Below are 115,343 nucleotides of genomic sequence, written 5' to 3'. Positions count from 1 at the left end.
CTTAACGAGTTGTAACCGAACTCTGGCGGAAAGCCATCCGCCGGTTGAGGCTGGAGCTCGTTGTGAAGCGAGATCCAGTCGGCTGGGAGCCTGATCCGGCCCGAGGTCGCCTGCAGCAGCAGCATCACGCCGTCCCGCCAGACGCGGTTCCATTCGTATTCGGGTGCCAAAGTCGCCAGCACCGGAAACGCCTCAAAGACCCAGTAGGAGAGATTGATGACCGGGCCGTCCGGACGGTCACTGGCGCCGAAGCCCTGTGCGCCGGGCAGGAGAATCATGGATCGTCCGCTGCGGCCGAACGTGCTCCCGCCGATGGCCTTGGCGAGCTTCTGCGCGGCTGTCGTGTAGCGGGGTTCCTGCCAGGCCGTTCCGGCCTTGGCCAGGGCATAGGCGATGAGAAGATCGCCATCGGTCGCATTGTTGCGATCGGTGACTTTCGGCTTGCCATTGGGATCCCACTTCCATACGGCAAGGCCGTCGTCCCGGATGAGGAGCTCGGTGAAGGTGAAGTTCCAGATCCGCTCGAAGGAGCGCCTGTCGGCGGCGGCCAGGGCAAGGAGCAGTCCATATCCCTGTCCCTCACTGTGGCTGATATTGCCGTTGGCCGTGTCGACCACCCGCCCGTTGTCTTCCACGAATCGCGAGCGATAGGCCTCCCAGTCTGTCGAGGGGATGGTGCCAACCAGGTTCAGGGGCTGGACGGAAAGGCTCTGAGAGGATGCCATCGAGGCCGTGAGAAGGAAGAAGGCGGCAGAGAGCCACGACATGAGCTGAATGGGCCGGCGCGTCCGGACCGTCATGAGCGGCGTCCCAGGCGGTTCAGGAGCAGGGAGGTTGCAATGCCCAGGAACGTGCAGCAGGCCAGCATGAGAAGCGCATAGGGAAGAATGTTGGCGGACATCCAGTTCGCCGCCACAAGGCGCAGATTTGCCAGGGACGGAGGCTGCGTCTGCACGAAGCGATAATCCTTGATGGGCTCGACCTGGAGCTTCATCTCCCGCGGCTCGAGAGCAACCGCTCGGCCCGCGACCTGGGACCAGATCGTTGGGTTGGCCAACCGGGCCATTTCATCTGCCAGGGCCTTGTCGGTTCGGGCTGTCACGAGGGTCCAGACCCCGGATGCTTCGGTGCGGCTTTGCGCGACGAGCAGGGTCGAGCGCTGCGGCGGTTCGTAGGGCGCATCGGCGCGCTCCTCCAGCGACAGTGAACTGAGGGAAAGGCTGAAGGTCTTCTCCAGCCAGTCCTGCACCGTGCCGATTGTCTGCTGAAGAACGCCGCGCCTCTGGAATGTCTCCGACCAGCGCTTGCGGACCTCGTCCGTCGAGGCACTGGACGTGCGATCCGGCGAGGCCTGGGCGACGGGAAGGCTGAAATCCATGCTGGCCATCTGCTGACCGGGCCTGTCGTTCGCCGTCGGCGTCGAAGGCCAGATCATGCGGAGATGCTCCGAGACCTTCACCCGGTTGAGCAGGCCTGCGGGAATCTGATCGACGGCGCCGATGAAGAGTACGGATTCGTCGTCCGCCGAGGCGGCGTTGGAGAATTGCGCGCGCACTGGCGTGCCGGCGCTGCGCGCCATGCGGGCGAGCAGGGTGCCGGCTGCGGAATAGTTCAGCGGATCGGGTCGGGCCAGAACCACGGTGGTCGGAAGATCCTCATCCGGGAAGCGGCCCGCGCTCAGAACGGCAAGATCCGGCAGACGTCCGATGCGCCCATAGGTCGGGAATTCGAGCGTGGTGGTGTCGAACAGGACGAAACGGTTCGTCTCGGAAAGGGTTTCGCCCGGCGCGCAGCGCTCATCGGCATCCGTCAGCAGGATGGCCTCGACGGTGACATGGTTGAGACCGGATTTGAAGTGCTTGAGCGGCACTCTGATGTTGTGCCGCCGGACGATGTCCCCCTGCGAGGTGATTGTCATCTGCGTGCTGATCATGCCGTTGACAAAGACGTTGACATGGCTGCCCGGTCGCACCGCCGACGTGTAGGCCGCATCGAGATGCAGGATGGTCTCGCCGTATTCCGTGGCGTAGAAATCCGGGGGCAGGTTGATGGAAAAGCCGGTCTTCAGCCGCCGTCCGGAAAATTCCTGCGTCGGTACGCCGAGATCGGCAAAGCGGAAGTTCTGGGCGCCGAAGGCGGTTGGAACCTCGGGCCATTGCCATGAGGCGGTGTCGATCATGCCTCGTTCGACCTGCGTGGCATTGATGCCCCGCGTTCCGACGATTCCGATGGCAGTGTCGAGGTCCTGCCAGGTCGGACCGGATACGACGAGGGTCGAGCCCAGGGAGCCCGGCTCCTGCATCATCATGGTCAGCGGTTGGATCGAAGCGGCATCAGGCACACCCGCAACCAGACCGCGCAACTCGCTTGCCAAGCCCATGGCCACCTTGAGCGTGCCGACGGGGGACGGGCCTGGATCGGATTCCACGACCTGGATCACCGGATGGGCGTAGCGTCCGCGCAGGGCGACAAGCTGCACGAGACGCAGCAGCCGATCGCGAATTTCCGGGCGGTATATCTTGGGCGCCACTACCCTGATCGTCGTCACACCCGCATTGTCGACGCCAATGGCGGGCAGATCGTCCAGGCTGCGCAATGTCTTGGTGGCGCCCTCGGCGAAGACGAGCTTCGTGGAGGCCGAGTCGACATCCGTCCAAAGCTCGTAGGTGGCTTCGATGGTGCAGTCCGTCCGGTGGCGCTGGAAGGCCTCCATGCGGATGATGTTCTGCCCCGCCCGCAGGAGACCGGGACGGATCGATGCCGTCACGCGCTTGATGTCGTTCGGCGAGGAGATCGGCGTATCGACGACGGATTCGCCATTGATCGCAATCCTCAGGCGCGAGCCCTCGGGCATGACGACAACGGCATTCTTATAGCCGAGTGCGATGCTGGCACCGCTCGATGCTTCGTCCTGGGTGAGGTGGAAGGTCCACGACCTTGCATCCGTCTCGCCCTCAAGGCGGATGATCTCGAAGGGAAGAACGGGGCGCTCGATGCGCGCTGTACCGCGAGCCGCCGAAGCTCCCTTTGCAGGCGGCGCAGCTGTTCTGGCCGAGGGCGCAGACAGAGCTGGAAATGCGGGCTGTGCTGCGGGAGGCGTCGAAGGAGCTGCGCCCGGCTGGCGCATCTCGAAAGGCGCGGCAGAGGGGACCTGCTGCGCCGGTTCCTGCTGTGGTGCCGGCCGGGCTACGGGAGGCGTGTTCGGCGCGCCAGGCGACATGCTGAAGGGGGCCTGTGCGACAGCGTTCTGCGCACCCAGCGCCTGAATGGCCAGCAGAGAGAAGATCAGAACCCGACGCACGATATACCTCTACTTGACGGCCGGAGCGACGGACGGTGCCGGAGGGCTGGAACTGCCGATCCTTTGCAGGCCGAAGAAATAGGAGAGGCCTCGTCCCGTCTGATAGAACGCGACCATGAAGAACCAGAGAGTCCCGCGGAGAACGCCGATGTCATGATGTCGGTTCTTCTGGAATTCGCTCCATTGGTCCGCATTGGCGAAGACGAGGTCGGCGATCATCTTCCGATGTTCGGGCTTCTCGATCAGGAAGCGGCAGCCGAGCAGAAGGCCCTTGTCATCCATGCCGACCTTGCGGATCTCCATCGGCAGATGCTGGACGGGGAGGCTGGAGAAGGGCTGGAACTCGAGCGTGCCCGAGGTTCCCTTCTTCAGCTTCGGCTCGGCGGAAGGTGGAACGTGAACCCTTGCGCCGCCCACCGAGACGTCCTTCAGGACCGCATCGATGATCTCGTCGCCCATGATGAAGTGGCAGGGCCGGTCGACGCGGACACGATGGCTCTGGCGCCGCGTGGCCCGTTCCGACACCACGCCCAGTGCGCAGCCCGCGATGATGAGGTTGAGCACGTTCCAGGCGCCGGTCACGAGGGTGAGGTCGGCCTTGTAAGGCTCCGCCCAGACCCGGACGCCGGTGGCGACGACGCCCAGGATCAGGATGCCGAAGATGATGAAATACGGTGTTCCCAGCTCCGAGACCCGGCTTTCCTCCATCGACTCGTTCTTCGCCGTGACCTTGAAGGTGGGCTTGCTCGGATTGGCGATCACCGACAGCACGGCGGGAAGCAGATAGATGGTCTGGATGTACTCGTAGAGATCCGAAATCCACGGCCAGCGGTAGCGGCCATAGAGATAGTTCTGCATCATGAAGTTCACCATCATGTAGGTGAACGTATAGGCGAAGAACTCGCCTCCCGATGCGGTGAAGATCTCAAGCGAGAAGAAGAGATAGCAGAGAGGGGAAACGAGGAAACAGAACCGCGAGAACGGGAACAGCCAGAACATGCTGCTCGACATGTAGCACAGGCGCTGCGAGATCTTCAGCCCACGCTTGAAGGGTGGAAACTTGTAGCGCAGGATCTGCATCATCCCTTGCGCCCAGCGTGAGCGCTGACCAATGAAGCTGGCAAAGCTGTCCGGTTGCAGGCCGGCGATCAGCGGCTTGTCCACATAGACGCTCGTCCAGCCTCGCGAGTGCAGTTCGAGGGCGGTCTCGCAATCCTCGGTGATGCTGACGCCGCTGAAGCCGTTGGTTTCCTGGAGAGCTTCGCGCCGAAGCACGGCGGCCGAGCCGCAGAAGAAGGCCGCATCCCACTTGTCGAGGCCGCGCTGGATGACGCCGTAGAACATCTCGTTCTCCGACGGCATGGTCTGGAACGTGCCGAGATTGCGCTCCAGCGGATCGGGATTGATGAAGAAGTGCGGCGTCTGAACCAGAAACAGGTTCTTGTCCGTGGTGAAATAGCCGACCGTCTCGGTAAGAAAGCTGCGCGCGGGAGCGTGATCGGCATCGAAGACGGCGACCAGGTCACCGGTCGAGTGCTCAAGACCGTTATTGAGATTGCCCGCCTTGGCATGCAGGTTGCGCGCCCGGGTCAGGTATTTCACGTCCATGGCGGCACAGAGAGCCTGCAATTCCGCGCGGCGTTCGCGGGCCTGATGCGCGGCGTTGGCATTGCTCGAATTGCACTTCTCGTCGGTGCCGCCATCGTCCAGAAGCCAGACCGTGATCTTTTCCGCCGGATAGGTCATGGCCTTCGCGGCCGCCAAGGTCGTCGCCAGGAGATCCGCGCTTTCGTTGTAACTCGGGACGAAAACGTCGACCGTCGGAAGGTTCTGCGGGTCGATCTGAGGCGCTTTGCGCGACTTCAGGGGGCTCGACACCACGAACAGGCTGAGGAACAGCATCATGACGCTGTACATCTCGGCCAGATAGAGCAGGAAGCCCGGGATAAAGCTCGCGACCTCAGTGATCGGCGGAATCGTGCTGGTGGTGCGCCAGAAGACGTAACGCAGGACAATGGCGGTGCCGAGCGCGAGCGCGATCAGGCGCCAGATGCCCTGGGCGCGGAAGAACTTGATGATGATCATGCAGGCCACGACGGTGAGGCCTGCGACCAGATGAGCCTGAAGACTGATTGGAAGAGCAACGATCGAGATGATCAATACCGCCGCCACAGCCCAAAAGGCCACGATAAGACCTGCCCGCATCGTTTGGATTCTCGGCTCGAAGGTTTTGCGTGGGAGATCGCACGCTTAATTCAAGACTAAAGTCGGGTCCATTAATATATCGATAGTGTAACTTAGGCCTAATGTCACAGCAGTAAACAGATCGTTATTTCGTATAACAACGATATAACGTAAGAATTTCGCTATTACTGGCCCGGAGGTGGCGGTACGACTGGGTAGCCGGTCGGCGGTGCTGTTTCCACCGGAGCGACAGCAGGCGGTGCAATCGTATCCTTGTCGATGATGCGCCTCGGTGCTTCAACGGGTATAGTGCGCCGGATTTCTTCGGACAGGTTCCGTCGGCGGATGACCGTAGCGCTTCCTCCGCCGTCGCCCAGACCCAGTGGATACATGGGGGCATCTCGCTCCCCAAGCTGTTTCGGCGGCGAGGGCGGATCTCCGTAGGGATTCCAGGATTCCTGGCGATAATAGGCCGCGATCGTGTAGCCGTAGAAAACACGCAGCAGTTGATCCACGCTGGCATCGGCATCGCACAGGCGTAGGCGGACCGAGATGGTTCCTCCCGGCACGAAGATCGCCGGCTCGCCGGGCTCGATCTGCTGCCAGGCATAGAGGCACAGATCGCCCGTGGAGGAGCGTCCCGTGGCGAATCCGAAGGGGCCGAACTTGTTCTGCACGTAGACCAATGAGGTCTCCATCTCGACGCCCGGCATTCGCTCTTCCATTTCGCTCTGGAGTCGGTCTGGGGTCATGGAGGGCAGTGACAGGGTGTTCGGAATCTCCATGTTGCCTGCCGTGTTGTTGAGCAGGCTCACGTAAAAGGCGTTCTGACCCGTGGTCAGGGAGGCCGTTGAAAGGGCGATCTCCTGCGAGAGGCCATCCTGGTATTGCTGCTGGAGGACCGCGACCACGGAAGGGCCGCCGGGCGGTGGAACGACGATCGCCCGCGTCGTCGGGACCTCGGACATGAGGCTGGCATAGCCAAGATCCGAGCGGCCGGCGCAAGCGGACGCGGCCATCAGAACCGCGGTGGCGACAAGAAGATTCGAGAGCTTGCGAAGACCGGCTGGATGTCGGGGCTGAGAATCAGTGCGCGCTCGAGGCTCTGGAATGCCGAAGCTCATCTGATTCTGGGGCATCGAACAGGTCATGAAATACTGTGAAAACTCTGGTGGTCAGCCCGGGCAGGCTGCATGAGAGACGAGCCATTCTTGCGCGGATTGACCCATTCGACGGGATTCTTAATCAGCTATGACCATTCATGGTTAACGAAGAGTAAGCGTTGTTCCTAGTGCGGATTATAATCCGGCGAGGGGCGAAGACCAGCCTTGACCCATACGCCAAAGGGCATACAAGCAGTGCCCATCCCTCGGTGCGTCCGGCCCGACGGGCTCAAGACCTTTCCGCTGACATGCCCTGACCTGTAACGCACCGCGTTCAGGCCGTTTTCTCAATCCCGGCTCATTGGCCGGGGCTACGAAAGCCGTCCCCATGAAGTCCGCTTTTCTGCGTAACGCGCTCGTCCTCGGCATGCTGTCCGCCGTAGGGCCCTTCGCCATCGATATGTATCTGCCATCCTTTCCGGCGATTGCCCGCGAGTTCCAGGTCGATGTCAGCGCCGTACAGATGAGCCTGATGAGCTTCTTTCTGGCAGTGGCGGTCTGCCAGGTCGCTTACGGGCCACTCTCCGATCGTTTCGGCCGCAAGCCGCCACTCTATTTCGGGCTCGGCCTTTTCGTTCTGGCGGGCATCGGCTGCAGCTTCGCGCCCAATGTGGAAACCCTCATCGCTTTCCGCTTCCTGCAGGGCGTCGGTTCCTGCGCGGCCATGGTCATTCCCCGCGCCATCATCCGCGACCTGCACACCGGGCACGAGGCGGCCCGGCTGATGGCGACGACGATGCTGGTGTTCAGCGTTTCGCCCATTCTGGCGCCGCTCGCAGGTAGCACGTTAACCGCATTCTTCACCTGGCGCGCGATCTTCTGGGCCATCGCCACAATCGGTCTTGCGGGCCTCGCCGTGGTCCTCTTCCTCTTGCCGGAAACCCACAAGCCGAATGCGGACAGAAAAGGCATTGCGCATGCGTTTGCCACCTATAGAGGCCTTTTGAAGGATCGGCGCTTCCTGGGGCTCACATTCATCGGTGGTTTCAGCCAAGCGAGCTTCTTTGCTTATCTTGCCGGTTCATCCGTCATCTTCATCGAGCATTTCGGCCTGACGCCCTCGGCCTATAGCGTGGTCTTCGCATCGAACGCCATCGCCTTTATCGGCAGCGCACAATTCAACAGCTTCTTCATGCGTCGCTTCGGTGCCGAGCGGGTGGTGAGAACCGCGATCTCTTGCTTTGCCGCTTTGGTGATCCTGCTCTTCGTGCTGACGATCCTCGGCGTCGATAACGCCTATGTGCTCTGGGGTCTGCTTTTCGTATCGTTCGGCTGTCTCGGCTATGTCATCCCCTCGACGGTCGTGCTCGCGCTTGAGGAACATGGTCCTGTGGCCGGAACCGCTTCGGCACTCATGGGCACTTTGCAGCTCAGCACGGGTGCCCTGATCATCGTGCTGGTCAGCGCCTTCTACAACGGCACGCCGCTTTCAATGGTGAGTGCCATCTTGGTCTGCGGGCTCGTGGCATTCTCTTTAAGCTTCCGCATCATGAAGCCGAAGCGGATCTATCCCTGACGGATCTCGTCCAGAATCCAGTCGCGGAAGGAGCGCAGCAGCGGTGCTTCCGCCTTGTGCTCGGGATAGACGAGATAATAGGCGCCGCCGCTGACGAGGCTCCTGGGAAATAGAATCTCCAGACGCCCCGAGGCCAGCTCGTCGGCGATCAGGAAGTGCGGAATGAGTGCGGCCCCAAGGCCCGCTGCCGCTGCCTGGGCCACCATGGCGAACTGCTCGAAGCGCGGACCGCGCAAGGGATTACCGGCCTCGACCCCGACACTGGCGAACCATTCCGCCCAGGCTGTCGGGCGGGTGCTCTGCTGGAGCAGCGTGGCGCGCCTGAGATCTTGCGGCGAGCGCAGGTTCTCCCGTTCCGGATAGGTCGGACTGCAGACCGGCACGACCTCTTCCGTTCGCAGCAATTCGCAGACCGCGCCCGGCCAATGCGGCTCGCCGAAATGGATGGCCGCGTCGAACGGGTCCGTGGCGAAATCGAAGGGCACGAGGCGCACACCGAAATTCACCGTCGCGCCCGGATGCCGGGCGAAGAAATCGGGAATGCGCGGAATGAGCCATCGGGTACCAAAGGTCGGCAGGGTGGCGAGGTTCAAAACGCCACTGGTGCCGGACAGTGCGATCGCCTGATGGGTAGCATCAGAGAGTTCGGACAGGGTGCCGCGGACCTGGGAGGCATACATGCGCCCCACATCGGTGAGGACCACCCTTTGCCGCGAACGGCTGAACAGGGAGACTCCGAGCGATTCCTCCAGCTGCTGGATTTGTCGCGACACTGCGCTCTGGGTGAGGTTCAGTTCCTCGGCGGCTCGCGAGACGCTGCCATGACGGGCTGTGGCCTCGAAGGCGAGGAGGTTGCCCACGTTGGGCAGGAAGCCGCGACGAAACACACGCTCATTCCAATTGAGAATAACCTGCTGCGAAGATGTCGATTTACATTTCCCCTGTCCAGCGCGATTTTGCCGCTCAATTTCAATGGCTTTGGTCGGCTTGAATGGCGGACCGCACACTCTTTCGGAAGGACGATCGTCATGGCAGGTGCTCAGGACTACGCGAAGTTCAAGTGGGATGATCCGCTTCTCCTCGACGAGCTTCTCACCGACGACGAGCGCATGATCCGCGACACGGCCCGCGCCTACGCCCAAGACAAGCTCCTGCCGCGCGTGATCGAGGCCTATCGCGAAGAGAAGACCGACCGCGCCATCTTCAACGAGATGGGCGAGCTCGGCCTGCTCGGCGTGACTCTGCCGGAGGAATACGGCTGCGCCGGCGCCTCCTACGTCGCCTACGGCCTTGTGGCGCGCGAGGTGGAGCGGGTCGATTCCGGCTACCGCTCCATGATGAGCGTGCAATCCTCCCTCGTCATGTACCCGATTTATGCCTATGGCTCCGAGGAGCAGCGCCGGAAGTACCTGCCCAAGCTTGCCTCCGGCGAGTTCGTGGGCTGCTTCGGCCTCACCGAGCCGGATGCCGGCTCCGATCCGGCCGGCATGAAGACCCGCGCTGTGAAGATTGATGGCGGCTATCGCCTCTCTGGCTCCAAGATGTGGATCTCGAACTCTCCCATCGCCGATGTCTTCGTGGTCTGGGCCAAGTCCGAGGCGCATGACAACCAGATCCGTGGCTTCGTGCTGGACAAGGGGATGAAGGGTCTCTCCGCTCCAAAGATCGGCGGTAAGCTCAGCTTACGCGCCTCGATCACCGGCGAGATCGTCATGGATGGCGTCGAGGTGGGCGAGGATGCGCTGCTGCCCAACGTGTCTGGCCTGAAAGGCCCGTTTGGCTGCCTCAACCGGGCCCGCTATGGCATCTCCTGGGGCTCGATGGGTGCCGCAGAGGATTGCTGGCACCGGGCACGCCAGTACACGCTCGACCGCAAGCAGTTCGACCGGCCGCTCGCCGCGACCCAGCTCGTGCAGAAGAAGCTCGCCGACATGATGACCGAGATCACGCTCGGCCTTCACGCCTCGCTCCGCGTCGGCCGCCTCTTCGAAGAGGGTCGCGTGGCGCCGGAGATGATCTCCCTGGTCAAGCGCAACAATTGCGGCAAGGCGCTCGATATCGCTCGTCAGGCCCGCGACATGCATGGCGGAAATGGTATCCAAGAGGAATATCATGTTATGCGTCATGCGCAGAACCTGGAAACCGTGAACACCTATGAGGGCACGCACGACGTGCACGCCCTGATCCTGGGTCGCGCCCAGACGGGCCTGCAGGCGTTCTTCTAAGGGAAGGCTGGTAGCTCATGTCAATTCGGATCACCCTGGCGGGCGCGACCGGTTGGGTCGGCAAGGCCCTCGTGGCGGCGATCGCGGCTTCCGACGATCTCGTCCTCGCAGGCGCGGTCAGCCGCAGCGCTGCGGGTCAGGATGCGGGCGAGGCGGTCGGTCTTCCGCGCCTCGGTGTTCCGATCAGTGCCACCCTCGAGGAAGCGCTCACGGCGCCTTCCGACGTGGTGATCGACTATACCAAGCCAGGCGTGGTCAAAGCCCATACGCTGACGGCCCTGGCACAGGGCCGGCATGTGGTCATCGGTACGTCGGGTCTGAGTGCCGAGGATTATGCCGAGATTGATGATGTTGCGCAGAAGGCCGGTCGCGGTGTTCTGGCCGCCGGCAACTTCTCGATCACGGCAACCCTGCTGCGCCGGTTCGCCTTGGAGGCTGCCCGCTACGTTCCGGACGTGGAGATCATCGATTACGCATCGGCCAAGAAGCCGGACACGCCCTCTGGGACGGCTCGCGAACTGGCGGAACTTCTGAGCGAGGTGCGGCATGTTGCGACCTCCAAGCCCGTGAACGAACTCACGGGCGTCCGTGAGACTCGAGGCGGCTCACTCGGTGCGAAGGAGCCGGTTCAGGTTCATTCGTTGCGCATGCCGTCCTTCGTCCTGTCCTGCGAGGCCGTGTTCGGTGCCGACAACGAAAGGCTTGTGATCCGTCACGATGCCGGCTCGTCGGCCGCTCCCTACGTGGCGGGTACGCTGCTGGCCACCCGCCGTGTCGGCTCGTTTATCGGCCTACGGCGCGGTCTCGACAGCGTGATGGATTGATTTTCATGAAACCGCTCGAAGGCCTCAAAGTCCTCGAACTTGCACGCATTCTCGCCGGTCCCTGGGTCGGCCAGTTGCTGGCCGATCTCGGCGCCGATGTGGTGAAAGTGGAGCGGCCGGGCGCCGGCGACGACACTCGCGGCTGGGGCCCACCCTTCATCGAGGGTGCGGAGGATGACCATCTCTCGGCGGCTTACTTTCATTCCTGCAACCGCGGCAAGCGCTCCATCGCGGTCGATTTCGAATCGCCCGAGGGGCAGGAACTCGTGCGCAAGCTTGCCTCCCACGCGGATGTGGTGATCGAGAACTTCAAAGTCGGCGGCCTGAAGAAATACGGGCTCGATTACGAGAGCCTCAAAAGCGTCAATCCGCGTCTCGTCTATTGCTCGATCACGGGCTTCGGGCAGAACGGCCCCTATGCCGCGCGTGCCGGCTACGATTTCATGATCCAGGGCCTTGGGGGCATCATGGATCTGACGGGCGATCCGCAAGGCGAGCCACAGAAGATCGGCGTGGCCTACGTGGACATCTTCACCGGCGTCTATTCGGTCGTCGGCATCCTCGCCGCCCTTCGTAAGCGCGACGTCACAGGGGAAGGGGCCCATCTCGACATGGCACTCCTCGATGTGCAGACGAGCGTGCTGGCCAATCAGGCGATGAACTATCTCGCGTCCGGCAAGTCGCCCCGGCGCATGGGCAATGCCCACCCCAACATCGTGCCCTATCAGGTGTTTCCCGTCGCGGACGGCCATGTGATCGTGGCGGTGGGCAATGACGGGCAGTTCTCCCGTTTCGTCTCCGTGCTGGGCAAGCCCGAGCTCGCCAACGATGAACGCTTCAGGACCAATGCGGGCCGCGTCGGCCATCGCGCCGAGCTCGTGCCCCTGTTGACCGAACTGACCCTGAGATTCACCCGCGAGGATCTTCTCTCGGCCCTGGAAGGGCAGGGCGTTCCCGCCGGTCCCATCAATACGGTGGCCGACGTCTTTGCCGATCCGCAGGTCATCGCCCGGGGCATGAAGATCGATCTGCCCTCGTCAGCAGCCAAAGGCGGAGCCATCCCGTCCGTCCGCTCGCCCATCGTCATGGACGGGCATGCTATGGCAGCCAGCCGTCCTTCGCCGCGCCTCGGCGAGCATATGGATGAGGTTCTGAGCGATCCGTCCTGGATCGCCTGAGGCCGCGAGGGGACTACTCGGCAATGCCCTTGCTGACGAGGCGCTCGATCGCCCTCACGATCCGCTCACGGTCCTCGTCCGAGAATGGGCTGAGTTTGTGCATCTCGAGGCTGCTCAGCCCTTCCGTGGCAAGCCATCCCAGAAGGGCGGCATCCAAATCATCCGAGGTTGCCTTCAGCTGCTCCAGAGTGGTGTTGATCACCTGGCGGACAGGATCGAGAAGGCCGGGATTCTCGGCGGTGGCCACCATCATCCCAGTGGCTAGGTCCTGCATTTTCCCGCCGCAACAGAAATTGAGCAGGGTCTTGGTCACGACCCGAGCCTCGAGGTTAGGCCCTGGGCCGGCCTTGTCCCGTAAGGCCTCCTTTTCGGAGGCAACTTGGTCGATCATGCGCCGAATCATGGCCTGAAGCAGCGCGTCCTTGGTCGGGAAATTATAGAGAAGTCCACCCTTGCTGAGCCCGGCTTTATCGGCCACGGCCTCTAGAGTCAGTCGTCCGGCGCCGATCTCGCCGACGAGTTCTGCTGCCGCATCAAGAATTTTTTCTCGGGAACTCTTGCGGCCTCTGGTACAGGGGAACAGCATTGACCTCTCTTGCAACTAAACCGTCCAGACGGTATATAAATTCTCTCTCATGGCCTTGGCGTCAAGGTAAAGTTACGCTATTGCCGCACCCACCATAGTCGTACAGCGCTCACGGAATGAGCGCTAACTCTCGGAAATAGCCTATGAAACGGCGCATCGTAGTCGCTCTTGTCTTCATTCTTGCAATCGGACTTTGCGCCGGATTGGTCTGGTTCAACTTTTTCCGTGACAAGATGATCACCCAGTTCTTCGCCAATATGCAGCAGCCGCCGCAGACGATTTCGGCTGCCAAGGTTGAGGCGAAGACCTGGACGCCGAGCATCAGCGCCATTGGTACGGCCAAGGCCGCCAACGGCGTCGAGCTGGCTTTCGAGACAGCGGGCATCGTCAGCGAGATCAAGTTCAAGGCGAACCAAGAGGTCCGCCAGGGCGAAGTCCTCGTCCAGCTCGACGATTCCGTCGAGCGCTCTGACATCCAGGACGTACAGGCCAACGTGAAGACGGCCGAGAGCAGCTTCGAGCGCGCCAAGACCCTGTCGACCCGTGGTTACGGCACCGAAGCCAATCTCGATCAGGCCAGCGCCCTGCTTGCGGCCGCTCGCTCGCGCCTCGCACGCCTGCAGGCGACAATCGAGCAGAAGGCCTTAAAGGCTCCCTTCTCGGGCGTGATCGGCATTCCGCGGATCGATGTCGGGCAGTACCTGCAGCCCGGGACCGTCATTGCGAGCTTCCAGGACCTGTCATCGATGAAGGTCGATTTCACGGTCCCGGAACAGCGCGCGAGCGAAATCAAGCTCGGCCAGGAGGTGCATATCGGGACCACCGAGGGCAACCTTCCCTTCAAGGGGCGCGTCACCGGTAAGGATCCGCGCGTCGACCCGAAGACGCGTCTCGTCTCGGTCCAGGCGATCGTCGAGGACAACAAGGACGGAGCCATTCTCCCAGGCCAATTCCTCCACGTGGAAGCGATCCTGCCGGAGCAGCCCAATGTCATGACCGTGCCGCAGACGGCCGTCATCGCCAGCCTCTACGGCGATTACGTCTACACGATCGACGAGGAGCAGCGGGATGGCAATGCGGTCCAGATTGCCAAGCAGGTCTTCGTGAAGACCGGTCGTCGTCGCGGTGGCGCTCTCGAGATCGTCTCCGGCCTGACCCCAGGTCAGCAGGTGGTCGCCTCCGGGCAGAACAAGCTGCAGTCGGGTGCGACCGTCAAGATCGACAACACCATTGATGTGACGAAGCTCGACGCGTCGAAGCTCGCGAGCGGGCAATAGGCATAAGCCATGAGTTTCACTGAACTTTTCATCCGCCGCCCTGTCCTGTCGATGGTGGTGAGCCTCCTGATCCTGCTGCTTGGTGCGCAGGGTCTGATGAACCTGCAGGTGCGTCAGTATCCTGAGGTCGAGGAAACCACGATCACGATCACGACGACCTATACGGGTGCCAGCGCCGATCTGATCCAGGGCTTCATCAGCACGCCCATCGCCAAGTCCGTCTCGAGTGCGGAAGGCGTGGACTACGTGACGACGCAGAGCCGCCTCGGCATCAGCACGGTGTCCGTGCGCATGCGCCTGAACACCGATCCGAACGCGGCACTGACCGAAGTCACCGCGAAGGTGCAGCAGGTCCGCGCGCAGCTTCCTTCCGAGGCCGAAGATCCGGTGATCATGAAGGGCACGGGCCAGAGCTTCGCCCTCATGTACATCACCTTCGGCAGCACGGAGATGAATCCGGAGCAGGTCTCCGAATTCCTGACCCGCGTGGTGCAGCCGCGCTTCGCAACGCTCGAGGGCGTCGGCAATGCCGAAATCCTCGGCGGGCGCGACTTCTCCATGCGCGTATGGCTCGACCCCGTGCGCCTGGCCGCGCGTGCCGTCACGGCCGGCGATGTGGTCCAGGCGATCAACGCCAACAACTTCCTCGCGGCACCCGGCAAGACGCAGAGCGAATATGTCGCCTACAGGCTCGACATGCAGACCACGCTGCAGACGCCTGAGACATTCAGCATGCTGCCGATCCGCTCGGATGGCGATCAGGTCGTGCGCCTGCGCGACGTGGCGGATGTGGAGCTTGGCCCCGAGAGCACCGACACCATCGTCAGCTTCAACGGCAGCCAGGGCACCTTCATCGGTATCACGCCGACGCCGTCGGCCAACCCGCTGACCGTTGCCGCCGAAGTCACGAAGGCGATCGACTCGATCCGCCCGACCCTGCCGAAAGGCATGAGTACCGAGATCGTCTACGATGCGTCGAACTTCATCTCGGCCTCCATCGAGGAGGTGTTCAAGACCATCGGTGAAGCGGCGCTCATCGTCGTGGTGGTGATCCTGCTCTTCCTGGGGTCCTTCCGCTCGGTGCTGATCCCCATCGTGACGATCCCGCTCTCGCTCATTGGCGTGTGCTTCTTCCTCTATGCACTGGGCTATTCGATCAACCTCCTGACCCTGCTGGCAATGGTGCTCGCCATCGGTCTCGTGGTCGACGACGCCATCGTGGTGTTGGAGAACATCCATCGTCACATCGAAGAAGGCCTGAAGCCCGTCGATGCCGCCATCGTCGGCATGAAGGAGATCTTCGTCCCGATCGTGTCCATGACGATCACGCTGGCGGCCGTGTACGCACCGATCGGCTTCACGCAAGGCTTGACGGGTTCGCTGTTCCGCGAATTCGCCTTCACCCTTGCGGGCGCGGTGATCATCTCCGGTATCGTTGCCGTGACGCTCTCGCCGATGATGTCATCGAAGCTGCTGAAGTCACATGGTGGCCAAGGGCGGTTCGCCGCCTTCGTCGACCGTACATTCACGCGGCTCGAGAACTGGTACGCAAGGCGCCTGAAAGGTTCGCTCGATTACCGCGGCGTGACCCTCGTCATCGTCGCCGTCCTGCTCGGCACCACGGCCTTCCTGTTCACCAAGACCTCCTCCGAGCTTGCGCCGGAAGAGGATCAGGGCGCCTATCTCGGCATCGTCAACGTGCCGAAATACGCGACCGCCGATTACACGCAGGCCTTCTCCAAGCAGTTCACCAACGCAGGCGAGAAGATCCCTGAGATCGACGACAGCTTCCTGATCGTCGGCATCGATGGCGGCGGCGGCGGCTTCTTCGGTTTCAAGCTGAAGGAGTGGAGCGAGCGCGAGAAGAAAGGTGAGCAGACCAAGCAGGAGATCCAGAGCCTCCTGGACCAGAATGCCGGCGTGCAGGCCTTCGCCTTTGCGCCTCCTTCTCTGCCCGGCGGCGGTGACGGTCTGCCGATCCAATATGTGCTGCGCACCATCGGCGACTCGTCCCAGGCCTATGAAGTCGCCGAGCAGATTCGCCTGCGCGCGATGAAGTCCGGCAAGTTCATCGTGGTTCAGAACTCCATCTCCTACGAGACGCCTCGCGCTCGCATCACAGTGGATCGCGACCGCGCCGCCGCCCTCGGCGTGCCGGTCTCCGAGATCGGTACCACGCTCGGCGCTCTCGTCGGCGGTGCGCCGATCTCTAAGTTCGACCGTGACAGCCGGAGCTATGACGTGGTCAGCCAGGTCCGGCAGGAGGATCGTCTGAATCCAGAGCGTCTGGCCGAGTACTACGTGCGGGCATCCGATGGGTCCATGGTTCCGCTCTCCGCGCTTGTGAGCATCAAGACGGATGCGGCGCCTGCCGCCATCGAGCAGTTCAATCAGCTCAACTCGGCGACCGTCTCGGCGCTGCCGCTGCCCGGCGTGACCACCTCGGAGGGCTTGGCGACCCTGCGTTCCATTGCGCAGGAGGTCATGCCGCAGGGCTTCTACGAGGATTATGCCGGTCAGTCGCGCCTGGAGATCCAGGAGGGAAGTTCGATCTTCCTCGCCTTCGGCCTTGCAGTCATCGTGATCTATCTGGTCTTGGCGGCGCAGTTCGAGAGCTTCCGCGATCCGTTCATCATCATGATGTCGGTGCCGCTCTCCATGTTCGGCGCCATGATCTTCCTGAATCTTGGGCTCGCGACGCTGAACATCTACACGCAGGTCGGCTTGATCACCCTCGTGGGACTGATCACCAAGCACGGCATCCTGATGGTGGAGTTCGCCAACGAGCAGAAGGAAAAGCATGGCGTCAGCAAGCGTGAAGCCATCGAGGAGGCGGCTCGCGTGCGCCTTCGTCCGATCCTCATGACCACGGCCGCCATGGTGCTCGGCGTCGCGCCGCTGCTCTATGCCAGCGGTGCAGGTGCGGCAGCGCGCTTCTCCATGGGCCTCGTGATCGCGGCGGGCATGTCGATCGGCACGATCTTCACCCTCTTCGTGGTTCCGATGTTCTACACCTTTATCTCGAAGGAGACGGTACGGGCCGGCCGGATGGAAGAAAAACATCCCCATCGCCAGGCCCTGGCGGCGGAATAAAGCATCGGACGTGAAAAGTGGCTCCCACTTTTGGGATCCATCCGATGCGCCAAGCAAAAGAAAAGGCCGGGCAATGCCCGGCCTTTTAAGTTTCAGGTCTCGAAAAGGCAGAGTCGGTTTCGGATCCTGCCTTTTGCTCTTGGAAATTACTGGGCAATCTCGCCTTCGACTTCCATGAAGGGAGAGACGGACTTGAAGCCGGCCTGTTCGGCGGCCTTCTTCACAGCCTCTGCAACCTCGGTCGAATGAACCTCGATGGTCTCGCCCGTCTTGGAATCGACGAACATGATCTTCATCGCGTTCACGTCCGGCTGGCCGTGGGAGATGACGTAGGAGTTCTGGGTTGCCAGACGATGGACGAGACCGGCGTCGCGCAGGAAGTCGAGAGCGCGATAGATCGTGACCGGGGCAAGGCGCTTCTTTTCGCTGCTGAGACGGTCGACCAGATCATAAGCCCCGACCGGACCGCCGCTCTGGACCAGCTCGCGATAAACGCGCTCGCGAATCGGCGTGAGCCTGAGATTGTTCTGGCGGCACAGATCGTCTGCACGACGAAGGAGGTTGTCCTCTTCTTCTTTCCTGAGGGCCTTGGTGCTCATGAGCCACACTCCTGTTATTACGGAACCTATATATTCATATAGGTAAAATGCGAAGCTGACAATGTGCTATCGTTGCGAAAAGCGCTTGCAGCTGTGCATATTCCGCAAAGGAAGTTGGCGTTCAGACACAGAAAAGGCGGTGTTTGCGATGCATTGGTATGTAGTAACGTATAAAATAAGCTGATGTTCCTACGCTTAAGCTTATTTCGCGCAAGATTCGCACAAGCCCCGAATCTCGACCGTTACCTTCTTGGTGCAGAAGGCATGGTCGTCGCCCCAATGGGCGAGGCGCTCGCTGATATGCGGGTCCGTGAACTCCTTGACCAGTCCGCAGCTCTCGCAGATGGCGAAGGCCGCCATGTCGTGCTCGTGATGGGGATGCTTGCAGGCCACATAGGCATTGAGGCTCTCGAGCCGGTGGGCGAGGCCCTTCTCGATCAGCTTGTCCAGGGATCGGTAGACGGTCGGTGGCGTGACGGCGCCCTTGGCCCGCATCTTGTCGAGAACCTCATACGCCGAGAGCGGGTTCTGGGCGGAGCACAGAATCCGGTGCACCCGCTTCTGGGTGTCGTTCAGGTCCTCGAGGCCGTGGTGGTGATGCGTGGCAGCCATCTTGAAATCGTTTAGTCCGCTTAGGGCGCGATCACCCTATACGTCATGATTGCGGAGGCGATTTCAAGGGAGTTGCACTCGGGACCGGCTGCGTCGGCCCCGAGTGCCAAACGGATTAGAGATCGACCCAGGCCGCCTTGCGCTGCGAAGACCGCACGGCGGCCTCGATGAAGCGCACGCCGCGCACGCCGTGCTCGACCGTCGGCACCTGGAGCGAGAAGGGATTGGGCTTGCGGTTCTCGATCCGCGCCGTGATCTGCTCGGCCACGTCCGTGTAGAGCTGGGCGAAGCCTTCGAGATAACCTTCCGGATGGCCGCCCGGGATGCGCGAGGCGGCGCGGGAGACCTCATCGGCACCATAGCCGTTGCGGCGGATGGTGTGGGGCGGCTCACCGAGAGGCGAGAAGGTGAGGTAGTTCGGGTTCTCCTGATGCCATTCGAGGCCCGCCTTCTCGCCATAGACACGGATGCGAAGTCCATTCTCGAGGCCGGCCGCCACTTGGCTGCACCAGAGCATGCCTTTGGCGCCTGCCGCAAAGCGCAGCATCATATGGGCGTTGTCGTCGAGCCTGCGGCCCTCCACGAAGGTGTGCAGTTCCGCCGATAGGGACGCGACCTCGTCGCCCGCGATGAACTCGGCGAGGTTGAAGGCATGGGTGCCGATATCGCCGACCGCACCCGCAGGACCCGAGCGGGCCGGGTCCGTGCGCCATTCCGCCTGCTTGCTGCCGCTCTCCTCCATGCGGGTGGCGAGCCAGTCCTGCGCATATTCCACCTGCACGACGCGGATCGCTCCCAGCTCACCCGCCTGCACCATGGCGCGGGCTTGCCGCACGAGCGGATATCCTGTGTAGTTGTGCGTGACTGCGAAGATCAGACCGGATTCACGGGCGAGCTTTGCAAGCTGATCCGCCTCGCGGCGGGTGGTCGTCAGCGGTTTGTCGCAGATCACGTGGATACCGGCCTTCAGGAAGGCGCGCGCGGCGGCCGCATGGGCGTGGTTCGGCGTCACGATGGCGACCGCGTCGATGCCGTCCTTCAGCCGCCGTTCGCGGCGGGCCATCTCGTTGAAATCGCCGTAGATGCGATCCTGCTTGAGGAGCAGATCCTCGCCGGAGGCCTTGGCTCGCTCCGGATCTGACGAGAGGGCGCCCGCCACCAATTCCCAGCGGTCGTCGAGACGGGCGGCGATGCGGTGCACGGCGCCGATGAACGCGCCGCGTCCGCCGCCGACCATGCCGAGGCGCAAGCGGCGGTTCAGCTTCTGGTCCGGTGATCCTGCAATCGTCATGTGTTGCCCCCTCAAGGCTTATGCGGCGTCGATGCCGAGCATCCGGCGGTTCGCTGCTTCGTCCGTTCCACCAGATGCGAAATCGTCGAAGGCCTTTTCCGTGACGCGGATGATATGCGCATTGATGAACTCGGCGCCTTCGCGCGCTCCGTCTTCCGGATGCTTCAATGCGCATTCCCATTCGAGCACCGCCCAGGAATCGTAGTCGTACTGCGCAAGCTTGGAGAAAATGGCGTTGAAATCCACCTGCCCGTCGCCGAGCGAGCGGAAGCGTCCGGCGCGATTGATCCAGCTCTCGTAGCCGCCATAGACGCCGATGCGGCCAGACGGATTGAACTCCGCATCCTTGGCGTGGAAGGCCTTGATGCGCTCGTGATAGAAATCGATGAAGGCGACGTAGTCGAGCTGCTGCAGCAGGAAGTGGCTCGGATCGTAGTTGATGCAGGCGCGTCGATGTCCACCGACCGCATCGACGAAGCGCTCGAAGGTGGCGCCGTCGTGGATGTCCTCGCCGGGATGGATCTCGTAACAGACATCGCAGCCTGCTTCCTCGTACGCGTCGAGGATCGGCTTCCACCGGCGGCCCAATTCCTCGAAGGCGGTCTCGATGAGGCCGGCGGGACGCTGCGGCCAGGGATACATGAAGGGCCAGGCGAGCGCGCCGGAGAAGGTGACGCTGGCGTTTAGCCCCAGACGCTTCGAGGCTTTGGCTGCCATCAGCATCTGGTTCACCGCCCATTGCTGCCGCGCCTTCGGATTATTGCGAACCTCAGGCGCCGCAAACCCGTCGAAAGCCTCGTCATAGGCCGGATGAACGGCCACGAGCTGGCCCTGAAGATGTGTGGCGAGTTCCGTGATCTCCATGCCGTGCGAGCGCACGATCCCGGCGATCTCGTCGCAATAATCGCCTGACTCCGCAGCCTTCTTGAGATCGATGAGGCGGGCATCCCAGGTGGGAATCTGCACGCCCTTGTAGCCGAGGGAGGCCGCCCAGCGGCAGATCGCGTCGAGCGAGTTGAACGGAGCCTCGTCGCCTGCGAACTGAGCAAGGAAAAGGCCGGGACCCTTCATGGTCTTCATGGGTGAACTCCCGAGATGGCGTGAGTGAACGTGAGTATCGGCAAGGGGAAGCCGCAAGGATGTCGAGCGGCTTGCCGTTGCCTCGCCTCTCCCATGAGGAAGAGGCGAGAGCCACGTCGCCCAATTAGAACGGCGAGTTGGGGAAGTAATGCTCCTTGGCGTTATCCTTCGTGATCAGCTGTGCGTTGAGCACGTAGGTGCCGCGCATGGGAGCGCTGGTGTAGAAATGCGCCGCGGTGACGCCCATGGCGGTTCCGATCATCGATGGCGGATAGGACACGTCGGCCGGTATCATCTTGTCGCCGTCCATGACCTTCTTGACCATGTCTTTCATGCCGGCGCCGCCGAGGACGAACTTGATGTCCTCGCGCTTGGCCTGACGGATCGCTTCCATGACGCCGAGCGCCATGTCGTCATCCGAGGCCCAGACGGCATCGATCTTCGGGTGCTTGGCGAGGTAGTCCTGCATCACCTTGAAGGCATCGTCCCGGTTCCAGTTGGCATATTGCTTGTCGATCACCTTCACGCCCGACCCTTCGAGAGCCTTCTCGAAGTTCGTCACGCGCTCCTCGTCGATCACGGTCGGAATACCGCGGAAGACGACGACGTTGCCCTGCTTCAGGTTGTCGACGAAGTACTTGCCAGCGACGCGACCGAATTCCGGGTTGTTGCCGGCGACATAGATGTCCTGGATCGACGAATCCTTGAGGCCGCGGTCGACGACGGTGATGAAGGTACCGCGCTTCTTGATCTCGCGGACCGGATTCGTCAGCTCGTCGGAGTTGAAGGGCAGGACCACCAGTGCATCCACCTTCTGCGAGGTGAGATCGTCCAGCGCATTCGCCTGCGAAGCGCCGTCCGGTGAGGTCTTCACCACGACCTTGAGGCCCGGATAGGCCTTCTCGAGCAGCTTTGCGGTCTCCTGCGCGTGATAGACCACGCCGCCGGTCCAGCCATGGGTCGCGGCCGGGATCGAGACGCCGATCGTCACGTTCTTCTGCTGAGCAGTCGCACCGGTGGCGACACCGGCCATTAGGCCTGCTGCCACCGCGATCTTCAGTACCGTTGCTTTCATCTCATTCCTCCCTGGAGGGTTTGGTTTGGGGCCTTTGTCCCTTGTCCGGTAGGCCCCCACCGGTTTCATCGCCCGCGGTGAACGGACCGCTGCACGAGCATGGCGATAATGATGATGGCGCCCTGAACCGCGCCCACGAGAAACTCGGAGACGAAGTTCGATAGCACCATGATGTTGGCGACGAGTTCGAGGATCACGGCGCCGACCACCGTGCCCCAGATCCGGCCGATACCGCCTTTCAGGGCGGTGCCGCCGATGACCACGGCGGTGATGGCCTGCAACTCCCATAAGAGGCCTGTGGTCGGTGTGGCCGAGCCCAGGCGCGGTACATAAATGAGCACGGCGATGCCGACGCAGATGCCCTGGATGACATAGGTAAGCGTGCGCACACGCCAGATCGGCACACCCGAATAGCGGGCTACATCCTCGTTGGAGCCGAGTGCGACCACATGGCGGCCGAAAGAGGTGCGGTAGAGGATCAGCGCGCCGATGGCGGCCACCACCAGGAAGGCGATGATCGGGATCGGGATGCCGAGGATGCTGTCGAAATAGACCGGGCGGTAGAGCTCACGCAGCTCGAAATTGCGCATGGTGATGGTGCCGCCAGCCGCAAGCCAGATCACCAGGGAGCGATAGATGCCCATGGTGCCGAGCGTCACGATGAAGGGCTCGATACGCCCGAAAGTGACGATGAGACCATTCGCCAGGCCGCAGGCCGCACTCAAGGCAATAGCGGCGAGCATGCCGAGCGCCAGGGTACTCACGTCTCCGCCGCCGAGATTGTTCAGAGTCAGGATCATGACACCGGCCGTCAGTGCCGCCATGGAACCGACGGAGAGATCGAGCCCGCCGCCGGCGATCACGAAGGTGGCACCGACCGCGATGATGGCGATGAAGGCCGAGCGTGTCACCACGTTGAGCAGGTTCGACGCGGTCAGGAAGTCCGGATTGATCAGCGCGCCCGCAATGATGAGTACGATGAGCGCGATGAAGGGCGAGAGAGCCCGCATGTCGATGTTGAACCGGCGTTTTTCAGCGCTGGAGCGAAGCACGGTTTCGGTCATGCGTGGCCTGCGGCGATTTCCGCCGCCCTTTCTTCATGAACGCCAGTGGCGAGGTAAACGATGGAATCTTCCGACAGGTCGGCTTGAGCGACTTCACCTGCGACCCGTCCATTGCGCATCACGACGACCCGGTGGCAGAGGCCGATCAGTTCCTGCATTTCGGAGGAGATGACCACGACCGCGCGGCCTTCGGCGGCGAGCGACGCAATGAAGCGATAGATCTGCTCCTTGGTGCCGATATCGACGCCACGCGTCGGCTCATCGATGATGACGATGCGCGGCTCCACCAGCATCATCTTGGCGAGCAACAGCTTCTGCTGGTTGCCGCCGGAGAGCTGCCCGGCGAGAAGATCGCGGCGCCGGGTGCGGATGTCGAAATCCTTGATCGCCTTGTCGAGCGCCTTCTCCTCGCCGCCCCCATCGATGAAGGAGCCGCGGCTGAACTTCTCGAGGGCCGCCAGGGTCAGGTTGACCCGAAGGTTCTGCTGCAGCAGCAGGCCTTTCCCCTTCCGGTCCTCAGAGAGATAGACGATGCCCGCCGCCATGGCTTCGCGGGCGTCGCGGAAATGAACCCGGTTGCCGTCGAGAGTCATCGTGCCATGCCCCGGGCGAAGGCCTACCAACGCCTCGAACAGCTCAGTGCGGCCCGCGCCGATCAGCCCGCCGAAGCCGAGGATTTCGCCTCTATGCAGAGTGAAGGATGCGTTCTCCACATAGCCCGGAACGGCCATGTCGCGCGCGCTCAGAAGGGGCTGATCCGAGGCTGTCGCGGGCTTTTCCGGATAGAGTTTGGACATGTCGCGGCCCACCATGAGGCGCGCCATCTCCAGCGGCTCCAGTCCTTCGATGTCGCGGGTGGCGATGTGGCGTCCATCGCGCAGCACCGTGACGCGATCGGCAATGGCCTTCACCTCGTTCAGGCGGTGCGAGATATAGAGCACCGCTACGCCCTGGGAACGCAGCTTGCGGATGATCTCGAACAGGCTCTCGGCCTCGATGGGGGTCAGAACTGCAGTCGGTTCGTCGAAGGCGACAACCTTGTGCGGTACCAGCAGCGCGCGGGCGATCTGAACGAGCTGCCGGTCAGCGATCGACAGGCGGCTGACCTCCCGGTCAGGATCGATGCGAGTGCCAAGCTCATGCAGGATGGCCCGCGTCCGCTCGCGCATGGCCTTGTCATCGACAAAGCCGAAACGTCGGATCTCACGACCGAGAAAGAGATTTTGCGCTACCGTCAGGTCGGGTGCGAGAAGGATCTCCTGATGGACCAGGACGATGCCTTGGCTCTCCGCATCCACAGGCCCCGAGAAGGTGATCGGCTGGCCGTTCAGGTGGAGGCTGCCTTTCGTGGGTGCGAGATGACCTGACAGGATGCGCATCAGGGTCGACTTGCCGGCACCGTTCTCGCCGATCACGGCATGAACCTCGCCGGGCTTCAGATCCAGCGAAATACCGCTCAGGACCTCGATGGGTCCGAAGGATTTCGAGATGCTCTCTGCGCGAAGAACGGATTCCATAAACGGCTCCGGATGAGCTGCATCGCTCGCTTCCGTCGAGACGGAGGCGGTCGTCGAAGGACTGTGCGGTAAGGATCAGCTGGACGGGGCGTGCGCTGGCATTCGGTTCCTCCTGGCTGTCAGTCTGTCCTCTGGCGGGACATTCGACGATCTAGGGCTATCGAAAGGCTCGACAACTGCCCTATGTAATCGATTACATGCAACTTTACCGAAACGATGGCTTCTGTCAAACAGAACCATGGTAGGGGGAGGTCCATGGAAGATTTCGGGCAAAAGGACGGGCCGGAGCAGGATGGCATTTCCAGCCGCGCAGCGCGGATCCAGGATGTCGCCAAGCTCGCCGATGTCTCGACCGCGACGGTCAGCCGGGCCCTTGCGACGCCGGAGCGTGTCTCGCCCGAGGCTCGGGCGCGGGTGCTGGAGGCCATCGCCAAGACTGGTTACGTTCCGAACCCCGCGGCGCGCACCCTGCGTTCGCAGAAGACCTATATGGTACTGGTCGTTCTGCCGGACCTTGCAAACACTTTCTTCTCCAAGATCCTGCGCGGCATCGAGGAAACGCTTTTCGAAGCCGGCTACGGCATGATCATCAGTGACCTGGACGGCTCGCCCGAGAAGGAAGCGCATTTTGCCGCCTTCACGGCAGCAGGCAGGGTGGACGGCGCCATTCTTCTCAACGGTCACCTGTTCGGGCAGAGCCGTGAAGGGGAGGGAAAACCGGCCCGGATCACGATCCCGCTCGTGGCGGCCTGCGAAGCGATTCCGGGAGTGGACATTCCGCAGATCGAGATCGACAATCGCGCTGCGGCCTCACGCATGACGCAGCATCTGGCCTCCCATGGGCATCGTAGCATCGCTTATGTGAGCGGCCCCGCCGGCAACATCCTGGAGCGCGAGCGCTTCCAGGGGTTCAAGGACGGATTGGAAGCAGCCGGCCTGCCGTTTGATCCCGCCCTCGTCATCCGGGGCGACTATACGATCGAGTCAGGGGTGATGGCGGGGCGGAACCTGGTGGCACGATCCAGCCGTCCGACAGCTGTGTTCTGTACCAGCGACGAGATGGCCATCGGCCTGATGCGCACCCTCTTCTCCGCCGGACTTAGAGTGCCCGAGGACATCTCTGTAGCCGGATTCGACGATATCGAGTTTGCCGCCGTGGCCGAGCCGTCGCTGACCACGATCCATCAGCCGCGACGGGAATTGGGACAGGCCGCGGCATCGGCCCTGATCGATCTGCTGCAGGGGCGGCCATCGCCCAAGCGGATCCGACTGGAGACGGAACTGGTGATCCGGGACAGCGTCAGGCGGCTTTAGTCGCAATCAGAAGATAGAAGAAGCGCCGACGAACACGACGAGCACCAAGCCGATGAAGCCGACGAAAGCGTAAAGAGCCTTGCGGGAATCCTGATGCGCATAGCTGTCCTTCTCGGCGCCGTCCTGCCAGCGCGCGGCGCTTTCCTGGTGCCGTGCAAGATCGATCTGCTCCGGGTTCGGCGAAAAGCCGCCAGCCTCGTCATCGGTGCCAAGCGGGGAGAGAGCGGGATCGAACACGGCATTCTTGTCGCCAGTGCGGCCGCTGTCGATATCGCCCTTCAACTGCGCGGTGGTCGAGCCTCTGGCCAAAGGCGGCGCATCCATCGGCTTGATCGTGTGCGTAGGCGGAATATCAGTGTAAGTGGGTTTTTCTGAATGGCTGGACATGGACCTCTCCCGGGCTCCCATGGGGAAACAGCCGGGATTACGGGAGGTTCCTGGACCACCCCGATCGCATCGTCCTGTGGGCTTCGGGCAAGAAAAAAGGCCGTTGTTGCCAACGGCCCGAAGTTTAGGGAGGAAACGCCCAAGAAGGGCAGCAACGCTGCGACGCCAATCGCCGTGTTGCAATGCAATAGATAAGGGAGCGTCAGACCTGTTTCAAGACCAAAAGGTCAGCATCATTGCCCAATTTTTCGCCCCCTGAAAGGCCGGGATTTCAAGGGTAACTGGACATGGAAAAGGCATCGGAGGACAAAATGCAGGCAATCACGATCACGAGGTAGCCATGCCCAAGCTGAACGCCGTTCTTGAGACCGCGCTCTATGTCGACGACCTGGCGCGCGCCCAAGCCTTCTATGAGGGCGATCTCGGCCTGAGACTGCTTTTCAGCAACCAGCGCATGCGCGCCTTCGACGTGGGCGGGAAAAGCGTGCTGCTGCTCTTCCTGCGCGGTGGGTCGAGCGAGGATATGCCCACACCTGGCGGGACGATCCCCGGCCATGACGGGCAGGGGCCGCTGCATGTCGGCTTTGCCGTTTCAGGGGATGAACTGGCCGCATGGGAGGGACGGCTTCAGGAGCGCGGCATCCCCATCGAGAGCAGGACGACCTGGTCCCGAGGCGGGACCAGTCTCTATTTCCGGGATCCCGACGGTCACCTTCTGGAGCTGGCGGCGCCAGGACTCTGGGAAACCTATTAGACGTGCGTCAGGTCACGACGCTCGGCTTGTCGCGTCCCGTGCGGGCCGCGATTTCGGCGATCTCGTTTGCGGCCTGGGCAAGAGGAGCCAGAACTTCGGCGGTCGGCAGGTTGTGCCGGTCGGCATTCGGCTCGAATCGTTCGAGATAGACGCGCAGCGTCGCGCCCGACGTCCCGGTGCCTGACAGGCGGAACACGGCGCGGGCATCCTCGGCGAAAAGGATGCGGATACCCTGCTTCGGCGTCACCGATTGGTCGACCGGGTCCGTATAGGCAAAGTCGTCGCAGGATTGGACCGTAAGCCCGCCGAAGCGCTGGCCGGAGAGGGTGGGGAGCTTGGCCCGCAGGGCGTCCATCAGCTCGCTGGCCGGTGCGGTCTCGAGTTCCTCGTAATCGTGGCGGGTGTAGTAATCGCGCCCGAACGTGGCCCAATGCTCGCGCACGATCTGATCTGCCGGCTTTCTGGTGACGGCCAGAATGTTGAGCCAGAGCAGCACGGCCCAGAGGCCGTCCTTCTCGCGAATGTGGTTCGATCCGGTGCCCGCGCTCTCCTCGCCGCAGAGGGTGATGAGGCCGGCATCGAGAAGATTGGCGAAGAACTTCCAGCCGGTTGGCGTCTCGAAGCAGTTGATGCCGAGTTTGGCCGCGACCCGATCGGCGGCGCGGCTCGTCGGCATGGAGCGGGCCACACCAGAAAGGCCCTTGGCATAGCCGGGGGCGAGATGCGCATGGCTCGTGAGGATGGCGAGGCTGTCGCTCGGCGTCACGAAGAGGCCCTTCGCCACGATCATGTTGCGGTCGCCGTCACCGTCGGAAGCCGCGCCGAAATCGGGGGCGTCGGGGCCGAGCATCAGCTCCATGAGGTCATGGGCGTGGACCGGATTCGGATCGGGATGGTGGCCGCCGAAATCGGGTTTCGGCTCGCCATTGACGACCGTGCCCGCAGGCGCGCCGAGGCGATCTTCGAGGATCGCTTTCGCATAGGGACCCGTGATGGCGCTGAGCGCATCGAAGCGCATGCGGAAGCCGGAGCGGAACAAGTCGGCGATCTTCTCGAAGTCGATCAGCTGCTCCATCAACTCCGCGTAATCGGCGACAGGATCGATCACCTCGACCGCCATAGCGCCGACCTTGGTCGATCCGATGCGGCTGAGGTCGACATCCGCATCATCGGCGATCTTGTATTCGGTGATCGCGCTGGCGCGCTTGAAAACCGCTTCCGTGAAGGATTCGGGCGCCGGTCCACCATGGGACATGTTGAACTTGATGCCGAAATCGCCATCGGGTCCGCCCGGATTATGGCTGGCGGACAGCACGAGGCCGCCGATGGCCTTGTGCTTGCGGATCACACAGGAGGCGGCCGGCGTGGAGAGCAGGCCCTTCTGCCCGACGAGAACGCGTCCGAAGCCGTTCGCCGCCGCCATCTTGATCGCGGTCTGGACCACGGATTCGTTGTAGAAGCGACCGTCGCCGCCGATGACCAGGGTCGAACCGTCCTTGTTCTCGACGGTATCGAAGATCGACTGGATGAAGTTCTCCACATATCGGGGCTGTTGGAAGACGGTGACCTTCTTGCGCAGGCCGGATGTACCGGGACGCTGGTCGGAAAACGGTGTCGTCGGAATGCTGGTGGTCACCATCGGTGCAGATCACTTCCTTGAGGCGGTCCCTCTCGGGCCAATTCTCGAATCCATAGCTGATCCCGAAAGGGATCAGAGATCATTTTAGAGTCACCCAAGGCAGATGCCACTGCCAAGATGAAGGCAGGATGAAGGTCCTCGAATTCGGCAGGGGATTTCACGACGATCTCTGGCACGCCGTGCCACCAGGGACGTGCCAGAGATCGGCGATGGGGTTGGCACGCCACAGAGTCAAGGATCGGTGCCGCCGGAGGGGCGCTTGGACGCGTCTCCGGCCTGGGCGGGATCGGTGTCCTGCGGGGCGTCCGCCGCCGGCTTCACCTCCTCAGGATTGGAGACGGCCTTGGTAACCGGCTCCCGCGCCGGCTCATCCTGCGGAGGAGGGCCGGCGACGGCCGAGCCGCCCATATAGGACGGAGGGTCGCTGGCCGGGAAGGACAATTCCGAGCCGGCATCGATCAGATCTTCCTGTTCCTTTTTCCCTTCCTTTTTCACGCCCATTCATCGTCTCCTGTTCATGAACTGCCCACGGGGAATGCCGGGGGCGGCCCGCATGTTCAGGCGTAGCGGCAAAAAAGATGAACGCCCTTTCGTCCTATCCAGCTCTGGTCGGAGGGGGCTTCCCCGCTATGTGCTGCCGGACGCCTGAACCAGAACGGGACCGATGTCCGGGAGAACGCCATGAGTCAGACCCGCCGCAGCCTTCTCAAGACCATGGCGGCAGCCTCCGCCGCCTCGACCCTGTCGCCGTGGTCTGCTCTTGCGCAATCCGCGTACCCGACCCGACCTGTCCGGGTCATCGTTCCCTATGCGGCCGGCGGCGGAACGGATTTCTTCGCCCGTCTCGTCTTTGCCGCCATGGGCGAGCAGCTCGGGCAGCAATTCGTCATCGAGAACAAGCCTGGCGCCGGCACCAATATCGGCGCCGAGGCGGCGGCGCGGGCAGAGCCCGACGGCTATACGCTTCTGTTGGGCGACACGGCGACCTTCGCGACGAACCGCACGCTCTATCGAAAACTCTCCTTCGATCCCTACAAGGACTTCACCCCCATTTCGCTCACCGGGCGCTTCGCGCTCGTGCTCCTCGTCAACACGAACAAGCTGCCGGTGAAATCCGTCCCGGAACTCGTGGCCGAGGCGAAGAAGAATCCCGGCCGCATCAATTATGCGACGCCGGGCTTAGGGAGCCCGTTCCACCTTGCGACGGAACTGCTCTCGCAAGGAACCGGCATCAAACTCACTCATGTGCCGTATCGCGGTGCTGCTCCCGCCGTGCAGGATCTGGTCGCGGGACAGGTGGACATGATGTTCATCGACTTCGCCACCGCGCGCTCGCAGCTCTCCGGTCCGATTCAGGCGATTGCCGTCGCATCGCCGCAGGAATTCGCAGGTCTTCCGGGCGTGCCGCCGGTGGCGGCCCATCATCCGGGATTCGAGGCCTGGGCCTGGCAGGGATTCGTCGCCCCGGCGAACACGCCGACCGAGATCATCACCAAGCTCAACGACACCTATCGCCGCGTGATCGCCAATGCGGAGATCCGCGAGAAGCTGATCGGCGCCGGCATCGATGTGCTTCAAAGCTCGCCGTCGGAAATGGCCGCCTATATGCAGGACGAGGGCGCCAAGTGGGAGAAGGTGATCAGAACGGCGAACATCACGCTGGAATGAGCCTCGTTCGAGGCCATATCAATTCCGATCCCAGCGGTCCCAGCGATACATGCCGCGGTCGCCCTCCATGCAGTTGACGGGTGTTGTCGCCTGAATCGTCTGAATCAGCGGCTGCGCGGGAAGTGCTGCGATCTCGCGGATGATCTTCGTGCGGATGGCTTCGGCAAATTGCTGGCGCTCGCGCACGGGAACGAGAAATGCGCCTTCGCCGCCGATGACGCAGCCTTTGTAATAGAGATCGAGATTCTCCATATCGCCCATGCCGCTCGGCCGCTTGAGCATGATGGGAAGCCCATTGATGGTGATGCCTTTCGCAACCGCCTCGTCGCGTGCCGCAACGACGCCGCGCCCGCTGCTGTTGGGTCCGTCGCCCGAGATGTCGATCACGCGGCGGATGGGCTCGACGCCGGTTTTCTCCAGAAGCTTCGCGCCGAAATCGATAGCGCCCGAGATCGATGTGCGCCGCACGCGGCCGATCGGATTGTCGTGCAGGCCGTCCGCGAATTTCATCGCAGCCTCCGGGCCATCGATGATGGTCCAGGGAACGATGACCTGCTGATAGTCGACGCCCGACCATTCGAAATAGGTGACGATGATCCGGCCCAGCATGCCGTTGCGGATGGCGTCATGCACCTGGGGTGATCGGAAGGCTTCGATGAAGCCCTCGCGCTGCAGTTCCTGTTCGTCCGGATCCATGGAACGGGAAACATCCACGGCGAGGACGAGCGCCACGTCCACTTCCGTGTCCGCTCGCGCATCCGGGACAGGCAGCCAGAGCGATGCGGCCATGAGAGCCGCGATCATCCGAGCTGCGACCATGCCAAGACGCCTTGGACCCATCCCGACCTCCATGATGCTGAGGGACAAGCTGGCACGAATCTCCCGCCGGGCAAGGTTAGATCGTCTCGGGCGCGAGACCGGAGGCCTCAATTTAGCGTGAGGGTGTGCAATAAAGTAACAAGTGAGATCGATTCAGGGCCGAGGGGAGGAACATCGGACACGGGAGCGATGTTCGTCTGTCATAGCCAGCAGTCAGGGACCTGCGCCCGCCTCGAGGCCGCAGATCACAGGCAGGAGGCCCTAGTCCGATGTCCGCTACACTCGATCGTTGGTCACCCTATGCCCTGGCCGTTCTGAGGATCGTCACGGCGCTGATCTTCATGGAACATGGAACGCAGAAGCTGTTCGGCTTCCCGGCCCCTCCTGAAAGCGGAATGCCGCCGCTCCTCTCGCTTTTCGGGATCGGCGCCATCCTCGAACTCGTCGGAGGCTTTCTGATCCTGATCGGGTGGTTCACCCGCCCCGTCGCCTTCCTTCTCGCCGGCGAGATGGCCGTGGCCTATTGGATGTTTCATGCTCCCCAGAGCCCATACCCGGCGCTCAACGGCGGCGATGCAGCCATCCTGTATTGCTTCGTGTTCCTTCTGTTCGTCTTTACCGGTCCGGGCGCCTGGAGCGTCGATGGTGCAAGACAGCCGGCAGGGCTCCGTCATTCCTGGGAGCGCTAGAGCATCGGACCCAAAAGTGGACCCACTTTTAGGATCTGATCCGATGCTCAATCCCTTAAGCGGCGCATCGTTGGGTGCGGAAAACCGGGTCCACTTTTCCGCACGATGCGCTAGATCCGAGCCAAAACAGACGCTGTCCATAAACGCAATTGTTGATGGGCACCCTTCGTCATCACCGGCCTTGCGCCGGTGATCCAGATGCGGGAAGGACTCCGGTGTCATTCCCGGCCGGAGCGAAGCGAGGAATGGGATCCACCCACGTGCTCAACGCTATGGATCCCCGTCCCGGTCCTGCGGACCGCCGGGGATGACAACAGAGCTCCACAAGATCGGGGTGGCCGGGCCGAGCCCGGCCATGACGTCGAGGTTGTATCGACAGCCTGGTTAACCCGAAAGAGGCGGGTCACATTCCTGTCCGCAGCGATTATTCTCTGGAACGGTTTTCATGAACCGTTTGTTTTTTATCCAGGCCCCATGACCTCGGCATTGGAAGAGGGTAAAGCAGGGCTCAATTGTTGCGTAGGAGTGGACATGGCCGAGATCATCGCGTTCAAGGATCTCAAGAAAATAGCCGACCGATGTGAGGTTCTGACGCTGTTTGAGCCCAAGCGTCCTGCGAAAACGCAATCCCGTTCCGAGCCCAAATCCTTCGAGTTTCCAAGCTCCCGCCCCTTCATCTCCGGAAATCTGACCGATCTGTTCGAGCAGGCGAACGCCGTGGCCATGCGTCATTACCATGGGGATCCGAAGGTGTCGGCTGTCGTCGCCGAGAAATGCATGGAGCTCATTCAGGCCTTGGAAGACCACGCGGAACCAGAATGACCTTCCAGATACTCTGAAGAAGCTTGGGTCCACATCGGGTCACGTGTGGAGCGAGAGGTCGCTCCGACATTTTCAATGTGAAGATTGCCCGATCCTAGTTGTTCCCGGTCGACATTCTTCCCGTTTCGGAAGCGATTGTAAGTGAAAAAGTTCGTTAACTCTGAAATGCGAAGCATCGGGCCGGAATGACCGGTGCGTTGACTTTACGGTCCGGCCGATGGAATTTGCTGTTCTCAGCATGATACCTGTGGCGGGTTGAGTTGCCAGACGCACATTGCGCAACTCAAAGGCATGACGCCCTCCTGCCAGGTCGGTGAAAATCCGGCGGTTCCAAATTCTCAAAAAATCTTTCAATGCGATCTCGTCGCTGGCCTTTTTTAGCCTCATCGGCGCCGGGATTCGCTCCGGTGCCGACGTGTTGAAGTCTTTTGTTTCTTTTGATCGCCAGGCGCTGCCTTTCATTCGCAGCGTTGTTCTGCCTGTTCTTTTCGTTGCTCTGACGACGCTGTCTCTCGGCGCGGTTTCGATCCTCTGGGCGGTCGACAAGAGCAACGATATCTCCGCCGAGCGCCAGCTTCGCATGACGAAGCGCAGCATCAGGGCCGTCGTCAAGGAACTCGCTCAGCAGCAGGAAATGGTCGCCGTCTGGGACGATGCCGTGCTGGAACTCACCAAGAGCCCGCTGGATCTTACATGGATCGACGCCAATATCGGGGTTTGGCTCAGCCGCACCTTCGGTCAGGAGGAAGTCTACATCCTGAACGACCGGGATGAGCCAATCAATGCGGTGATGGATGCAACGCGCGTCTCGAACCATGAATTCGAGCGCGTTCGGGAGAGTATCGGCAGCCTCATTGCAAGAGTACGCGGAGCGCCGGATTCCCTGCACAAGGACCATGCGGCGGAAAGCGCCGAGGCAACGCACCTGACAACGGGAAGAGCCGTCCATGATGCTCACCTGCTGGAACTGTTCGGCCGGCCCGCGGCGGTGAGCGTCATGAAGATCGTTCCTGAATCGGAGGCGGTGTCTTACCCGCAGGACAGAGAATTTCTCCTGGTCGGCATCCGGTATCTCGACGGCAACTTCATCAAGCAGATCTCGGAACGGAATCTGATCGAGGGACTGCGCTTCTCCGTTGTCGACAATCCGAAATCAGGTGAGATATCGGTGCCGATCCGGTCCGATGTGGGCGACCTCATCGGCTATTTCATCTGGAAGCCGGAAGTGCCGGGAGATCGTCTTCTCGGTGCCATCGGGCCCGCGACTGTCCTTGCCGCTATCCTCATTCTCATTCTGCTCGGCGTGTTGGTGCAGCGTCTGAAGCACTCCATGTCAGCACTGGAAAGAACCGTTCTTGAACTGAAGGCCAGCGAAGCCCACGCCCATCATCTGGCCTTCCATGACGTGCTGACCGGGCTGCCGAACCGGGCCTTGTTCGAGGACCGGCTCAACCACGCCATCGCCCGCAGGCAGGATGGCGAGCGGATCGCCGTGATGATGCTGGATCTCGACCGCTTCAAGCACGTCAACGACACCCTCGGACATTCTGTCGGCGACAGCCTCATCCGCGATTTCTCGGTTCGACTGTCCAAGCTCGTCGGGGAAGACGACACCATCACTCGACTGGGAGGCGATGAATTCGCCATCGTGCAGGTTTGTCAGGGAGGAGCGGAAGGTCCTGAGGCTCTTTGCGAGCGGATTCTCGCCATGGCTCATGAGCCATACGACGTCATGGGCAATCACATCTTCGTGGGCACCAGCATCGGCATCGTGCTCGCTCCCGAGGCCGGAACGGATCGCAGTGAGCTCATGAGAAAGGCCGATATCGCGCTCTATCGCGCCAAAGCCGAAGGGCGAAACCGTTATCGGATCTTCACGCCGGAGATGGATGAGACCGTCAATCTGCGCAGGATCATCGAGGAGGAGCTTCGCATCGCGCTCGCGTCCGGCGAGGGTCTCGAAGTCGCTTATCAGCCGCAGATTGCGGTCGGCGGGGACGCCATCATCGGTGTCGAAGCGCTTGCCCGCTGGAGGCATCCGACGCGCGGATATATTCCACCAAGTCAGTTCATTCCGGTCGCCGAGCAAACCGGCTTGATCGTCCAGCTCGGCGAGTGGATTCTGCGCCAGGCCTGCCTGGCCTCGCGACGCTGGCCGGATGTGTTCGTTTCCGTCAATCTTTCTCCGGTTCAGTTCAGATCCAGCGACTTTGCCAATCACGTGATCGCCATCGTGCGCGAATGCGGGGCGGATCCTTGCAGGATCGAGCTCGAGGTGACCGAAAGCGTTCTTCTGGATGAGGAAGGCGGAACGACCGATACGCTCCGAGCCTTGCGAAATGCCGGTTTCCGCATTGCCTTGGACGATTTCGGCACGGGCTATTCGAGCCTGGGCTATCTTCATCGGTTCGAGGTCGACAAGATCAAGATCGACCGATCCTTCACTCAGAGCCTTGGACAGGGAACCAAAGCCGCCGCGGTGATCAAGGCCATCGTCTCGCTGGGCCATGCCATGTCTCTCACTGTCACGGCCGAAGGCGTCGAGACGGAGATCCAGAGGAATTTCCTTCACACGGCAGGCTGTAACGAGATGCAGGGCTATCTGTTTTCGAAGGCGCTTTCGCAGGAGCAGATCACGCGCTTGTTGACGCGATCCTCTTCTGAGGAGGTCCAATGCTACGCCGGGGACTCGACTGCTTTCAGATCCCGGTGATCACCGCATCGTGGCGAGAATGCATTCTGCTTATTCGTTGTGCAGAGCAGATTGCCACTGCATCTCAAAATTCCCAGGTCGCGGAGAGTTACCCCTTTCGGGGCCGTAGCGTCGAGGAACTAATGCCTGTACCGATTGTTGTCGCCACGCTTGATCCAATTGTGGATCGGCTTCCTGGATCCGACACCTTTCGACGAAGGCCAGCCGCCTCACGTTCGATGCGGATGGGTCACGATCCTGCACGGTTCATCGCTGAACGTTACTTGGGGGCACAGCACACATGAGACACGATGTTGTCTATAAGCAGATTCTTCCCATCGCTCAGGATCCGTTCCAGAACGTCACCACGGTCCTGATCTGTCAGAATCTCCTGCTTCGCACCGGCATCAGCCATATCCTCTCCGGAACGCGCTTCATCCTCACGAAAGAGCCTTATGAGGATCTGTCGCGTCTGCCCACGTTCACCGATGACGAGCCTGTGCTCTTCGTCCTCTGCGAGAACCGCTCGACGGAGGAATATACGACCGCCGTGGCAGAGCTGAAAGCGCAGTATCGATCGGCTCGCGTGGTCGTTCTGACCGATGCGATGGATCCCGAAACCGTCATGCAGCTCAGCCATGCCGGCATGGACGGGTTCTGTCCGACGAGCATGGATCGGCATGCCCTGGTCAAAGCGCTCGAGATCGTGATCCTGGGCGAGAGCTATATTCCGGCCTCGATCGGGCTCACGCTTCTCGATCAGGTTCGGCAAGGCCGGGCCCATTTCGGCAACGGCGTTGCCTTCCGGCCGGCCAACGATCCTGCATCGCTTCCCGGCAAGCTGTCGGAGCGGGAAGCCCAGATCCTCCGGTGCCTCACCCAAGGCTCCTCGAATAAAGTAATCGCGCGCGAGCTCGGCGTGGCGGAGGCCACGGTGAAGGTCCATATCAAGGCCATCCTGCGGAAGGTGAAGGCCTCCAACAGAACGCAAGCCGCCATGTGGGCGACCGGGCATCTCAACTTTTCACAGGATAATGCCGACTCCCTGGTCCCGGGTGAGTGAGAAGAATTGCCGGCCGCTTGATCCTTTTTGGCTAAATTCCGCCACTTATCCTATAGATAGAGATCGTTGCTGTGCGGCCTACTCCTTCTGGGGTAGTCCGTGTGGCGAGTTGCGGATCAGTCGAAACGGGCTGTAAGCCTGACCTTGTCCTGCGGCGGATCAGTTGATTCATAATGTAAAATGCGTATTTGCGCCGCGGACTCAGAGCAATAACAAATCACCGGAACGGTGCAGCGGGGCATACATGGATTATCAAGTAGAGCTGGTCGCTCGCGCATTTTACGATGCCGAGTATGAAGATTGCCTGTGGGATGGCGAGATTGAAGCCGTCAAGCAGGAATTTCGCGAATACGCTCGCAATGCTATCAATCTTCTTGAAGAAGACATCGGCGTTCTGCTGCTGGCTTTGGAGAGAGCGACGGCTGAAGAGCGCCCGGAGCGGTCGCGAGCCGCAGCTTAATTACATCCTCGATCGGAGTAAGAACTTGAGGATCCAGCGTCGGGAGCGCGATCCTCAAGTTCTCTTGAAAGCGATGCCGGATCTCAATGAGCATCCGGCGGCAGATCCACGATCCGCTTGATCTCGAAAACCACCAGCATCAGGAACACCGACACGATCACGAGGGTGAGCGCATGCGTGAACACGCTCGGGCTGACACCGGAGGCTGACGAGACGAGAGCCAGAAGGATCAGGAAGGGGAGGCCGAGGGCAATGGCCAAGACGGCAAGGAAGGATCGTGACATAGGGGTGAAGCCCTGAAGCGTTTCCGGGAATGTCTTAGGTAGCCCAAGAATCGTGGAGAAAATGAGGTTGCGACCTCGTCGCGTCCGCGCCGGATCAAAAATCCCAGCGCTGCGCCTTGGAGACGAGGAAGTCGCGGAAGACCTGGACGCGCGCCACGGAGCGCATCTCCTCCGGATAGACGAGATAGCTGTCGAGAGTCGGCATCTGCTCGTCGCGCAGAACCTGCTTCACGCGCGGATTGTTGCTCATCGCGTAATCGGGAGCCATGCCGATCCCGGCTCCGTTCTCGATGGCCTGCCGGAGCGCCAGGCTGTCATTGACCACGAAGCGGCTCGGACGGGGATCCTTGGGATTGCGCCCCAGATTCGCCAAGTGATGCAGGTCGAGGATGAAAGCAGGCTGATCGCCTCCCAGACTGACGATGGAATGCCGGTCGAGGTCCTCGATGGTCTCCGGCTCTCCGAAGCGCTCGATGTAGGTATGGGCCGCGTAAGCGTGATACTGGATGGTGAAGAGACGGCGCTGGATGAGGTCGGGCTGAGCCGGCAGGCGCAGGCGAATGGCGATGTCCGCTTCCCGCATCGCAAGATCCAGTTCATCGTTGGTGAGAATGAGCTGGATGCGCACCTCGGGATAGAGATCGAGAAACTCCGTAATGCGCCGGGCAAGCCAGATGCCGCCGATGCCGACGGTCGCCGTGACCCTGAGATCGCCGGCGGGCCGCTCGCTGGTCTCGGTCAGGCGCTGACGGGTTTCCTCCAGGCGAAGGCGAATATCCTGGGCGGCCCGGAAGAGCACGTCGCCATGTTCCGTCAGGACGAGGCCGCGCGGATGCCGGTGGAAGAGCAGGATCTTCAAATCATGCTCGAGGGCGCTGATCTGCCGGCTGATGGATGACTGGTTGACTCCGAGCTTTTCGCCGGCACGGGTGAAATTCCCAGCGTTGACGACTTCGTAGAACAGTCTGATCTTGTCCCAGTCCAATGCAGATCCTCAGGCTGGAGGCAGTAAGCGCGGCAGCTTTCGACGGCCAAATGGAGAACACAGCGCCCCGTCAGGTCAAGCCTTATCTTCAGGAGGGAGGGCCAGGCTCGCTTGCCTGATCATCCTGACCGTGGCGGTCCGACGGTTGCAACGCGCCCATGAGAGCGGTGTGCTGGTTGAGCGGAAATTCGATCACGCACCGGACGCCGCCCGGCGTGAATTCCAGTGCCGTCGTCGCATCGATCTCATAGGGAAGAGTGCGTTCGATCAGCTCGGTGCCGAAGCCGCGCCTGCGCGGGGCCGAGGCTGCGATGCGGACGCCCGTTTCCCGCCATTCCAGTGTGAGCTTCCGGTCACCGTCGACACCCTCGATGCGCCAGGTCACATCGACATGGCCGTCGTTTTCCGACAGAGCGCCGTATTTGACGGCGTTGGTGGCGAGCTCGTGGATCGCCATGCCCAGCTTTTCCGCAACGGCGGCCCGCAGCCGGACGGGCGGCCCCTCGACATGAGCCTTCTCGTCATCCCTCACCGCGTGAGCGAGCAGTTCGTCCCTGACCAGCTCTTCGAGATTGATGACGGCCTCGGCCGAGCGCGTTGCCATGGTCTGGGTGCGGGCGAAGGCTTCGATGCGCCCTTCGAGATGCATGGCGTAGTCGTCGACCGTTTCGCTGTTCGCGGCGGTTCGTCTCGTAATCGAACGGACGATGGCGAGGGTGTTGCGAACGCGGTGCTGCAACTCCGCCATCAGGAGCTTTGCATGCCTCTCGCTTTCCCGCAAAGCCTCTTCGGCACGGACCCGCTCCGTCAGATCGATCGCAACGGCGAGCCCGCCCACCACCTTGCCGGCCGCATCGCGCCGGGCGCTGACGCTGCTTCTCACCCAGATCATCGAACGGTCGGGATGAAGGTGGCGCTTTTCGATCACGAAGGGCTGGCCGCCGGCAAGCGCCTGTTCCAGCAACGGCTTGCTGTGGCCATTGTCGTCGGGATATGTCAGCTCCTCGACCGTGCGGCCGAGGATCAGATCGCGAGGCTGTCCGATCATGGCGCAGTAGCGGTCGTTGATGTAGATCACGCGGCTATCGCGATCGACCATGGCGATGCCGACCTCCGCCTGTTCGGCCATGGCGCGGAACCGTTCCTCGCTTTCGCGCAGAGCCTGCTGCGCGCGGGTCAACGGAGTGACATCCGTAAAGGTCACCACGGCGCCGCCGATATAATTGTCGATGCTGCGGTAAGGCAGAACGCGGATCATGTAGCGGGTGCCGGTTGCAGCATCCTCGATCTCGCGGTCGACGCTGCCAAGGGTCCGCACGACGCGGCGGGCGTCGTCCTGAAGGTCGTCATAGGCGATGCGCGATTTGATATGCGCAATCGGCCGCCCGACGTCGGTTTCGACAAGGTGGAAAAGCTCGGTCACGGCCGGCGTGTAGTTCATCACCCGCAGCTCGTTGTCGAGGAAGATCGTGGCGATCTGCGTGCTCTCCAAAAGGTTCTTCAGATCGCTGTTCGAGCGGCCGAGTTCCTGGACCCGATGCGCGAGTTCGCCGTTGACGGTGGTCAGCTCCTCGTTGACGGATTGCAGCTCCTCCTTGGACGTTTCCAGTTCCTCATTGGCGGATTGAAGCTCTTCGTTCAGAGACTGATACTCTTCGTTCGAGGATTTCAGCTCCTCGTTCGTGCTCTCCAACTCCTCGATGGTGGCCTGGAGCCGCTCTCGGGTGACACGCAGCTCGGTTTCGAGCCGCTGCACATGCTCGTCCCGCAGGAAGGAACCCTTCTCGGCCGTATTATCTTCCTCGGGGAGAGCCGCGCCGTCCTTGAAGAGCACGACGAAACCCGGCGCGGCGTTCGGCTGATCCCGGATAGGCTCCACGACGATATCGACGACCAGACGCTTGCCGTTCGTTCCTATCCGAAGCCCGTCCAGCTGGACGATCCGATTCTCTTCCGCAGCCTTGGTCAGAGCGGCGCGCAGATCGAGGCGCAGGTCGCCATGGACGAGATTCAGCAGATTGAGAGTCGCCGCTCCGCCGGCCGGCTCGATGTAGCGCCCCGTGCGGCCTGAGAAATGCATGACGTCGAAGTTCTCGTCCGTCACCACATAGGCCGGCGCATAGCGTTCGGCGATGGTCTCTGCCTGACGTGCCAGACTGCCCTCGATCCGACGCGGTCGCAGGGGTGAGGGGCTCTCCGTCGGCCGGCGGTCGACGGCCGTGAAGGGAAAGTCCGGCAGAACTCTCGCGGTCGTCTCAAGGCGCTGGAAGATGCGAAAACCACGGTCCACCGGCGCGAAGAGTCTGGTGTGGCGGGAGATATTTTCGGAATTGCCGAGGAACAGATAGCCGCCCGGCCTGAGGGCAAAGTGGAAGAGCGGGATCACCCGGTCCTGAAGATCCGCGTTGAGATAGATCAGCAGGTTGCGGCAGGAGATCATGTCGAGGCGCGAGAAGGGCGCGTCCTTGATGACGCTGTGCTGCGAGAAGATACACATCTCCCGCAGCTCCTTGACGACGCAATAGGTGTTGCCTTCCTTGACGAACCAGCGTGCCAGCCGCTCCGGCGTGACATCCTTCGTGACCGCCTCGGTGTAGCGGCCCACCCGGGCAGCCGCGAGGGCACGGCCATCGATATCGCTGGCGAAGATCTGGACATGCGGCACCGTGTCGAGCCCTGCCATATGCTCGCGCAGGAGGATGCCGATGGAATAGGCTTCCTCGCCGGTGGAACAGCCGAGCACCCAGATCCGGATCTGGTCGTTACGGGTCTTGCCCTCGAAGAGCTTGGGGATCACCTGGGCTTCCAGAAGCTCGAATTCACGGCGATCCCGAAAGAACTGCGTGACACCGATCAGGAGGTCGTTGAAGAGATTCTGCGCCTCATCCGCCTGTGTCCTCAGAAACTCCACATAGGCTTCGATGGTCTCGGTCTGCACGACCTGCATCCGGCGCTGAACGCGCCGAAGGAAGGTATTCGGCTTGTAGCCATGAAAGTCGTGACCGGTCTGATTGCGCAGGATCGTGGCGATGCCGGCCAGGGCCCCGGTGATCTCGGCCGCCTCCGCATCGACATGGGCCGCCTCGCTGTACCGCGCAAAGTGGCTCACATAGAGCTGCACGCGTTTCGCCAACTCCTCGGGAGGCAGCACGAAGTCGACGAGAGCGACGGGGCTGTGATTGGGGATGATCCCCTCGCCGGAAAGCTCATGGCTTTCCTCGGCCAGCGTCAGGCCGCCGGCCTCCTTCAGGGCCGTGACGCCAAGCGTGCCGTCACCGCTGGTGCCCGAGAAGATGACACCGATGGCGCGCGCTTCCTGATCCTGAGCGACCGAGATGAGAAAGCTGTCGATGGTTCCGCGTTCGCCCGGAGGCTCCTGAGCCATCCGGGTCTGGAAGCGGCCATTTTCCAGGGTCAGGATCATATTGGGTTTCGACCAATAGATCTTGCCGGGCTCGGCCGGCGCTCCGTCGGTGGCCAGGGTCAGTTGACGGCCGTGTTCTGCCAGCGCGGCTTTGAAGCGGTCCTCGTCCAATGCCTCCCGCTGTTGGAAGACGACGGCAACCGCCATTCGGGGTTCGATCGTCAGTTCCGCGAGAAAACGCTCCAGGGAATCGCTATGCGCTCCCGAGGCTCCGACGGCGACGACAAGGACGCCGCCTCCCTGCGCAGCCTCAGGGTTCTGGACAGTCTCGGAGGAGGTTTTTTTGTTGCTCTTCTTGGCGGCCACGATGAAATTTCCCAGCTCGGGAGAGGATTTGCCATACTACGAAGAATTGTACCACCTCCCAAAATATGATGCCGGGTCTATGGACTATTCCTCGCTGTCCTGCGCCCCTTCGTCCATCCGAAGTCCGAGCGGCGTCATGGATTGCAGAACCGCCTGGCGCAGGGTGTCGGCATATCGCCGATACTCGATGGCTCTCTCCTCGTACATTTCAGCAACGGCTTTGCGACCGCTGCGTCGCCCATCCTCGGCCATCCGGCTGACCAGCTCGGCCCGCTCCTCGATGATGCGCAAGGCAACCCGGAGCGCCTCGTCCACGGCGCTCTCCTGCTCCTTCGCCACCACCGCGGCCGTCAAGGCATGTCCAACCTGGCAGCGGAACCTGAGCGGTTTTCCTCCCCGCACCTTGGAGAGAACGCCGCTGCAATTGGGACAGGTGAGAGCGACGGGCTCCGCGAACTGACCGATGATCTCACTGTCGACCCGTTCACCTGCCGCGATATCGACCTCCAGCCGGATTTCCGGTGGAACCGGAACGCTTGGGCCAGCGGGCTCGCGCACGAGATCGGCCAGAACGTCGCCGATCCGTTTGCCGGACGCCATCAGGTCAACCGTCGTCGCCTCCAGGGCGCTCCTGGGCATCTCCTCGGCGATCGCATCGGCCGGGTCCTGGACGAGGGTGACGCCGCCGCAGCGCTTCACGGCTTCGAGCCCTGAGGCTCCATCGTTGAGGAGGCCGCTCAGAATGACCCCGATGACACGAGATCCATAGGCAGCCGCGGCCGAGCGAAAGAGGGGGTCGATGGCCGGCCGCGCCATGTTCTCCCGCGGGCCGCGGCCCAGCCGGATTTGGCCTTTGGTCAAGATGAGGTGATGGTCCGGGACGGCCAGATAGACATTGCCGGGCTTGATCTGCATGCCCTCGGCTGCGGCATGAACGGGCAGAAGACCGGCTGCGGACGCGACTGTCGACAAAATACCGATGCTTCGGGCTGGAATGTGCAGTACTATGAATACGGCGGCCGGCAGGTCTTGGGGAAGGGCTCCCAGGATCGTCTTGAGAGGAGCCGTTGCTCCCGAGGATCCGCCAATGACGATGATGTCACGATTGCTCATGAATGGCCTTTGGTTGCGCCGCGAAGAGTGAACAAAAATTTAGGGCCGGGTGTTCCCTAAATAGCGGAAGATGCACCGATTTTTTGGCCTGGCGGGAATGAAGCTTGTCGTCGGCACCTGTCTCCACGGGGCTTGATGGCAGCCTATGATCAAGAGGAGAGCAGTGATGCCCGATCCGGCCCTTGAACGAGCGCATTTGGCCAAGGCCGAGCTAGGTATTACTGAAGGCGAGGTGCGGGTGACGAACCAGATGCTCCGGATCGAGGAAATGCGCCGGGACGGCCATGACGTGAGAGAGGCGGAAAAGCTGCTGCTGACGCTGCGAGAGACGCTGGCCGCATGGTACGACCACCGCGAGGCGATCCTGCAGGATCTTGCCCAGCATGAGGTGAGGCACCCTCATTGAGAGGTCTCCAACCTGCCTTAAGTAAGATCATGGGGAAAGACAGGTATAGGACTGCGCCGGTCTGTTATGTGGTCAGAGCTGTGCAATCTGGTACAGCCGATGGGTCGGGAGGTGCTACGATGAGCTTTGCCATGCAAAGACAGGCTCAGTCCAATCCGCTCCTTCGCAAGCTGGACAGCATTGCCGATCTGTCCGACGAGGAGCGGCAGGCGCTCCTGGAACTGTCGTTGAACGTCAAGGTTTTCGAGGCCGATAGCGATATCGTCCGGGATGGGGAGCGCCCCACCGATTGCTGCCTGGTCCTCAGCGGTTTCGTCTGCCGCTACAAGATCCTCCCCGACGGCAAGCGGCAGATCATGGGCTTTTACATTCCGGGTGACATGCCCGATCTGCAGGGCTTCCACATGAAGATCCTGGACAACACCATCGGAACGCTGGTGACGAGCAGCGTGGCCCTGATCCCTCACGACACGTTGCAGGATCTGCTGGATCGACATCCCGGTCTGGTCAGGGTTTTCTGGCGCGACACGCTCATCGATGCGGCCATGTTCCGCGAGTGGATGATCGGCATGGGACGGCGCAGCGCCTATCAGCGCATCGCCCACCTCCTGTGCGAGCTTCATGTTCGGTTGAGTGCCGTCGGGCTTGCGGGGCCGAAAGGCTATGATCTGCCGGTGACCCAGAACGAGCTCGGGGATGCATTGGGACTTTCGACGGTGCACGTGAACCGCGTTCTTCAGGATCTGCGAAGCGAGGGGATGATCGTCCTGCGCGGCGGCACGCTCCACATTCCGGATTGGGAGGCGCTTCAAACGGCCGGCGATTTCGATCCCGCCTATCTTCATATCAGGAGGTGATAGGCGGACCGATCCTCTCGGATTTCGCGCTGTCGCAGACCTGCATGCCCGCAGCCCGATCAAGGTATTTTTGACAAGAGCTGGATACCGGACAACTCTGTGGCCGGGATGACCGGAAGGCTTGAGGTCATGCGCGTTCGGCTCGGCTATCAACTCTCGATCACGGCGCTGTTCGTGGCGGTGGTGCTGGCCGTCGGCCTCGCTCTGGTCTTTCTGAGCTTCGACCGGGCCCGGTCGATCACCCGCTCGGCGGCGCTCGCCTTCATCGACCGGGTGGCCGACCATACGGCCGACCGGGTCGACGGGCAGTTCAGGGATGTGCTCGATATCCTCGAAGTGCTGCGGCAGCTCCAGTCTGTCGAATCCGGGACGATCCTGGGCAATCCGCCGCTCTATTCAATTCTGGCAGCGCTTCTGCGCCGATATGGACAGCTCTACAATCTCTATGTCGGCTACGACGATGGTGCCTTCATCGAGCTCGACGTGCTGGATCGGGCCGGACCCGCCCTCCGCACTCAGCTCCGCGCTCCCGCCGACGCCGCGTTCCGGCTGACTGTCATCGAGACGCTGAACGGTGGATCGTCGAGAACACGATTCACCTTCTATCTCTCTCCCGACCTCGCGATTCTTGCTCAGGAGCAGCGCGAAGCGGATTACGATCCGCGCGAGAGGCCGTGGTATCGCGACGCGTTCCAGCCCGGCGCCGAGGCTATCACCGATCCTTACGTGTTCAGGGCGGCCAATTTGATCGGCTATACGGTGCGCGTGCCGTTCGCGCAGGGACGACGCGGGATCGCGGCTGGCGATATCCTTCTCGCCGACACGGATGCCTTTCTGCGATCCCAGAAACTCGGAACCTCCGGCGTCGTGTTCCTCTTCGACGACAGCGGTCGGATCGTCGCGCATCCGCGCATGTCGGAGGTCCTGCACGCCGGTGCCGCCAATGGGTCGCTCGATCTGCCGCGTCTCGACCAGATGACGGATGTCGACATCGCGAAACCCTTGAACACGTGGCGGCAGGGTGGAGCGGCGCAGCAGATTTTCGAAGCGGCGGACGGGCGAACCTATGTGGCGGCGTTCCGGTCGATCAAGACCGCCGGACCGTCCGGTCTCAAGCTGGCCGTCATGGCGCCGCTCGACGAGTTCTTCGCGGAGATCGAGGCGGGACGGCGGCGTCTGGTGCTCCTGGCGCTCGGCTTCGTTCTCGCTGCGCTCCCGGTGGTCTGGTGGATCGGCTCAATGCTGTCCCGTTCCATGAAGGCGCTCGCTCTCGAAACGGATCGCATCCAGCGGTTCGAGACAGAGGGACCGGCAAGCGAGGTCCGTTCGATGATCCGCGAGATCGACGATCTCGGGCAATCGGTCGCCACCATGCGGACCGTGGTGCGGACGTTTGCGAGCTTCGTTCCGAAACGGCTGGTCCAGCAGCTCGTCGCGACGGGCGATGCCCTGCGGCTCGGCGGCTCGCGGCGCGAGATCACGGTCCTGTTCACCGATATCGAGGGCTTCACCAACATCACCGAGAAGGCCGATCCCGAGCAGGTGATGATTCGGACGTCGCATTATCTCGCCGTCCTGTCGGCGGTGATCATGGAGCACGGCGGCACGGTGGACAAATTCGTCGGCGATGCCGTCATGGCGATCTGGAACGCACCGGCGGACGATCCCGATCATGTCGCCCATGCCTGCGCGGCCGTGCTGGCCTGCCGGGAGGCCAACCGAAAGCTCAATGCGGAATTCGAAAGCGAAGGATGGCCCGCCTACAGCACACGGTTCGGGATCCACACCGGGGAAGCGGTCGTCGGCACCATCGGTTCCTCGGACCGGATGGCCTACACGGTCCTCGGCGCGACCGTGAATCTGGCCGCGCGGCTGGAGCCGCTCAACAAGGAATACGGCACCGAGATCCTCGTCAGCGAGGCCGTCCGCCAACGCGTTGCCGACCGCTTCGCCTTCCGGATGATCGACACGATCCAGCCCAAGGGATTCGAGGCGACCATTTCGATCTTCGAACTTTGTGGGAAGCTGCACGAGCCGTCCACGACCGAGACTGAGCGCGACGGAAAATGATCACCCACGACGTCGCGGCGTGCATGTCGCTGCAGTGTCGTTCGCACGGTCAGTGCTGAAGGCCATGGTGCATCCTGGCGCACAGGTCATGCCCTATGGAAGAGACGGCTGCGGTTTCTGTGTCAAAGGGCGCAGAATGTCGTCATAGTCGTCGAGGGACGGCATGGGGAGACGCGGAAGCGTTTCGATCTCGCCGAGATAGTTGCGATAGTCGTCCAGCCATTTCTGGCGCTCCGCGTCCGATAGGTAGGGAACATGAAAGGCAAAGAACGGCTGGAGCACCTGGAAGCCGCAATAGCCCAGGGTGCCCTGGAGCAGGTGGCGAAGCATCCCGGTTATTTCGCCATGGACAGCCTGAGTGCCGAACATGTGCTCCCGCCCGCCAAGCGTCGCGGTGACCAGCGCTTTCTTGCCCGTCAGTTCGGCGCGATCGTAGATGCGCTTCCCGCCAAAAAAGGCTCCTGACAGAAAAACCCGGTCGATCCAGCCCTTCATGATCGCCGGCACCGAGAACCAGAAGATCGGAAAGTTCAGGATGAGGAGGTCGCTTTCCAACACGCGCTCGGCTTCGCAGGCGATGTCGGTTGCGATCGTTCCGTTCTGCCAGCCGTTTCGCTGCTCCAGGGAATAGACGAGATAATCGGGATTGCGACGACTGCCAAAGTCGTCGGGGCCCGCCACCGGGTTGAACCTCTGCTCGTAGAGATCCGAAACCGTCACCTCGTGCCCGGCCCGACGCAGCGTGTCCACGGCCGCATCTTTCATGGCCGTGCAGAAGGATGCGGGTTCAGGATGCGCATGGACCAACAGGACCTTCATGTCTCTCTACCTTTCGTCACTGGCGGTTCGAGCCAAGGAACGTGTTGACTCGGGCACGAGATTGTAGTCACATATTTCTAATAAAGAAAAATATTTTGTATTAAGAAAAAAGGGAGATTGAGCCGTGTCGATGATGATCAGGCCAAGCGACGTGAAAATCCGCGAGGGGGCGACGCCCGGTACGCCCTATGCAGCCTTCACCGTCGGGCAGAAGCTGAAGCCTGTGCGCTTCATGATCACGCCGGACATCGTGGATGAGTATGCGCGTGCGGTGGAGGCCGACCTCGGCCTCTACCGGCTTGACGGGCGGCCCATCGCTCCGCCGAACGTGCTGTTCGTGTACATGACCGGCGTGGTCTACCGGACCTATCCGCCGATCCAGGGCATCGTGATGATCGAGGCGGATTTCCGCTGGCATCATCCGATCTACGCCGATGAATCCACCGAGATCATCGCCAGCGGCGAGATTGCGGAGAAGTTCGAGAAGCGCGGGCGCCGCTACATCCGCTGGCGCGGCGACTTCCATCGAGCCGACGGCGTGCTGCTGTCCTCTCTCATCAACACGTTCCATGTGCCGGAGTAAGTCCATGCAGCACACGATTGAGATCACGCAGGAAAAGATCGATCGCTACGGCGACATCAACGGTGACTACGACATTATCCATTACGACCATGATTATGCCGTACAGCGCGGCTTTCGCGGCACCCTGGTGCATGGTCCGCATCTGTCTGCTTTCGCCTGCGACATGGCTCTTCAAAAGTACGGCGCCGACTGGTTCAGGCACGGTCGCCTGCGGACAAAATGGATCGCGCCCGTATGTCCTGGCGACGATCTCGTCGTCGAGCTTTCCGAGGATGGCGCGATCACGGAGACCGTGGGCGGGGCGGCCGTCGTGGTCGGGTCCGCCACCATCGAGAAGGACTGACTCTTCATGAGCGACAGGAGCGCCCTGCGACCGGTCGGTCAGTCTCAGCTTTTCTTCGAAGATCTCGAAGTGGGCATGAGGGTGGTCGGCCGCGAGCGGCAGCTTACGCAGGGCGATTTCCAGGCTTTCGCGGCCCTCACGGGTGACGCGCATCCGATCCATTACGACGAGGTTTATGCGGCTCAGTCGACCTTTGGCCGCTGCGTCGCCCACGGCCTGCTGCTGACAGGACTATCGGCCCTCGGAGCCTCTCCGCTTTCAGCGCGGCTGCACGATTCGATGGTGGCGTTCATCGGTCAGGAGATGCGCTTTCTTCAGCCCGTCTTCATTGGAGACCGGGTGACTCCCGAGCATGAAGTTCACTCGCTGCAGGCATCGCGCGAGAAGCATCATGGACGGGTCCGCTTCACCGTCAAGTTGCGAGAAAGCCAGAAAGGCATCGTCGCCGAAGGCCATCACGATTATCGTCTCCGAATGCGCAGTGGAGTTGGCGCATGAGCACAGAAAAAGTCTTTGAGCCGGTTGGCGTTCTGAGTGACCGTCTGACCTTTTCGCCTGCGGTTCGCGTCGGAAATATCGTCTGGCTTTCCGGCATGACGGCGACCGATGAGAACCGGCAGATCATCGGTGCCGGCGATATTGCTGCACAGACGCGCTACATTTTTCAGAAAATGGAAAATGTCCTGCGTACCCTGGGTGCAGGCCTCAACAACATCGTGGAAACCATCGATTACGTCACCACATTTGAGGGTTACGAGCACACGGCGGCCGTTCGTCGCGAGGTGTTCGGCGGAGCACCTTACCCGGCTGCGACAGGCGTGCTGGTATCCGGTCTCGTCAGACCCGAGGCATTGATTGAGATCCGTGCAACCGCCGTGCTGGAACCCGTGCATGCTGGGATTACCCTGGGGGCAGCCCGATGAGCGGTGCCATGGCAAACCCCAACAGCTGGTGGCAGGCCGTTCTTCAGCCCCGCTGCGTTGCAGTCATCGGCGCATCGAACAGTCCGGACAAGGTCGGTGGGCGGCCTCTTCGCTATATGCAACGGTTCGGTTTCAACGGGCGCATTTTTCCCATCAATCCGACGCGATCCGAGGTCCAGGGTATCAAAGCGTTCTCCAGCCTGCGCGAAGTTCCGGACCGGCCTGAACTCGCCATTGTGGCCGTGCCTGCAGCCAACGCCCTCTCGGCCGTTCAGGCTTGTGCCGAGCGGGGCGTTGAGGTGGTTGTGGTTCTCACCTCGGGTTTTGGCGAAACGGGTCCTGAGGGACGCGCGGTCCAGGACAGCATTGTCGCAACCGCCCGCAGAGCCGGGATGCGGATCATAGGGCCGAACACGCAGGGGGTCGCCAACTTCGGCAATGGGACCATTGCAAGCTTTGCGACGCTGTTCAGCGAGATCGAGCCGAGTGACGGACCCGTCGGAATTGTGAGCCAGAGCGGCGCCATGAGTGTCGTGCCTTATGCGCATTTGCGTCGGGCCGGGATCGGCGTCCGCTACGCTCATGCGACCGGGAACGAGGCCGATGTAACGGTCGCAGATCTAGCGGCGAGCGTTCTGGACGATTCGAGCATCAGGCTCCTCCTCCTTTATATGGAAAGCATCCAGAATCCTGCTGCTTTGGCAGCCGTTGCGATGCGCGCTCATGCTCGCGGCGTGCCTGTTCTGGCACTCAAATCGGGCCGCTCCACGCGAGGAGCCGCCGCAGCCAGCTCCCACACCGGTGCGCTTCTCAGTGAAGATCGGGTGGTGGATGCCTTTCTCCGGCAGCACGGGATTCTGCGTGTTGACGATATGCACGGGCTTGTCAACGCTGCCGACTTGTTCCTTTCCGGGAAACGTTCCCGCGGGCGCCGTCTGGCTGTGGTGAGCAATTCCGGCGCAAGCTGCGTGATGGCGGCGGATCTGGCTGAGGCCCATGGTCTCGACATGCCGGATGTGAAGGGCCCGACCCGCGCGGCGCTCGCGGCGGTTCTCCCGTCATTCGCCACGCCGAGCAACCCTCTCGACCTCACGGGCGCTCTTTTGTCCCAGAGCGGCTTGTTCGGACAGGCCCTCGACGTTCTCGCCAGAAGCGACTTTGCCGATCAGATGATGATTTCCCTGCCCAATGCAGGGGCAGGTTACGATGTCCCCGGCTTCGTGGAGGCGGCACGCAGCTACAGTCACCGGACAGGAGCCGCCGTTGCCGTTGTCACACCCAATCCCTCGACCGCCGATGCTTTCCGGAAAGGCGGGATCGCGGCTTTCGATCATGACAGCCATGCCATTGCGGCCCTCGCTCAACTGGCGCGGTGGAATCAGCTGGAAGCCGGCTCCGCATCGCCTGTCATGATCGAGGATATCAAGCTGCCGTTGCTTCCAACGGAAGTTCCTTATGGTCAGGTTTATGCAAGCGAATGGGCCTCGTTGTCCCTGCTTCAGGCTTGCGGCCTCCCCACGCCGCGGATGAGATTGTGCCATACCCCGGACGAGGGGCGGCGGGCCTTTGCCGGCTTGAAGGCGCCCTTGGTGATCAAAGGATGCTCGCCTGACGTCCCTCACAAGTCTGAGTATGGGCTGGTCCGCCTTGGCATTGCCACATCCGATGAAGCCGCGCAGGTGACCCAGGCCATGCAGCAACGGATGAAGGATCTTGGCGTCCGTTCCGAGGGAGTGATCCTCGCGGAGATGAAGAAGGCGGATGTCGAGTTGCTGCTCGGAGGGCGCTACGATCCGAAATTCGGTCCTGTGATCACGGTCGGGGCCGGCGGAAAATACGTCGAAGCGCTTGATGATGTCGCGGTTCTCCTTGCACCCTTCTCCCGCGCGGCCGCGAAGGCTTCGCTTCAGTCCTTACGGATGGCCCCGCTCTTTGGGGCACTCCGTGGTGACCCTGCCATCGATGTGGATGGCGTCGTGGACATGATGCTCCGGCTTGCCGCGATCATGCTTCGTGCCGGCCCGGCTATCGCCTCTATCGATCTCAACCCGGTTCTCGCCGAGCGCGGCGGTGCCGTCGTCGTGGCCGATGCCCTGATCGAATACGCAGAAGGACAACAATAATGGATCAGGTCGCAACGGATGAAGTCGCCAGCGTCGCCGAAGGGATGCTCGATCTGTTCGTCGAGAGAGGCGTCGAGTATATCTTCGGCAATGCCGGAACCGATTTCCCCCCGTTGATCGAAGCGATTGCCCGTGCGCAACAACTCGGCCGTCCAGTGCCGCAGCCTGTTGTCGTTCCGCACGAGAATGTCGCCATGGCGATGGCGCATGGCAATTACATGGTCACCGGGCGCCTTCAGGCTGTCATGGTTCATGTGGGGCTTGGAACGGCAAATGCGCTCAACGGGATTTACAATGCGGCGCGCCTCAACATCCCGATTCTCCTGGCGGCCGGCCGGACGCCGATTACGGAAAGCGGCGTGTTCGGAGGCCGCAACAACTACATCAACTGGGCCCAGGAGATGTTCGACCAGGCGGGCATGCTGCGCGAGTTGGTGAAGTGGGAATACGAGCTGCGCCATCCTGCTCAACTCGAGGCGGTCATCGACCGCGCGATGGCCGTGGCTCAGAGCTCCCCGCCGGGACCGGTCTATCTGACATTGCCGCGCGAAGTTCTGGCTGCAACGCGCGCCAAGGCGACGACACCTGCATCCCCGATGATGATGCCCGCGACCAAGCCCGAGCCCTGCTCCGAGGCCGTGGGGCGCCTGGCCGACCTGATCATGACAGCGAGGAAACCTGTCATCGTCACCTCCGCGGCAGGGCATTCCGAAGATCTCTGGTCGGCTCTGGCCCATGTCGCCGAGAGATTCGCCATCCCGGTGGTCCAATACCGGCCGCGATACATGGCGCTGCCGACCGGTCACCCGATGCATTGCGGCTACAATCCGACACCTTTCGTCAGGCAGGCCGATCTGGTGATCGTTCTGGAAAGCGATGTGCCCTGGATTCCGGATGAGGTGGGGCCGATTGCAGCGACCGTCGTGCAGGTCGGGCTCGACCCCCTGTTCCAGCGTTATCCCATGCGGAGCTTCGCGGCGGATCTCACCATCATGTCCGACGCGGCAACGTTGCTCGAACGCCTTCTCGAGACGCTATCCGATGAAACGGAAGACACGGTTCTCATCAGGGCACGCCGGCTGGAAATCGCGCAGCAGCGCCGTTCCTACGGAGTCAGCAGCCAGTTTGCCGAGGCGCGCGCTCCCGCAACCATGACACCGCGCTGGGTGACCGCCTGCATCAATGCCGTCAAGGACGAAGACACGATTCTGATCAACGAATATCCCTTTGTCCTCGAGGAATTGACCATCGATCGACCCGGTACGTTTTTCGCCCACAGCCCTGCCGGCGGGCTCGGCTGGGCCATGGGCGCGGCGCTCGGCGCCAAGCTGGGGCGGCCCTCGGCGACGGTGATCGCAGGCATCGGCGATGGAACATACATGTTCGGCAATCCCACACCGACCCATATGGTGTCCAGAGCCCTTGGACTGCCCGTCCTTTTCGTCATCTTCAACAATCGACGTTGGGGCGCGGTGCATCGTGCGACACTCTCGATGTATCCCCATGGCTATGCTGCTCATGAGGATGAACCGCCATTCGCCACTCTGGAGCCTTCGCCCGATTACGAGCAGATCGTGATGGCGAGCGGCGGCTATGGTGAGCGGGTCGACGATCCCGCCGAACTGCCGGCGGCGTTGCGACGTGCCCTGCACGCGGTGCGAGAAGAGGGACGACAGGCTGTCATCAACGTGATCTGCGAGGCCGTCTATGCGCGCACCAGCTGAAACGATCGGCAGCCCCTTCGACGCCGATAGCATTGCGCTTACGCTCGGCTCATTCGTGAATGGGCATAGGCGTGACGGGGACGGAGATGTTCTCCCCATCCATCGTCCGTCCGACGGGCGTCTGATCGCCGGCATGCCTGGGGCACGCCAAAGTTTGGTCGATGAGGCTGTGGCCGCGGCTGCGCTGGCTTTCAGAACGAGTGGCTGGCGGGAGGCGGCTCCCCGGCATCGCGCGGCGGTGATGCGCCGCTGGGCCGAACTGGTCGAAACCCATGGGGAAGAACTGGCGAGGCTCGAGGCCGTCACGACAACGCGGGTGATTGCTGAAACCCGCATCCGGGACGTTCCGGTGACCGCCGAACTCCTGCGCTTCTATGGCGAATGTGCTGACAAGTTCGACGGCGCACTCTATCCGACCGCGTCGTCTGTCTGGAGTGTCGGTGTTCCCGAGCCTTATGGCGTCGTCGGAGCGATCTCGCCCTGGAATGTGCCGATGGTCCTCGCCACGGCGAAATTCGCACCGGCGATCGCGGCAGGAAATGCGGTCGTCCTGAAGCCATCGGAGCTCACGCCCTTCACGGCGGTGCGACTCGCGGAACTCGCCATCGAGGCGGGCCTCCCCGCCGGCATCTTCAATGTGGTTGTCGGGGACGGGATGAATGCCGGTGAGCCTCTCGTGCGGCATCCCGACGTGGCCTGCGTGTCCTTTACCGGATCGACCGCCACGGGGCGCCGGATCATGGCTGTCGCAGCTGAGACCGGCCCCAAGCCGGTGACGCTGGAACTCGGAGGCAAGAGCCCGCAGATTGTCTTTGCCGACGTGCCCGACCGAGCGCGGCTGGCCGACATGGTGGCCTCCGGCACGTCGCGCAATGGCGGGCAGCTCTGTTACTGCGGCAGCCGGCTGATCGTTCATGAATCGCTGGCGGATCAATTGCTGGAGGATGTCGGCGCACGGATGAAACGGGTGAGAGCCGGCGCAACCTGGGATGAGCAGACTACTCTCGCTCCCATCGTTTCCCACCGTCAGTTGGATCGGGTGGAAGATATTGTACGGCGTGGCGCTTCGGCCGGAGCCGAGATTCGGCTCGGGGGCAACCGTATCGAGAATCATGGTGGAGCGTTCTATGCGCCCACGATTGCAGTGGTCGATCAGGACAACCCCCTGCAGCAGGAGGAAGTCTTCGGTCCTGTCCTGTCCGTGCAAACCTTTCGCGAGCCGGAAGAGGCCTTCGCACTCGCCGCGCATGATACCTACGGGTTGGCAGCCGGCATCCACACGCAGAACATCACCAGAGCCTTGGATGCGGCACGACGCATCGAGGCGGGCATGATCTGGATCAACACCTATGGACGCTCGACGGACATCGGAACACCGTTCGGCGGGTTCAAGCGCTCGGGCTTCGGCAAGGATTTCGGAGCGGCGGCCTATCTCAAATATACCCGGTTGAAGAATGTCTGGATTGATGTGACGATATAGCGACCTGCACGAGGCGGAGTGTGACGATGCTACAACGGGTGAATCTCTGGGCCGGCAGTGTTCTGATCTTGTTCGGCGGCGCAGTCATCGGAATAGGAAGCAGTCTTCCGCAAGGAACTCTCACCCGCATGGGGGCCGGATTCATGCCGTTCTGGCTTGCGGTGATCGTCGTCGTCTTCGGTTGCATCATACTCCTCGAGGGGATCTGGAAAGATGAACGGGTTTCGATCCCGTTGCACGACCTCCGGCCCGCCTTCTTCGTCACCCTCGCGATCATTCTTTTCGCGATCCTGATCGAGAGCGCCGGCTTCCTGATCAGCGCCTTCCTCGTTTCCGTGACGGCCACATTGGCCAGTCCTGAACAGAGGTGGCGACGCAATCTCATCCAGTCCGGCCTCATTGCCCTCGGCAGTGCTCTCCTGTTTCTGGGAGTGTTGCAGATCAACCTTCCTCTTCTTCCCCGCTGAGAGGTCCTCATGTCTTTTTTCGACGGCCTTCTCGTCGCATTGGAGCCCGGCAATCTGCTGGCCTGCTTCATCGGGGCGCTTGTTGGAACCTTTGTCGGCGTTCTCCCCGGATTGGGGCCGGTCGCAACGATCGCAATGCTTCTGCCGATCACCTATCACCTGAGCCCCGCTGCGGCGATCGTGATGCTGGCAGGCATCTATTACGGGGCGCAGTATGGCGGCTCCATCACGGCGATTCTGGTCAACATCCCTGGCGAGACATCCACTGTCGTGACCTGCCTCGACGGTTATCGCATGGCGCAGAAGGGCAGAGCGGGGATCGCCTTGTCGATCGCGGCGATCGGGTCGTTCGTCGCGGGTTTGTTTGCAACCGCTGTCATCGCCTTCGTTTCGGTCCCGCTGTCAGAATTCGCACAGCAATTCGGACCAGCGGAATACTTCGCCTTGATGTCGTTAGGGCTCGTCGGAGCCGTGGTTCTCGCCCGGGGATCCATCATCAAGGCGCTGGCCATGATCACGGTCGGTCTCCTGCTCGGTCTCGTCGGAACCGATGTCAATTCCGGACTGCAGCGTCTCAACTTCAACATTCCGCAACTGGCAGATGGATTGAGCTTCGCCGCCATTGCTATGGGCGTGTTCGGGATCGGAGAGATCTTCTCCACCCTGGGCCAGAAAAGAGCCGGCGTAAACGTCGTGGCCCGGATCGAGCGTCTATGGCCCAACCGCGATGATCTTGCCGCATCGGCCGCTCCGATTGCGCGGGGTTCGATCGTTGGATCGGTCCTGGGCGTGCTGCCCGGCGGCGGGGCCGTTCTCAGTTCATTCGCGTCCTACGCCCTCGAGAAAAAGCTGTCGCGCCATCCGGAGAAGTTTGGAAGCGGGGCGATCGAAGGTGTGGCGGGGCCTGAATCGGCCAACAATGCCGGGGCCCAGACCTCCTTTATCCCGATGCTCACCCTGGGCATTCCGGCCAATCCGGTGATGGCCCTGATCGCGGGCGGCCTGATGCTTCACGGCATCACGCCGGGGCCGCAGATTCTGACGGAGCAGTCGCTTCTGTTCTGGACGGTGATTGCGAGCATGCTGATTGGAAACCTGCTGCTCGTCATCATCAATATTCCCTTCGTGGGGCTATGGACCAAGCTGTTCAAGATGCCATACGAAATCCTGTTCCCCTGTATTGTCGTGATCTGTTGCGTCGGGACCTACAGCGTCAACAAGATGCCTTTCGACGTGCTGATCCTGGGGCTGTTCGGCGTGATCGGGTACGGCCTGGTCAAGCTGAACTTCGAAGTCGGTCCTATGCTGCTGGGCTTGGTTCTCGGTCCAATGCTGGAGGAAAACTTCCGTCGGGCCATGTTGCTGGCCCGAGGTGATCCCATCAACATCATTGCGCGCCCCATCTCGGCGACGCTCCTGGCTGCTGCTTTGATCTTGCTCTGCGTGATTTTACTGCCCAATTTAAGGCGCACCCGCGCAACCGTATTTCAAGAAGAGGCGTAAGAGCTTTCCATGGGACGTAGAGCACACAGCAAGGGAATCGAGCAGGAAGCGACCGGCGGCGTCACCCTCGATGCCCAACCGGATTTCGTTGCCGGGTTTGCCCGCGGACTGAAGGTCATCCGGGCTTTCGGCGAGAATTCGCATATGCTGACCTTGTCGCAGGTCGCTGAACGCTCAGGCTTGACGGTTGCCGGCGCAAGGCGGCTTCTTCTCACGCTCGTGGCTCTCGGCTATGCCGGAACAAAGGACAGGTTCTACTTTCTCACGCCGCGGATCCTGTCCCTGGGCTACTCCTATCTGACGTCCCTTCCGCTTTATCATTTCGCTCAGCCCATTCTGGAGGAACTGGTCGAGAGGACCGGCGAAACCTGCGCGGTCGGTGTCCTGGACGATACGGATGTCGTCTATGTTCTGCGCATTCCCGTGCGGCGCATCGCGTCCGGCGATTTCGGCATCGGGACAAGGCGTCCGGCTCATGCAACCTCGATGGGAAGCATTCTCCTCGGCGGATTGAACGAGCGCGAGCTTGCCGATTATTTCGAGCGCGCGGATCTGCGGGCCTATACCGGTGCGACCATCACGGACCCCAAGGCCTTGCGCCAGCGAATCAAGGACGATCAGGCACAAGGGCATTCCTGGGTGACGGGAGAGATGGCCGAGCACGTGAGCGGCCTCTCGGTTCCGATCTTCGGTGAGGACGACCGCGTCAACTCCGCCATCAACATCAGTTTCAACCGGCCGAAGATCTCCCGTAGCGAAATTCTTCGCGAGTATCTTCCTCCTCTTCAGGATGCCGCCGATCAGATCCGCCGATCTCTCATGCTGCGCGATCGGAGCATGGCCGATCGACCGATGCGCCTAAAAGGTTAGGATTCGATGAGAACAGATTTTTCAACTCTCCATCTGGAGAAAAGGAACGGGGCGGGTTGGATCACGTTCAACCGGCCGAAGCGGTTGAACGCTCTCGATTTCGCCAGCAAGTGGGACCTTCAGGCAGCTCTTGCTCTTTGTATCAATGACGATGCCATCAAAGTCATTGCCTTTCGCGGAGAAGGCCGGGCTTTCTGCGCGGGAATCGACCTGACGGATCTCTCTGCGGGTCTGATCGACGAGCGGAATTTCCGCTTGTGGGAAGAGTGTCTGCGGATGATCGAGACATCCGACAAGATCGCGATTGCCTGCATGCATGGCCATGCGCTCGGCAGCGGTGTCCAGCTTGCCCTGTCCTGTGATCTCCGGGTTGCTACGCGAGGCACCAAGATCGGCGTGCCCGCCGGCAAGGAAGGATTGGTTCCCGGCCTCTCTGTAATGCGGCTCGCCCGCTTCGTAGGGCTTGGGCGTGCCAAGGAAATCGTCATGTGGGGCGATTTCATGGATGGCGAGGAGGCCGCTCGCATCGGTCTCGTCAACAGGGTGGTTGATGACGAAGCAAAGGATGAGGCCTTCGAGCAGGTGGTGGCGCGCACGGTCTCAATCGCGACGGATGGGGTCCGACTGACCAAGCGGGCTATGAATGAAATTGCCTACGGCGATTTCGCGGAAGCCTACGACATCTATTTGCAATGCCAGCGCCTCGGTTTGCAGTCCGGCGACTTCGCGAAGGCTATGGCAGCCTGGCGGGATCGAGGGACCGCTCCCCAGAGTGAGAGCGCGGCGTGATCTTGCCAACACCACAAGCAATCGACTGGAAAACGGCCCTGCATGTCCCGCATGCAGTAGCCGTGATCGGGGCATCGTCGAATCCCCAGAAAATCGGCGGGCGGACGCTTTCCAATCTCCGTCTGGGTGGGTTCTCCGGAGAGGTTTATTCCATCAATCCTGCTGGCGGCAGAATTGATGAATGGCAGGTTTTTCAGAACCTTGCCGATGTGCCGGCACAGCCGGACATGGCAATTATCGCGGTTCCGGGAGCGGAGGCCGTTGAAGCAGCGATCCGGGATTGTGTCGTAGCATCCGTTAAGACCTGCATCGTTTTCTCGGCCGGGTTTCGGGAAAGTGGAGATCAGGGACATGCCCATGAGGCGCGTCTGATCAGGGAGGCGCGAGCCAGAGGTCTTAGGATCCTTGGGCCGAATTCCCAGGGCAGTCTCTGTGCACGCTCCAGGCTGATTGCCAGCTTTGCGACGACTTTTCAGGAATATGCCGTTGAAGATGGTCCGATTGCGGTTGTCAGCCAAAGCGGCGCAATGAGTTCGGTCATCTATGGGCTCCTGCGCGAGCGGGGGATCGGGGTTCGCTACGTTCACGCGACCGGAAACGAGGCTGATATCTCGGCTGCCGATCTGCTGGATGTCATTGCGGACGATCCGGATATTTCCATCGTCCTGCTTTATCTCGAGAGCGTTGCGGATGCAGGCAAGCTTGCGGCAGCCGCTGAAAAGGCCCGGGCCGCCGGTCAGTTGGTCCTCTGTGTCAAGGCGGGGGCAAGCGCATCCGGTCAGAAGGCGGCGCAATCTCATACGGGAGCGCTCGCATCGGACGACAGGGTGGTGGACGCATTTCTGTCCCGGATCGGCATCTGCCGCGTCGATAGCCTACGCGATCTTGTCGATGTCGTCCCGCTGGCCTTGCAGCGGAGGGACGCTGGAGTAAACGGACTTGCTCTCGTCAGCAATTCCGGTGCTGCCTGTGTTCTTGGCGCCGATCTGTGTGAGCGCTTGGACGTTCCGCTGGCCCAACTATCCGATGAGACGAGGAGGTCCCTCGACGGGATCATTCCTCCGAACGGCAATACAGCCAATCCCATCGACGTGACGCCTGCTCTTCTGACAGATTCGACCATGCTCGAGCGCACTCTCGACACGGTCGCTGCCGATCCTGCCGTTGATACGATCCTGTTGAATCTGCCGGGTTCCGTGCGGGGATATGACTTCCCCCGTTTTTCCCGTGACCTTGAGCGCTTCCGCCTGAGTTCAGGTGCCCTGACGCTGGTTGTCACCCCCACTGCGGGAGCCCGTGCCGAAATGGCGCTGTCCGGAGCAGCGGTTTTCGAACATGACAGCGACGCGCTTCAGGCGCTTTCGGTTTTCCGCCGCGCGCAGCAACCGCCATTGCGCTGCGCCGGACAAACGCTGCCGGAGCGGCCGGATGTTCCGAGACCCGGGTTTCTCGATGAGGCCGAAAGTCTGAATATTCTCGGACTGGCCGGCATTCCGATCGTCCCTTATACCCTTTGCACGACGGCAGAAGAGGCCGTTGCGGCGTGGCAGAACTGGGGTGGAAGCGTTGTCGTGAAAGGATGCTCCTCCCGCTTCCCACACAAGTCGGAATTCGGTCTTGTGGAACTCGGATGCGCTAAAGCAAGCGATGTTGCGGCTGCCTATGAGCGTATCACCGCTCGCATGCGAGCATATGGCGAGCACGATCCGCATGTGATCGTGGCACCCTTCACCAGGTTGCGGGCAGAAGCTTTCGTAGGAGCCCGATGGGATAAAGTCTTTGGTTCCGTCGTGCTGATCGGTGAGGGGGGGAAGTATACGGAGGCCCGTCAGGATGTCGTGACCTTGTCCTGGCCCTTCGACCAAGAAACAGCCGTTCGGGCCGTCGAACGCTTGCGCGTCGCAAGCATCTGGGCGGGAACCAGAGGCGAACCCGCTCTGGATCTCGCACCTCTTGCGGAGATCGCCGTTCGCATCGGCGCTCTTGTCGACGCGATGCAAGGCGCGATTTCAAGCATCGATGCAAACCCGGTAGGCCTGGGCGCATCCGGCGAGCATTGCCTGGTTCTTGATGCCCTCATCGAGGTGGCGGGATGAGCGGCACAGGACAGGGGCCTGCGTTCCATGCTGCAACCGCCAGTCTGGGGAGCGCCGCAATCTTTCGAGATGATCGGCAAGCTCAGGCTGAAAGCATCCCGTTCTGAAAATAGCCCCTTCACCGCACAGCATGTCATAATATTCGCATTTGCAAGCAAGTATCGCTTGACGGTTATTTCAAGTTCTTCATAATCAATTCTAAGAACGAAATAAATTTCGCAATAAGAAAAAAGATCTTTTAACTTGGCCGGACTGCATGCCGCCGGCCAGAGATCGCGAGGGAGAGGTGGTATGAGTCAAGCTTACAACAGGCGAACATTCGTTGGAATGCTGGCAAGTGCTACAGCATTCGGGGGATTGCATTCACGAGCTTCTGCTGCCGGTTCGCTGCCTTCGGGCACCATTACCATTGTCGTGCCTTTCGATCCCGGTGGAGCGAACGACATCATTGCTCGAGCGGTAGCGCAGCATATGACGGAAACAGGAGCCACTGTCGTCGTCGACAACCGCCCCGGCGCGAGCGGTTCCGTCGGAGCGCAATATGTCGCGCGCTCCGAAGCAGACGGCCGTACTCTTCTCATGGCTCCCATCGGCGTCCTGGCCATCAATCCTTGGCTTTTCAGTCAGCTGGGCTACGACCCGGTCAAGGATTTCGCGCCGCTCACTCTGGCAGGTACGGTTCCGAATGCACTGATCGTGCATCCATCCGTGCCCGTGAAGAACGTGGCTGAGTTGATTGCCTATGCAAAAAAGAACCCGGGCAAGCTGAACTTCGCCTCCATGGGCAACGGCACGACCGGCCATCTCTGCGGTGAGATGTTCAAGAAGGCCGCCGGTGTCGATATCCTGCACGTTCCCTATAAAGGCAGCGCTCCCGCACTTAAAGATCTTCTCAGCGGGCAGGTGCAGTTGATGTTCGACAACCTTCCCACCGCGTTGCCCCATATGCGCGCCGAAAAGCTGCGCGGGCTTGCTGTGACGAGCCCTGCGCGCCATCCCTTGGCACCGGAATTGCCGACACTCAAGGAAAGTGGCGTGAGTGCCGAAGCTGTCGCATGGTTCGGCTTTGTTGCTCCGGCAAAGACACCCGATGCAACGCGGAAAGCCATCTCGGACAGCATGATCGCCGCCTTGAGGAGCGACAAGGTCAAGGCTCAGCTTGAAAAGGTCGGTGTCACGATCGCGGCCAATCAGCCGGCAGAGTTTGCGGCCCTGATCGCGAGTGAGTCTCAGAAATGGAAGCAGGTTGTCGCTGATGCAGGGGCAAAGATCGACAATTAATAAGCTTCCACCATACGGCGGCAGACCTGCCGCCGTATGGATTCTGGCTCATCGACGTTCTTGTGAGCAGAAATGCGCTTGCAGTTCGAATGCAGAGCTTTGTTGATTGTGTCTTGAAACAAACTCCAGCGATCGCCTCATTCAGCCCCTCTCACGGTAATCCTCACTCCGTTTGAGGGCGCACTCGGACACTCGCTTTGGCGAAGCTCTCGTGGCGCTCGGCGATGGCCTTCGCGAGCGAACCGTCCAGGCCCAGTTCATCGATCATGCGGCTGGCTTCGCGCATTTCCGCAGCGCGTCGGATGCCGTGCTGCCGGACGCGTGACATCATGACCTTCGCGACACTCTCCCAATCCATGCCGGGATAGGAGGCTTTCAGGCTTTCCAGAACGGCCGGCATGACGCCCGCTTTCTCCGAAGCCAGGGTGAAGTCGACCATCAGGGCTTCCATGCCCTTGATGACGATGCTTCGGCACAACTTGGTGGCGGATGCCGTGCCGATCTCGGAACTGACCGGCGTGATTTTCATGCCGAGCCCGTTAAGCCGCGCCGAGACCTCCTCTGCGCGCTTGCCGCCGCTCAGGATCGGAACCTCAATCCCGGGGCCGCTCACAGGAGCCATCACGGCAAATTCGACAAAGTCCGCGCCCTTCTCACGAACAGCTTCGGCCACCCGCTCCTTGGTCGCAGGAGAGACGGAGTTGAGGTCGATATAGATCTGCGAAGCGTGAAGATGGAGAGCAGCCTGCCGCGCCGCCGTGACGGCGGAATCCGCCGTGACGGCGGAGATTACGATATCGGCTTTCCGACAGGCATCGGCGGCGCTGTCGGCGGCGTGAACTCCGGCTTCCGACGCCCGTTGCCGCAGCTCCGATCCTTTCAGAGCATCGTCGAAGAGGATGTCATAGACCGTGATCCTCACATCCGGTCGGGTCGCAAGCTGACGGGAGAAGAGTTGCCCGACTTCTCCATAGCCGATGAAGGCGATCTCAAGACTCATGGGGTTGCACCATTCCTCATGAGGCTGACGGAACCGTCAGTCCTCATCCTTGTATTCGACGTAAGTGAGACCCGCCTTCGCGAGCGGCTCGCGCATTTTGTAGAGGTCGAGGCCGAGAACGCCCGAGGCGAGAGTCTCGCGCTTCGATCCTTCATTGGCAACGCGGGCCTCGCCCGCGGCCGCAACGGCCTCGGCCTCCTTGCGCGGCACCACCACGACACCGTCGTCATCGGCAACGATCACATCGCCGGGCTTCACCAGAGCGCCTGCGCAGACGACAGGAACGTTGACCGATCCGAGGGTCGCCTTCACCGTGCCCTTTGCCGAAACGGCGCGCGACCAGACGGGAAAGCCCATCTCGGTCAGGGTCTTCACATCACGGACGCCGGCATCGATGACGAGACCGACCACGCCGCGTGCCTTAAGCGACGTGGCCAGGAGATCGCCGAACATGCCGTCCGTATTGTCGGTGGTCACGCCGACAACCAGAATGTCGCCGGGCTTGCACTGCTCGACGGCCACGTGGATCATCCAGTTGTCGCCCGGCTGAGCCAGCACTGTCACGGCGCTGCCCGCCACCTGCGCTCCCGCCCAGATCGGCCGCATGTAAGGCTTCATGAGACCGACGCGCCCCATGGCCTCATGGGTCGTTGCGGTGCCGAGTTCCGCGAAGCGGTCGATCACCGACTGATCGATGCGCGGCGTGTTGGTGACGACGACGGGTTTCATGCCAGTTCCTCGACGATCTGGGGGAAGATGCGCTGATAGGCTTCGCCATAGGTCATGGCGCGACCAGAATTGCGGCCACCCTGCATGCCGCGGTTCAGGGCCACCCGGGTGTAGTATTCCCACAGGTGCTTCTGGGCCGCCAGGATCTCGAAGGCCTTGCGCTTCGTATCCCACACGTCGTCGATGTTCAGGATCACATTGGGCTTGTAGTTGCACTGCTCGGGCTGGTGCGGCTCGAACAGGAAGACCGGCGGTGCATTGTAGGTGAGATCGGGATTCGGCTTGTGGCCGGCGGCCTGCGCGATGATGCGGGCTTCCTGCGCAAAGCGCGTCGCCTCCGGGTGATCGACGTTGTAGGGATCCTCCAGGGAGTGCGTGAGCACGAAGGAGGGCTTGAGCTCGCGGTAGATGTCGACGAGACGGTCGAGCATTTCAGGAGTCGTATGGAGCGGGTAATCGCCCGCATCGAAGAACTCGATCTCGGCCCCAAGGGTCTCTGCGGCGCGCTCGGCTTCTTCGCGGCGCTGTGCCTTCACGTCGGCAAGCGACACGTCGCCCTTCTTCCAGGCCCATTGGCTCTCGCCGCGTTCGCCGAAGGAGAGGCAGGCGATCTTCATGCGATAGCCCTTCTTCGCATGCAGGGCGATGGCGCCGCCTGCGCGCCATACGAAGTCACCGGGATGGGCGGTGACGACAAGTCCGGTCTTTCCAGTACTCATGATGTCCTCAAGGAAAAGAGTTGTTTCAATCAGGCGGCGTCGCGGCCAGCCTCGAGCGAATGCGCCAGGGCATCGTGCGCGAAAGCATAGCCCTCGAAGAGCAGGCGCGCCGTCCGCAGCAGGCCCGCCTTTTCCACGACGGGACTCTCCTTGGTTCCGCCGACTTCGATCACCACGCTGAACTCGCCGGTCGGATGCTCGACCGAGAGCGTCTTCTCGCGTCCGGGCGGAATCCTGGCGACACGGGCCGCAGGAGATCCGGGCAGCACGCAGGCGGTGGCGACCGTCACGGCCGCAAAAACGCCGATGGAGGCGTGGCATTCGTGGGGAATGAAGCTGCGCGTGCAGACATGTCCGCCCGCAGCCGGTGGCGCGACCAGCGCCATCTTGGGCACGACCTTGGACGAGACGTCGCTGAGCCCCATGAGCCTGCCTGCCTCAAGGCGGATTTCCTCAAGACGCGTCCTCAGTTCCACATCCTTGTCGAGCACATCGCGAGGCTCGTATCCGGTCCGGCCGACGGCTGCGGCTTCGAGCAGCACCACCGGCATGCCGTTGTCGATCAAGGTTGCGTCGACCCCGGCGACGCGATCGACAACATTTCCTGTCGGCAGCAGCGAGCCGCAGACGGAGCCGGCGGCATCGAGAAATTCGACGGCAATCGGTGAGGCGGTTCCCGGCACGCCATCGATGCGCGCATGGCCGCCATAGGCCACATGACCGTCAGGGGTCTGGACGCTCAGCTCCGCAATCGTCCCCGTATTCACCGTGTGGACGCGAACTCGCGTTACGGTGCCTTGCACGGGAACAAGACCGCGCTCGATGGCAAACGGCCCAATGCCGGCAAGGATGTTGCCGCAATTGGGCGTGACGTCCACCTTGGGCTTGTCGACAACCACCTGGCCGAACAGAAAATCCACATCGCAATCCGGACGCTTCGACCTGGATACGATGGCGATCTTGCTCGTGAGCGGATGAGCGCCGCCGATGCCGTCGATCTGGCGCGGGTCCGGCGATCCCATGATCGACAGCAGAAGCGCGTCGCGCTGCGCCGGATCGGACGGAAGATCGTCGGCCAGGAAATAGGCGCCCTTGGAGGTGCCGCCGCGAAGGATCATGCAAGGGATGCGAGGCTGAATGGTCCGTCTCCCGCCTGCTGGTGAATGCTTGCGGGCAGGGTGCCTCAGCCATTTGGGTGCAGCAAATGGTTTATTTATGGGCTTTGATGAATTTTTTTCATCCTGCTGCGTGGTTTGGCGGTCCGTCCTGCCGACGGCTTCTGCTTAGGTTCGGCAAATGTCTGCACGATATGCTTACGCAGCTCGTCCGCGAGGGGAGACAGCGGTGTGCCTCGCTTCGAGATGATGCCGAGCTGGCGGGTGACGCTCGGATTGCGCAAGGGGATCAGCTTGAGGCCACGCTCGTCCACCGTGTCGAAGGCGAGACTGGGAATGACCGTTATGGCGACCCCCGCTCGGACGAGAGCGACCGCCGTCTGAATATGCTGGACCTCGAAGCGCCAGCTCAGGGCCTCCCGGCGGCTGCCCAACGCGTCATCGATGATGATTCTGTTTCCCGTCTGAGGACTGATCCTGATCAGCGGCTCTTCCGCGAGATCGGACCAGCTCACATCCGATTGCACCGCCAGGGGGTGATCCTCGGGACAGACGAGCGTGAACGGGTCCTTGATCAGCATCTCGATGTCGAAATCCCACCGGTGTGCAGCCACGAGAGTGATGCCGAACGCAATCGTGCCGTCCTGAACCAGGTTGCTGATCTCGGTCGCCGAGTTGTCGTAGATCCGCAGCACCACATCCGGGTGCCGCTCCTGGAAATGGCGCAACGCCGTGGGCAGCCGGCCGGACGCGATGGTGGGAAGGCATCCGATCGACAGGGTTTCCTGGCGGCTGCGCCCCTCCTGGCGGAGTTCGTCCAGGGAGCCGGCAAGGCTTTCGATGGTTTCCTTCACCTTGGGCAGAAGATTGAGGCCGGCTTGGGTGAGCGAGACCTCGCGGGTGGTCCGCGACAGAAGCTTCACGCCAAGGTCCTCCTCGAGCTTGCGAATCCGGTGGCTGAGAGCCGTCTGGGACAGGTTGAGATGCGCCGCTGCGTGCTGGAAGCTGCCGCGCTCGGCAATGGCGACGAAGGCATGGAGACCGAGAAAGTCGATGCGCATGAGTTCATTCGTTCAAGGGAGGGCCAGTTTCCATTTGTCCGGATATATGAAGTATATTCATTAATCGCCAAAAACAAACCATTTGCTTCATTTTAACGCTGAAGCATTTCATGGGCCGCCAAAACCGCTTCATGAAGGTCAGCTCATTCGCATGACGTCAGCGCCGATGATCCCGCCTCCGCATCCCAATCCGCACGTCCCGTCCTTCAAGCTGCCGCCGAAGACGTGTGACACGCATTGTCACATCTTCGGGCCGAACGATCGCTATCCCTATGTGCCGGAGCGGCCCTACACGCCGCCGGATGCGCCGCTGGAGATGTTCCGCGCGCTGCATGATCGTCTCGGTGTCGAGCGGGCTGTCATCGTCAACGCGACGCCCCACGGACGCGACAACCGCGTGGTGACCGATGCGATCGCCCAGAGCAACGGGCGTTATAAGGGCGTCGCGAACGTGGACGAGACATTCAGCGACCGGGATCTCCGGCGCCTTGCCGACGCGGGCATCACCGGATGCCGCTTCACCTTCCTGCCGCGTCTCGGCAGGATGCCCGACATGTCTTCCTTCGACAGGATCGTGGAACGCATCGCCGCTCTCGACTGGCATGTTGATCTCTATCTTCCTGCAACCTTGCTCCCTGACTTCAGGTCCAGACTGACGGCATTGCCCGTTCCTTACGTGCTCGACCACATGGGCGTCGTCGATGCGAGTCTCGGCCTCGATCAGCCTGCCTTCGTGGCGCTGCTGGATCTGGTGCAGAGCGACGAGAAGTGCTGGGTCAAGGTCACGTGCCCCGAGCGTATCTCACGCGCTGGGCCGCCCTTCCACGATGTTGCTCCCTTCGGCAAGGCGCTGATCGATGCGGCGCCGGATCGCGTCCTCTGGGGAACGGACTGGCCGCACCCGAACGTGCCGGTCATGCCCGATGACGGCGACTTGGTCGATCTCATCCCGCTCTACGCGCCGGATCCGGCCGTTCAGCACAAACTTCTCGTCGAAAACCCAGCGCGCCTGTTCCGCTTTGCGGATTGAAAACCGCCGATACACCGACGCAACACATCCAAAGATCAGGGAGAAACACATCATGTTCGGAACGGTCACGAGACGATCTCTGTTGGCTCTCGCCATGGCGGCGGGCCTCGGAACATCCGCTCCTGTGCAGGCGCAATCGGCCTATCCCACCCGCCCTGTGAAAGTGGTGGTTCCCTTCGGGGCCGGCGGCGTGGCCGACATCACGATCCGCATCGTGTCGGAGAAGCTGAGCGAAAAGCTCGGGCAGCGCTTCATCGTCGAGAACATGCCGGGAGCCGGCGGCATCACGGCGGCCCGTGCCGCGCTCTCGGGCGCTCCCGATGGATACACCCTGACCATGCTCACGAACGGCACCGCGATCAGCGTGCCGCTCTTCGCCAACTTGCCCTTCAATCCGCAGACCGACTTCGTTCCGATTTCGACTCTTGGGACATTCGACTTCCTCTTCGTGGTCAACGCGAATTCGAACTTCAAGAGCCTCAAGGACCTCCTTCAGCAGGCCAAGGACAAGCCCGGAACGCTGAACGTTGCCACGGTTGCCGTTGGCAGTAGCCAGCATCTCTCCTCGGTCCTGTTCCGATCGGAGGCCAAGGTCGACATGGTTCACGTGCCGTTCCGCAGCACGCCCGATGCGCTGGTGTCACTGCTCAGAGACGACACGCATATGCTCATCGACACACAGGCGGCGGTGAAATCCGGACTTGAGGGCAAACAGGTCAGAGCCATTGCCTCGTCTGGACCGCGCCGCTCCGCTGCTATGCCCGATGTTCCGACCGTGCGGGAGGCTGGGATCGAGGGCTTCGACGTGACGTCGTGGAACGCCCTGTTCGCTCCCAAGGGAACGCCCCAGTCCGTCATCGATACTCTCAACAAGGCCCTGCAGGACATTCTGAAGGCGGAAGACGTGAAGGCTCGCCTCCTCGATCTCGGTATCGAGGCGCGAAGCGAGACTCCCGCCGAACTGAGCGAGCGTCTTCGCTCGGACATCGAGAAATGGCGGGCCGTGATCGAGAAGGCCGGTATCCCCAAGCAATAGCCGCTAGTTCATGAAGGAATTTCATCAATCCTTCAAAACAAACCATTTGCTTCATCTTTGGCCCCTGGCCCATGCTCGCCTCCAGGGAGAAAACGTACGGGGACACATGAGCGAAAGGCCGACCGTCGTGTTGTTGCCGGGGCTCCTCTGCGACGCCAGCATCTGGGAGGCGCAGAGGGCAGCACTCGAGCCCCATGCCGACATCCGCATCGCGGATTTCTCTCAGCTCGATTCCATCGAGGCCATGGCCCGTTCCGCGCTGGCACTTGCTGATGGGCCTCTGATCGCAATCGGGCATTCCATGGGGGCCCGCGTGGCCATGGAGATGGTCCGCCTGGCTCCCGAGCGCATCGAGAAGCTTGCCCTGATCGACACGGGCGTCGATGCTCGGCGGGAGGGGGAGGAGGCGAAGCGCCAGGCCATGATCGATCTGGCTTTTGCCGAGGGTATGGGAGCCCTGGCCGACAGATGGCTGCCGCCGATGGTTCACGAGGACAGGATTGGGGATCGAACCCTCCTTGCCCCGCTCAAGGCGATGGTCATGCGCGCCACGCCCGAGCAGCATGACCGCCAGATCCAGGCACTTCTCAATCGGCCGAATGTGCGGCCGCATCTTCCGAGCATCGCCTGTCCGACCCTGGTGATGGTCGGCCGTCAGGATCGTTGGAGTCCGCTGGCTCAGCATGAGGAGATGGCGTCCCTGATCCCAGGTGCCGAACTCGTCGTGATCGAGGATAGTGGCCACATGTCTCTGCTGGAGCAACCCGATCAGGTGTCCGAGGCGCTGCTTCGCTTCCTTGGATTCACGAATGAGAATGCGAGCGCCAACCGCGCCGCGGGTAGGGAGGCGAAACCGATGGCTGAGAACGGGGATCGTATCCCGGACACACCGCTGTTCGACCGCAAGCGGTCACTTCGCGGATACCGCATCAACAAGATGGCGATGGGGCTCAGCAATCCCGCCAATCGGGAAGCGTTCCGGGAGAACGAGAGTGCCTATCTCGACCGCTTCGGTCTGACGTCCGAGGAGAAGGACGCGGTGATGACCCGCAACTGGCGCGAGATGGTGCGGCTGGGTGGAAACCTGTTCTTCATTCTCAAGATCTCGGCTGTCGATCCCGTGCGCATCACGGAGATCGGCGCGCACCAGGCGGGAATGGAGCACGCGGATTTCCTGCGGGATCGTTTAGGGAAGAAATAAGAATGGCAAGGCTCATCGGAGGACTCGGAACGTCTCATGTTCCCTCGATCGGTGCGGCACTCGACAAGGGGTTGCGGGATACGCCGGACTGGAAACCATTCTTCGACGGCTACATCCCCGGTCAGAAATGGGTGAGAGAGAACAAGCCCGACGTGGCCGTCGTGATCTTCAATGATCACGGCAACACCTTCTTCCTCGACAAGGTGCCGACCTTCGCCGTGGGTTGCGCGGAGGAATATCGCCCGGTTGACGAGGGGTGGGGACCGCGCGCCATCGCTCCCTTCAAGGGGGCCGTCGATTTCTCGTGGCACTTCATCGACACACTCGTCGAGAACCGCTTCGACCCGATGATCTGCCAGGAGATCGAGGTCGATCATGGGCTGCAGGTGCCGATGGAGCTGTTCTGGGGCAAGCCCGAGGAATGGCCGGTGAGGGTCGTCCCGATCTTCGTCAATGTCATCCAGTATCCGATCCCGCTTCCAAGCCGCTGCTACGAGATGGGCCGCGTTCTGCGCCAGGCCATCGAGAGCTACGACAGTGACGAGCGCTTCGTCATTCTCGGAACCGGCGGGCTCTCCCACCAGCTCCAGGGCGCCCGCGCCGGCTTCGTCAATCCCGAAGCCGACCAAGCCTTCCTGAGCGATATCGCCAATGATCCCGACAAGCTCGCGAACATGTCGCGCGAGCAGTATGTCGAGATGTTCGGCAGCGAGGGGGCGGAACTCATGATGTGGCTCGTCATGCGCGGCGCCATGGATCACGACGTGGTGGTCCGGCACAAGCACTACTTCGTGCCGGCGTCCATGACCGGAGCCGGCATGATCGTCATGGAAAACCGGGCGAGTGCTGCCCCGGCTCAAGCCGCGTGACGCCATGTACTGGCTCATGATCTGCCGCCATCGGAGCGATGCGACAGGCCTGCGGGAGCAGCATCGGGACGCGCATCGCCAGCACGTTGCCACGGGTGGAGGCGGGCTTGCCAAGGTGTTGATCGGAAGCGCCCTGACAGAGGACGACGGCGAGACGCCGATCGGCAATTTCGGCGTGCTGGAGGCGCCGTCCCGCGAGGCCGCTCAAGCCTTTGCGGAGACAGATCCGTTCGCGCTTGCGGGCCTCGTCGAGTCGATCGAGATCACAGCCTTGGCGTCACGATTCCAGGCACATCGGATCGATCCCATGACGCGTGAGAGGACAGAAGAAACCATGCTGCCGACATCTGCACATCGATAAAGACCACATCAAAATAAGAAGCCAGAGGAAACTGTATATGAATGGCAATTCACCCTGGGGGGCAACTCACTCCACCGTCACTCGCCGCCAGATCCTGATGGGAGCAGCAGCCTTGGGCATGACCGCCGCCTATTCAGTGCGCGCTGCGGCCCAGACGTATCCAAGCCAAAACATCCTTCTGGTCGTGCCTTTCACACCTGGCGGGTCGACAGATATTCTCGCGCGGCTTCTCGGGCAAAGGCTTGAGGGTGCCCTCAAATATCCGGTGATCGTCGAATCCCGCCCCGGTGCGGGCGGCTCTGTCGGGGTTGGTTCCGTTGCCCGTGCCGCCGCGGATGGTCATACCCTGGTGATGGGCCATATCGGCACGTTCGCCGTGAACCCGGCGCTTTATCCGAAGCTGCCTTACGATCCGGTGAAAAGCTTCGAGCCGGTCAGCGGCATCGCCAACGTGCACAACATGCTCGTCGTCCACCCGGATGTTCCGGCCAAGACGCTTCAGGAACTGATCGCCTATGCCAAGCAGAATCCGGGTAAGCTGAACTATGCCTCCGGCGGCATCGGAAGTGCGGCACATATCGCCATGGTGGCCCTCGCCGACCGTGCCGGAATCACGATGACTCACGTTCCTTACCGAGGCACGGCGCCGGCCGTGACGGATCTGCTCGGAGGGCGTGTGCAGCTCATCTTCACGGGCGCGCCCAACCTGCTTCAGCATGTGGAAGCCGGTACGATGCGGGCTCTCGCCGTCTCCGGATCGTCACGCCTCAAGAGTGCTCCCATGGTGCCGACCGTGGCGGAATCCGGGTTCTCCGGATTCGAGGCGTCTCAATGGTATGGCATCCTGGTTCCGACCGGCACGCCGAAAGCCGTCGTGGATCGGCTCAACACCGAGATCAGAACGGCGATGGCCGCACCTGAGATCGCCGAGCGCCTGTCGCTGGAGGGAGCTGAGGTCTGGACCAACACGCCTGCCGAATTTCGCGATCACATCGACAAGGAGATGGTGCGGTGGGGCGACCTCGTGAAGCGTACCGGGATCAAGCCCGAATAGCGGGCGAAAGACCCAACTGACATTCCTTCCCCGGCTCCTGCCAAGAGGCCGCCAAGTGCCTGACAGGAGCGCCGGGGAGGTTCAAACGGGAGGAGTGGCAAATGTTACGACGGACTTTCATAAGCGCCGCCAGTGCGGCGGCGGCCCTGCTGGCCCTGACCGGGGCGGCATCGGCCCAGGAAGCGGTGAAGATCGGCCTGATCCTGCCGATGACCGGCCCCTTCGCCTCCACGGGACGCCAGATCGAGGCCGCGGCCAAACTCTACATGCAGCAGAAGGGCGATACGGTCGCCGGCAAGAAGATCCAGCTCATCGTCAAGGACGACACCGGCACGGCCGATGTCACCAAGCGTCTGGCGCAGGAGCTGATCGTTCAGGAGAAGGTCTCCGTGCTGGCAGGCTTCGGCTTGACTCCGCTCGCCCTGGCGACGGCGCCTCTGGCCACGCAAGCGAAAGTGCCGGAAGTGGTCATGGCGGCTGCCACGTCGATCATTCCCGAGCAGTCGCCCTATATCGTGCGGTCGAGCTTCACGGCGGCCCAGGTCACGGTGCCTCTCGCCGAATGGGCCGCGAAGGAGGGGCTCAAGCGCGTCGTCACCATCGTGTCGGATTACGCTCCGGGCATCGATGTCGAGAAGGCCTTCACCGAGACCTTTACCAAGGCTGGCGGACAGGTGGAGAACCTGCGGGTGCCGCTTGCCAATCCGGACTTCTCGCCCTTCCTGCAGAAGGTGGCCGATGCCAAACCGGACGCCTTGCTGGCGTTCGTGCCCTCAGGCGTCGGCGCACAGTTCATGAAGCAGTTCGTGGAGCGCGGTCTCGACAAGAGCGGTATCCGGTTCCTCGCGGAGGGCAGCGTCACGGATGACGATTTGCTCAACAATATTGGCGATGTGGCCCTTGGCGCCGTGACCGCGCACCACTACTCGGCCTCTCACGACAGCCCCGAGAACAAGGCATTCGTCGAAGCCTTCAAGAAGGCGAACAACGGCATGCGCCCCAACTTCATGGCGGTCGGCGGCTATGATGGCATGCACCTGATCTACGAGGGCCTGAAGAAGACCAACGGCGCTGGCGGTCAGGCGCTGGTCGACGCGATGAAAGGCATGAGCTGGGCCAGTCCGCGCGGTCCAGTCTCCATCGACCCGCAGACCCGCGACATCATCCAGAACATCTATGTGCGCAAGGTCGAGCGCAAGGACGGCGAGCTCTACAACGTGGAATTCGCCACCATCCCGAACGTCAAGGATCCGGTGAAAGCCGCCAAGTCAAACTAAGTCACTGACTATTCCAAGGGCGCCATCACGCGATGGCGCCCTTGCATTTATGTATACAGGATGGTCGATGTCGCCTGGATACTTGCGTAAAATTCCTACTATTATCCGCAAGTATAGTTGCTGCAGCCTATCGTCTGTATACAGTCCGCTTGAGGGAGATAACAGATGACGCACGCCAAAGCCTTTCCTCTCAACGCTTGGTATGCCGCGGCCTGGAGCCATGAGATCAGGCATGAGCTCGCAGCCCGGACCATCTGCAATAAGGACGTCGTTCTCTATCGTCGCACGGATGGCCAGGTCACTGCACTGGAAGATGCTTGCTGGCATCGGCTGCTGCCGCTTTCCATGGGGCGTCTCGAGGGCGACCAGGTGATCTGCGGCTATCACGGGCTCGTCTTCAATTCGGCCGGTCGATGCACCTACATGCCGGCGCAGAAGACCATCAATCCGTCGGCTTGCGTCCGCTCCTATCCTGTCGCCGAGCGTCATCGTCTCGTTTGGCTCTGGCCCGGTGATCCAGCGCTCGCGGATCCGGCGAAAATTCCGGATTTCCATTGGAACGACGGCACTGACTGGGTGGGCGAGGGCGGCACTTTCTACAGCCTGAAATGCGATTACCGTCTCGTCATCGACAATCTCATGGACCTGACGCACGAGACCTACGTTCATGCAGGCAGCATTGGCGATGAGGCGATCACCAGCGCACCCTTCGACGTCACGCACACGGATCGCACCGCGACCGTGACGCGCTGGATGATCAATATCGAGCCGCCGCCTTTCTGGGCCAAGCAGCTCAACAGGCCCGGCGAACATGTGGACCGGTGGCAGATCATCTATTTCCAGGCCCCGTCCACCATCGTCGGCGATGTGGGTGTTGCCGTGACAGGAACCGGCGCTCCTCAAGGCAACCGTTCGCAGGGCGTCAATGGTGCCTTCCTGGCTGCCATCACGCCCGTGACGGACAGGACCTGCCACTATTTCTGGAACTTCGTCAGAACCTTTCGGAAGGACGACGAGCAGCTCACGCGAGACATCAACAAGGCCCACGTCAATGAGGGCAAGGGTGTCTACGATCAGGACCACACGGTACTCGAAGCGCAGCAGATCGCGATCGATAGAAATCCGCGGATGCCTTTCTACAATCTCAACATCGATGCCGGCGCCCTCTGGGCGCGCAAGCTGATCGACGGGATGCTGGACGATGAATACGGCCCGCAGCCCCACGTTCCAAACCAGGCGGCCGAGTAGGTCTGCCGATGGCTGAGCAACTCGACTGGCGGGCCGCGAAGCTGATCCGGACGCGGGATCTTTCTCCCGACACCCGGCTCTTCGAGATCGAACCTTCGGGAGACTTCGTCATCCCGAAGCCCGGCAGTCATATCAACGTGACAGTGCAGATCGGCGAACGGCCGGACGTGCGTTCCTATTCGATCGTCGGTCCCTGCGCGGACGGCATCTACCGGATCGCCGTGAAACTCCTCGGCGATACCCGCGGCGGCTCCGCCTATATGTGGAGCCTGAAACCCGGAGCTCAGCTCACCATCTCGACTCCGGGCAATCACTTCGATCTCGGCCGGGGCCGGCCGGAATATCTCCTGCTCGCCGGGGGCATCGGCATCACGCCGATCTTCACCATGGCTTTGGCTCTCGCTGACATCAATGCCGATTTCCGGGTGCTCTATGCCTGTCGCCGTAGAGAGGATGCCGCTCTTGCCGACGAGTTGCGGGAGCGCATCGGCGGCCGGTTGCAGATGTTCCTCGACGAGGACGGGGACAGGGTGAACCTCGCTTCCGAGATCGCTCGGCTGGCGCCGGGCGGCGAGCTTTATGTCTGTGGTCCCATCGGCATGCTGGAGGCGGCCAAGCGGGCCTGGCAGCAGAGCGGTCGCCCGGTCGAGCAATTGCGGTTCGAGACCTTTGGCAACAGTGGGCGGTTTGCCTCCCAACCCTTCAAGGTCAACATCCCCCGCCTCAATCTCGTGGTCGACGTTCCGCAGAACCAGACCATGCTCGATGCCCTGGAGACTGCCGGCGTCGCCATGATCTCCGACTGCAGGCGCGGCGAGTGCGGGTTGTGCGCGCTGTATATCCTGGAGGTGGACGGCATCGTCGACCACCGCGACGTGTTCTTCAACGACGAGGAAAAGGCGGCCAATGCCAAACTCTGCACCTGCGTCTCGCGGGTCGCAGGCGGCAGCATCACCATCGACACAGCAGACAGGGCGGCTTGATGACCATGGACAAAGCCAGTGACCGCTCGCTCTCGCAGACCGTAAAGGCGCAGCTTGCCCTGCGCGAGCTAGTGCTGCGAGGGGCGTTGAACCCTGGCGAGCGGGTTTCCGAACTGCAGATGGTCGAGCGGCTCGGTGTGTCACGAACCCCGGTTCGCATGGCTCTCGTCCGGCTTGAGGAAGAGGGTTTGCTGGAGGCGATCCCGTCCGGTGGATTTGCCGTGAAGGCTTTTTCCGAGAAGGAAGTCTTCGTCTCCATCGAAATTCGCGGAACTCTCGAGGGCCTGGCCGCGCGCCTTGCCGCCGAGCATGGCGCCAGCCGCTCTGCGCTTCTCACGGCTGCCGAATGTCTCGATGAGATCGATGACGTCATCCGCCGGGACCTGCCTGAGATCGACCTCTCGCAATATGTCGAACTGAATGCCCGGTTCCACGGAATTCTGATCGACATGGCCGACAGTCCGCCTTTGGCGCGTCAGCTCGAACGGGCGAGCGCTCTGCCTTTTGCTTCGGCAAGCGCCTTGGTTCCCGTTCAGTCCCGCTCGCCGGAGCTGCATCATATCCTGACCGTCGCCCAGGATCAGCATCGCTGCGTCCTGACCGCCATCGAACGGCGGGAGGGGAGCCGGGCCGAAGCGATCATGCGGGAGCATGCGCGCATTGCCCACCGCAATCTGGAAAGAGCGCTTACAAACCAGAGGGACATGGACCTTGTGCCGGGTTCTGCGCTCATCAAGCGGCGCATCCGCGCCTAAGTCGAATGGCTAAAAAGCCAAAGAGGGAGTGAGGAAACATGTTGAGACGCACATTCTTAGGTGCCGCGGCCGTGTTGGCCCTGACCGGGGCGGCATCGGCCCAGGAGACGGTGAAGATCGGCCTGATCCTGCCGATGACAGGCCCCTTCGCCTCCACGGGACGCCAGATCGAGGCGGCAGCCAAACTCTACATGCAGCAGAAGGGCGATACGGTCGCCGGCAAGAAGGTCCAGCTCATCGTCAAGGACGACACCGGCACGGCCGATGTCACCAAGCGCTTGGCACAGGAACTCATCGTCAATGACAAGATCGCCGTGCTGGCAGGCTTTGGGTTGACGCCGCTGGCGCTTGCTTCGGCGCCTCTGGCCACGCAGGCGAAAGTACCGGAAGTGGTGATGGCGGCTGCGACCGCAACCATCACCGAGGCTTCTCCCTTCATCGTGCGCACCAGCTTCACCCTGCCGCAGGCGACCGTGCCAATGGCGGAGTGGGCGGCGCAGAACGGGATCAAGAAGGTCGCGACCCTCGTGTCCGATTACGGTCCCGGAATTGACGCTGAGAAAGCCTTCACCGGCGCCTTCACCGCCAAGGGTGGGCAGGTGGAGAACCTGCGGGTGCCGCTCGCCAATCCGGACTTCTCGCCCTTCCTGCAGAAGGTAGCCGATGCCAAGCCGGACGCCTTGTTCGTGTTCGTGCCTTCAGGCGTCGGCGCGCAGTTCATGAAGCAGTTCGTGGAGCGCGGTCTCGACAAGAGCGGTATCAAGCTCATCGGCCCCGGCGACGTGACCGACGATGATATCCTCAACGGCATGGGCGACGTCGCTCTCGGTGCCATCACCACCCAGCATTATTCCGCAGCCCATGACAGCCCCGAGAACAAAGCGTTCGTCGAAGCCTTCAAGAAGGCGAACAACGGCATGCGCCCGAACTTCATGGCGGTCGGCGGCTATGATGGCATGCACCTGATCTACGAGGGCCTGAAGAAGACCAACGGCGCTGGCGGTCAGGCGCTGGTCGACGCGATGAAAGGCATGAGCTGGACCAGCCCACGCGGTCCCGTCTCCATCGACCCGCAGACCCGCGACATCATCCAGAACATCTATGTGCGCAAGGTCGAGCGCAAGGACGGCGAGCTCTACAACGTGGAATTCGCCACCATCCCGAACGTCAAGGACCCGGTGAAAGCCGCCAAGTCAAATTGATGATTATCTGACAAGCGCCGCCATGAGGCGGCGCTTGCCTTGCGTTTCCTGGAGAGAACGGTGCTGACCATCCTCTTTGACGGTATTGCCTATGGCATGCTGTTGTTCGTGCTGGCCTGCGGGCTTGCCGTCACGCTCGGATTGATGAACTTCGTCAACCTGGCTCACGGCGCCTTCGCCATGGCGGGCGGCTATGTGACGGCCGTTCTGATGAACCGCTATGGCGTGCCGTTCCTCCTGACTCTTCCGCTGGCCTTCATCGTGCCGGCTCTCGCGGGGCTCGTGCTCGAGCGGACCCTCTACAAGCGTCTTTACACGCGCAGCCATCTCGATCAGGTCCTGTTCTCGATCGGCTTGGTGTTCATGGCCGTCGCGGCCGTCGACTACACCATGGGATCGCAGCAGCAGATGATCCAGATCCCGACCTGGCTTCAGGGACGCGTCGAGGTTCTCGGCATCCAGGTCGGGCTCTATCGCAGTTTCATCATCGCTATCTGCGGCGTCCTCGTGGTCGCGCTTCAGTTCATCCTGACCAGAACCCGCTTCGGCAGCCGCTTGAGAGCCGCGGTGGACGATCCTCGCGTCGCTCGCGGCCTTGGCATCAATGTCAGCGTGATCTTCGCTGTCACCTTCGCGGTTGGCTCAGGACTCGCGGGACTGGGTGGTGCGCTGGGAGCGGAGATCCTGGGGCTCGATCCCACATTCCCGCTCAAGTTCATGATCTACTTCCTGATCGTCGTCACGGTCGGCGGTACGACGAGCATCACCGGCCCCTTCGTGGCCTCCCTGCTGCTCGGCATCGCCGATGTGGCCGGCAAGTATTACGTGCCGAGCCTGGGCGCCTTCGTCATCTACACGCTCATGATCGTCGTTCTCGTTCTTCGCCCACAGGGCCTGTTCGCCCGTGCGCGCTGAAACGGTAGGAAATAAACCGATGCAGTCCAATACTGCCGATAATGTCAGGGCGGCTCTGAGCCGCAGAGGTCGATGGAGTTGGGGCGAGATCGCCTTCTGGCTTGTGGCGGCCGCGACCCTGTTCTTCCTGCCCGAGCGCCATCTCATTCTGAACGAGATCGCGATCATCGGTCTGTTCGCACTCTCTCTGGACCTGATCCTTGGCTATGCCGGCATCGTATCCCTGGGCCACGCCGCCTTTTTCGGCCTCGGCGCCTATGCGGCCGGCATCCTCGCCAAGAATGGCATGGGGGACCCTCTCGTCGGCTTGGGCGTCGCGGCGATTGCGGCGGCGATCCTCGGATTCGTCACCAGCTTCCTTGTGCTGCGCGGTTCGGATCTGACGAAGCTGATGGTGACGCTGGGTGTCGCGCTCGTCCTCGGTGAGTTGGCCAACCAGATGTCGTGGCTGACCGGAGGCGCGGACGGATTGCAGGGCATCAGCATGGGGCCAATTCTCGGGCTGTTCGAATTCGACATCTTCGGCACGACGGCCTATGCCTATAGCCTCGTGGTGACGTTCCTGCTGTTCGTGCTCGCGCGCCGGATCGTCGTGTCGCCCTATGGCCTGTCGCTGTGCTCGATCCGTGATAATCCCCTCAGGGCTCGTGCCGTGGGCATTCCGGTCAACCGCCGCCTCGTGGCGGTCTATACGCTGGCGGCCGCCTATGCGGGCGTGGCTGGTGGGCTGCTGGCGCAGACGACCCAGTTCGTTTCGCTTGATGTGCTCGCCTTCCACCGCTCGGCCGATGTGATGCTGGTTCTGGTGATCGGGGGCGTCGGCTATCTCTACGGCGGGCTCATCGGCGCCGTCTTCTTCAAGGTGCTGCAGGACGTCCTTTCGGCCTGGACGCCGCAATACTGGCAGTTCTGGATTGGATTGATCCTCGTTCTGCTCGTGTTGGCAGGGCGTGAGCGGTTGACGGATCGGATCAGGGCCCTGTGGCCGCGGTCGAGACGCAGCCTGACGGCGGAAAGCCCGCAACCCTTGCCGACAACGAAAGCCCGGGAGGTTTGAGATGGCGGCCGTTCTCGAAACAAGAGGCCTGATCAAGCGCTTCGGCGGCCTTTTGGCCACGGACAACGTGTCGTTCAAGTTGGAGCAGGGAGCTCGCCATGCCCTGATCGGCCCGAACGGCGCCGGCAAGACCACGTTCATCAACCTCCTCACGGGCGTGCTCACGCCGACCTCCGGGCAGATCCTGCTGGAAGGCGAAGACATCACACGCCTGCGGCCCGAATTGCGGGTCCAGCGCGGCCTCGCCCGCACCTTCCAGATCAATCAGCTCTTTCCGGCCATGACGCCCCTCGAAACCCTGGGCCTCGCCGTGTCGGAGCGCATGGGAGGCGGACGTGACTGGTGGCGCGTGATCGGCAGCAAGCGCGAGATCGTCGACGAGATCATCGAGATCGCCCAGCGCTTCCGCCTCACCGATGTGCTGGACGAACGCACCTCGAACCTCGCCTATGGCAAGCAGCGCCTTCTGGAGATCGCCGTTGCCTTTGCCTGCCGGCCGCGCGTGCTGCTCCTCGATGAGCCGGCCGCAGGTGTGCCGGAGGCCGAGCGGCACGAGTTGCTTGCCACGGTGGCAGCCCTGCCGCGGGATGTTTCTGTCCTCCTGATCGAGCACGATATGGACCTCGTGTTCAGCTTCGCCGACCGGATCTCGGTTCTGGTCAACGGCGCGCTGTTCACCGAAGGCAGTGTCGAGGAGGTCTCGACCGATCCCCGGGTTCGGGCCGTGTATCTCGGGGAGAGCATCGATGAGTGATCTTCTCAAGCTCAGCCAAGTCTCCGCAGGTTACGGCGAAGCGATCGTGATCTCGAAGATCGATCTCTCCCTCAAGCCGGGAGAATCCCTGGCCGTGCTCGGCCGCAACGGCACCGGCAAGACGACCCTGATCAACACGATCATCGGCGTGACCCGCCAACGGGGCGGCTCCATCGTGCTCGATGGTCGGGATGTTACGAAGACCCGCCCCGACAAGCGGGCGCAGGCCGGCATCGGCTGGGTGCCGCAGGAGCGCAACATCTTCAGGTCGCTGACCGTGGAAGAAAACCTCACCGCGGTCGCCCGTCCCGGAGCGTGGAATGTCAACCGGGTATACGAGATGTTCCCGCGGCTCAAGGAGCGCCGCTCCAATCTCGGCAACCAGCTCTCCGGCGGCGAGCAGCAGATGCTGGCCATCGCCCGGGCGCTCGTGCTCAATCCCAAGGTCCTGCTGCTGGATGAGCCGACGGAGGGACTTGCCCCCATCATCATCGAGGAGCTGCTGGCCGCCCTGAAGCGGATCATCCGCGGGGAGGGCATGTCGGCCATCGTGGTGGAGCAGCATGCTCAGAAGATCCTCGGCGTGACCGACAATGCCGTCATCCTCGACCGAGGCACCGTTGTGCACGCCGGTACGAGCCGGTCTCTTATCGAGAACCCGACTGCCCTCGAGCAGCATCTCGGGGTGACCGCCAAGAAAAAGCCGGCGCGTATTGCCACGCGTTAGACCCATTCATCTGGAGGAGAAGCTCATGCAACGCACCAAACCGCCTTTCCGTGCCGACATGGTTGGCAGCCTGCTTCGCACCGCAGCCCTGAAGGAAGCGCGTCATAGGCATCACGACGGTGAGATTTCGGATGAAGCCTTGAAGGAGGTCGAGGATCGCGAGATCCGGGCCTTGATCAAGCGTCAGGAGGAGATCGGCCTGCAGGCTGTGACGGATGGGGAGTTCCGCCGCGCCTTCTGGCATTTCGATTTTCTGGAACACCTCGATGGCGTCACCTCTGTCGAGGCCGATTCAGGCATGCACTTCAAGGGTGGCATCGGCATCACGAAGGCACTGCGGATCACAGGCAAGGTCGACTTCTCCGGCCACCACCCGATGATCGATCATTTCCGCTTCGTGAAGGACAACACGGATCGCGTGGCGAAGATGACGATCCCCGGTCCGAGCATGCTTCACTACCGCGGCGGGCGGAAAATGATGAACATGGGCGTCTATCCCGAGATGGACCAGTTCTATGCCGATGTCGGCAAAGCCTACAACAAGGCGGTGCACGCCTTCTACGATGCCGGATGCCGCTATCTCCAGCTCGACGACATCTCGTTCGCCTATCTCTGCGACCCGGAACAGCGCGAGATGCTGCGTCAGCGCGGTGACGATCCGGAGAAACAGCCGGAGATCTATGCCGGCATGGTGCGCGAGGCCCTCAGGGACAAGCCGGAGGATCTGACGATCACCATGCATCTGTGCCGCGGCAACTTCCGCTCGACTTTCATCGCGTCGGGCGGATACGAGCCGGTGGCGGAGGTGCTGTTCAACAGCATGCCGGTCGACGGCTATTTCATGGAATGGGATACGGACCGCGCCGGGGGATTCGAGCCCCTGCGTTTCCTGCCGAAGGGCAAGTCGGTCGTTCTGGGCCTTGTGACCTCCAAGACCGGCACGCTTGAGAAGAAGGACGACATCAAGCGCCGGATCGATGAGGCTGCCAAGTATGTCGATCTCGACCAGCTCTGCCTCTCGCCGCAATGCGGCTTCGCCTCCACGGAGGAAGGCAACACGCTGGCCGAGGACGAGCAGTGGGCCAAGCTGCGCATGATCGTCGAGATTGCCGAAGAAGTGTGGGGCAGCCCCGGCTCCGGGGCCAAGAAGGCGGCCTGATCGCAGGCGAGGGAACTCTCCCAAGTTCCCTCGCGGCCATTGCTGCGCGCGAAAGACATCATGATGCATGACGAATCGGTGCTCGACCTTGCCCATCTCGGTCACCTTGAACTGCTCACGCCGAAGCCGGAAGAGAGCTTGCGCTTCTTCGTCGATGTGATGGGCATGACGGAGAGCGGTCGGCGGGGCGACTCGGTTTATCTCCGCGGCTGGGACGATTACGAGCATCACACGCTCAAACTCACGGCATCGAAGAAGCCGGGCATGGGCCACATGGCGTTCCGTGCGCGCAGCCAGCAGGCGCTCGAACGTCGTGTCGCGGCCCTGAAAGGATCCGGTTACGATATCGGCTGGACCGATGGCGATCTCGGCCACGGCCCGGCTTTCCTCTGCCGCGATCCGGACGGGCACGTCATCGAGCTCTATTACGAAACCGAGTGGTATCAAGCTCCGCCGGAGCTGAAGCCGGCCTTGAAGAACCAGGCGCAACGTTTTCCGGCACGGGGCGCCAATGTCCGTCGGCTCGATCACTTGAATTGCCTTGCCTCGGATATCCGGTCGAACCGGATCTTCTACGAGACCTATCTCGGATGCCGTTTGACCGAACAGATCGTCCTCAATGACGGCACCGAGGCCGGCATGTGGATGACGCTGACCAACAAGAGTTATGACTTCGCGTTCACCCGCGATCATACCGGCGCAAAAGGCCGCTTCCATCACCTGACCTACGCCCTCGACAGCCGCGAGGATGTCTTGAGGGCAGCCGACATTTTCCTGGAGGCTGGAATCCCCATCGAATCCGGCCCGCATAAGCACGCGGTCCAGCAGACCTTCTTTCTGTATGTTTACGAACCCGGCGGCAACCGGGTCGAGGTGTGCAATGCCGGCGCCCGTCTCATTCTCGCACCGGATTGGAAGCCGATCGTCTGGACGGAGGAAGAGCGCAAGAAGGGGCAGGCCTGGGGCATGAAGACAGTCGAGTCGTTTCACACCTACGGAACGCCTCCGGTCGAGGAGAAAGCGTAAGCAGTATTCGCTCGCAGAGATGTGAGTGCTTTATGCCGAATTCGGAGATTGGTAAGAGGGGGCTGTCCGCTGCTGGCCGATCGTGCTGAAAAATTCTTTTGTTCGGGAGGAAGCACTTCCTCTTAGTCGGTCGTGCGCTAGACTCTCGGCCATGCCGGTGTCGGTCCGCCTTATCCGCTTTTCAGTCGCAGTTCTTGTGGCCCTTCTCGCGTGTGCCATTGCGAAGCCAGGAATTTCGTCAGCACAAGGACAACGGTCGGGCACACATCTTGCCACCGAGGCACAGTTCCAAGACTGGCTCAGGCAGACCGTCTGGCCCGATGCGCACAAACAGGGTGTCTCCCGGGAAACTTTCGAGCGGAACCTGTCGGCGATGAGGCTCGACTGGGATCTCCCAGAGCTTCAGCCGCCCGGCCGGACGGCTCCGTCCGATGATCAACGTCAAGCAGAGTTTCAGCATCCCGGCCGCTATTTCGCCGAGGCTCAGCTCGCATCTCTCGCGAAGCGTGGCGGCGAACTCCTCAGGCAGTGGAACGCTGTGCTCGACGACATCGAGCGACGATACGGCGTGCCACGGGAGATCGTCGTCGCAATCTGGGGAAGGGAGTCGCATTTCGGCCGTGTCGCGGCGCGGCACCAGGCACTGCGGGTTCTGGCCACGCAGGCTTTCATGGGACGCCGGCGTGCACTGTATTATCCGGAGCTCCTGGCCGCTCTGGTGATCCTCGAGGAGGATCATTTTTCCGGCGAGACCCTGCTGTCGTCCTGGGCCGGAGCCATGGGACAGCCGCAGCTCCTTCCTTCGAAGTTCCTGCGCTATGCCGTTGACGCTGATGCGGACGGACGGAGGGATGTTTGGCACTCGGTGCCGGACAGTCTCGCGTCCATCGCGAACTATCTGCGCGAGCATGGCTGGAAACCGGATTCGCGCTGGGGCTTGGAGGTGAGCCTGCCGCAGGCCGTCTCCTGTACGCTCGAAGGGCCACGACGGGGCAGATCCGTGCAGGAATGGCTGCGGCTCGGCCTGACACCTTCCAGCGGCGACGCCTGGCCCGCGTGGAATGGCAATACAACTGCTTTCCTGGTGATGCCCGCAGGCCGCCTGGGACCATCCTTTCTGGTCTCCGAGAATTTCTACGTCCTCAAGCAGTACAACGAGTCCGATCTGTACGCGCTCTTCATCGGCCATCTCGCCGATCGCATGAGCGGTGCCTCGGCTTTCGCCGGGCAGTGGCGGCCGACAGATGCCATGAAACGCAGCGATCTCCAGGCCATGCAGGAGCGCCTGAAGGGGCACGGTTATGATGTCGGAAAGGTCGATGGCCTGGTTGGCTTTGCAACGCGCACAGCAATCGGGCAATGGCAGGCCAAAAGCCGCCTGGATCAGACCTGTTTCCCCGAAACCGCTCTTATTCAGGCAATCCGCGGAGCCAACCCGTGAGCGGACGCGATGCAGCGCTTGCAGGCCGAGTTGCTCGACCATTGTAATCGGCACCTTGAAACGCATTATGGGCGGCCCGAAGTCGAAGTTCAGTGGGGAGCGGGCATGACATTCTCATACGTGCAGGTTCTCTTCCGCCAACTCGGGGGGAGGCCAAGCAATGCCCTATCCCGCGAAGCGTGTGATCCTCGCTAATCTCTAGGCGGTGTTCCCAATTGCAATAGTAGCTTACGCGAGCAATGTGAGGGGAGGATGGGCTCACCAGTCCATCCTGCGAAGATCAATTTTCGTCCTTGAGTGCCGATCGAGGCCTTTCAGCGCTCCAAGACAATCCGCGGTACCGAGAGAATACCGGAGGGGAGGGGGCTAATGCTGTCCATGTCCTGGATGCGAGCTCGCTGGCCGTAACGCTCAGTCAAAGCCGCCACATCGGGCAATCGTCCGCCTTCGGAAAGCAGATTGATCGCCGTGTTGTAAACTTCGACAACGATCTCGTTGCTTCCCTCAACCCACGCGTTCGTCACATCGATTCGGAACGGGGGAGCCCACAAGGAGCCGATACGCTTGCCGTTGACGTAGATTGTTGCCGCATCCCGTATGGGCGTCGAGACAAGGGCGGCGTAGGATTTGCCTCGCAGCGGAGCGCCACCCACCATCTCCCTTTCAGAGGGAGCGACATCTCCAAAATCGAGAACGATGCGATCGCCCGCGGCGCGAGCTTGGCTCCAGTCCACGATGGTGCGGTATCTGACCGGGCCGGAATAGTGCCGCATATCGCTGTCACCGGCCCAGGAATGCGGGAGAACGGTCGACCGCTCGCGGGTTCCCACCGCATCAAGCTTCCATTCATTGCGGATCTCCGCCGATCGCTGAATGGAACGGCGAGGTTTCGCCGCATTGGAGCTCTTTTCCTTGCGCAGAACGACGAGGGTGGATCCATAGGGCTCAAGCTGAAGCGCCGCCGAGTTTCCGGGAACCTGGGATATCTCGCCGCTCATCGGATCCCAGATCTCGATATGGCGGAAGGCTGACGCAAAGCGGGCCTTTGTCTCAACCGGATTGTTGCCCGTGTTCGCGACAAAATAGATGTCGGCATCGGCGAGTTGCCGCCGCACGAATCCCACAGTTGGGGATGCCTCGCTTAAGGCGAGGCTCGGCGGAACTTGCCAAGCAAGACGTGCGGCCAACTCAGACACATCGACGACGTCAAGATCCGGCCAATTTCCTTCCGGCACGCGCGACACGGCAATGATCTCGCCGCCATTCGCGGCGAATTCTTTAAGCCAGGCTTTCGTCGCCTCTGGCATGAACCGCACATGCGGAAGGATCACGCAAGAATACTGCTTTGCCGTAGCCTCAGTGAGTGTTCCGTCGTCGAATAGGTCGAAGTCGTGGCCGGCCTGACCGATGGCTTCGAAAACCCCAGGGCCGATATAGTTCTGGATTTGCCTCCAGAGATTCAGGTAGGCCCGCTCGCCCGGCTTAAACGCTCCCCAGGCGTCTTCCGACGGAGCATAAAGAGCGACCTCCGCGCGAGGCTTTCCCTGACGAAGAACATAGCTCACCCTGTGGAGATAGGCGGCGAGGTCCGGCATGACGGGCCACCAGGGATTCTTATTCGACAGCGCCGCAGCAGCATACAATGCCCAGCCTGGCTCGCCTGCGTGTGACGGAGAATAGGGCCAGCCATGCCCAATGAGCTGATTGATGCCCAAAAGGAAGTGTTGATCGGCCTCGCCCTTCAGATCAAGGGGCGTCGCACGGAACGACGGAGAATGCGCCCATGTCCATGTCTCCGATGATGTCACGGGAACATTGAGCAGATGCGCGGCCGATGAAGCCCATTTGGTCTCAGGCAGGCCTGGCCAGCCCCAGCTTTCACCTTCGATCAAATGAAGGTGCTTATGACTCGCGAGCGTTGTCGGCGGCATACCGTAATTCTGCATGCGGAACAGCACCCGCCGCTTTTCCGCCCATTCGCGCATGGGAACGAGGAAGTTTTCCTCGTACAGCTCCGAGATCGTGCGACCGAAATCCCGTCGGATTTCCGTGTAGCGATCGCCTGCTTCGAATTCGATGAAGGGCAGGAAAGGTTTGATATCGTAACCTCGCCGCTTCTTGAATTCGGCGAGCATGTTCTCCGTCCAGTTCGCCTCATAAACCTCCAGGCTGTCGCAGAAAATGGCATGGATGCTGCCCGGTTCGGCGGCGTCCAGGATCTTGTCTCCGATCTCCTCCAGATGCCTCTCGACCGCGGCTCGGTTCATGTGGTCGAGGACATAGCCTTCCGCCCCGACGGCTGCGCGTTTGACCGCCTGACCGGTCTTGCTCGAGAAGTAGAATGCGATGATCCGAGGGCCGTCGCCGGCCGGGATCGGAATGGGACCATCCCCGGAAATATCGAGCACATCATAGAAGTGCGGCATCTCCTGCTTCGAGCCGCGGCCGATTAGGGCCGCAACCAGTTCTTCATTGTCGTAGGGCATGGGTCGGCTGATGGCATTCTGCCGTCCGATGATCTCCCGGATGTCGGATCGCAGCCGCGCCGCCGCCAGCTCCGGCGTGATGTGGGGCCCGCCATAGGACCAGCCGCTGCCGATCGTGACATCCATGCGAAGACCGAGTTCCAGGGCCATGCGGGATACGAAGCGGATGCGGTCGAGAAACGTGCCTGACATATAGGGGTAGTTGCGGATCCCGCGTTCCGGCTGATCCAGCGTTAGTGGATAGAGCACCGCCACTTCAAAACCGCCGATGCCGGCCGCTTTCATGGCCCTCATCTCGGCAAGAAGCTGAGCCTCCTCGACGGCGGGGCCGAACCACCACCAGCGCATCATGATGCGGCTGTCATCTGGCGGGGATGCGAACGCGCGCTCGACTTCTGAAATCGTGCTGATGGAGGTCGCGGGCATCGGTAGCTCCTCGTCAATGCTTGAATGGGGCAGATGTTGTCTGGGGGGAGACAGAGTCGCACTGAGGCGCAGCCGGTCGCTCAGGCGACCTCGCTGAAATCCTTATCGGCCTTCGGATCAGCCTCCGCCAGGACGACCTCGACGCCGGCCTCGCGGAACGGTTCCAGCATCGCCTCCGTGGCGCCACTGTCAGTGACCAGGGTGGAGATCTTTTCCAGCGGAGCAACAATGATCGCTGATTGTCGGCGAAGCTTGCTGCTGTCTGCGAGAACGACAATTCGCTCTGCCTGGCGCAAAAGCTTCCGCGTTGCATGAACGATCAACGGATCCGCTTCCATCAAGCCCACGCGGCTGATGCCGAAAGCTCCGGTGAACAGCTTCGATGCCCAGAAATGCTGCACTGCATCATCCTCGAAGGGGCTGAGAATGATGTTCTGCTCAGGGTAGAGTGTGCCGCCAGGGAGCGTGATGCGCGCCCGCCCTTTAGGGAAGAGGAGTGATGCGATCGGGAAGGAGTTGGTGAGAACATCGATCTCCATATCGCGAATATGTTCGGCGAGGCGCATGGTGGTCGTTCCACCATTGATGATGATTGCCTCGCCGGGCTCAACCAGGGCCGCGGCCGCTTTGGCGATTGCGCGTTTTTGAGGGATATTGACGCTTTCGGCCAGATTGAAGGGAACGCCGGCCAAGTAAGTGCTGTGCCTTGGGTGCAAGGCTTCGACGCCTCCACGCACCCGACGCAGCTGTCCAGCTTCTGCCAAGGATTGGATATCGCGGCGGATCGTTGCCTCGGAAACGTCGAGAAGATCCATGAGGTCGGACACGCTAACGACCGAACGCTCATTCACGCGCTTTAATATCATTCGCTGCCGCTCAACTTCGAGCATGATCCCTCCCGAAGGCTCATCGAAGCCGCTTTTTCTTTAATCCTTGGACTGAGGCGGATACTTGTCAAGCCCGGTATGGACACTAAAGATTGTTCTTGACGGATTTAGATTATTATTGAAGCATTTTGGCATATGAACCTCACAGCTGTTGAGCAGCGCTTTTAAGCGAAGCGGCTGGATCTGAGTGATTGAAGACGGCGCAGATCGTCGGACCGTACCAGACAATAATCGGAACGTGCCTGCAGGCACTTTCATAGGGAGGAACGTAATGAGCACATCCAAGATTGGTGCGCGGAATCTGTCGCGTCGTGGCTTTCTCAAATCGGCCGCTGCTGGTGCCGGCGCTCTCGGGATAAGTTCGCTTGGTTCGGCCGGATGGGCGCAGAGCGGCTCGCTGCGCGTCTATGCCAATAGCTCATATCGCAACGGCTACCAGCCTGCAGTGCAGCGCTTCATGCAGCAATTCCCGGATCTGAATGTTCGAGCCGAGTTCGCTGCCACGGATCAGATCCAGACAACGACGCGCGTGCAGCTGACGTCGCGAACAGCTCCGGACATCATCACCGTATGGCCCGGCAACGGTAACCCGTTGGCCGTGCAGCAGATTGCGCCGGCCGGCTTTCTGCAGGACCTGAGCGGTCAGCCTTTCACCAAATCGGTGCCCAAGGCGTTCCACGATGTTTATCTGTCAGGCGGGAAACCCTACTTCTTCGCGCCTTTCATCAGCATGATCGGAGCATTCGCGAATCTGCGGGTCATGAATGAGCTCAAACTCTCGCAGCCGAAGACGTGGAGCGAGTTTCTCGATCTGTGCCAAAAGATCAAAGATGCCGGCAAGGTGCCGATTGCGCTCGGCAACGGCACGCCTTGGGTTACCCAGCTGATCAACTACGCCCTGGTTCCTACCACGGTCTACAAGAAGAATCCTCGCTTTGCCGAAGATATGCTTGAGGGCAAAGCAACCTTCGCAACCTCGGACGGGTGGCGCGAGGCGATGACGAAGTACCTGGAACTGAACCGGCGCGGGTTCTTCAATCCCAATCCCAATGGAACGTCCTATGACGAGGCGCTCCAGATGGTCGCTTCGGGCAAGGCGGCAATGTCGATCCTGACGAGCCCGAGTGCGCTTGCTCTCCTCAATTTCGCTGGCCATCGTGACTTCGAGGTCTGGCCGATTCCCGGAAACGACAGTCCCGATGAAACCCAGATCCCGATGAGCCTCGCCAACGGCCTCGGAGTCAACGCTGCGACGCGCAACAAGGAGGCCGCGCTGGCCTTCCTGAACTTCCTGTCCCAGCCGAAGGAAATGCAGGAGCTCGGCCGCGTGCTGGAAACTCCTGTCCTGGCGGAGGGAGTCGAGCCGAGCCCGATCTTCGCGAAAATGATGCCATACGTGGGCGACAAGGGTGTCCTGTTCATGGACAACAAGTGGCCGAACGCGCGGGTGCAGCAGACGCATTTCAGCGGCGTGCAAGAAATGCTGAATGGATCGGCAACACCTGAGGATGTGCTGCGTCGGATGGATCAGGCCTTCCAGGCCCGCTGACGGCACCGAGCTCTAGGGACGATTCCTAGAGCTCCACCTACTTTCAGAAAGGTGGCTTCATGAGCGTTAACACGGTCAACATGACTCAACCCATGGCCTCCGAGAAAAGGCGTCCCTTGCGGTTCGATGCCGGGGTCAGCTGGTGGTTCATCCTGCCGGCACTAGTCGTCTACAGCTATGTTCTCGTGTACCCCATGCTCTCCGGCGCGGGATATGCCTTCACCAACTGGAATGGTCTCGATCCGTCTTACGACTTTGTCGGACTTGCCAACTTCAAGCGGATTTTCAGCGATCCACAGGCCATCTCGGCGATTTCCATGACTCTCGTCATGGCATTCGCACTCGTTCTCTCAAAGGTGATCATCGGCCTTTTGCTGGCCCTTGCCTTGGACACCCAGATCAAGAGCCGAAACATCCTCCGGCTGATCTTCTTCATGCCGGTCGTGCTCACGCCGGTGATCATGTCATTCTCGTGGAAATACATCTTCTCCACGAGCGGAGCGCTCAATCAGGTGCTGCAGGCCATTGGGCTCGGAAACTGGACGCAGCAATGGTTGGGGGATCCTCACCTTGCGCTCTTCTGCGTCATCTTCGTGACCGGGTGGGGCTCCATCGGACTTGCGATGGTGATATTTCTTGCCGGGCTCCAGAACGTTCCCAAAGAACTGGTCGAAGCTGCCAAGATTGACGGAGCAGGAGGAGTGCAGCGTTTGGTCTTCATCATCCTGCCGTTGCTCGCTCCCGCCATGACGATCAACGTCGTGATTGCGCTGATCCAGGGCCTGAAGTTCTTCGACCAGATTTACGTGCTCACTGGCGGCGGCCCCGGATACGCGACGGAGACATTGTCGACGATCATCTACAAGACGAGCTTCCAGTTTGGAGAATACGGGTACGGTTCCGCGACCGCCCTGGTTTTCTCGGTCCTCGTCGCCGCACTCGTCTACACCGCGACCCATTTCCTGAAGAAGCGGGAGATCTCCCATGGATAGCAGGCGATACACTCTCGGCACGCTTCTGCTCGAATTCGGAATGATCGGTCTTGCGGCAATCTTCGCATTCCCGATCTACATCATCATCGTTCTCGCCTTCAAATCTCAGAGCGAGTGGCGGGAGGCGCCTCTCTCGCCCCCTGGCGAGCCGTATCTCGGAAATTTTGCGGCTGCGTGGAACGATGCATATCTTGGCAGCGCGCTGTTCTCCAGCCTGACCGTCGTGGTATGCAGCCTGCTAATTCTCGTCGCAATCGGCTCGGTCGCCGCTTACTTTATCGCCCGCTGCACGCCGCGGCTTGGATACGGCCTCTATATCTTTTTCCTTGCTGGCATGATCCTGCCATTCCAGTTGGCGCTGATTCCACTTTATCAGCAGATGCGTGACATCGGACTTCTGGGGTCACCATTTTCGCTCGTGCTCTTCTACTCGGGTGTGCAGCTTCCCTTCACGATCTTCCTCTATGCCGGCTTCATTCGAACGATCCCACTGGCCTACGAGGAATCCGCAACGATAGACGGCGCAAGTCAGCTCACGACCTTCGTCTATATCATTCTTCCCTTGCTGCGGCCCATTACCGGTACGGTTCTCATCCTGAATGGCGTTCACATATGGAACGACTTCATGACGCCTCTTCTCTATCTCAGCGGGTCTGACTGGGCGACCGTTCCTGTGGCGATTTACTCCTTCGTCGATCAGTATGTCACGCAATGGGGGATCGTCTTCGCGGCGCTGCTGGTCGGCATTGCACCTGTGCTCGCGATCTTTCTGCTTCTGCAGCGGACCATGATCCGAGGCTTTGCAAGCGGCGTCAAAGGCTAGGAATGCATTAGGGCTTCCAGGGACACCTGCATCAAAACTATTCTTGGAGAAGAAACATGGCTTCAGTGTCGATTGAAGGCGTCCGGAAGAGCTACGGACCGGTTGAGATCCTCCATGGCGTGTCCATTGACATTGCGGATGGTGAATTCGTCGTTCTGGTTGGGCCCTCCGGCTGTGGAAAGTCGACACTTCTGCGCATGATCGCGGGCCTGGAGGGCATATCGGGTGGCCGGATCAGGATTGGCTCACGGGTTGTCAACGACGTTCCGCCCAAGGAGCGCGACATCGCCATGGTGTTCCAGAACTATGCGCTCTATCCGCATATGACGGTGGCCGACAACATGGCCTTCTCGCTCAAGCTGAAGCGGGCGCCCAAGACCGAGATCAAGGCCCGGGTCGACCGCGCCGCCGAAATCCTCGGCCTCGGCAAGCTGCTCGACCGCTATCCGCGCCAGCTCTCCGGCGGCCAGCGCCAGCGCGTGGCCATGGGCCGTGCCATCGTGCGCGATCCGCAGGTCTTCCTCTTCGACGAGCCGCTCTCCAACCTCGACGCCAAGCTGCGCGTCGCCATGCGGACCGAGATCAAGGAACTGCATCAGCGGCTGCGCACAACGATGGTGTATGTGACCCATGACCAGATCGAAGCCATGACCATGGCCGACAAGATCGTGGTGATGCATGACGGCGTGGTCGAGCAGGTCGGCGCACCGCTCGAACTCTATGACAGTCCGGCCAATCTGTTCGTTGCCGGCTTCATCGGCTCCCCGGCCATGAACATCATCAAGGGAGATCTCCGGACCCAGGGCGCTGCCGCGGTGGTTCGGACCCCAAGTGGCTTGGGCCTCCCGCTGACATCTGCTCCGATCGCGTCGGATGGGCGTCCTGTCACTATCGGCGTTCGACCCGAGCACATCCACCTCGATGGGGGCGGGATGCCGGCGCGGGTGATGGTTGTCGAACCGACAGGTTCTGAAACCCAGGTCATGCTGAACATCGAAGGGACCGAACTGGTCGCGGTCTTCCGTGAACGCATTACCGCGCGTCCAGGCGAAACGATCCGGATCAAACCGGATCCGGCCTTGATCCACGTGTTCGACGCCGAGTCCGGACGCCGCTTGGCCGCTTAACACGTCCTTCCACGTACCTTGTACAGCAGGCGTTCTTCGGACGCCGGCCTGCGGGTGCTCATCGTTTTGTCAGATGGGAGATAACAGTCGTGACATGTCTGCAAGCTGTGGATCTCAAATGCGAACATATGGAGCAGCCAAGAGGGCTCAACAGCCGGCAGCCGCGCTTCACCTGGGCGGTGAAAGGGGACGGCCACAACCGACGTCAAACGGCCTATCGGATCGTCGTCGGAACCGATGCCGATGCAGTCGGGCAAGGTGACGGAGATCTCTGGGATACAGGCAAGATCGCATCTTCCGACAGCATCCTCATCCCCTATGCCGGCCGTCGCCTCGTTTCCGATCGACGTATCTACTGGGCCGTGGAAGTATGGGACGAAGCTGATGTGCAGTCATATCTGTCCCTCGCGTCGGATTTCTGGACCGGCCTGCTGGATCAGTCGGATTGGCGGGCTGCTTGGATCGCGCGCTACTTCGTTCCGCCGGAAGGATATGAGCCGCCTGCCGATACAGTCTATGACAATCCTTGGCGAGCACGTCCGGCAGATTATATGCGCTCGGAGTTCTCAGTGCAGCGCCCCATCAGGCGAGCAACGCTCTATGCGTCGGCGCTCGGCGTCTATGAGGCCTACATCAATGGCGAGCGCGTCGGCGATGAGGTCTTGGCGCCCGGCTGGACGGACTATCACACCCGTGTCGAGTATCAGCTCTACGATGTGACGGACTTGCTTCGTTCGGGCGCGAATGCCATTGCAGCGGTCGTTGGCGAAGGCTGGTACTGCGGTCGCATTGGCATGTCGCCGAAGAAGGCTGGCGCTCATTATGGCGGGCGGCCGGTTTTTATCGCCCAGCTCCACCTCGAGTATGACGACGGAAGCTTCGCGACAATTGTCACGGACGAAACCTGGAAAACCAGCAACGAGGCCATCGTCTATTCGGATCTGCTGATTGGCGAAAAGTACGATGCGCGTCTGGAGCAGCCCGGATGGAGTCTTTCAGGCTTTGACGACAGTAAGTGGCAGAAGGTCGAGAAGTGGGATCCGATCCCACGTGCGCCGAAGCTCGACGCATCGCGGGTGCAGCCGATCCGAAAGACGCTCGAACTGCCAGTACAGTATGTCGGCACCCGCGCCTCCGGAGAAATGATCTTCGATCTCGGGCAAAACGTCGCTGGCCATCTGCGCTTGAGCATCCAGGCGCCCCGCGGCAGCACGTTCGTTCTGCGTCACGCCGAGATGCTGACACCCGAAGGAGATCTCTATACGACCAACCTTCGTGATGCCCCGCAAACCGATGTCTATATCGCCAAGGGGCAGGGGAAGGAGGTCTTCGAGCCCCGCTTCACCTATCACGGCTTCCAGTATGTCGGCATCACGGCTCCCGAGGGTGTCCGGCCGGACGATCTGGAGTTGACTGGCATCGCGGTCCATTCCGACACACCTCTGACGGGATCCTTCGAGTGCGGCCAGCCCATGGTGAACAAGCTGTTCTCCAACATTCTTTGGAGTCAGCGCGACAACTTCATCTCGGTTCCCACGGACTGTCCTCAGCGGAATGAGCGGCTCGGGTGGCTGGCGGATGCGCAGATCTTTCTGCGCACAGCCGGCTTCAATATGGATGTGGCCGCTTTCTTTACCAAATGGATGGTCGACGTCGAGGATACGGAGACGGACGGCGGCTTTGCGGATATCGCCCCCTCAAAGGCCGCCTATGCCTTCATCACCGAACCTCCGAGGGGCGCACCGGCATGGGGCGATGCCGCCGTTATCATGCCGTGGCTGATCTATCTTCGATACGGAGATAAGGAGATCCTCGAGCGCCACTACCCGGCGCTTGTGCGCTGGATGGATCTCATCGAGCGGCACAACCCCGACTTCATTCGCAATAATTACGTGAACCGTGACTATGGCGATTGGCTCAACATCGGCCCCGCCACGCCGCGCCCCGTCGTCAATACCGCCTATTGGGGGCATCTGGCGGATCTGATGTCCCGGATCGCCCATGTGCTCGGACGCAGAACGGACGAAGCGCGGTTCCGGTCGGTTTTCCGCGCCATTCAGGAGGCCTTCCAGGACAAGTTCATAGATGCCGATGGCCGTATTACCGGCGATACACAAACCGCCTATCTGCTGGCACTGTATTTCGGCCTCCTCGAAGGACAGCGTAAGCAACGGGCAGTGCAGCACCTGATCCGTACGATCGATGAGGCAGACGGTCACCTGCAGACCGGGTTCCTCGGCGTAAAACACCTGTGTCCGGTACTGAGCGACAGTGGTGCGCACGACAGAGCCTATGCGCTTCTTCTCAAGGATACATACCCGTCGTGGGGTTTCTCGATACGTCATGGCGCAACCACCATCTGGGAACGCTGGGACGGCTGGACGCCGGAGCGGGGGTTCCAGAGTCCGAACATGAACTCCTTCAACCACTATGCATACGGCGCTGTCGGGGAATGGATGTTCTCACGAGTCGGCGGCATTGACTACGACGAAACTGCACCGGGCTTCCGGCGAGTTCGCATGCGCCCCGTGTTCAATCGGACGCTTGGCTGGTGTCACGCCGAATACCGCAGTCAGATCGGCCCGGTCATCAGCCACTGGGTCTATGAAGGCGACCAAGTCAAATGGAATATCTCGGTTCCCGCGAACTGCTCGGCTTTGATCACGTTGCCGAGGGGGATGAGACTGATCGCGCTCAATTCGGCCGCGACGAAAGAGGCAATTTCGCCTGTATACGGTGGCGGGGGTCTCGAGGACGATCGCCTGGAGTTGGGATCAGGTGAGTATGTGATTGTTGTGAGAGAAACCATGTCTTTCGATGATCATTCAAGAGGGCTCCTATAGATGCACCGGAAGATAATGTCGGTCGTCCACGAGAGTTTCTCGCGACACGTAACCATCCCCGACGACCAGTAGAGTATTGCCTCGGCAATACCGATCGGTTGCCCAAGCTGCCCCAATTCATCTTCGACATGACCGGTCTGGGCGTTCTGAGCATCTGCCTGCTGTCGGTGACCTTCCTGTTCGTTGCAATCCAGGTGAAAACGGCCCCACGCCTGCACGCCGATCTTCACCGGTGGAGCCTGAAAGACATCTGTGATGCTTACATGTAGAAAGGTCAGGACTTGGCATATCTCGGAGGCAGACGGAGCATCCGCATCTGCGTGGCCAATGGATCTTCCAACGACCGAGCTTGCATCTTATCGCTTGGCGCTGGACTGCCCGCGTGGAACCACGAGCTTCGACGTCAGCACCTGAACGACTTCGCCACGCTGATTGCGGGTTTCGCTGCGCAGAACCACGATACCCCGGTCCGGCTTGGAGCGGGACGGGATGATCTCCATGACCTCACTGACGACATGGAGTTCGTCGCCGGGACGGGTCGGTTTCGGCCACGCGATCTCGGCCCCCGCGCCGACAAGGCCGCCGGCGATGGGCGCGCCACCGTTCACGAGCATGCGCATCGTGAGAGCGGCCGTGTGCCAGCCGCTGGCCGCGAGGCCGGCAAACAGTGACCGGGCTGCAGCCTCATCATCGAGGTGAAACAGCTGCGGGTCGAACTCCGCAGCGAAGCGTTTGATCTGCTCGGCATCCAGTCTGTGTGATGCGCTGGTGAAGGTTTGGCCGACGTGCAGATCGTCAAGAAACAGATGCTCTCGTTTTTGGCTGTCCATTTCTGCACCCTCCCTTCATCGCTTCCAAGCAGCCTCATGAGTTGGGCGGGTTCATGACTGGATTCTCATATCTCTCGCGGGCGAGGCGCAGAGCAGCTTCTTGGCCGGAGCGCAGAATCGTCTCGGAGAGAGCAGGATCCGTCGCGACGCGGGCAAGCTGTAGCGTGCCGATCATCAGCCCGAAGATCGCATAGGCGGTTTCCGTTGCCTTCTCCTCGGGGAAGGACGAGGGCAGTTCGGCCGCGATGATCGCGACGATCTCACTTGCCGCATCGGCCATGATGTTGCGGGTCTTTGGATCGTTGCGGGCGATCTCGGGCGCGAGCGCAGCGACGGAGCAGCCTGCCTCCGGCTGGTCGCGGTGCACCGTGCGCAGATACCGACGCACGATGGCCTCAAGCCCGTCCTCCCCACGCTCACGGGCGGCCCTCGCGTCCGCAACCCACGCCTCACGGCTGCTCGCATGGGCGGATGAGAGCGCCTCCCGGACAAGGTCGTCCTTCGATTTGAAATGGGCATAGAAGCCGCCATGGGTCAGCCCGGCATCGGCCATCAGGCTGGCGACCCCGGTCCCCTCGATGCCCTTGGCGCGGAACCGCGCTCCCGCAATGTCGAGGACGCGTTTGCGGGTCTGCTCCTTGTGACCCTTCTCGTAACGCAATGTCGCACTCCATTCCTAGGAGACTTTACATTATCGTCATCATATTATATGTCAATAGTCATATAATGGAGACCCCGATGTCGTCGCATGATCCGGTCGTGATCGTTTCCGCCACTCGCAGTCCGCTCGGACGGTTCCAGGGCAGTCTCTCGGGGCTGGGCGCCCCGAAGCTCGGCAGCCATGTCATTCGCGCTGCACTCGACCGCGCCGGGCTTGCGGCCGAAAAGGTCGATGAAATCCTCATGGGCTGCGTGTTACCGGCCGGTCAGGGGCAGGCGCCGGCCCGCCAAGCCGCTCGCCAGGCAGGCCTGCCGGACGCAGCAGGCGCGACGACCGTCAACAAGGTCTGCGGCTCCGGCATGAAGGCGACTATGCTTGCCCATGATCTGATCCTGGCTGGCTCGGCCGGAATCGTCGTCTCCGGCGGCATGGAGTCCATGTCCAACGCGCCGTACCTTCTGGCCAAGGCCCGCAGCGGCTACCGGGTCGGTCACGACCGCCTCATCGACCACATGATGATGGACGGCCTCGAGGATGCCTATGAGGGCGGGCGGCCGATGGGGGATTTCGGCGAGGCGACGGCGGAGGTCTATCAGTTCAGCCGGACCGACCAGGACACTTACGCAATCGAGACGCTCACCCGGGCCCGTCAGGCCATCGGGGAAGGGGGCTTTGCAGCCGAGATCGCACCGATCGTCATCACCGGGAAGACGGGCGACACGGTCATCGACACGGACGAGAACCCACTGAAGGTCTCACCGGACAAGATCCCATCCCTGAAGCCGGCCTTCCGGCTCGATGGCACGATCACGGCGGCGAGTTCCTCCGCCAATGCCGACGGGGCGGCGGCGCTCGTCCTCACGCGCCGCTCGATCGCCGAACGCGAAGGCCTCCCGGTCCTGGCAGCAATCCGGGGGCACGCGACCCATTCCCAGGATCCGGCCTGGTTTACCACCGCTCCGATCCCGGCGATCCGCAAGCTCCTCGACAAGGTGGGCTGGAGCGTGGGAGACGTCGATCTGTTTGAGATCAACGAGGCCTTCGCGGTCGTCGCCATGGCGGCGCAGCGGGACCTTGGCATCCCGCGCGACATCCTCAACGTGAACGGCGGCGCCTGTGCACTCGGCCATCCCATCGGTGCGACCGGTGCGCGCCTGATCGTGACCCTGCTGCATGCGCTGGAGCGCCGGGGATTGTCCCGCGGGATCGCATCCCTGTGCATCGGCGGCGGCGAGGCCACCGCCATCGCCGTCGAGCGCATGGCCTGAATGGTCAGCTCATGGGCTCTGTTGCATCCCTCCTCTTGAACCGAAGGAACCTGGTATGAGCAAAGGACAAGGAACGGCGCTGGTCACTGGCGCTTCGGCCGGCATCGGAGCAGTTTATGCGGATCGTCTTGCCCGCCGTGGATATGATCTCGTTCTCGTCGCCCGCGATGAGGCGAAATTGAAAGCTCTCATGGCCCGACTCGTCGCAGAGACGGGCGTAAAAGTCGAAATTTTGCGAGCCGATCTCGCGAATGCCGATGACATTCGTAAGGTCGAGACTCGGCTCTACTCGGATGACATCACCATGCTCGTCAACAATGCCGGTATCGCGGTTGCCGGGCCGACGATCGCCATGAATTCGGAGCGCCTCGACGCGATGATCCAGCTCAACGTGGTCGTGGCGACACGCTTGGCACGCGCCGTTGCACCCGGCTTGGCACAGCGACGGAAGGGAGACATCGTCAACATTGCCTCCGTGGTTGCCATTCGGGGCGATCAGCCGGCCATCAGCGTAGGCTACGGTGCCAGCAAGGCCTATCTCCTTGCGTTCAGCGAAGGACTCGACAGCGAACTTGCGCCATACGGCGTGCGAGTTCAGGCCGTGCTGCCGGGCGTGACACGAACGGAACTGTGGGAAAAGGGAGGGCTCGATATCAACGCTCTCCCGCAGGACATTGTTATGGAGACCGGCGATATGGTCGATGCAGCGCTTGTAGGTCTCGACCAGGGAGAGCGGGTCACGATTCCGGCGCTACCCGACGTGTCTGACTGGGTTGCCTTCAAAACAGCGCGGGCAGCCCTCCTGCCGAACGTGTCTCATCGCCTGCCGGCAGAACGCTACCGCCGCACGAGTGCCGACGGGGTTCGCCAGCCGGGCAGGGGTGAACACAACGGATAATAGCGAAGTGGGGAGTCGGCATCTTCATCGTCATGAGGCCGTCATCGAACCGCTTTAGGTCAGCCCTGTGGCCGCTTGGCCCGGGGGGCAAGGACAGGCACGGATGTACTGCCTTCCTTGTCACCTCACCCAGGCGCGACAAAAGACGCTACTCAGTCGAGCTCTCAACTATCCTTAGCGTTCCTGTTGAGCGATTTGCGCAAACATGTGTCGGAAAATGGCAATATCGGATAGCCCGCAACCCGACAGAGCGCTTAACTAATGAGCATGGAATTAATGTAGAGGGATCTTGCTGGCAATCGTAGACGCAGCCCTTGCATAATGGGTCTTCCGCAAAACACTTTGAGAATCGGCGGGTCGAACCATCCAAAAGCATCGCCGACAACCGTCATGTCTTGTCAGAATAAAGCATGAGCAATGTCGAGTTTGATGCGTAGGGCGAAGGCATCAAAAAGCCCGGCTTTGGGCCGGGCTTTGGTCGTCTCGGAGCGTTTGGCGTCGCTTAAGCGGCCATGGCCTTTTTGAGGTTTTCGTCGATCTTGTCGAGGAAGCCGGTGGTCGAGAGCCACTTCTGCTCGGCGCCGACCAGGAGCGCCAGGTCCTTGGTCATGAAGCCGGCCTCGACCGTGTCGACGCAGACCTTCTCCAGCGTCGCGGCAAAGCGGGCGAGCTCGGCGTTGTCGTCGAGCTTGGCCCGATGGCTCAGGCCGCGGGTCCAGGCGAAGATCGAGGCGATCGAGTTGGTCGAGGTCTCCTTGCCCTTCTGGTGCTCGCGGTAATGGCGCGTCACCGTGCCGTGCGCCGCTTCCGCCTCGACCGTCCGGCCGTCCGGCGTCATCAGCACCGAGGTCATCAGGCCGAGTGAGCCGAAGCCCTGCGCCACCGTGTCGGACTGCACGTCGCCGTCATAGTTCTTGCACGCCCAGACATAGCCGCCCGACCACTTCAGCGCCGAGGCCACCATGTCGTCGATCAGGCGGTGCTCATACGTGATGCCCACCGCATCGAACTTCGCCTTGAACTCGTTCTGGTAGACCTCCTCGAAGATGTCCTTGAAGCGGCCGTCATAGGCCTTCAGGATGGTGTTCTTCGTGGAGAGGTAGACGGGGTACTTGCGGTTCAGGCCGTAGTTCATCGAGGCGCGGGCAAAATCCCGGATCGACTCGTCGAGGTTGTACATCGCCATGGCGACGCCGGCCTCGGGGAACTTGAACACCTCCTTCTCGATCACCGTGCCGTCCTCGCCCTCGAACTTGATCGACAGCCGGCCCTTGCCCGGCACCTTGAAGTCGGTCGCCTTGTACTGGTCGCCGAAGGCGTGGCGGCCGACGATGATCGGCTGGGTCCAGCCGGGCACCAGGCGCGGCACGTTCTTGCAGATGATCGGCTCGCGGAAGATCACGCCGCCGAGGATGTTGCGGATGGTGCCGTTGGGCGACTTCCACATCTCCTTGAGCTTGAACTCCTCGACGCGGCCCTCGTCCGGGGTGATGGTGGCGCATTTGACGCCGACGCCGTACTTCCTGATCGCCTCGGCCGCCTCGACCGTGACCTTGTCGTTGGTGGCGTCGCGGTGCTCGACGCCGAGGTCGTAGTATTTCAGGTCGATGTCGAGATACGGGTGGATCAGCTTGTCTTTGATGAAGTGCCAGATAATGCGGGTCATCTCGTCGCCGTCGAGCTCGACGACCGGATTCGCGACCTTGATCTTCGCCACTTTTGGCTCCTGATTGATTTGGACGGCGGTTGTCCCGCCTTAAAATTGCACCGCAGCACATAGAGATGCGCTGCGGTGTTGAAAGCCCCTCGCCCGAATTGAGACGTTACAATACGGACGACACAGGTTAGACGACGACGACTTCGATCTTCCCGACGCCCTCGACGAAGCCTTCCATGATATCGCCGCGCACGACCGCGCCGACGCCAGCCGGCGTGCCAGTCATGATGATGTCGCCCGGCTGCAGAGTGAACAGACCAGATAGATACGAGATCATCTCCGGCACCTTCCAGATCAACTGGTTCAGGTCACCCTGCTGACGCAGTTCACCGTTTACCTTCAGCGTCACCGCGCCGGACGTCGGGTGGCCGATCTCGCTTGCGGGAACCAGCGGACCGCAGGGTGCGGAGGCTTCAAAGGCCTTTCCGACTTCCCATGGACGTCCCAGCTTCTTGGCCTCGCCCTGGAGATCACGGCGGGTCATGTCAAGACCGACGCCATAGCCGAAGACGTGATCGAGAGCAGTTTCCACGGGGATGTTGTCGCCGCCCTTGGCGAGCGCCACGATCATCTCGATCTCATGATGCACGTCGGAAGTCTTGCCCGGATAGGGGAACTTGCCGTTCGTGACAATGTTGTCCGCATTCTTCTGGAAGAAAAACGGTGGCTCCTTGGAGGGATCGTGCCCCATTTCGATCGCATGCTCAGCATAGTTGCGGCCGACGCAATAGATCCGGTGGATCGGGAAGAGCTTGTCGCTGCCCTGAACAGGCAACGTGGCAACCGGTGCCGGCTGAATGACATAGCCGGTCATGGCGAGAGGGGCATTCATCATCTTACTCCTGCGTAATAGTCGACTTTTTTCTCAATGTACTCGATGGCCGCCGACATCAGCATCGCCGCAGCGAAGAGGATGATCGTCAGTGCCCAGAAGTTCTCCATGTCGAAGCTGCGTGAATAAAGCTCAAACAGCTCGCCATAACCGATGATCGCCACCAGAAGCTGGCCGATCACAACACCCTTTACGCCGCGCACAAGGCCGAGTCGGATCCCTGCGAGGATCTCCGGCAGTGCGGCAAGGAGAACGATTTTTCCGTAAAGAGCGAAGGGAGAGGCACCGTAGCAGAGCCCCATTTCAATAAGCGAGTTCGGCACATGCTGAATGCCCGCTCGCGTGTCCAACACGATGATCCACACCGCGAAGAGAAAGACCGTGACGATGACCGTGGTCTCGCCCATGCCGAACAGAATCATCAACACCGGAACCAGGGCCGAGAGCGGCGCGCTGACGAAGATGTTGACCCAGATGCCGAACAGCTCATCCACCGCCTTGAACCGCCCCATCAGCACGCCCAACGTGACGCCGACCACGATGGCCAGTGTCATGCCGACGGCGAAGCTGTGCAGCGTGATCAGCGCGGCCGCTTGCCATGTTCCGGTCTGTACCATCGTGACGCCGGCCATCAGCACGCTTGAGAGCGGCGGCACCAGGAACATCAGGCCGGACTGTCCGACCAGCTCCCAGATCAGGCACCAGACCAGGAGGGACGCCATCATCGGCACCCGGTAGCCGTAAAGAGTCATAGCTGCTCTCCTCAGTCCACGTAGTGCTTGAGGCCTTGCCAGATCTCCTCGACGGTATCGAGATAACCCTGGTCGCGGCGGATGGCGTCGGGAGAGGCCGTTCGATCGATTTTCGGTTCGATGATTTGTGCGACGCGGCTCGGCCGGCGCGAGAGCAGCACGATTCGGTCCGACACGTAGACGGCCTCCTCGATGCTGTGCGTCACGAAGATGAAGGTCTTACGCTCCTTCTCCACCAGTTGCAGCAGGTCCTCCTGGAATTTGCGGCGGTTCTGTTCGTCCACCGCGGAGAACGGCTCGTCGAGCAGCAGCACCTCTGCATTGACCGCGAAGGCGCGTGCAAGACCGACGCGCTGGCGCATGCCCCCGGAGAGTTCGTGCGGGTACTTGTCCTCGAATCCTGTGAGACCGACCTCGGCGATGTAGTGGCGGGCAATGGACTGGCGTTCGGCCTTGCCCATCCCCTTCAGCTCGAGCCCGAAGGCCACATTGCGCATCACCGTTGCCCACGGCATCAGGGCAAAATCCTGAAACACGAAGGCGCGTTCCGGACCGGGACCGGTGATGATCTTGCCGTTCACACGCACTTCACCTGACGTCGGCTCGATGAGGCCGGCGATGATTTTGAGCAGGGTGGTCTTGCCGCAGCCGGAGGGGCCTAGCAGCGTCGTGAGCTTGCCGCGGGGAAAGTCGAGATCGATCAGGCGCAGCGCTTCAATGTCACCGTAGTTCTTGCAGATGCTGCGCACCTCGACGGCAACGTCGCTTTCAACCCGAGGCATGGCATGGATGGAAGCAGTGGGAGCAGTCATGTCAGCCTCTCTTCTTTTCAGGGCGCAGCACGCGAACCTCGAATGCCTCGAGCGCGGCGAGCGTCAGGGTCGAGACCAGGATGATGGAAACCACAGCGGCATACATTTCCGCATAGTTAGCCACTGAGCGATGGTAGGTGATGAGATCACCAATCCCGGTCGGCGTGATCAGGAGCTCGGCCAGGATGACGCCGATGAACCCGGCCGCAAGGCCGAGACGCAGTCCGGCAAAGATCACCGGACTGGCATCGGGAATGATGATCTTGGTGATCTGCTGGAATCGCGTGCCCTGGAACGAACGGCACATGGCGACCAGCGAAGGATTGGCGTTTCGGACCGCCTTGTAGCCGTTCAGGACGATCACCGGCAGGGCAAGCATGATAACCGCGAGGGTCTTTGCCATCAGGCCGATGCCGTACACGAACGTGATGAGCGGGATGAGGGCTGCCATGGGAGCAGATTGAAGGACAATGAACAGTGGTGCCACGAGCCACTCAGCCTTGCGTGACAAGCCCATCACGATGCCGAGCCCCACTCCGACCACGGCTGAAATGGCAATGCCAATGATCAAGGGCTGAACGGTCGATCCGTAAGCCACCAGGAGGCTGCCATCGAGCAGCATGGAGGCGAAGGCATAAAGCGTTTCGAGGAAGGTGGGAAACGCATAACTGATCGGCACACGTCCGGCGATCTCCCAGATCAGGAAGAAGAGTCCCAGGGACACTGCCCTCACGGCGATTGGGTGGCTCGTGAATAGTCGGCTGAGGCTCAAGCCCCAGCCGGTCGGCGGATGAACGGCCCGCGCGGGGCCGTTCACTTGAGAATTCACCTGGGAGGAGGCCATCATGCCGGTCACCTCACTTGGAGCCGATTTTGGCAACGACGCGATCCAGAGAACGTGTGTCCCAGAAGTCCTCGACCTTCAGGCTGGCGGGTTCACCTGTGAGCTGGCCCGAGAGGGTATAGAAGGCGAAGTCGTCCTTCGCCGCTGCAACCCCGCCGCCGTTAAGCGGGAAGGCCTTGCCCTTCGCGAGCTCGTCGAAATAAGGCCCGATGTCACTTGCTTGCGCAGCAGGCAGGTCGGGCAGCAGCTTGTACTTGGCGCGCCACTCGGAAACAACAGCCGGATTGGCTGTCACTTCGCGCCAGGTGGTGAGAATGGCCTCGACGATCTTGTCGACGTCTGCCGCATTCTTCTCGAGGAAATCCTTGTTGGCGAACAAGGCTTCGTCGGTTGCGTTCACACCCTCAAGCGGCAGGATGACGAACTTGCCGGGAGCCTGAGTCTCGAGCAGACGGCGACCGGAGGAATCGACGATGCTGGCCTTGACGTTGCCTTGGAGCAGAGCACCTGTGCGCACCTCGGCGCCCGGGATGTAGCTGATCTTGGAGAACTTGATGCCCTGCCGCTGTTCCATCAGCTTCATGATGGCCTCGGTTCCGGAACCGCGCGAGTGAACAGCAACCTCCTGCCCGTCCAGATCCTTCCAGGTCTTGTAGAACTGACCGTTCACGGCCGGGTAGAAGCGCAGCGTTGAAAGCTGCATGAACATCCGGATCGGAGCCTTGACCTTCTGAACGAGTGCATAGGGACCGCCGACACCGATGTCAGCCTGACCACCGACGACAGCCTGAGCGGCGATATCCTCGGATTTCAGATAGGTCATTTCGATATCGACACCCTTTTCCTTGGCGCGCTCGAAGGCCGCCAAGAGATGCAGGGATTCCACGCTGGGGATGTCGCCATAAACCACACGAACCTTGGCCGCTTCCGCTGCGTTCGATGTCATGAGCGCCGCACCAATCGCGAGAACTGCAGCGCCTGCCTTTAAGCACTTTAAGCCCTTGAACATGTTTCTCTCCCATTGTTTTGGGCGGTTCACCCGCTCTTGCTCTCAGTCGCACCTTTCGCGACCAATGCTATATTGGTCGCAATTGGCTGAATTGGTGTCAAGTATTATTTCAGTTGACGCGGTGCAATATTTAGTTAGAAGATCCAACCAATTTGAGATTGGTTGAGATCGGCAGATGCAAATGTACAGTGAGGCGGGATCCAATCGGGGCATCGTCACCCAGCTGAGGGCATACCTCGCGCAGGCCGAGTTGCCTGAAGATGGGCGCTTGCCGCCCGAACGGGATCTGGCCGTTGCCCTGGGTGTCACTCGGTCCGAACTGAGGAAAGCGCTCGGGGCGCTCGAGGCCGAGGGTCAGATTTGGCGCCACGTCGGAAAAGGCACCTTCCTGGGGAACCGTCCCACCGACAGCCTTTCCGATATCGCAGCCTTGTCCAAGCGGACCAATCCGGCGGAGCTGATGCGCGCGCGCCTCATTATCGAGCCCGAGATCGCCCGCGCGGCGGCGCTGACCGCGACGCCCATGCATCTCTCCGAGTTGAGACTATGCCAGACCCGGACTCAGGAAGCTGCAACATGGCGGCAATACGAGAACTGGGATACCCGCCTGCACCGCACCATCGCCGAGGCGACACAGAACACGCCCCTTCTTGGACTGTTTGACATGCTGAATGCCCTGCGCCGGGCCGTAACATGGGGCCGTCTCCGCTCGAACCCTGTCAAGCCAGAACCCGATCATCACAGCTTTGCCGAGCACGAGATGATCATTACGGCTATCGAGAATCGCGACATGAATGGCGCTGCCGCGGCGATGCGCACTCACTTGCAGAGTGTAGAGCGCAACCTCTTGGCGCGACAGTCGAGTTAATGATAAGAATCCTAACACGACACGGCGGGGCCTTGTGACCGTGCGCACCCTTCATGGGGAGGGCGCGTCCAACACAAGGATCTGACTTGTGCTCAAAGCTCCGCGTCCGCCTGTAACCACCCTTAGCATCAGCAAGAATAGCTTCCACCTTATTGGCCGGTGCTCCGTTGTTCGCCGGAACGCGACGAAAATCGCATGTCGTTATCGGCGTGCGATTAAAGGCTCATGACGCCCGCAGCCATTGGCGCGGATTGTTTTGTTCAGTCAGCTTATCGGACAAAGCCCGACAGAGCTCCTCCATCGATGCCAGACTGTGAATCGGGCGGAATTCGTCGACGTGAGGCAGCATTGTCCTGATGCCGGAAGCCCGTGCCTCGAACGCGTCGAACCGGAGAAGCGGATTCAGCCATATCAGGCGGCGGCAGGAGCGTTTGAGGCGATCCATCTCGAAGGTCAGCTCTCTCGTCACTTCCCGTTCGAGCCCGTCCGTGAACAGAAGAACGATGGCACCCTGGCCGAGCACCCGACGCGACCAGTGACGGTTGAAGTCGTGCAGGGCATGGGCGATCCGTGTCCCGCCTTCCCAGTCCTGTACGCGCTTCGCAGCACGAGCGAGCGCCTCGTCCGGATCATGGCTCGCCAGCTCGCGGCTGATATTGGTCAGGCGGGTTGCAAACACGAAGGAGTAAACCCTCCGCCTCTTCTCAGCGATGGCATGAAGGAAATGCAGGAAGAGACGAGAATAGTCCGCCATCGATCCCGAGATGTCGACGATTGCCACCACCGGCGCATGCCGGACCGCGGGGGAGCGATAGGCCAGATCGATCACGGCGCCTCCTCCGCGCAGCGACCGCCGGAATGTCCTGCGCAGATCGATCCGCCGGCCTCGTGGGTCCGGCAGGAAGCGGCGCGTGGCCACTTCGTCGTCCGGAAGAGACATCCCGGTGATCAGGCGCTTCGCCATCGCGATCTCAGAGGCCGACATCTGCGCGAAGTCCTTCGACTTCAGGATCTCGCGATCCGAGACGGTGAGATGGGCGGAGAATTCGGTTTTCTCGACCGGGTCCGGCTTTTCCTGTCGCGGCGTGGCCAAGGCTTCGGCCACACGCAAGGCACCCGCCTGAGGCTTCTTCTCTTCCTTGCCTCCGGGGGCAATCGGCGACATCTGGGCGATCAGCTTCTCGATCAGGGCGCGCCGTCTCCAGAAGATCTTGAAGGCTTGGTCGAAGAGGATGCTGTGCTCATGTCGCTTCACGAAAACGGCGTGAAGCGTCCAGTAAAAGTCCTCGCGAGTGCCGATCCGGCCAGCCTCGACCGCAGCGATTGCATCGAGAACCGCGCCTGGGCCGACCGGCAGGCCCGCGTTGCGCAATGCCCGCGCAAAATAGGCGATGTTGTCTGCAAGGCGACCATCACCGTTTCGGCGAGGATTGTTACTCACTCGGAGATCCGCAGTGCGTTCTGGACAATGTCGAGCATTTCCTTGGCGCGGCTGCCCTGCATTTTCTGGATGTCATCCTGATATTTTAAGAGAACGCCGAGCGTGTCCGAGACAAGCGCCGGGTCGAGCGCCACCGCATCGAGCTCCACGAGGGCGGAAGCCCAGTCCAGGGTTTCCGCTACACCCGGCGCCTTGAACAGATCCTCCTTCCGGATCGCTTGGACGAAGCCGACCACTTCTTGCGACAAACGCCCCGGTGCATCCGGAACGCGGCTCTTCAGGATGGCCAGCTCCCGTTCCGGATCAGGGTAGTCGACCCAATGATAAAGGCAGCGGCGCTTGAGTGCGTCGTGAACCTCACGGGTGCGGTTCGATGTGATGACGACGATCGGTGGGTGATCCGCCCGAACCGTACCAAGCTCGGGGATGGTCACCTGGAAATCTGACAGTACCTCCAGAAGAAAGGCTTCAAAGGCTTCGTCCGTGCGGTCGAGCTCGTCGATCAGGAGAACCGGAGCGCCAGCCGTATCGGGCTCAAGAGCCTGCAGGAGCGGCCGTTTCACCAAGTACCGTTCCGAGAAAAGATCGCTTTCGAGCGTGTCTCGATCCACCGCTCCGCCAGCTTCTGCAAGGCGAATGGCCATCATCTGCCCGGCATAGTTCCACTCGTAGACCGCCGAAGCGATGTCGAGGCCCTCGTAGCATTGCAGGCGGATGAGCCGGCGGCCGAGCCCCGCCGACAGCACCTTCGCGATCTCCGTCTTGCCGACGCCGGCTTCTCCCTCCAGGAAAATCGGGCGCCCAAGCTTCAGCGCAAGAAAGAGCACCGTCGCGAGCGGACGGTCGGCGACATAGCCCGTGCTCTTCAGAAGGGCCAGCGTTTCGTCGATGGAACCGGGTCGTTCAGCCACAGGCCTCAATGCTCCACAAGAAGACATGCCCGGGAAACCCCGGGCATGGATACCTCTGTGCCTTCGTCCAGTCTTGCAGTCGTCGCCTGCCAGGACAAGTCTGACGGACTGCTTAAGTGCGAGAGGCTGCCGCCTGCACGGCCCGCCGGGCCATGACTCCGACAAGATGAGCCCGATAGGCCGCGTCTGCGTGGATGTCGCTGTTCATCTCGTCCGCCGGCACGGAGATGCCGTCGAGAGCGTCGGCCGCAAAGTTCTGGCGCAAGGCCTGCTCCATGTCCGGCACGCGGAACACACCGTTGGAACCGGCTCCCGTTACGGCCACCCGCACCTCGTCCCCGTGCTTGGCCACGAACACGCCAACGAGGGCGTAGCGCGAGGCCGGGTGGCGGAACTTGGCATAGGCTGCCTGCGACGGGATCGGGAACGAGATCTTGGTGATTATCTCTCCCTCGTCCAAGGCTGTCGTGAAGATGCCCTGGAAGAAGTCATCGGCGGCAATCGTCCGCTTGTCGGTGACGATCGTCGCCTTCAGGGCAAGGCAAGCCGCCGGATAATCCGCGGACGGATCGTTGTTGGCGACCGAGCCTCCGATCGTGCCGCGGTTGCGCACATGCGGATCGCCGATCAGCTCCGCCAATTCGGCGAGGGCCGGAATGGCCGCCTGCACTTCAGCCGAGTTGGCGACCTCCGCATGCTGGGTCGTGGCACCGATGCTGAGTGTGTCGCCGGAGCGCTCGATCCCGTGAAGTTCGGCGATCTGGCCGAGGTCGATCAGATTGGCTGGTGCCGCGAGCCGCATTTTCATGGTCGGCAGAAGGGTGTGCCCGCCGGCGAGGAACTTGGTCTCCTCCAACTGAGTAGCGAGGTCAGCCGCCTGCTGGACGCTCGTCGGACGGTGGTATTCGAAAGCGTACATGCTGTCCTCCCTTATTCCGCTGCCATTGGCATGCGCGCCTTCTGCGCCGCCCGCCAGACGGCTTGGGGCGTTGCGGGCATCGCAATATCCTCATGGCCGAGCGCGTCCGTGATCGCGTTGATGACGGCCGGCGGAGCGGCGATGGCACCAGCCTCGCCACAGCCCTTGATCCCGAGTGGGTTCGAAGGGCAGAGCGTCATCGTCATGCCGATCTGGAACGACGGCAGGTCGATGGCGCGCGGCATGCAGTAATCATTGAAGCTGGCGGTCACGAGCTGACCGCTCTGGTCATAGACGGCGCCTTCGAGCAGCGCCTGCCCGACGCCCTGGGCGATACCGCCATGGACCTGGCCTTCAACGATCATCGGGTTGATGATCACCCCGAAATCGTCGACTGCCGTCCAGCGCTCGATCTTGGTCACGCCTGTGTCGGGGTCGATCTCCACCTCGCAGATATGGACGCCAGCCGGGAAGGTGAAGTTGGTGGGATCGTAGAATGCTCCCTCCTTCAACCCGGGCTCCAGATCCTGGCCTGGGAATTTGTGGGCGATATAGGCCTGGAGGGCCACTTCTCCGAAGCCGAGTGTCCGATCCGTGCCGGCAACCCCGAACTTGCCATCCTTGAACTCGATGTCGCCTTCGGCGGCCTCGAGAACATGCGCCGCCACCTTCTTGCCCTTGGCGATCACCTTGTCGAGAGCCTTGGCGATGGCCGACATGCCGACCGCGCCTGAACGCGATCCATAGGTTCCCATGCCGAACTGTACCTTGTCGGTATCGCCATGGACGATGCTGACCTGATCGATGGGGATGCCGAGCCGGTCGGAGACGAGCTGGGCAAAGGTGGTCTCGTGCCCCTGGCCATGGCTGTGCGAGCCGGTGAGCACCTCGACCGACCCTGTCGGGTTGACGCGCACCTCGGCGGATTCCCAAAGGCCGACGCCTGCCCCGAGAGATCCGACCGCTTGCGAGGGCGCAATGCCGCAGGCCTCGATGTAGCTTGAGAAGCCGATGCCCCGCAGCTTGCCGCGGCGGGCGCTCTCCTGCTTCCTCGCGCCAAAGTTCTTGTAGTCGGCGAGTTCCAGTGCCTTGTCGAGCGAGGCGGCGTAATCGCCTGTGTCATAGGTCATGATGACCGGCGTCTGATGGGGGAACTGCGTGATGTAGTTCTTCCTGCGGAACTCAGCCGGATCCTGACCGAGCTCGCGGGCGGTTCTTTCGACGAGCCGCTCGACCACGAAAGTCGCCTCGGGACGTCCTGCGCCGCGATAGGCGTCGACGGGAGCCGTGTTCGTGTAGACTGCATCCACCTCGCAGTAGATCGCCGGGATGTCGTATTGGCCCGACAGGAGAGGGGCATAGAGATAGGTTGGCACGGATGAGGAGAAGGTGGACAGATAGGCGCCGAGATTGGCGATGGTGTGAACCCGAAGGCCCAGGATCTTGCCGTTCTCATCAGTCGCCATCTCCGCATGGGTGACATGATCACGGCCATGCGCATCGGACAGGAAAGCTTCAGTACGATCGGCTGTCCATTTCACGGGCCGCTTGACCTTTTTCGCCGCCCAGACGCAGACCGTCTCTTCGGCATAGATGAAGATCTTGGAGCCGAACCCGCCGCCGACATCGGGAGCGATGACGCGCAGCTTGTGTTCCGGCGCGATCCCGATGAAGGCCGAGAGGACGAGCCGGGCCACATGGGGGTTCTGGCTCGTCGTGTAGAGCGTGTAGCCGTCGGTGCCGTGATCGTATTCTCCCACCGCCGCCCGGGGTTCGATGGCGTTCGGCACCAGCCGGTTGTTGACGAGGTCGATCTTCGTCACATGCTTCGCCCGTGCGAAGGCAGCTTCCATCTCTTCCTTGTTGCCGAGGTGCCAGTTGAAGACGGTATTGTCGGGTGACACGTCATGCACCTGAACTGGCGCCTTCGTCGCCTCGGCCGTGTTCACGACGGCAGGGAGGACATCGTAGTCGACCGCGATGGCTTCTGCGGCATCCTTGGCCTGGGCCAGGGTTTCGGCAATCACAACCGCCACGTGGTCACCCACATAGCGCACCTTGCCCTGTGCCAGAGCCGGGTGCGGTCCCGCCTTCATCGGAGAGCCGTCCTTGGATTGGATCATCCATCCGCAGATGAGACCTCCGATCTTGTCGGCTGCGAGGTCATCTCCGGTAAAGACGGCCACGACGCCGGGCATGCTCTTTGCCGGGCCGGTGTCGATCGACCGGATCGTGGCATGGGCATGCGGCGAGCGAAGGAAATATGCATAGGCCTGGCCAGGTCGATTGAAATCGTCCACGTAGCGTCCCTGGCCGGTGACGAAACGCTGATCCTCTTTCCGGCGTACGGGTGCGCCGATTCCTGTTGCGGTCATGCTGTCCTCCCTTGTCTTCATCGGCCCTCATCAGACGGCGGAAGCGGGAATCCCGACACGGACGTTGGAGAGACTACGCCGGCTTCGAGGTCCTCAGCCTGCACCCGTTGATATGGGCGTCGCACCTTGGCGAGCGTCGGCCTATTCAGCCGCCTGCCGTAAAGGTGCTTGGGCCATGGCTAGCGCTCCGGCGGCAACGGCTTTGACGATGTTGTGATAGCCCGTGCAGCGGCACAGATTGCCTTCCAGCTCGGCCCGAATGGTCTGTTCGTCGAGAGCGTGCCCCTTCCGGTTCACGATATCGATGGCGGACATGACCATGCCTGGCGTGCAGTAGCCGCATTGCAGGCCATGATGCTCGCGGAAGGCCGCCTGCATCGGATGCAGCTCGCCGCCTTGAGCGATACCCTCGATGGTGGTGACGGTGGCTGAATCCGCCTGGACGGCGAGGATCGTACAGGCCTTCACGGCCTGATTGTTCAAATGAACGACGCAGGCGCCACACTGGCTGGTGTCGCAGCCCACGTGGGTTCCGGTAAGTCGAAGATTGTCGCGTAAGAGGTGAACGAGAAGAGTGCGGGGGTCGACGTCTGCGGTGACGGGTTGACCGTTCACCGTCAGGGAGACGGTGGTCATGCGTGCTTTCCTCCTCAGACACCGGCAGCCCGGCCAACCTTAAGGTGGTCTCAGGCACCGGCAGGTATTCTTGTTGGACGATCGCAAGAATACGATCTGCCGATGTCAAGTGTGAACCGCCCCGATTGAGCGGTCAAGCATTGGAATGATTCAAAGGATGGCCGATGAGGCAACGCTCAGACGGCCGTTTCCTCAGGCGAGAGGATCCTGGCAAAATTAGCGAAGAACTCGTCGGCATATTTCTTCGCTACGCCATTGATTAGCCTGCCGCCGAGCTGAGCGATCTTGCCGCCCACATTCGCCTCGACGTCATAGACCAGTTTGGTTCCACCCTCGATATCCTCCAGGCGCACTTTCGCTCCGCCCTTGGCCCAACCGGCAACCCCGCCCTGTCCCTCGCCGGTGATGGTGTAGCTGTCGGGGGGATCGAGATCGGTCAGTTTCACGCTGCCCTTGAAGGTTGCCTTGACGGGCCCGATTGAGATTTTCGCCGTTGCCTGGAATTCCGTGTCACTCACTTTCTCCAGTTCCTGGCACCCTGGGATGCAGGCTTTCAAGACGTTGGGATCATTGAGCGCAACCCAGACTGCTTCCCGGTCCGCCGGTAGCGTGACGTCGCCTTGCATTATCATCGCCATGCTGAGTCCTCCCTGGATTTCCCCCGATATTGACAGCAAAGTATGATGCAAATTGCCCGGAGTGCCAGATCCTACGTTCTGCTGCAGCGCATGATAGATGTGTGCGCTGCAACAATTGCTTGGAGCCGGTCAGCGGCTTGAGCGTGCTTTCAAGGCCGGCGCTTTCCATCGGATGGGATCGGTCGCGCCGATGCATCTTCCTCAGCTTCGCCGGGACCCGATGTCCGCCAATGGTGTGTGTCTCCGATCCAAACGGTTCGTCGAGGTTTGCGCCGTTCCGGGCCTCACTGTGAGGACGGCCCTAACGTTTTTGGATTTGGTCGAGTGCATCGACAACGGCATCGAAGGTGAGAAGGATGGAGGGATGGCGAGCCTTGAGATCCCGCGCCGGTTCCAGAAATGCGAGATCCGCCCATTTCCCGGAGGGTGGAGCGCCGCCAGCCTTCAACATCCGGCGCATTTCCTCCCGAATGTCCCGAAGCTCTGCCGCGGCCGATCCCACCACGTTTCGGCCCATGATCGATGACGATGCCTGCCCCAGGGCACAGGCTTTCACTTCGTGGGCGAACCCCGTGACGACATCGCCATCGAGTTTCAGATAAACGGTGACCGTCGACCCACACAGCCTGGAGTGCGCCGTAGCGCTGGCATCGGCATCCGGTAGCTTCCCGAGACGCGGAATGTCACCTGCAAGCTGCAATATGCGCCGGCTGTAGATATCGTTGAGCATCCTGCTCGTAAGCCATCCGACGAATGTACCTGCCCCTCGCTGAATCAGACGCTCCGATCCAAGACCTGTCAATGGTCAGATACAGCCCCAACACCTGAGTCCAGGGTTCGCCTGCGGGTTCATTCGTATTCTGGTTGCGGTTCAAGGGGCCGCAATGGCAGTATTGACCCATAATTGGCCGTCTGAGGCCGCTCATTTCGCCAGGGAATCTCATGTTCTCGACCGATACGGATATCCTGATGACCGCAGAAGCCTGGAGGCGCGCGGGCAGGGGCGTGGCAATCGCGACCGTGGTCGAAACCTGGGGGTCGGCACCGCGCCCTGTCGGCAGTCACTTGGTGATTGACGAGGATACGAACTTTCTCGGGTCCGTTTCTGGCGGATGCGTCGAGGGAGCGGTCATTACGGAGGCTCTGGACGTCATTGCCGATGGAAAGCCGCGGATGCTCGAGTTCGGGGTTGCCGACGAGAGCGCATGGCAGGTCGGACTCTCATGCGGGGGACGGATCAGCGTCTACGTGGAACGAGTAGACTAGGATGGGCGGATATTCTCTGTCGCCTTCATTTCTCTCCGTTTTGCCGGATGGTGAGGGCATGAGATGCGGCTGAGTCTTCTATCCGACCTGAATGCAGAGCGAGCCGCTCGGCGAGCCGCCGTGCTTGTGACCGACATCGCATCGGGCGAACAGCGCCTTGTTCGGGAAGAAGGGGTTGGAAATGACCCTATCACTCAGGACATTCAGGAGCGCCTGCGCCAGGGCAAGAGTGGCCTCATTGAGCGGGATGGCCGCCAGTACTTTCTCACCGTGCAGACGCCACCGGTGAGGGTGGTAATCATTGGTGCCGTCCACATTAGCCAGGCCTTGGCTCCTATGGCAAAGGACCTGGATCTCGACGTCACCATCATCGACCCGCGTACGGCCTTCGCGACTCCCGAACGCTTTCCGGACGTGCAAGTGAGGGCTGAGTGGCCCGATGCTGCCCTGCCCGATATCGGGATCGACCGATATACGGCCGTCGTGGCACTGACCCATGACCCTAAAATCGACGATCCTGCGCTCGCCGCGGCCTTCAGGTCGCCATGCTTTTACATCGGTGCGCTCGGCTCGCGCAAAACCCATGAGCGCCGCGTTCAGCGACTGATGGCGTCCGGCTTCACCGACGCGGATCTTGCCCGTATCCATGCCCCGATCGGGCTTGACATCGGAGCCGTTTCTCCGGCGGAGATTGCCGTCTCCATCCTGGCGGAGATCGTTGCAACCCTGCGCAAGGAGCGGAGGCGCTCGGCGTGAAATTTGGCCTTATTCCGATTGAGGAGGCAATTGGAGCCCTGGCTGCTCACAGCGTACGGGCAGGCAGCACGACGGTGAAGAAAGGAACCCTCGTCTCGCCCGAGATCGCGATGCAGCTGAAGCACGCTGGTGTCGAGACGATGATTGCAGTGCGGCTCGAACCTGGAGATATCAGCGAGGACGAAGCGGCCTGGCGGCTCGCCCGATCTCTTGCCGGCGAAAACGTCGTTGTCGAAGCACCCTTCACCGGACGTTCCAATCTCTACGCCGAGGCTTCGGGCGTGCTTCTGATCGATGTCGAGGCGATCAATGGCCTCAATGCCGTCGACGAGGCTATGACGGCCGCCACCTTACCCGCTTACAAGCCGGTAGTCATGGGGGAGATGGTCGGCACCGTCAAAATCATTCCCTATGCCATCCCGGAGCCCCTGCTACGGAATGGGTTAGCTGCGGTTGGCAGGGAGGCGCTGCGCGTTGCACCCTATACCCGTCGCTTGGTCGGCGTTGTTTCGACGGTTCTTCCAGGGCTCAAGCCGAGCGTGATCGACAAGACCGTTGCCGTGCTGGCGCAGCGGCTCGAGCCCGTGAATGCAAGGATCGTGCGGAATTGTCGTGTGTCCCACGATGCGGCTGTATTGGCGCGGGAGCTTTCCGAACTGGCACAAGGCGACACGCAGCTCATCATCGTGTTCGGGGCATCGGCGATTGCCGACCGTCGGG

105 protein-coding genes (2 of these 105 cut by a window edge) are annotated in these 115,343 nt (G+C 61.5%); 60 read left to right on the top strand and 45 right to left on the bottom strand.

Annotated features, from left to right (window positions below; genetic code table 11):
- The 4 genes from JO965_RS24450 to bcsN form a co-directional block, all read right to left on the bottom strand.
- Positions 1–800, bottom strand: partial view of a glycosyl hydrolase family 8 gene (locus JO965_RS24450; protein WP_203441522.1) — the 5' portion only. 298 nt of this gene lie to the left of the window's left edge; only the first 800 of its 1,098 coding nucleotides appear in the window; it begins with the start codon at positions 798–800; the stop codon falls past the left edge of the window.
- Positions 797–3,301: a cellulose biosynthesis cyclic di-GMP-binding regulatory protein BcsB gene (locus JO965_RS24445; RefSeq protein ID WP_203441521.1), complete on the bottom strand. Its 2,505-nt coding sequence runs from the start codon at positions 3,299–3,301 to the stop codon at positions 797–799. The genes JO965_RS24450 and JO965_RS24445 overlap by 4 nt, the downstream gene beginning before the upstream one ends.
- Positions 3,302–3,310: 9 nt before the next feature.
- Complete coding sequence (bcsA, locus tag JO965_RS24440) at positions 3,311–5,506, bottom strand: UDP-forming cellulose synthase catalytic subunit (RefSeq protein ID WP_203441520.1); 2,196 nt, start codon at positions 5,504–5,506, stop codon at positions 3,311–3,313.
- A gap of 164 nt (positions 5,507–5,670) precedes the next feature.
- Positions 5,671–6,624 carry a cellulose biosynthesis protein BcsN gene (gene bcsN, locus JO965_RS24435; RefSeq protein WP_203441519.1) on the bottom strand — a complete coding sequence of 318 codons (954 nt, stop codon included), beginning with the start codon at positions 6,622–6,624 and terminating at the stop codon, positions 5,671–5,673.
- Between the two features lie 352 nt (positions 6,625–6,976).
- Between bcsN and JO965_RS24430 the strand changes: the two genes are divergently transcribed.
- Entirely contained in the window at positions 6,977–8,164 is a 1,188-nt protein-coding gene (locus JO965_RS24430; RefSeq protein WP_203441518.1) for a multidrug effflux MFS transporter, read from the top strand.
- On the opposite strand, the gene JO965_RS24425 is transcribed toward JO965_RS24430, so the two are convergent.
- Complete coding sequence (locus JO965_RS24425) at positions 8,155–9,051, bottom strand: LysR family transcriptional regulator (protein ID WP_203441517.1); 897 nt, start codon at positions 9,049–9,051, stop codon at positions 8,155–8,157. The two genes, JO965_RS24430 and JO965_RS24425, sit on opposite strands and share 10 nt — an antisense overlap.
- 141 nt (positions 9,052–9,192) lie before the next feature.
- Between JO965_RS24425 and JO965_RS24420 the strand changes: the two genes are divergently transcribed.
- The 3 genes from JO965_RS24420 to JO965_RS24410 are packed head-to-tail and all read left to right on the top strand — an operon-like array spanning position 9,193 to position 12,391.
- Entirely contained in the window at positions 9,193–10,389 is a 1,197-nt protein-coding gene (locus JO965_RS24420) for an acyl-CoA dehydrogenase (protein ID WP_203441516.1), read from the top strand.
- 17 nt (positions 10,390–10,406) lie between these two features.
- Positions 10,407–11,213 (top strand): 4-hydroxy-tetrahydrodipicolinate reductase, encoded by an 807-nt coding sequence (gene dapB, locus JO965_RS24415; RefSeq protein ID WP_203441515.1) that lies wholly within the window; start codon positions 10,407–10,409, stop codon positions 11,211–11,213.
- Positions 11,214–11,218: 5 nt separating this feature from the next.
- On the top strand, positions 11,219–12,391 hold the full coding sequence (locus JO965_RS24410; RefSeq protein ID WP_203441514.1) for a CaiB/BaiF CoA-transferase family protein: 1,173 nt from the start codon (positions 11,219–11,221) through the stop codon (positions 12,389–12,391).
- 13 nt (positions 12,392–12,404) lie between these two features.
- On the opposite strand, the gene JO965_RS24405 is transcribed toward JO965_RS24410, so the two are convergent.
- Entirely contained in the window at positions 12,405–12,977 is a 573-nt protein-coding gene (locus JO965_RS24405) for a TetR/AcrR family transcriptional regulator (protein ID WP_203441513.1), read from the bottom strand.
- 143 nt (positions 12,978–13,120) lie between these two features.
- On the opposite strand from JO965_RS24405, the gene JO965_RS24400 reads away from it, so the two are divergent.
- Together JO965_RS24400 and JO965_RS24395 are read left to right on the top strand one after the other, a co-directional pair.
- A complete protein-coding gene (locus tag JO965_RS24400; protein WP_203441512.1) occupies positions 13,121–14,254 on the top strand; it encodes an efflux RND transporter periplasmic adaptor subunit in 1,134 nt (377 codons plus the stop codon).
- Positions 14,255–14,263: 9 nt separating this feature from the next.
- Positions 14,264–17,347, top strand: coding sequence for an efflux RND transporter permease subunit (locus tag JO965_RS24395; RefSeq protein ID WP_203441511.1), 3,084 nt, complete (start codon positions 14,264–14,266; stop codon positions 17,345–17,347).
- Between the two features lie 146 nt (positions 17,348–17,493).
- On the opposite strand, the gene JO965_RS24390 is transcribed toward JO965_RS24395, so the two are convergent.
- The 7 genes from JO965_RS24390 to JO965_RS24360 all read right to left on the bottom strand — a co-directional run bounded on the left by JO965_RS24390 (position 17,494) and on the right by JO965_RS24360 (position 24,585).
- Positions 17,494–17,946, bottom strand: coding sequence for a Fur family transcriptional regulator (locus JO965_RS24390; RefSeq protein WP_152714305.1), 453 nt, complete (start codon positions 17,944–17,946; stop codon positions 17,494–17,496).
- 201 nt (positions 17,947–18,147) lie between these two features.
- Positions 18,148–18,558 carry a Fur family transcriptional regulator gene (locus tag JO965_RS24385; protein WP_203441510.1) on the bottom strand — a complete coding sequence of 137 codons (411 nt, stop codon included), beginning with the start codon at positions 18,556–18,558 and terminating at the stop codon, positions 18,148–18,150.
- Between the two features lie 115 nt (positions 18,559–18,673).
- Positions 18,674–19,849 (bottom strand): Gfo/Idh/MocA family protein, encoded by a 1,176-nt coding sequence (locus tag JO965_RS24380; protein ID WP_203441509.1) that lies wholly within the window; start codon positions 19,847–19,849, stop codon positions 18,674–18,676.
- 18 nt (positions 19,850–19,867) lie between these two features.
- Positions 19,868–20,929: a sugar phosphate isomerase/epimerase gene (locus JO965_RS24375; RefSeq protein WP_203441508.1), complete on the bottom strand. Its 1,062-nt coding sequence runs from the start codon at positions 20,927–20,929 to the stop codon at positions 19,868–19,870.
- 124 nt (positions 20,930–21,053) lie between these two features.
- Complete coding sequence (locus JO965_RS24370) at positions 21,054–22,004, bottom strand: substrate-binding domain-containing protein (protein ID WP_203441507.1); 951 nt, start codon at positions 22,002–22,004, stop codon at positions 21,054–21,056.
- A gap of 65 nt (positions 22,005–22,069) precedes the next feature.
- On the bottom strand, positions 22,070–23,068 hold the full coding sequence (locus tag JO965_RS24365; RefSeq protein WP_203441506.1) for an ABC transporter permease: 999 nt from the start codon (positions 23,066–23,068) through the stop codon (positions 22,070–22,072).
- Positions 23,065–24,585 (bottom strand): sugar ABC transporter ATP-binding protein, encoded by a 1,521-nt coding sequence (locus JO965_RS24360; protein WP_203441505.1) that lies wholly within the window; start codon positions 24,583–24,585, stop codon positions 23,065–23,067. The genes JO965_RS24365 and JO965_RS24360 overlap by 4 nt, the downstream gene beginning before the upstream one ends.
- 255 nt (positions 24,586–24,840) lie before the next feature.
- On the opposite strand from JO965_RS24360, the gene JO965_RS24355 reads away from it, so the two are divergent.
- Positions 24,841–25,899 carry a LacI family DNA-binding transcriptional regulator gene (locus JO965_RS24355; protein WP_203441504.1) on the top strand — a complete coding sequence of 353 codons (1,059 nt, stop codon included), beginning with the start codon at positions 24,841–24,843 and terminating at the stop codon, positions 25,897–25,899.
- 6 nt (positions 25,900–25,905) lie between these two features.
- Here JO965_RS24355 and JO965_RS24350 read toward each other — a convergent pair whose 3' ends face one another.
- Entirely contained in the window at positions 25,906–26,286 is a 381-nt protein-coding gene (locus JO965_RS24350; RefSeq protein ID WP_203441503.1) for a hypothetical protein, read from the bottom strand.
- Positions 26,287–26,626: 340 nt separating this feature from the next.
- Here JO965_RS24350 and JO965_RS24345 point away from each other — a divergent pair, with 340 nt between their 5' ends.
- Positions 26,627–27,040: a VOC family protein gene (locus JO965_RS24345; RefSeq protein WP_203441502.1), complete on the top strand. Its 414-nt coding sequence runs from the start codon at positions 26,627–26,629 to the stop codon at positions 27,038–27,040.
- Between the two features lie 7 nt (positions 27,041–27,047).
- On the opposite strand, the gene JO965_RS24340 is transcribed toward JO965_RS24345, so the two are convergent.
- Positions 27,048–28,679 (bottom strand): alpha-D-glucose phosphate-specific phosphoglucomutase, encoded by a 1,632-nt coding sequence (locus JO965_RS24340; protein ID WP_203441501.1) that lies wholly within the window; start codon positions 28,677–28,679, stop codon positions 27,048–27,050.
- A 231-nt stretch (positions 28,680–28,910) separates the two neighbouring features.
- The gene (locus JO965_RS24335; protein WP_203441500.1) at positions 28,911–29,180 is read right to left on the bottom strand and encodes a hypothetical protein; all 270 of its coding nucleotides are present in this window, start codon (positions 29,178–29,180) and stop codon (positions 28,911–28,913) included.
- A 180-nt stretch (positions 29,181–29,360) separates the two neighbouring features.
- Here JO965_RS24335 and JO965_RS24330 point away from each other — a divergent pair, with 180 nt between their 5' ends.
- A complete protein-coding gene (locus JO965_RS24330; protein ID WP_203441499.1) occupies positions 29,361–30,347 on the top strand; it encodes a tripartite tricarboxylate transporter substrate binding protein in 987 nt (328 codons plus the stop codon).
- Positions 30,348–30,365: 18 nt separating this feature from the next.
- Here JO965_RS24330 and JO965_RS24325 read toward each other — a convergent pair whose 3' ends face one another.
- A complete protein-coding gene (locus tag JO965_RS24325) occupies positions 30,366–31,187 on the bottom strand; it encodes a DUF1194 domain-containing protein (RefSeq protein WP_203441498.1) in 822 nt (273 codons plus the stop codon).
- Positions 31,188–31,435: 248 nt separating this feature from the next.
- Here JO965_RS24325 and JO965_RS24320 point away from each other — a divergent pair, with 248 nt between their 5' ends.
- Both JO965_RS24320 and JO965_RS24315 read left to right on the top strand, forming a co-directional pair.
- Complete coding sequence (locus tag JO965_RS24320; RefSeq protein ID WP_203441497.1) at positions 31,436–31,855, top strand: DoxX family protein; 420 nt, start codon at positions 31,436–31,438, stop codon at positions 31,853–31,855.
- Positions 31,856–32,386: 531 nt separating this feature from the next.
- Positions 32,387–32,677 (top strand): hypothetical protein, encoded by a 291-nt coding sequence (locus JO965_RS24315; protein ID WP_203441496.1) that lies wholly within the window; start codon positions 32,387–32,389, stop codon positions 32,675–32,677.
- 72 nt (positions 32,678–32,749) lie between these two features.
- On the opposite strand, the gene JO965_RS24310 is transcribed toward JO965_RS24315, so the two are convergent.
- Positions 32,750–33,274, bottom strand: coding sequence for a hypothetical protein (locus JO965_RS24310; RefSeq protein WP_203441495.1), 525 nt, complete (start codon positions 33,272–33,274; stop codon positions 32,750–32,752).
- On the opposite strand from JO965_RS24310, the gene JO965_RS24305 reads away from it, so the two are divergent.
- The 3 genes from JO965_RS24305 to JO965_RS24295 all read left to right on the top strand — a co-directional run bounded on the left by JO965_RS24305 (position 33,258) and on the right by JO965_RS24295 (position 36,892).
- Positions 33,258–35,390, top strand: a complete 2,133-nt coding sequence (locus tag JO965_RS24305) for a bifunctional diguanylate cyclase/phosphodiesterase (RefSeq protein WP_203441494.1) — start codon at positions 33,258–33,260, stop codon at positions 35,388–35,390. The two genes, JO965_RS24310 and JO965_RS24305, sit on opposite strands and share 17 nt — an antisense overlap.
- A gap of 280 nt (positions 35,391–35,670) precedes the next feature.
- Positions 35,671–36,432, top strand: coding sequence for a response regulator transcription factor (locus JO965_RS24300; protein ID WP_203441493.1), 762 nt, complete (start codon positions 35,671–35,673; stop codon positions 36,430–36,432).
- Positions 36,433–36,676: 244 nt separating this feature from the next.
- The gene (locus JO965_RS24295) at positions 36,677–36,892 is read left to right on the top strand and encodes a hypothetical protein (protein ID WP_203441492.1); all 216 of its coding nucleotides are present in this window, start codon (positions 36,677–36,679) and stop codon (positions 36,890–36,892) included.
- An 83-nt stretch (positions 36,893–36,975) separates the two neighbouring features.
- Here JO965_RS24295 and JO965_RS24290 read toward each other — a convergent pair whose 3' ends face one another.
- The 4 genes from JO965_RS24290 to JO965_RS24275 all read right to left on the bottom strand — a co-directional run bounded on the left by JO965_RS24290 (position 36,976) and on the right by JO965_RS24275 (position 43,004).
- The gene (locus JO965_RS24290) at positions 36,976–37,176 is read right to left on the bottom strand and encodes a hypothetical protein (RefSeq protein ID WP_203441491.1); all 201 of its coding nucleotides are present in this window, start codon (positions 37,174–37,176) and stop codon (positions 36,976–36,978) included.
- A 94-nt stretch (positions 37,177–37,270) separates the two neighbouring features.
- Positions 37,271–38,161, bottom strand: coding sequence for a LysR family transcriptional regulator (locus tag JO965_RS24285; RefSeq protein WP_203441490.1), 891 nt, complete (start codon positions 38,159–38,161; stop codon positions 37,271–37,273).
- Between the two features lie 88 nt (positions 38,162–38,249).
- Complete coding sequence (locus JO965_RS24280) at positions 38,250–41,891, bottom strand: CheR family methyltransferase (RefSeq protein WP_203441489.1); 3,642 nt, start codon at positions 41,889–41,891, stop codon at positions 38,250–38,252.
- Between the two features lie 84 nt (positions 41,892–41,975).
- Positions 41,976–43,004: a chemotaxis protein CheB gene (locus JO965_RS24275; protein WP_203441488.1), complete on the bottom strand. Its 1,029-nt coding sequence runs from the start codon at positions 43,002–43,004 to the stop codon at positions 41,976–41,978.
- 166 nt (positions 43,005–43,170) lie between these two features.
- On the opposite strand from JO965_RS24275, the gene JO965_RS24270 reads away from it, so the two are divergent.
- The 3 genes from JO965_RS24270 to JO965_RS24260 all read left to right on the top strand — a co-directional run bounded on the left by JO965_RS24270 (position 43,171) and on the right by JO965_RS24260 (position 46,337).
- Positions 43,171–43,410 carry a hypothetical protein gene (locus JO965_RS24270; protein ID WP_203441487.1) on the top strand — a complete coding sequence of 80 codons (240 nt, stop codon included), beginning with the start codon at positions 43,171–43,173 and terminating at the stop codon, positions 43,408–43,410.
- A gap of 119 nt (positions 43,411–43,529) precedes the next feature.
- Positions 43,530–44,267 carry a Crp/Fnr family transcriptional regulator gene (locus tag JO965_RS24265; RefSeq protein WP_203441486.1) on the top strand — a complete coding sequence of 246 codons (738 nt, stop codon included), beginning with the start codon at positions 43,530–43,532 and terminating at the stop codon, positions 44,265–44,267.
- A gap of 108 nt (positions 44,268–44,375) precedes the next feature.
- Entirely contained in the window at positions 44,376–46,337 is a 1,962-nt protein-coding gene (locus JO965_RS24260) for an adenylate/guanylate cyclase domain-containing protein (RefSeq protein ID WP_246776676.1), read from the top strand.
- 93 nt (positions 46,338–46,430) lie between these two features.
- On the opposite strand, the gene JO965_RS24255 is transcribed toward JO965_RS24260, so the two are convergent.
- Positions 46,431–47,156 carry an NAD(P)H-dependent oxidoreductase gene (locus JO965_RS24255; RefSeq protein ID WP_203441485.1) on the bottom strand — a complete coding sequence of 242 codons (726 nt, stop codon included), beginning with the start codon at positions 47,154–47,156 and terminating at the stop codon, positions 46,431–46,433.
- 124 nt (positions 47,157–47,280) lie between these two features.
- On the opposite strand from JO965_RS24255, the gene JO965_RS24250 reads away from it, so the two are divergent.
- The 13 genes from JO965_RS24250 to JO965_RS24190 all read left to right on the top strand — a co-directional run bounded on the left by JO965_RS24250 (position 47,281) and on the right by JO965_RS24190 (position 61,338).
- Positions 47,281–47,739, top strand: a complete 459-nt coding sequence (locus tag JO965_RS24250) for a MaoC family dehydratase (RefSeq protein WP_203441484.1) — start codon at positions 47,281–47,283, stop codon at positions 47,737–47,739.
- Positions 47,740–47,743: 4 nt separating this feature from the next.
- Entirely contained in the window at positions 47,744–48,082 is a 339-nt protein-coding gene (locus JO965_RS24245; protein ID WP_203441483.1) for a MaoC family dehydratase, read from the top strand.
- Positions 48,083–48,088: 6 nt separating this feature from the next.
- A complete protein-coding gene (locus tag JO965_RS24240; RefSeq protein ID WP_203441482.1) occupies positions 48,089–48,580 on the top strand; it encodes a MaoC/PaaZ C-terminal domain-containing protein in 492 nt (163 codons plus the stop codon).
- A complete protein-coding gene (locus JO965_RS24235) occupies positions 48,577–49,005 on the top strand; it encodes a Rid family hydrolase (RefSeq protein WP_203441481.1) in 429 nt (142 codons plus the stop codon). Before JO965_RS24240 ends, JO965_RS24235 begins: the two co-directional genes overlap by 4 nt.
- An 8-nt stretch (positions 49,006–49,013) precedes the next feature.
- Entirely contained in the window at positions 49,014–51,128 is a 2,115-nt protein-coding gene (locus tag JO965_RS24230) for an acetate--CoA ligase family protein (RefSeq protein ID WP_203441480.1), read from the top strand.
- Entirely contained in the window at positions 51,128–52,852 is a 1,725-nt protein-coding gene (locus JO965_RS24225; protein ID WP_203441479.1) for a thiamine pyrophosphate-requiring protein, read from the top strand. Before JO965_RS24230 ends, JO965_RS24225 begins: the two co-directional genes overlap by 1 nt.
- Positions 52,836–54,332, top strand: a complete 1,497-nt coding sequence (locus JO965_RS24220; RefSeq protein WP_246776675.1) for an aldehyde dehydrogenase — start codon at positions 52,836–52,838, stop codon at positions 54,330–54,332. The genes JO965_RS24225 and JO965_RS24220 overlap by 17 nt, the downstream gene beginning before the upstream one ends.
- Positions 54,333–54,358: 26 nt before the next feature.
- Positions 54,359–54,799, top strand: coding sequence for a tripartite tricarboxylate transporter TctB family protein (locus tag JO965_RS24215; RefSeq protein ID WP_246776925.1), 441 nt, complete (start codon positions 54,359–54,361; stop codon positions 54,797–54,799).
- 9 nt (positions 54,800–54,808) lie between these two features.
- Positions 54,809–56,302: a tripartite tricarboxylate transporter permease gene (locus JO965_RS24210; RefSeq protein ID WP_203441477.1), complete on the top strand. Its 1,494-nt coding sequence runs from the start codon at positions 54,809–54,811 to the stop codon at positions 56,300–56,302.
- Between the two features lie 9 nt (positions 56,303–56,311).
- The gene (locus JO965_RS24205; protein ID WP_203441476.1) at positions 56,312–57,172 is read left to right on the top strand and encodes an IclR family transcriptional regulator C-terminal domain-containing protein; all 861 of its coding nucleotides are present in this window, start codon (positions 56,312–56,314) and stop codon (positions 57,170–57,172) included.
- A gap of 6 nt (positions 57,173–57,178) precedes the next feature.
- The gene (locus JO965_RS24200; RefSeq protein WP_203441475.1) at positions 57,179–57,961 is read left to right on the top strand and encodes an enoyl-CoA hydratase/isomerase family protein; all 783 of its coding nucleotides are present in this window, start codon (positions 57,179–57,181) and stop codon (positions 57,959–57,961) included.
- Entirely contained in the window at positions 57,958–60,057 is a 2,100-nt protein-coding gene (locus JO965_RS24195; RefSeq protein ID WP_203441474.1) for an acetate--CoA ligase family protein, read from the top strand. The genes JO965_RS24200 and JO965_RS24195 overlap by 4 nt, the downstream gene beginning before the upstream one ends.
- Before the next feature lie 291 nt (positions 60,058–60,348).
- The gene (locus JO965_RS24190; RefSeq protein WP_203441473.1) at positions 60,349–61,338 is read left to right on the top strand and encodes a tripartite tricarboxylate transporter substrate binding protein; all 990 of its coding nucleotides are present in this window, start codon (positions 60,349–60,351) and stop codon (positions 61,336–61,338) included.
- A gap of 163 nt (positions 61,339–61,501) precedes the next feature.
- On the opposite strand, the gene JO965_RS24185 is transcribed toward JO965_RS24190, so the two are convergent.
- The 5 genes from JO965_RS24185 to JO965_RS24165 all read right to left on the bottom strand — a co-directional run bounded on the left by JO965_RS24185 (position 61,502) and on the right by JO965_RS24165 (position 65,962).
- The gene (locus JO965_RS24185; protein WP_203441472.1) at positions 61,502–62,338 is read right to left on the bottom strand and encodes an NAD(P)-binding domain-containing protein; all 837 of its coding nucleotides are present in this window, start codon (positions 62,336–62,338) and stop codon (positions 61,502–61,504) included.
- A 36-nt stretch (positions 62,339–62,374) separates the two neighbouring features.
- A complete protein-coding gene (locus tag JO965_RS24180; RefSeq protein WP_203441471.1) occupies positions 62,375–63,067 on the bottom strand; it encodes a 4-carboxy-4-hydroxy-2-oxoadipate aldolase/oxaloacetate decarboxylase in 693 nt (230 codons plus the stop codon).
- A complete protein-coding gene (locus JO965_RS24175) occupies positions 63,064–63,786 on the bottom strand; it encodes a PIG-L deacetylase family protein (RefSeq protein ID WP_203441470.1) in 723 nt (240 codons plus the stop codon). Before JO965_RS24175 ends, JO965_RS24180 begins: the two co-directional genes overlap by 4 nt.
- A gap of 29 nt (positions 63,787–63,815) precedes the next feature.
- A complete protein-coding gene (locus JO965_RS24170) occupies positions 63,816–64,904 on the bottom strand; it encodes a 4-oxalomesaconate tautomerase (protein ID WP_203441469.1) in 1,089 nt (362 codons plus the stop codon).
- Positions 64,905–64,999: 95 nt separating this feature from the next.
- Positions 65,000–65,962: a LysR family transcriptional regulator gene (locus tag JO965_RS24165; protein ID WP_203441468.1), complete on the bottom strand. Its 963-nt coding sequence runs from the start codon at positions 65,960–65,962 to the stop codon at positions 65,000–65,002.
- A gap of 151 nt (positions 65,963–66,113) precedes the next feature.
- On the opposite strand from JO965_RS24165, the gene JO965_RS24160 reads away from it, so the two are divergent.
- From JO965_RS24160 to JO965_RS24075, 18 genes are all read left to right on the top strand, one after another.
- Positions 66,114–66,992, top strand: coding sequence for an amidohydrolase (locus tag JO965_RS24160; protein WP_203441467.1), 879 nt, complete (start codon positions 66,114–66,116; stop codon positions 66,990–66,992).
- A 52-nt stretch (positions 66,993–67,044) separates the two neighbouring features.
- Complete coding sequence (locus tag JO965_RS24155; RefSeq protein WP_203441466.1) at positions 67,045–68,028, top strand: tripartite tricarboxylate transporter substrate binding protein; 984 nt, start codon at positions 67,045–67,047, stop codon at positions 68,026–68,028.
- Positions 68,029–68,134: 106 nt separating this feature from the next.
- Positions 68,135–69,229 carry an alpha/beta fold hydrolase gene (locus JO965_RS24150; RefSeq protein WP_203441465.1) on the top strand — a complete coding sequence of 365 codons (1,095 nt, stop codon included), beginning with the start codon at positions 68,135–68,137 and terminating at the stop codon, positions 69,227–69,229.
- A gap of 2 nt (positions 69,230–69,231) precedes the next feature.
- A complete protein-coding gene (locus JO965_RS24145) occupies positions 69,232–70,098 on the top strand; it encodes a class III extradiol dioxygenase family protein (RefSeq protein ID WP_203441464.1) in 867 nt (288 codons plus the stop codon).
- Positions 70,073–70,459 carry a YciI family protein gene (locus JO965_RS24140; protein ID WP_246776674.1) on the top strand — a complete coding sequence of 129 codons (387 nt, stop codon included), beginning with the start codon at positions 70,073–70,075 and terminating at the stop codon, positions 70,457–70,459. Before JO965_RS24145 ends, JO965_RS24140 begins: the two co-directional genes overlap by 26 nt.
- Positions 70,460–70,496: 37 nt before the next feature.
- The gene (locus JO965_RS24135) at positions 70,497–71,513 is read left to right on the top strand and encodes a tripartite tricarboxylate transporter substrate binding protein (protein ID WP_203441463.1); all 1,017 of its coding nucleotides are present in this window, start codon (positions 70,497–70,499) and stop codon (positions 71,511–71,513) included.
- Between the two features lie 101 nt (positions 71,514–71,614).
- The gene (locus JO965_RS24130) at positions 71,615–72,790 is read left to right on the top strand and encodes an ABC transporter substrate-binding protein (RefSeq protein WP_203441462.1); all 1,176 of its coding nucleotides are present in this window, start codon (positions 71,615–71,617) and stop codon (positions 72,788–72,790) included.
- A 165-nt stretch (positions 72,791–72,955) separates the two neighbouring features.
- Positions 72,956–74,038 carry an aromatic ring-hydroxylating dioxygenase subunit alpha gene (locus JO965_RS24125; RefSeq protein WP_203441461.1) on the top strand — a complete coding sequence of 361 codons (1,083 nt, stop codon included), beginning with the start codon at positions 72,956–72,958 and terminating at the stop codon, positions 74,036–74,038.
- A gap of 8 nt (positions 74,039–74,046) precedes the next feature.
- On the top strand, positions 74,047–75,021 hold the full coding sequence (locus tag JO965_RS24120) for a PDR/VanB family oxidoreductase (protein WP_203441460.1): 975 nt from the start codon (positions 74,047–74,049) through the stop codon (positions 75,019–75,021).
- Entirely contained in the window at positions 75,021–75,776 is a 756-nt protein-coding gene (locus JO965_RS24115) for a GntR family transcriptional regulator (RefSeq protein ID WP_246776673.1), read from the top strand. Before JO965_RS24120 ends, JO965_RS24115 begins: the two co-directional genes overlap by 1 nt.
- 38 nt (positions 75,777–75,814) lie before the next feature.
- Positions 75,815–76,978: an ABC transporter substrate-binding protein gene (locus JO965_RS24110; protein WP_203441459.1), complete on the top strand. Its 1,164-nt coding sequence runs from the start codon at positions 75,815–75,817 to the stop codon at positions 76,976–76,978.
- Positions 76,979–77,038: 60 nt separating this feature from the next.
- A complete protein-coding gene (locus JO965_RS24105; RefSeq protein ID WP_203441458.1) occupies positions 77,039–77,893 on the top strand; it encodes a branched-chain amino acid ABC transporter permease in 855 nt (284 codons plus the stop codon).
- Positions 77,894–77,912: 19 nt separating this feature from the next.
- Complete coding sequence (locus tag JO965_RS24100; RefSeq protein WP_203441457.1) at positions 77,913–78,950, top strand: branched-chain amino acid ABC transporter permease; 1,038 nt, start codon at positions 77,913–77,915, stop codon at positions 78,948–78,950.
- 1 nt (position 78,951) lies between these two features.
- On the top strand, positions 78,952–79,704 hold the full coding sequence (locus tag JO965_RS24095) for an ABC transporter ATP-binding protein (protein WP_203441456.1): 753 nt from the start codon (positions 78,952–78,954) through the stop codon (positions 79,702–79,704).
- Entirely contained in the window at positions 79,697–80,431 is a 735-nt protein-coding gene (locus tag JO965_RS24090) for an ABC transporter ATP-binding protein (protein ID WP_203441455.1), read from the top strand. The genes JO965_RS24095 and JO965_RS24090 overlap by 8 nt, the downstream gene beginning before the upstream one ends.
- Before the next feature lie 25 nt (positions 80,432–80,456).
- On the top strand, positions 80,457–81,590 hold the full coding sequence (locus tag JO965_RS24085; RefSeq protein ID WP_203441454.1) for a 5-methyltetrahydropteroyltriglutamate--homocysteine S-methyltransferase: 1,134 nt from the start codon (positions 80,457–80,459) through the stop codon (positions 81,588–81,590).
- A 63-nt stretch (positions 81,591–81,653) separates the two neighbouring features.
- The gene (locus tag JO965_RS24080) at positions 81,654–82,616 is read left to right on the top strand and encodes a catechol 2,3-dioxygenase (protein ID WP_203444335.1); all 963 of its coding nucleotides are present in this window, start codon (positions 81,654–81,656) and stop codon (positions 82,614–82,616) included.
- Between the two features lie 151 nt (positions 82,617–82,767).
- Positions 82,768–84,057, top strand: coding sequence for a lytic murein transglycosylase (locus JO965_RS24075; RefSeq protein ID WP_203441453.1), 1,290 nt, complete (start codon positions 82,768–82,770; stop codon positions 84,055–84,057).
- Between the two features lie 314 nt (positions 84,058–84,371).
- Here JO965_RS24075 and JO965_RS24070 read toward each other — a convergent pair whose 3' ends face one another.
- Entirely contained in the window at positions 84,372–86,969 is a 2,598-nt protein-coding gene (locus JO965_RS24070) for a glycosyl hydrolase (protein ID WP_203441452.1), read from the bottom strand.
- Between the two features lie 80 nt (positions 86,970–87,049).
- Entirely contained in the window at positions 87,050–87,820 is a 771-nt protein-coding gene (locus tag JO965_RS24065; protein ID WP_246776672.1) for a DeoR/GlpR family DNA-binding transcription regulator, read from the bottom strand.
- 307 nt (positions 87,821–88,127) lie between these two features.
- Between JO965_RS24065 and JO965_RS24060 the strand changes: the two genes are divergently transcribed.
- The 6 genes from JO965_RS24060 to JO965_RS24035 all read left to right on the top strand — a co-directional run bounded on the left by JO965_RS24060 (position 88,128) and on the right by JO965_RS24035 (position 95,459).
- Positions 88,128–89,405: an ABC transporter substrate-binding protein gene (locus JO965_RS24060; protein WP_203444334.1), complete on the top strand. Its 1,278-nt coding sequence runs from the start codon at positions 88,128–88,130 to the stop codon at positions 89,403–89,405.
- 59 nt (positions 89,406–89,464) lie between these two features.
- A complete protein-coding gene (locus JO965_RS24055; RefSeq protein WP_203441450.1) occupies positions 89,465–90,397 on the top strand; it encodes a carbohydrate ABC transporter permease in 933 nt (310 codons plus the stop codon).
- On the top strand, positions 90,390–91,220 hold the full coding sequence (locus JO965_RS24050; RefSeq protein ID WP_203441449.1) for a carbohydrate ABC transporter permease: 831 nt from the start codon (positions 90,390–90,392) through the stop codon (positions 91,218–91,220). The genes JO965_RS24055 and JO965_RS24050 overlap by 8 nt, the downstream gene beginning before the upstream one ends.
- A 56-nt stretch (positions 91,221–91,276) precedes the next feature.
- Positions 91,277–92,347, top strand: coding sequence for an ABC transporter ATP-binding protein (locus JO965_RS24045; protein ID WP_203441448.1), 1,071 nt, complete (start codon positions 91,277–91,279; stop codon positions 92,345–92,347).
- Between the two features lie 128 nt (positions 92,348–92,475).
- Positions 92,476–95,190: an alpha-L-rhamnosidase gene (locus tag JO965_RS24040; RefSeq protein ID WP_203441447.1), complete on the top strand. Its 2,715-nt coding sequence runs from the start codon at positions 92,476–92,478 to the stop codon at positions 95,188–95,190.
- Positions 95,191–95,288: 98 nt separating this feature from the next.
- Positions 95,289–95,459, top strand: coding sequence for a hypothetical protein (locus tag JO965_RS24035; RefSeq protein ID WP_203441446.1), 171 nt, complete (start codon positions 95,289–95,291; stop codon positions 95,457–95,459).
- Positions 95,460–95,546: 87 nt separating this feature from the next.
- Here JO965_RS24035 and JO965_RS24030 read toward each other — a convergent pair whose 3' ends face one another.
- Both JO965_RS24030 and JO965_RS24025 read right to left on the bottom strand, forming a co-directional pair.
- Positions 95,547–96,020, bottom strand: coding sequence for a MaoC family dehydratase (locus tag JO965_RS24030; RefSeq protein ID WP_203441445.1), 474 nt, complete (start codon positions 96,018–96,020; stop codon positions 95,547–95,549).
- Between the two features lie 34 nt (positions 96,021–96,054).
- Positions 96,055–96,681 carry a TetR/AcrR family transcriptional regulator gene (locus JO965_RS24025; RefSeq protein WP_203441444.1) on the bottom strand — a complete coding sequence of 209 codons (627 nt, stop codon included), beginning with the start codon at positions 96,679–96,681 and terminating at the stop codon, positions 96,055–96,057.
- Between the two features lie 77 nt (positions 96,682–96,758).
- Between JO965_RS24025 and JO965_RS24020 the strand changes: the two genes are divergently transcribed.
- Positions 96,759–97,949: an acetyl-CoA C-acyltransferase gene (locus JO965_RS24020; RefSeq protein WP_203441443.1), complete on the top strand. Its 1,191-nt coding sequence runs from the start codon at positions 96,759–96,761 to the stop codon at positions 97,947–97,949.
- A 55-nt stretch (positions 97,950–98,004) separates the two neighbouring features.
- Positions 98,005–98,847, top strand: coding sequence for an SDR family oxidoreductase (locus tag JO965_RS24015; RefSeq protein ID WP_203441442.1), 843 nt, complete (start codon positions 98,005–98,007; stop codon positions 98,845–98,847).
- A 502-nt stretch (positions 98,848–99,349) separates the two neighbouring features.
- Here the strand turns inward: JO965_RS24015 and JO965_RS24010 are convergent.
- The 6 genes from JO965_RS24010 to JO965_RS23985 all read right to left on the bottom strand — a co-directional run bounded on the left by JO965_RS24010 (position 99,350) and on the right by JO965_RS23985 (position 104,813).
- Positions 99,350–100,564, bottom strand: a complete 1,215-nt coding sequence (locus JO965_RS24010; RefSeq protein ID WP_203441441.1) for an NADP-dependent isocitrate dehydrogenase — start codon at positions 100,562–100,564, stop codon at positions 99,350–99,352.
- 127 nt (positions 100,565–100,691) lie between these two features.
- Positions 100,692–101,396, bottom strand: coding sequence for a fumarylacetoacetate hydrolase family protein (locus JO965_RS24005; protein WP_203444333.1), 705 nt, complete (start codon positions 101,394–101,396; stop codon positions 100,692–100,694).
- Positions 101,396–102,148, bottom strand: a complete 753-nt coding sequence (locus tag JO965_RS24000; RefSeq protein WP_203441440.1) for an ABC transporter permease — start codon at positions 102,146–102,148, stop codon at positions 101,396–101,398. The genes JO965_RS24005 and JO965_RS24000 overlap by 1 nt, the downstream gene beginning before the upstream one ends.
- Positions 102,149–102,159: 11 nt before the next feature.
- Positions 102,160–102,960, bottom strand: coding sequence for an ABC transporter ATP-binding protein (locus JO965_RS23995; RefSeq protein ID WP_203441439.1), 801 nt, complete (start codon positions 102,958–102,960; stop codon positions 102,160–102,162).
- A 1-nt stretch (position 102,961) separates the two neighbouring features.
- A complete protein-coding gene (locus tag JO965_RS23990; RefSeq protein ID WP_246776671.1) occupies positions 102,962–103,807 on the bottom strand; it encodes an ABC transporter permease in 846 nt (281 codons plus the stop codon).
- A 10-nt stretch (positions 103,808–103,817) separates the two neighbouring features.
- Positions 103,818–104,813, bottom strand: a complete 996-nt coding sequence (locus JO965_RS23985) for an ABC transporter substrate-binding protein (RefSeq protein WP_203441438.1) — start codon at positions 104,811–104,813, stop codon at positions 103,818–103,820.
- Between the two features lie 175 nt (positions 104,814–104,988).
- Here JO965_RS23985 and JO965_RS23980 point away from each other — a divergent pair, with 175 nt between their 5' ends.
- The gene (locus tag JO965_RS23980) at positions 104,989–105,681 is read left to right on the top strand and encodes a FadR/GntR family transcriptional regulator (RefSeq protein ID WP_203441437.1); all 693 of its coding nucleotides are present in this window, start codon (positions 104,989–104,991) and stop codon (positions 105,679–105,681) included.
- A gap of 223 nt (positions 105,682–105,904) precedes the next feature.
- On the opposite strand, the gene JO965_RS23975 is transcribed toward JO965_RS23980, so the two are convergent.
- From JO965_RS23975 to JO965_RS23945, 7 genes are all read right to left on the bottom strand, one after another.
- On the bottom strand, positions 105,905–107,122 hold the full coding sequence (locus JO965_RS23975) for a VWA domain-containing protein (RefSeq protein WP_203441436.1): 1,218 nt from the start codon (positions 107,120–107,122) through the stop codon (positions 105,905–105,907).
- On the bottom strand, positions 107,119–108,033 hold the full coding sequence (locus tag JO965_RS23970) for a MoxR family ATPase (RefSeq protein ID WP_246776670.1): 915 nt from the start codon (positions 108,031–108,033) through the stop codon (positions 107,119–107,121). Before JO965_RS23970 ends, JO965_RS23975 begins: the two co-directional genes overlap by 4 nt.
- Before the next feature lie 112 nt (positions 108,034–108,145).
- Positions 108,146–108,952, bottom strand: a complete 807-nt coding sequence (locus JO965_RS23965) for a xanthine dehydrogenase family protein subunit M (RefSeq protein WP_203441434.1) — start codon at positions 108,950–108,952, stop codon at positions 108,146–108,148.
- Between the two features lie 11 nt (positions 108,953–108,963).
- The gene (locus JO965_RS23960; protein WP_203441433.1) at positions 108,964–111,327 is read right to left on the bottom strand and encodes a xanthine dehydrogenase family protein molybdopterin-binding subunit; all 2,364 of its coding nucleotides are present in this window, start codon (positions 111,325–111,327) and stop codon (positions 108,964–108,966) included.
- A gap of 141 nt (positions 111,328–111,468) precedes the next feature.
- Complete coding sequence (locus JO965_RS23955; protein ID WP_203441432.1) at positions 111,469–111,963, bottom strand: (2Fe-2S)-binding protein; 495 nt, start codon at positions 111,961–111,963, stop codon at positions 111,469–111,471.
- A 176-nt stretch (positions 111,964–112,139) separates the two neighbouring features.
- Complete coding sequence (locus tag JO965_RS23950) at positions 112,140–112,601, bottom strand: CoxG family protein (RefSeq protein WP_203441431.1); 462 nt, start codon at positions 112,599–112,601, stop codon at positions 112,140–112,142.
- Positions 112,602–112,902: 301 nt separating this feature from the next.
- Positions 112,903–113,331: an iron-sulfur cluster assembly scaffold protein gene (locus tag JO965_RS23945; RefSeq protein WP_203441430.1), complete on the bottom strand. Its 429-nt coding sequence runs from the start codon at positions 113,329–113,331 to the stop codon at positions 112,903–112,905.
- Positions 113,332–113,543: 212 nt separating this feature from the next.
- On the opposite strand from JO965_RS23945, the gene JO965_RS23940 reads away from it, so the two are divergent.
- From JO965_RS23940 to JO965_RS48055, 3 genes are all read left to right on the top strand, one after another.
- Positions 113,544–113,867, top strand: coding sequence for an XdhC family protein (locus JO965_RS23940; protein ID WP_203441429.1), 324 nt, complete (start codon positions 113,544–113,546; stop codon positions 113,865–113,867).
- Positions 113,868–113,930: 63 nt separating this feature from the next.
- Positions 113,931–114,623 carry an XdhC family protein gene (locus tag JO965_RS23935; protein ID WP_203441428.1) on the top strand — a complete coding sequence of 231 codons (693 nt, stop codon included), beginning with the start codon at positions 113,931–113,933 and terminating at the stop codon, positions 114,621–114,623.
- A protein-coding gene (locus JO965_RS48055) for a molybdopterin-binding protein (protein ID WP_246776669.1) crosses the window boundary here: on the top strand, positions 114,620–115,343 show its 5' portion. Its footprint extends 296 nt past the window's final position; only the first 724 of its 1,020 coding nucleotides appear in the window; its start codon is at positions 114,620–114,622; its stop codon lies beyond the right edge, outside the window. Before JO965_RS23935 ends, JO965_RS48055 begins: the two co-directional genes overlap by 4 nt.

This window comes from Microvirga sp. VF16 (assembly GCF_016864375.1).
Taxonomy (GTDB): Bacteria; Pseudomonadota; Alphaproteobacteria; order Rhizobiales; family Beijerinckiaceae; genus Microvirga.
The sequence above is the reverse complement of the archived record's forward strand: the minus strand, read 5'-3'. Positions and strand labels throughout refer to the sequence as shown.

Coding starts and splice junctions, on each gene's coding strand:
- JO965_RS24410 (WP_203441514.1), top strand. CDS start 11,219: ATGAAACCGCTCGAAGGCCTCAAAGTCCTCGAACTTGCACGCATTCTC.
- JO965_RS24230 (WP_203441480.1), top strand. CDS start 49,014: ATGGCAAACCCCAACAGCTGGTGGCAGGCCGTTCTTCAGCCCCGCTGC.
- JO965_RS24085 (WP_203441454.1), top strand. CDS start 80,457: ATGCAACGCACCAAACCGCCTTTCCGTGCCGACATGGTTGGCAGCCTG.
- JO965_RS24120 (WP_203441460.1), top strand. CDS start 74,047: ATGGCTGAGCAACTCGACTGGCGGGCCGCGAAGCTGATCCGGACGCGG.
- JO965_RS24060 (WP_203444334.1), top strand. CDS start 88,128: ATGAGCACATCCAAGATTGGTGCGCGGAATCTGTCGCGTCGTGGCTTT.
- JO965_RS23990 (WP_246776671.1), bottom strand. CDS start 103,807: ATGATGGCCTCCTCCCAGGTGAATTCTCAAGTGAACGGCCCCGCGCGG.
- JO965_RS24095 (WP_203441456.1), top strand. CDS start 78,952: ATGGCGGCCGTTCTCGAAACAAGAGGCCTGATCAAGCGCTTCGGCGGC.
- JO965_RS24320 (WP_203441497.1), top strand. CDS start 31,436: ATGTCCGCTACACTCGATCGTTGGTCACCCTATGCCCTGGCCGTTCTG.
- JO965_RS24200 (WP_203441475.1), top strand. CDS start 57,179: ATGAGAACAGATTTTTCAACTCTCCATCTGGAGAAAAGGAACGGGGCG.
- JO965_RS24215 (WP_246776925.1), top strand. CDS start 54,359: ATGCTACAACGGGTGAATCTCTGGGCCGGCAGTGTTCTGATCTTGTTC.
- JO965_RS24160 (WP_203441467.1), top strand. CDS start 66,114: ATGACGTCAGCGCCGATGATCCCGCCTCCGCATCCCAATCCGCACGTC.
- JO965_RS24040 (WP_203441447.1), top strand. CDS start 92,476: ATGGAGCAGCCAAGAGGGCTCAACAGCCGGCAGCCGCGCTTCACCTGG.
- JO965_RS24005 (WP_203444333.1), bottom strand. CDS start 101,396: ATGAATGCCCCTCTCGCCATGACCGGCTATGTCATTCAGCCGGCACCG.
- JO965_RS24235 (WP_203441481.1), top strand. CDS start 48,577: ATGAGCACAGAAAAAGTCTTTGAGCCGGTTGGCGTTCTGAGTGACCGT.
- JO965_RS24340 (WP_203441501.1), bottom strand. CDS start 28,679: ATGGTGACCACCAGCATTCCGACGACACCGTTTTCCGACCAGCGTCCC.
- JO965_RS24350 (WP_203441503.1), bottom strand. CDS start 26,286: ATGTCCAGCCATTCAGAAAAACCCACTTACACTGATATTCCGCCTACG.
- JO965_RS24175 (WP_203441470.1), bottom strand. CDS start 63,786: ATGAGTACTGGAAAGACCGGACTTGTCGTCACCGCCCATCCCGGTGAC.
- JO965_RS24220 (WP_246776675.1), top strand. CDS start 52,836: ATGCGCGCACCAGCTGAAACGATCGGCAGCCCCTTCGACGCCGATAGC.
- JO965_RS24090 (WP_203441455.1), top strand. CDS start 79,697: ATGAGTGATCTTCTCAAGCTCAGCCAAGTCTCCGCAGGTTACGGCGAA.
- JO965_RS24385 (WP_203441510.1), bottom strand. CDS start 18,558: ATGGCTGCCACGCATCACCACCACGGCCTCGAGGACCTGAACGACACC.
- JO965_RS24070 (WP_203441452.1), bottom strand. CDS start 86,969: ATGCCCGCGACCTCCATCAGCACGATTTCAGAAGTCGAGCGCGCGTTC.
- JO965_RS24345 (WP_203441502.1), top strand. CDS start 26,627: ATGCCCAAGCTGAACGCCGTTCTTGAGACCGCGCTCTATGTCGACGAC.
- JO965_RS24355 (WP_203441504.1), top strand. CDS start 24,841: ATGGAAGATTTCGGGCAAAAGGACGGGCCGGAGCAGGATGGCATTTCC.
- JO965_RS24290 (WP_203441491.1), bottom strand. CDS start 37,176: ATGTCACGATCCTTCCTTGCCGTCTTGGCCATTGCCCTCGGCCTCCCC.
- JO965_RS24150 (WP_203441465.1), top strand. CDS start 68,135: ATGAGCGAAAGGCCGACCGTCGTGTTGTTGCCGGGGCTCCTCTGCGAC.
- JO965_RS24145 (WP_203441464.1), top strand. CDS start 69,232: ATGGCAAGGCTCATCGGAGGACTCGGAACGTCTCATGTTCCCTCGATC.
- JO965_RS24080 (WP_203444335.1), top strand. CDS start 81,654: ATGCATGACGAATCGGTGCTCGACCTTGCCCATCTCGGTCACCTTGAA.
- bcsN (WP_203441519.1), bottom strand. CDS start 6,624: ATGCCCCAGAATCAGATGAGCTTCGGCATTCCAGAGCCTCGAGCGCGC.
- JO965_RS24165 (WP_203441468.1), bottom strand. CDS start 65,962: ATGCGCATCGACTTTCTCGGTCTCCATGCCTTCGTCGCCATTGCCGAG.
- dapB (WP_203441515.1), top strand. CDS start 10,407: ATGTCAATTCGGATCACCCTGGCGGGCGCGACCGGTTGGGTCGGCAAG.
- JO965_RS23960 (WP_203441433.1), bottom strand. CDS start 111,327: ATGACCGCAACAGGAATCGGCGCACCCGTACGCCGGAAAGAGGATCAG.
- JO965_RS24310 (WP_203441495.1), bottom strand. CDS start 33,274: ATGCTGCGCTTCGTCATGCGAAGCTGGCGCTCGGCGGAGATATCGTTG.
- JO965_RS24225 (WP_203441479.1), top strand. CDS start 51,128: ATGGATCAGGTCGCAACGGATGAAGTCGCCAGCGTCGCCGAAGGGATG.
- JO965_RS24125 (WP_203441461.1), top strand. CDS start 72,956: ATGACGCACGCCAAAGCCTTTCCTCTCAACGCTTGGTATGCCGCGGCC.
- JO965_RS24400 (WP_203441512.1), top strand. CDS start 13,121: ATGAAACGGCGCATCGTAGTCGCTCTTGTCTTCATTCTTGCAATCGGA.
- JO965_RS24170 (WP_203441469.1), bottom strand. CDS start 64,904: ATGATCCTTCGCGGCGGCACCTCCAAGGGCGCCTATTTCCTGGCCGAC.
- JO965_RS24240 (WP_203441482.1), top strand. CDS start 48,089: ATGAGCGACAGGAGCGCCCTGCGACCGGTCGGTCAGTCTCAGCTTTTC.
- JO965_RS24300 (WP_203441493.1), top strand. CDS start 35,671: ATGAGACACGATGTTGTCTATAAGCAGATTCTTCCCATCGCTCAGGAT.
- JO965_RS24255 (WP_203441485.1), bottom strand. CDS start 47,156: ATGAAGGTCCTGTTGGTCCATGCGCATCCTGAACCCGCATCCTTCTGC.
- JO965_RS23995 (WP_203441439.1), bottom strand. CDS start 102,960: ATGACTGCTCCCACTGCTTCCATCCATGCCATGCCTCGGGTTGAAAGC.
- JO965_RS24180 (WP_203441471.1), bottom strand. CDS start 63,067: ATGAAACCCGTCGTCGTCACCAACACGCCGCGCATCGATCAGTCGGTG.
- JO965_RS24420 (WP_203441516.1), top strand. CDS start 9,193: ATGGCAGGTGCTCAGGACTACGCGAAGTTCAAGTGGGATGATCCGCTT.
- JO965_RS24305 (WP_203441494.1), top strand. CDS start 33,258: ATGACGAAGCGCAGCATCAGGGCCGTCGTCAAGGAACTCGCTCAGCAG.
- JO965_RS23980 (WP_203441437.1), top strand. CDS start 104,989: ATGCAAATGTACAGTGAGGCGGGATCCAATCGGGGCATCGTCACCCAG.
- JO965_RS23950 (WP_203441431.1), bottom strand. CDS start 112,601: ATGGCGATGATAATGCAAGGCGACGTCACGCTACCGGCGGACCGGGAA.
- JO965_RS24270 (WP_203441487.1), top strand. CDS start 43,171: ATGCCCGATCCGGCCCTTGAACGAGCGCATTTGGCCAAGGCCGAGCTA.
- JO965_RS24135 (WP_203441463.1), top strand. CDS start 70,497: ATGAATGGCAATTCACCCTGGGGGGCAACTCACTCCACCGTCACTCGC.
- JO965_RS24265 (WP_203441486.1), top strand. CDS start 43,530: ATGAGCTTTGCCATGCAAAGACAGGCTCAGTCCAATCCGCTCCTTCGC.
- JO965_RS24015 (WP_203441442.1), top strand. CDS start 98,005: ATGAGCAAAGGACAAGGAACGGCGCTGGTCACTGGCGCTTCGGCCGGC.
- JO965_RS24000 (WP_203441440.1), bottom strand. CDS start 102,148: ATGACTCTTTACGGCTACCGGGTGCCGATGATGGCGTCCCTCCTGGTC.
- JO965_RS24360 (WP_203441505.1), bottom strand. CDS start 24,585: ATGGAATCCGTTCTTCGCGCAGAGAGCATCTCGAAATCCTTCGGACCC.
- JO965_RS24295 (WP_203441492.1), top strand. CDS start 36,677: ATGGATTATCAAGTAGAGCTGGTCGCTCGCGCATTTTACGATGCCGAG.
- JO965_RS24335 (WP_203441500.1), bottom strand. CDS start 29,180: ATGGGCGTGAAAAAGGAAGGGAAAAAGGAACAGGAAGATCTGATCGAT.
- JO965_RS23935 (WP_203441428.1), top strand. CDS start 113,931: ATGCGGCTGAGTCTTCTATCCGACCTGAATGCAGAGCGAGCCGCTCGG.
- JO965_RS24075 (WP_203441453.1), top strand. CDS start 82,768: ATGCCGGTGTCGGTCCGCCTTATCCGCTTTTCAGTCGCAGTTCTTGTG.
- JO965_RS24115 (WP_246776673.1), top strand. CDS start 75,021: ATGACCATGGACAAAGCCAGTGACCGCTCGCTCTCGCAGACCGTAAAG.
- JO965_RS23985 (WP_203441438.1), bottom strand. CDS start 104,813: ATGTTCAAGGGCTTAAAGTGCTTAAAGGCAGGCGCTGCAGTTCTCGCG.
- JO965_RS24275 (WP_203441488.1), bottom strand. CDS start 43,004: ATGAGCAATCGTGACATCATCGTCATTGGCGGATCCTCGGGAGCAACG.
- JO965_RS24325 (WP_203441498.1), bottom strand. CDS start 31,187: ATGGGTCCAAGGCGTCTTGGCATGGTCGCAGCTCGGATGATCGCGGCT.
- JO965_RS24210 (WP_203441477.1), top strand. CDS start 54,809: ATGTCTTTTTTCGACGGCCTTCTCGTCGCATTGGAGCCCGGCAATCTG.
- JO965_RS24050 (WP_203441449.1), top strand. CDS start 90,390: ATGGATAGCAGGCGATACACTCTCGGCACGCTTCTGCTCGAATTCGGA.
- JO965_RS24190 (WP_203441473.1), top strand. CDS start 60,349: ATGAGTCAAGCTTACAACAGGCGAACATTCGTTGGAATGCTGGCAAGT.
- JO965_RS24100 (WP_203441457.1), top strand. CDS start 77,913: ATGCAGTCCAATACTGCCGATAATGTCAGGGCGGCTCTGAGCCGCAGA.
- JO965_RS24260 (WP_246776676.1), top strand. CDS start 44,376: ATGACCGGAAGGCTTGAGGTCATGCGCGTTCGGCTCGGCTATCAACTC.
- JO965_RS24430 (WP_203441518.1), top strand. CDS start 6,977: ATGAAGTCCGCTTTTCTGCGTAACGCGCTCGTCCTCGGCATGCTGTCC.
- JO965_RS24370 (WP_203441507.1), bottom strand. CDS start 22,004: ATGAAAGCAACGGTACTGAAGATCGCGGTGGCAGCAGGCCTAATGGCC.
- JO965_RS24405 (WP_203441513.1), bottom strand. CDS start 12,977: ATGCTGTTCCCCTGTACCAGAGGCCGCAAGAGTTCCCGAGAAAAAATT.
- JO965_RS24185 (WP_203441472.1), bottom strand. CDS start 62,338: ATGAGTCTTGAGATCGCCTTCATCGGCTATGGAGAAGTCGGGCAACTC.
- JO965_RS24330 (WP_203441499.1), top strand. CDS start 29,361: ATGAGTCAGACCCGCCGCAGCCTTCTCAAGACCATGGCGGCAGCCTCC.
- JO965_RS24030 (WP_203441445.1), bottom strand. CDS start 96,020: ATGGACAGCCAAAAACGAGAGCATCTGTTTCTTGACGATCTGCACGTC.
- JO965_RS24155 (WP_203441466.1), top strand. CDS start 67,045: ATGTTCGGAACGGTCACGAGACGATCTCTGTTGGCTCTCGCCATGGCG.
- JO965_RS24395 (WP_203441511.1), top strand. CDS start 14,264: ATGAGTTTCACTGAACTTTTCATCCGCCGCCCTGTCCTGTCGATGGTG.
- JO965_RS24390 (WP_152714305.1), bottom strand. CDS start 17,946: ATGAGCACCAAGGCCCTCAGGAAAGAAGAAGAGGACAACCTCCTTCGT.
- JO965_RS23940 (WP_203441429.1), top strand. CDS start 113,544: ATGTTCTCGACCGATACGGATATCCTGATGACCGCAGAAGCCTGGAGG.
- JO965_RS24205 (WP_203441476.1), top strand. CDS start 56,312: ATGGGACGTAGAGCACACAGCAAGGGAATCGAGCAGGAAGCGACCGGC.
- JO965_RS23965 (WP_203441434.1), bottom strand. CDS start 108,952: ATGTACGCTTTCGAATACCACCGTCCGACGAGCGTCCAGCAGGCGGCT.
- JO965_RS24055 (WP_203441450.1), top strand. CDS start 89,465: ATGAGCGTTAACACGGTCAACATGACTCAACCCATGGCCTCCGAGAAA.
- JO965_RS24130 (WP_203441462.1), top strand. CDS start 71,615: ATGTTACGACGGACTTTCATAAGCGCCGCCAGTGCGGCGGCGGCCCTG.
- JO965_RS24110 (WP_203441459.1), top strand. CDS start 75,815: ATGTTGAGACGCACATTCTTAGGTGCCGCGGCCGTGTTGGCCCTGACC.
- JO965_RS23945 (WP_203441430.1), bottom strand. CDS start 113,331: ATGCTCAACGATATCTACAGCCGGCGCATATTGCAGCTTGCAGGTGAC.
- JO965_RS24380 (WP_203441509.1), bottom strand. CDS start 19,849: ATGACGATTGCAGGATCACCGGACCAGAAGCTGAACCGCCGCTTGCGC.
- bcsA (WP_203441520.1), bottom strand. CDS start 5,506: ATGCGGGCAGGTCTTATCGTGGCCTTTTGGGCTGTGGCGGCGGTATTG.
- JO965_RS23955 (WP_203441432.1), bottom strand. CDS start 111,963: ATGACCACCGTCTCCCTGACGGTGAACGGTCAACCCGTCACCGCAGAC.
- JO965_RS24375 (WP_203441508.1), bottom strand. CDS start 20,929: ATGAAGACCATGAAGGGTCCCGGCCTTTTCCTTGCTCAGTTCGCAGGC.
- JO965_RS24020 (WP_203441443.1), top strand. CDS start 96,759: ATGTCGTCGCATGATCCGGTCGTGATCGTTTCCGCCACTCGCAGTCCG.
- JO965_RS24315 (WP_203441496.1), top strand. CDS start 32,387: ATGGCCGAGATCATCGCGTTCAAGGATCTCAAGAAAATAGCCGACCGA.
- JO965_RS24045 (WP_203441448.1), top strand. CDS start 91,277: ATGGCTTCAGTGTCGATTGAAGGCGTCCGGAAGAGCTACGGACCGGTT.
- JO965_RS24245 (WP_203441483.1), top strand. CDS start 47,744: ATGCAGCACACGATTGAGATCACGCAGGAAAAGATCGATCGCTACGGC.
- JO965_RS24365 (WP_203441506.1), bottom strand. CDS start 23,068: ATGACCGAAACCGTGCTTCGCTCCAGCGCTGAAAAACGCCGGTTCAAC.